The sequence below is a fragment of the Bradyrhizobium yuanmingense genome (assembly GCF_900094575.1).
Classification (GTDB): Bacteria; Pseudomonadota; Alphaproteobacteria; order Rhizobiales; family Xanthobacteraceae; genus Bradyrhizobium; species Bradyrhizobium yuanmingense.
Genome location: NZ_FMAE01000005.1, coordinates 54,674 through 170,016 on the forward strand (window position 1 = coordinate 54,674; position 115,343 = coordinate 170,016).

At 64.8% G+C, this 115,343-nt stretch carries 94 protein-coding genes and 2 tRNA genes (2 of these 96 running past the window's edge); 66 read left to right on the forward strand and 30 right to left on the reverse strand.

What is annotated here, in order from left to right; all coding sequences use genetic code 11:
- The 5 genes from GA0061099_RS17715 to GA0061099_RS17735 all read left to right on the forward strand — a co-directional run.
- Positions 1 to 1,268: the 3' portion of an amino acid ABC transporter permease gene (locus GA0061099_RS17715; protein ID WP_036027975.1), read on the forward strand. Its footprint begins 253 nt before the window's first position; only the last 1,268 of its 1,521 coding nucleotides appear in the window; the start codon falls outside the window, past its left edge; the stop codon is at positions 1,266 to 1,268.
- 11 nt (positions 1,269 to 1,279) lie between these two features.
- Positions 1,280 to 2,017: an amino acid ABC transporter ATP-binding protein gene (locus tag GA0061099_RS17720; protein ID WP_035999552.1), complete on the forward strand. Its 738-nt coding sequence runs from the start codon at positions 1,280 to 1,282 to the stop codon at positions 2,015 to 2,017.
- Positions 2,018 to 2,109: 92 nt separating this feature from the next.
- Complete coding sequence (locus tag GA0061099_RS17725) at positions 2,110 to 4,341, forward strand: O-linked N-acetylglucosamine transferase, SPINDLY family protein (protein WP_036027976.1); 2,232 nt, start codon at positions 2,110 to 2,112, stop codon at positions 4,339 to 4,341.
- Between the two features lie 114 nt (positions 4,342 to 4,455).
- A complete protein-coding gene (locus GA0061099_RS17730; RefSeq protein WP_036027977.1) occupies positions 4,456 to 6,729 on the forward strand; it encodes an O-linked N-acetylglucosamine transferase, SPINDLY family protein in 2,274 nt (757 codons plus the stop codon).
- Positions 6,730 to 6,847: 118 nt separating this feature from the next.
- On the forward strand, positions 6,848 to 9,085 hold the full coding sequence (locus GA0061099_RS17735; RefSeq protein WP_036027978.1) for an O-linked N-acetylglucosamine transferase family protein: 2,238 nt from the start codon (positions 6,848 to 6,850) through the stop codon (positions 9,083 to 9,085).
- 61 nt (positions 9,086 to 9,146) lie between these two features.
- Here GA0061099_RS17735 and GA0061099_RS17740 read toward each other — a convergent pair whose 3' ends face one another.
- Positions 9,147 to 10,181 carry a cysteine synthase A gene (locus tag GA0061099_RS17740; RefSeq protein WP_035999544.1) on the reverse strand — a complete coding sequence of 345 codons (1,035 nt, stop codon included), beginning with the start codon at positions 10,179 to 10,181 and terminating at the stop codon, positions 9,147 to 9,149.
- 609 nt (positions 10,182 to 10,790) lie between these two features.
- Between GA0061099_RS17740 and GA0061099_RS17745 the strand changes: the two genes are divergently transcribed.
- The 7 genes from GA0061099_RS17745 to GA0061099_RS41210 all read left to right on the forward strand — a co-directional run bounded on the left by GA0061099_RS17745 (position 10,791) and on the right by GA0061099_RS41210 (position 21,212).
- Positions 10,791 to 12,275, forward strand: a complete 1,485-nt coding sequence (locus tag GA0061099_RS17745; RefSeq protein WP_085972321.1) for an efflux transporter outer membrane subunit — start codon at positions 10,791 to 10,793, stop codon at positions 12,273 to 12,275.
- Positions 12,265 to 13,668: an efflux RND transporter periplasmic adaptor subunit gene (locus GA0061099_RS17750; RefSeq protein WP_036027979.1), complete on the forward strand. Its 1,404-nt coding sequence runs from the start codon at positions 12,265 to 12,267 to the stop codon at positions 13,666 to 13,668. The genes GA0061099_RS17745 and GA0061099_RS17750 overlap by 11 nt, the downstream gene beginning before the upstream one ends.
- A 37-nt stretch (positions 13,669 to 13,705) precedes the next feature.
- Complete coding sequence (locus tag GA0061099_RS17755; protein WP_036027980.1) at positions 13,706 to 16,855, forward strand: efflux RND transporter permease subunit; 3,150 nt, start codon at positions 13,706 to 13,708, stop codon at positions 16,853 to 16,855.
- Positions 16,855 to 19,956, forward strand: a complete 3,102-nt coding sequence (locus tag GA0061099_RS17760) for an efflux RND transporter permease subunit (protein ID WP_036027981.1) — start codon at positions 16,855 to 16,857, stop codon at positions 19,954 to 19,956. The genes GA0061099_RS17755 and GA0061099_RS17760 overlap by 1 nt, the downstream gene beginning before the upstream one ends.
- A 36-nt stretch (positions 19,957 to 19,992) precedes the next feature.
- Entirely contained in the window at positions 19,993 to 20,733 is a 741-nt protein-coding gene (locus GA0061099_RS17765; protein WP_036027982.1) for a tRNA-uridine aminocarboxypropyltransferase, read from the forward strand.
- Positions 20,734 to 20,817: 84 nt separating this feature from the next.
- Positions 20,818 to 20,891, forward strand: a tRNA-Cys gene (locus GA0061099_RS17770).
- A gap of 174 nt (positions 20,892 to 21,065) precedes the next feature.
- A complete protein-coding gene (locus GA0061099_RS41210) occupies positions 21,066 to 21,212 on the forward strand; it encodes a hypothetical protein (RefSeq protein ID WP_167361661.1) in 147 nt (48 codons plus the stop codon).
- A gap of 79 nt (positions 21,213 to 21,291) precedes the next feature.
- Here the strand turns inward: GA0061099_RS41210 and GA0061099_RS17775 are convergent, their stop codons facing one another.
- Positions 21,292 to 21,501 (reverse strand): hypothetical protein, encoded by a 210-nt coding sequence (locus tag GA0061099_RS17775; protein WP_036027983.1) that lies wholly within the window; start codon positions 21,499 to 21,501, stop codon positions 21,292 to 21,294.
- A gap of 264 nt (positions 21,502 to 21,765) precedes the next feature.
- On the opposite strand from GA0061099_RS17775, the gene GA0061099_RS17780 reads away from it, so the two are divergent.
- The 4 genes from GA0061099_RS17780 to GA0061099_RS17795 all read left to right on the forward strand — a co-directional run bounded on the left by GA0061099_RS17780 (position 21,766) and on the right by GA0061099_RS17795 (position 26,017).
- Positions 21,766 to 22,026, forward strand: a complete 261-nt coding sequence (locus GA0061099_RS17780; RefSeq protein WP_025036239.1) for a hypothetical protein — start codon at positions 21,766 to 21,768, stop codon at positions 22,024 to 22,026.
- Positions 22,027 to 22,465: 439 nt separating this feature from the next.
- Positions 22,466 to 23,629 carry a PspA/IM30 family protein gene (locus tag GA0061099_RS17785; RefSeq protein WP_036027984.1) on the forward strand — a complete coding sequence of 388 codons (1,164 nt, stop codon included), beginning with the start codon at positions 22,466 to 22,468 and terminating at the stop codon, positions 23,627 to 23,629.
- Between the two features lie 10 nt (positions 23,630 to 23,639).
- Positions 23,640 to 24,299: an OB-fold-containig protein gene (locus GA0061099_RS17790; protein WP_036027985.1), complete on the forward strand. Its 660-nt coding sequence runs from the start codon at positions 23,640 to 23,642 to the stop codon at positions 24,297 to 24,299.
- Positions 24,300 to 24,322: 23 nt separating this feature from the next.
- Positions 24,323 to 26,017 carry a flotillin family protein gene (locus GA0061099_RS17795; protein WP_036027986.1) on the forward strand — a complete coding sequence of 565 codons (1,695 nt, stop codon included), beginning with the start codon at positions 24,323 to 24,325 and terminating at the stop codon, positions 26,015 to 26,017.
- On the opposite strand, the gene GA0061099_RS40090 is transcribed toward GA0061099_RS17795, so the two are convergent.
- A complete protein-coding gene (locus tag GA0061099_RS40090) occupies positions 26,012 to 26,233 on the reverse strand; it encodes a hypothetical protein (protein WP_141697635.1) in 222 nt (73 codons plus the stop codon). The two genes, GA0061099_RS17795 and GA0061099_RS40090, sit on opposite strands and share 6 nt — an antisense overlap.
- On the opposite strand from GA0061099_RS40090, the gene GA0061099_RS17800 reads away from it, so the two are divergent.
- The 4 genes from GA0061099_RS17800 to GA0061099_RS17815 all read left to right on the forward strand — a co-directional run bounded on the left by GA0061099_RS17800 (position 26,225) and on the right by GA0061099_RS17815 (position 29,077).
- Entirely contained in the window at positions 26,225 to 26,593 is a 369-nt protein-coding gene (locus GA0061099_RS17800) for a hypothetical protein (RefSeq protein WP_036027987.1), read from the forward strand. The two genes, GA0061099_RS40090 and GA0061099_RS17800, sit on opposite strands and share 9 nt — an antisense overlap.
- A gap of 137 nt (positions 26,594 to 26,730) precedes the next feature.
- A tRNA-Asn gene (locus GA0061099_RS17805) sits at positions 26,731 to 26,805 on the forward strand.
- Between the two features lie 665 nt (positions 26,806 to 27,470).
- Complete coding sequence (locus tag GA0061099_RS17810; protein WP_050996036.1) at positions 27,471 to 28,595, forward strand: AI-2E family transporter; 1,125 nt, start codon at positions 27,471 to 27,473, stop codon at positions 28,593 to 28,595.
- Positions 28,596 to 28,621: 26 nt separating this feature from the next.
- Positions 28,622 to 29,077 carry a potassium channel family protein gene (locus GA0061099_RS17815; protein WP_036027988.1) on the forward strand — a complete coding sequence of 152 codons (456 nt, stop codon included), beginning with the start codon at positions 28,622 to 28,624 and terminating at the stop codon, positions 29,075 to 29,077.
- Between the two features lie 56 nt (positions 29,078 to 29,133).
- On the opposite strand, the gene GA0061099_RS17820 is transcribed toward GA0061099_RS17815, so the two are convergent.
- Positions 29,134 to 29,817 carry a helix-turn-helix domain-containing protein gene (locus tag GA0061099_RS17820; RefSeq protein WP_035999457.1) on the reverse strand — a complete coding sequence of 228 codons (684 nt, stop codon included), beginning with the start codon at positions 29,815 to 29,817 and terminating at the stop codon, positions 29,134 to 29,136.
- A gap of 305 nt (positions 29,818 to 30,122) precedes the next feature.
- Here GA0061099_RS17820 and GA0061099_RS17825 point away from each other — a divergent pair, with 305 nt between their 5' ends.
- Both GA0061099_RS17825 and GA0061099_RS17830 read left to right on the forward strand, forming a co-directional pair.
- Entirely contained in the window at positions 30,123 to 30,746 is a 624-nt protein-coding gene (locus tag GA0061099_RS17825) for a response regulator transcription factor (RefSeq protein ID WP_035999454.1), read from the forward strand.
- Positions 30,747 to 31,031: 285 nt separating this feature from the next.
- Positions 31,032 to 31,283, forward strand: coding sequence for a response regulator (locus tag GA0061099_RS17830; protein ID WP_338060692.1), 252 nt, complete (start codon positions 31,032 to 31,034; stop codon positions 31,281 to 31,283).
- Positions 31,284 to 31,297: 14 nt separating this feature from the next.
- Here the strand turns inward: GA0061099_RS17830 and GA0061099_RS17835 are convergent, their stop codons facing one another.
- Genes GA0061099_RS17835 through GA0061099_RS17845 form a run of 3 tightly spaced genes read right to left on the reverse strand, consistent with a single transcriptional unit; the run spans position 31,298 to position 34,490 of the window.
- Complete coding sequence (locus GA0061099_RS17835) at positions 31,298 to 31,882, reverse strand: invasion associated locus B family protein (protein ID WP_036027990.1); 585 nt, start codon at positions 31,880 to 31,882, stop codon at positions 31,298 to 31,300.
- 23 nt (positions 31,883 to 31,905) lie between these two features.
- Positions 31,906 to 32,790 carry an alpha/beta hydrolase family protein gene (locus GA0061099_RS17840; RefSeq protein ID WP_036027991.1) on the reverse strand — a complete coding sequence of 295 codons (885 nt, stop codon included), beginning with the start codon at positions 32,788 to 32,790 and terminating at the stop codon, positions 31,906 to 31,908.
- A gap of 11 nt (positions 32,791 to 32,801) precedes the next feature.
- Positions 32,802 to 34,490: an aspartate:alanine exchanger family transporter gene (locus GA0061099_RS17845; protein WP_036028021.1), complete on the reverse strand. Its 1,689-nt coding sequence runs from the start codon at positions 34,488 to 34,490 to the stop codon at positions 32,802 to 32,804.
- A 132-nt stretch (positions 34,491 to 34,622) separates the two neighbouring features.
- Here GA0061099_RS17845 and GA0061099_RS17850 point away from each other — a divergent pair, with 132 nt between their 5' ends.
- From GA0061099_RS17850 to GA0061099_RS17865, 4 genes are all read left to right on the forward strand, one after another.
- Complete coding sequence (locus tag GA0061099_RS17850; protein ID WP_036028022.1) at positions 34,623 to 35,303, forward strand: YoaK family protein; 681 nt, start codon at positions 34,623 to 34,625, stop codon at positions 35,301 to 35,303.
- A gap of 173 nt (positions 35,304 to 35,476) precedes the next feature.
- The gene (locus tag GA0061099_RS17855; RefSeq protein ID WP_036027992.1) at positions 35,477 to 38,230 is read left to right on the forward strand and encodes a decarboxylase; all 2,754 of its coding nucleotides are present in this window, start codon (positions 35,477 to 35,479) and stop codon (positions 38,228 to 38,230) included.
- A 17-nt stretch (positions 38,231 to 38,247) separates the two neighbouring features.
- Positions 38,248 to 39,948 (forward strand): aspartate:alanine exchanger family transporter, encoded by a 1,701-nt coding sequence (locus tag GA0061099_RS17860; protein WP_035999441.1) that lies wholly within the window; start codon positions 38,248 to 38,250, stop codon positions 39,946 to 39,948.
- 15 nt (positions 39,949 to 39,963) lie between these two features.
- Positions 39,964 to 40,404: a hypothetical protein gene (locus GA0061099_RS17865; protein ID WP_035999439.1), complete on the forward strand. Its 441-nt coding sequence runs from the start codon at positions 39,964 to 39,966 to the stop codon at positions 40,402 to 40,404.
- 163 nt (positions 40,405 to 40,567) lie between these two features.
- On the opposite strand, the gene ppk2 is transcribed toward GA0061099_RS17865, so the two are convergent.
- Together ppk2 and GA0061099_RS17875 are read right to left on the reverse strand one after the other, a co-directional pair.
- Positions 40,568 to 41,368 (reverse strand): polyphosphate kinase 2, encoded by an 801-nt coding sequence (gene ppk2, locus GA0061099_RS17870; RefSeq protein WP_036027993.1) that lies wholly within the window; start codon positions 41,366 to 41,368, stop codon positions 40,568 to 40,570.
- Positions 41,369 to 41,385: 17 nt separating this feature from the next.
- Positions 41,386 to 41,838 carry a hypothetical protein gene (locus tag GA0061099_RS17875; protein WP_035999435.1) on the reverse strand — a complete coding sequence of 151 codons (453 nt, stop codon included), beginning with the start codon at positions 41,836 to 41,838 and terminating at the stop codon, positions 41,386 to 41,388.
- Between the two features lie 164 nt (positions 41,839 to 42,002).
- Here GA0061099_RS17875 and GA0061099_RS17880 point away from each other — a divergent pair, with 164 nt between their 5' ends.
- The 7 genes from GA0061099_RS17880 (at position 42,003) to GA0061099_RS17910 (ending at position 49,998) form a co-directional block, all read left to right on the forward strand.
- Positions 42,003 to 42,428 (forward strand): hypothetical protein, encoded by a 426-nt coding sequence (locus tag GA0061099_RS17880; protein ID WP_035999432.1) that lies wholly within the window; start codon positions 42,003 to 42,005, stop codon positions 42,426 to 42,428.
- Entirely contained in the window at positions 42,421 to 43,656 is a 1,236-nt protein-coding gene (locus GA0061099_RS17885; RefSeq protein ID WP_036027994.1) for an HlyD family secretion protein, read from the forward strand. The genes GA0061099_RS17880 and GA0061099_RS17885 overlap by 8 nt, the downstream gene beginning before the upstream one ends.
- A gap of 218 nt (positions 43,657 to 43,874) precedes the next feature.
- Positions 43,875 to 45,767, forward strand: a complete 1,893-nt coding sequence (locus GA0061099_RS17890) for an ATP-binding protein (protein WP_036027995.1) — start codon at positions 43,875 to 43,877, stop codon at positions 45,765 to 45,767.
- 167 nt (positions 45,768 to 45,934) lie between these two features.
- Positions 45,935 to 46,840 (forward strand): ABC transporter substrate-binding protein, encoded by a 906-nt coding sequence (locus tag GA0061099_RS17895; RefSeq protein ID WP_244429367.1) that lies wholly within the window; start codon positions 45,935 to 45,937, stop codon positions 46,838 to 46,840.
- Between the two features lie 113 nt (positions 46,841 to 46,953).
- On the forward strand, positions 46,954 to 48,642 hold the full coding sequence (locus GA0061099_RS17900; RefSeq protein ID WP_036027997.1) for a DUF3300 domain-containing protein: 1,689 nt from the start codon (positions 46,954 to 46,956) through the stop codon (positions 48,640 to 48,642).
- The gene (locus GA0061099_RS17905; RefSeq protein WP_036027998.1) at positions 48,639 to 49,556 is read left to right on the forward strand and encodes a DUF2950 domain-containing protein; all 918 of its coding nucleotides are present in this window, start codon (positions 48,639 to 48,641) and stop codon (positions 49,554 to 49,556) included. Before GA0061099_RS17900 ends, GA0061099_RS17905 begins: the two co-directional genes overlap by 4 nt.
- Positions 49,540 to 49,998 (forward strand): hypothetical protein, encoded by a 459-nt coding sequence (locus GA0061099_RS17910; protein WP_035999416.1) that lies wholly within the window; start codon positions 49,540 to 49,542, stop codon positions 49,996 to 49,998. The genes GA0061099_RS17905 and GA0061099_RS17910 overlap by 17 nt, the downstream gene beginning before the upstream one ends.
- A gap of 21 nt (positions 49,999 to 50,019) precedes the next feature.
- Here GA0061099_RS17910 and GA0061099_RS17915 read toward each other — a convergent pair whose 3' ends face one another.
- Entirely contained in the window at positions 50,020 to 50,538 is a 519-nt protein-coding gene (locus GA0061099_RS17915; RefSeq protein WP_036027999.1) for a GNAT family N-acetyltransferase, read from the reverse strand.
- A 154-nt stretch (positions 50,539 to 50,692) separates the two neighbouring features.
- On the opposite strand from GA0061099_RS17915, the gene GA0061099_RS17920 reads away from it, so the two are divergent.
- From GA0061099_RS17920 to fabI, 4 genes are read left to right on the forward strand one after another with little or no spacing between them, the layout of a single operon-like run.
- Positions 50,693 to 52,921, forward strand: coding sequence for a DUF3141 domain-containing protein (locus tag GA0061099_RS17920; RefSeq protein ID WP_036028000.1), 2,229 nt, complete (start codon positions 50,693 to 50,695; stop codon positions 52,919 to 52,921).
- 29 nt (positions 52,922 to 52,950) lie between these two features.
- The gene (locus tag GA0061099_RS17925; RefSeq protein ID WP_036028001.1) at positions 52,951 to 53,913 is read left to right on the forward strand and encodes a phosphate acetyltransferase; all 963 of its coding nucleotides are present in this window, start codon (positions 52,951 to 52,953) and stop codon (positions 53,911 to 53,913) included.
- 5 nt (positions 53,914 to 53,918) lie between these two features.
- A complete protein-coding gene (locus GA0061099_RS17930) occupies positions 53,919 to 55,133 on the forward strand; it encodes an acetate/propionate family kinase (protein WP_036028002.1) in 1,215 nt (404 codons plus the stop codon).
- A complete protein-coding gene (fabI, locus tag GA0061099_RS17935) occupies positions 55,130 to 55,918 on the forward strand; it encodes an enoyl-ACP reductase FabI (RefSeq protein WP_036028003.1) in 789 nt (262 codons plus the stop codon). Before GA0061099_RS17930 ends, fabI begins: the two co-directional genes overlap by 4 nt.
- 19 nt (positions 55,919 to 55,937) lie before the next feature.
- Here fabI and GA0061099_RS17940 read toward each other — a convergent pair whose 3' ends face one another.
- Both GA0061099_RS17940 and GA0061099_RS17945 read right to left on the reverse strand, forming a co-directional pair.
- Entirely contained in the window at positions 55,938 to 56,537 is a 600-nt protein-coding gene (locus GA0061099_RS17940; protein WP_036028004.1) for a hypothetical protein, read from the reverse strand.
- A complete protein-coding gene (locus GA0061099_RS17945) occupies positions 56,534 to 57,460 on the reverse strand; it encodes an alpha/beta fold hydrolase (RefSeq protein ID WP_036028005.1) in 927 nt (308 codons plus the stop codon). Before GA0061099_RS17945 ends, GA0061099_RS17940 begins: the two co-directional genes overlap by 4 nt.
- 133 nt (positions 57,461 to 57,593) lie before the next feature.
- On the opposite strand from GA0061099_RS17945, the gene GA0061099_RS17950 reads away from it, so the two are divergent.
- Positions 57,594 to 60,101 carry an alpha/beta hydrolase gene (locus tag GA0061099_RS17950; protein WP_036028006.1) on the forward strand — a complete coding sequence of 836 codons (2,508 nt, stop codon included), beginning with the start codon at positions 57,594 to 57,596 and terminating at the stop codon, positions 60,099 to 60,101.
- A gap of 9 nt (positions 60,102 to 60,110) precedes the next feature.
- Positions 60,111 to 60,995 carry an alpha/beta fold hydrolase gene (locus tag GA0061099_RS17955; RefSeq protein ID WP_036028007.1) on the forward strand — a complete coding sequence of 295 codons (885 nt, stop codon included), beginning with the start codon at positions 60,111 to 60,113 and terminating at the stop codon, positions 60,993 to 60,995.
- A gap of 197 nt (positions 60,996 to 61,192) precedes the next feature.
- Here GA0061099_RS17955 and GA0061099_RS17960 read toward each other — a convergent pair whose 3' ends face one another.
- From GA0061099_RS17960 to GA0061099_RS17970, 3 genes are read right to left on the reverse strand one after another with little or no spacing between them, the layout of a single operon-like run.
- Positions 61,193 to 61,651: a MaoC family dehydratase gene (locus GA0061099_RS17960; RefSeq protein ID WP_036028008.1), complete on the reverse strand. Its 459-nt coding sequence runs from the start codon at positions 61,649 to 61,651 to the stop codon at positions 61,193 to 61,195.
- Between the two features lie 12 nt (positions 61,652 to 61,663).
- A complete protein-coding gene (locus GA0061099_RS17965) occupies positions 61,664 to 62,314 on the reverse strand; it encodes a 3-oxoacid CoA-transferase subunit B (protein ID WP_036028009.1) in 651 nt (216 codons plus the stop codon).
- 4 nt (positions 62,315 to 62,318) lie between these two features.
- Complete coding sequence (locus tag GA0061099_RS17970; RefSeq protein WP_035999395.1) at positions 62,319 to 62,966, reverse strand: CoA transferase subunit A; 648 nt, start codon at positions 62,964 to 62,966, stop codon at positions 62,319 to 62,321.
- Between the two features lie 458 nt (positions 62,967 to 63,424).
- Here GA0061099_RS17970 and GA0061099_RS17975 point away from each other — a divergent pair, with 458 nt between their 5' ends.
- From GA0061099_RS17975 to GA0061099_RS17995, 5 genes are all read left to right on the forward strand, one after another.
- Positions 63,425 to 63,604 (forward strand): hypothetical protein, encoded by a 180-nt coding sequence (locus GA0061099_RS17975; RefSeq protein ID WP_035999393.1) that lies wholly within the window; start codon positions 63,425 to 63,427, stop codon positions 63,602 to 63,604.
- Positions 63,605 to 63,746: 142 nt separating this feature from the next.
- A complete protein-coding gene (locus GA0061099_RS17980; protein WP_036028010.1) occupies positions 63,747 to 64,409 on the forward strand; it encodes a protein-L-isoaspartate O-methyltransferase family protein in 663 nt (220 codons plus the stop codon).
- A gap of 204 nt (positions 64,410 to 64,613) precedes the next feature.
- Positions 64,614 to 65,999 (forward strand): TolC family outer membrane protein, encoded by a 1,386-nt coding sequence (locus GA0061099_RS17985; protein WP_036028011.1) that lies wholly within the window; start codon positions 64,614 to 64,616, stop codon positions 65,997 to 65,999.
- Between the two features lie 303 nt (positions 66,000 to 66,302).
- Positions 66,303 to 67,061 (forward strand): PopZ family protein, encoded by a 759-nt coding sequence (locus GA0061099_RS17990; RefSeq protein ID WP_074447953.1) that lies wholly within the window; start codon positions 66,303 to 66,305, stop codon positions 67,059 to 67,061.
- A gap of 151 nt (positions 67,062 to 67,212) precedes the next feature.
- Positions 67,213 to 70,089 (forward strand): valine--tRNA ligase, encoded by a 2,877-nt coding sequence (locus GA0061099_RS17995; protein ID WP_036028024.1) that lies wholly within the window; start codon positions 67,213 to 67,215, stop codon positions 70,087 to 70,089.
- Between the two features lie 92 nt (positions 70,090 to 70,181).
- Here the strand turns inward: GA0061099_RS17995 and GA0061099_RS18000 are convergent, their stop codons facing one another.
- Complete coding sequence (locus tag GA0061099_RS18000) at positions 70,182 to 70,784, reverse strand: DNA-3-methyladenine glycosylase (RefSeq protein WP_036028025.1); 603 nt, start codon at positions 70,782 to 70,784, stop codon at positions 70,182 to 70,184.
- A gap of 130 nt (positions 70,785 to 70,914) precedes the next feature.
- Here GA0061099_RS18000 and lipA point away from each other — a divergent pair, with 130 nt between their 5' ends.
- The 3 genes from lipA (at position 70,915) to GA0061099_RS18015 (ending at position 73,287) form a co-directional block, all read left to right on the forward strand.
- Entirely contained in the window at positions 70,915 to 71,871 is a 957-nt protein-coding gene (gene lipA / locus GA0061099_RS18005; RefSeq protein ID WP_036028026.1) for a lipoyl synthase, read from the forward strand.
- A gap of 6 nt (positions 71,872 to 71,877) precedes the next feature.
- A complete protein-coding gene (locus GA0061099_RS18010; RefSeq protein ID WP_027542754.1) occupies positions 71,878 to 72,348 on the forward strand; it encodes a type II toxin-antitoxin system RatA family toxin in 471 nt (156 codons plus the stop codon).
- Positions 72,349 to 72,504: 156 nt separating this feature from the next.
- Complete coding sequence (locus tag GA0061099_RS18015) at positions 72,505 to 73,287, forward strand: mechanosensitive ion channel family protein (RefSeq protein ID WP_050996038.1); 783 nt, start codon at positions 72,505 to 72,507, stop codon at positions 73,285 to 73,287.
- A gap of 6 nt (positions 73,288 to 73,293) precedes the next feature.
- Here GA0061099_RS18015 and GA0061099_RS18020 read toward each other — a convergent pair whose 3' ends face one another.
- Positions 73,294 to 73,902 (reverse strand): CinA family protein, encoded by a 609-nt coding sequence (locus tag GA0061099_RS18020; RefSeq protein ID WP_035999375.1) that lies wholly within the window; start codon positions 73,900 to 73,902, stop codon positions 73,294 to 73,296.
- 3 nt (positions 73,903 to 73,905) lie between these two features.
- Entirely contained in the window at positions 73,906 to 75,087 is a 1,182-nt protein-coding gene (locus tag GA0061099_RS18025; RefSeq protein ID WP_035999374.1) for a bifunctional 2-C-methyl-D-erythritol 4-phosphate cytidylyltransferase/2-C-methyl-D-erythritol 2,4-cyclodiphosphate synthase, read from the reverse strand.
- 277 nt (positions 75,088 to 75,364) lie between these two features.
- Here GA0061099_RS18025 and dusB point away from each other — a divergent pair, with 277 nt between their 5' ends.
- From dusB to ntrC, 3 genes are read left to right on the forward strand one after another with little or no spacing between them, the layout of a single operon-like run.
- Entirely contained in the window at positions 75,365 to 76,366 is a 1,002-nt protein-coding gene (gene dusB, locus GA0061099_RS18030) for a tRNA dihydrouridine synthase DusB (protein WP_085968735.1), read from the forward strand.
- A complete protein-coding gene (locus GA0061099_RS18035) occupies positions 76,363 to 77,538 on the forward strand; it encodes a two-component system sensor histidine kinase NtrB (protein ID WP_035999469.1) in 1,176 nt (391 codons plus the stop codon). Before dusB ends, GA0061099_RS18035 begins: the two co-directional genes overlap by 4 nt.
- Positions 77,539 to 77,547: 9 nt before the next feature.
- Positions 77,548 to 78,990 carry a nitrogen regulation protein NR(I) gene (ntrC, locus tag GA0061099_RS18040; protein ID WP_035999368.1) on the forward strand — a complete coding sequence of 481 codons (1,443 nt, stop codon included), beginning with the start codon at positions 77,548 to 77,550 and terminating at the stop codon, positions 78,988 to 78,990.
- Positions 78,991 to 79,179: 189 nt separating this feature from the next.
- Here ntrC and GA0061099_RS41215 read toward each other — a convergent pair whose 3' ends face one another.
- A complete protein-coding gene (locus GA0061099_RS41215; RefSeq protein WP_167361662.1) occupies positions 79,180 to 79,326 on the reverse strand; it encodes a hypothetical protein in 147 nt (48 codons plus the stop codon).
- Positions 79,327 to 79,499: 173 nt separating this feature from the next.
- Between GA0061099_RS41215 and GA0061099_RS18045 the strand changes: the two genes are divergently transcribed.
- From GA0061099_RS18045 to GA0061099_RS18065, 5 genes are all read left to right on the forward strand, one after another.
- Positions 79,500 to 81,908: a sensor histidine kinase gene (locus GA0061099_RS18045; protein WP_036028038.1), complete on the forward strand. Its 2,409-nt coding sequence runs from the start codon at positions 79,500 to 79,502 to the stop codon at positions 81,906 to 81,908.
- Positions 81,909 to 81,925: 17 nt separating this feature from the next.
- On the forward strand, positions 81,926 to 83,296 hold the full coding sequence (ntrX, locus tag GA0061099_RS18050) for a nitrogen assimilation response regulator NtrX (RefSeq protein ID WP_035999365.1): 1,371 nt from the start codon (positions 81,926 to 81,928) through the stop codon (positions 83,294 to 83,296).
- A gap of 249 nt (positions 83,297 to 83,545) precedes the next feature.
- The gene (gene hfq, locus GA0061099_RS18055; protein WP_007591126.1) at positions 83,546 to 83,794 is read left to right on the forward strand and encodes an RNA chaperone Hfq; all 249 of its coding nucleotides are present in this window, start codon (positions 83,546 to 83,548) and stop codon (positions 83,792 to 83,794) included.
- 11 nt (positions 83,795 to 83,805) lie between these two features.
- Entirely contained in the window at positions 83,806 to 85,185 is a 1,380-nt protein-coding gene (hflX, locus tag GA0061099_RS18060; RefSeq protein WP_036028027.1) for a GTPase HflX, read from the forward strand.
- 153 nt (positions 85,186 to 85,338) lie between these two features.
- Positions 85,339 to 85,560, forward strand: a complete 222-nt coding sequence (locus GA0061099_RS18065; RefSeq protein ID WP_036028028.1) for a YodC family protein — start codon at positions 85,339 to 85,341, stop codon at positions 85,558 to 85,560.
- 48 nt (positions 85,561 to 85,608) lie between these two features.
- On the opposite strand, the gene mazG is transcribed toward GA0061099_RS18065, so the two are convergent.
- A complete protein-coding gene (gene mazG / locus GA0061099_RS18070; protein WP_036028029.1) occupies positions 85,609 to 86,445 on the reverse strand; it encodes a nucleoside triphosphate pyrophosphohydrolase in 837 nt (278 codons plus the stop codon).
- Between the two features lie 127 nt (positions 86,446 to 86,572).
- Between mazG and queC the strand changes: the two genes are divergently transcribed.
- On the forward strand, positions 86,573 to 87,286 hold the full coding sequence (gene queC / locus GA0061099_RS18075) for a 7-cyano-7-deazaguanine synthase QueC (RefSeq protein ID WP_036028030.1): 714 nt from the start codon (positions 86,573 to 86,575) through the stop codon (positions 87,284 to 87,286).
- Positions 87,287 to 87,395: 109 nt separating this feature from the next.
- Here queC and GA0061099_RS18080 read toward each other — a convergent pair whose 3' ends face one another.
- Genes GA0061099_RS18080 through nthA form a run of 3 tightly spaced genes read right to left on the reverse strand, consistent with a single transcriptional unit; the run spans position 87,396 to position 89,061 of the window.
- Positions 87,396 to 87,773 carry a nitrile hydratase accessory protein gene (locus tag GA0061099_RS18080; protein ID WP_036028031.1) on the reverse strand — a complete coding sequence of 126 codons (378 nt, stop codon included), beginning with the start codon at positions 87,771 to 87,773 and terminating at the stop codon, positions 87,396 to 87,398.
- Entirely contained in the window at positions 87,773 to 88,432 is a 660-nt protein-coding gene (nthB, locus tag GA0061099_RS18085; RefSeq protein WP_036028032.1) for a nitrile hydratase subunit beta, read from the reverse strand. Before nthB ends, GA0061099_RS18080 begins: the two co-directional genes overlap by 1 nt.
- Positions 88,429 to 89,061, reverse strand: coding sequence for a nitrile hydratase subunit alpha (nthA, locus tag GA0061099_RS18090; protein WP_036028033.1), 633 nt, complete (start codon positions 89,059 to 89,061; stop codon positions 88,429 to 88,431). Before nthA ends, nthB begins: the two co-directional genes overlap by 4 nt.
- A 118-nt stretch (positions 89,062 to 89,179) precedes the next feature.
- On the opposite strand from nthA, the gene GA0061099_RS18095 reads away from it, so the two are divergent.
- From GA0061099_RS18095 to GA0061099_RS18110, 3 genes are all read left to right on the forward strand, one after another.
- Positions 89,180 to 89,986, forward strand: coding sequence for an enoyl-CoA hydratase/isomerase family protein (locus tag GA0061099_RS18095; protein ID WP_036028039.1), 807 nt, complete (start codon positions 89,180 to 89,182; stop codon positions 89,984 to 89,986).
- A 226-nt stretch (positions 89,987 to 90,212) separates the two neighbouring features.
- On the forward strand, positions 90,213 to 91,352 hold the full coding sequence (locus GA0061099_RS18105) for a methionine ABC transporter ATP-binding protein (protein WP_193375202.1): 1,140 nt from the start codon (positions 90,213 to 90,215) through the stop codon (positions 91,350 to 91,352).
- Positions 91,342 to 92,007, forward strand: coding sequence for a methionine ABC transporter permease (locus GA0061099_RS18110; RefSeq protein ID WP_057029183.1), 666 nt, complete (start codon positions 91,342 to 91,344; stop codon positions 92,005 to 92,007). The genes GA0061099_RS18105 and GA0061099_RS18110 overlap by 11 nt, the downstream gene beginning before the upstream one ends.
- Positions 92,008 to 92,013: 6 nt before the next feature.
- Here the strand turns inward: GA0061099_RS18110 and GA0061099_RS18115 are convergent, their stop codons facing one another.
- A complete protein-coding gene (locus tag GA0061099_RS18115; RefSeq protein ID WP_036028041.1) occupies positions 92,014 to 93,003 on the reverse strand; it encodes a helix-turn-helix domain-containing protein in 990 nt (329 codons plus the stop codon).
- 183 nt (positions 93,004 to 93,186) lie between these two features.
- On the opposite strand from GA0061099_RS18115, the gene GA0061099_RS18120 reads away from it, so the two are divergent.
- The 3 genes from GA0061099_RS18120 (at position 93,187) to GA0061099_RS18130 (ending at position 98,948) form a co-directional block, all read left to right on the forward strand.
- On the forward strand, positions 93,187 to 94,377 hold the full coding sequence (locus GA0061099_RS18120; protein ID WP_036028042.1) for a serine hydrolase domain-containing protein: 1,191 nt from the start codon (positions 93,187 to 93,189) through the stop codon (positions 94,375 to 94,377).
- A 15-nt stretch (positions 94,378 to 94,392) separates the two neighbouring features.
- Complete coding sequence (locus tag GA0061099_RS18125) at positions 94,393 to 96,381, forward strand: primary-amine oxidase (RefSeq protein WP_074447954.1); 1,989 nt, start codon at positions 94,393 to 94,395, stop codon at positions 96,379 to 96,381.
- Positions 96,382 to 96,707: 326 nt separating this feature from the next.
- On the forward strand, positions 96,708 to 98,948 hold the full coding sequence (locus tag GA0061099_RS18130; protein ID WP_244429368.1) for a TonB-dependent siderophore receptor: 2,241 nt from the start codon (positions 96,708 to 96,710) through the stop codon (positions 98,946 to 98,948).
- 51 nt (positions 98,949 to 98,999) lie between these two features.
- On the opposite strand, the gene GA0061099_RS18135 is transcribed toward GA0061099_RS18130, so the two are convergent.
- The 5 genes from GA0061099_RS18135 to GA0061099_RS18155 all read right to left on the reverse strand — a co-directional run bounded on the left by GA0061099_RS18135 (position 99,000) and on the right by GA0061099_RS18155 (position 105,038).
- Positions 99,000 to 100,451, reverse strand: a complete 1,452-nt coding sequence (locus GA0061099_RS18135; RefSeq protein ID WP_036028045.1) for an aldehyde dehydrogenase — start codon at positions 100,449 to 100,451, stop codon at positions 99,000 to 99,002.
- 35 nt (positions 100,452 to 100,486) lie between these two features.
- Complete coding sequence (locus tag GA0061099_RS18140) at positions 100,487 to 101,218, reverse strand: ABC transporter ATP-binding protein (RefSeq protein ID WP_036028046.1); 732 nt, start codon at positions 101,216 to 101,218, stop codon at positions 100,487 to 100,489.
- Positions 101,211 to 102,881, reverse strand: coding sequence for a branched-chain amino acid ABC transporter ATP-binding protein/permease (locus GA0061099_RS18145; RefSeq protein ID WP_050996039.1), 1,671 nt, complete (start codon positions 102,879 to 102,881; stop codon positions 101,211 to 101,213). The genes GA0061099_RS18140 and GA0061099_RS18145 overlap by 8 nt, the downstream gene beginning before the upstream one ends.
- Complete coding sequence (locus GA0061099_RS18150) at positions 102,878 to 103,753, reverse strand: branched-chain amino acid ABC transporter permease (protein ID WP_036028047.1); 876 nt, start codon at positions 103,751 to 103,753, stop codon at positions 102,878 to 102,880. The genes GA0061099_RS18145 and GA0061099_RS18150 overlap by 4 nt, the downstream gene beginning before the upstream one ends.
- Positions 103,754 to 103,817: 64 nt before the next feature.
- Complete coding sequence (locus GA0061099_RS18155; protein WP_036028048.1) at positions 103,818 to 105,038, reverse strand: amino acid ABC transporter substrate-binding protein; 1,221 nt, start codon at positions 105,036 to 105,038, stop codon at positions 103,818 to 103,820.
- Positions 105,039 to 105,294: 256 nt separating this feature from the next.
- Between GA0061099_RS18155 and GA0061099_RS18160 the strand changes: the two genes are divergently transcribed.
- The 4 genes from GA0061099_RS18160 to GA0061099_RS18175 all read left to right on the forward strand — a co-directional run bounded on the left by GA0061099_RS18160 (position 105,295) and on the right by GA0061099_RS18175 (position 111,982).
- Complete coding sequence (locus GA0061099_RS18160; RefSeq protein ID WP_225149684.1) at positions 105,295 to 106,170, forward strand: helix-turn-helix domain-containing protein; 876 nt, start codon at positions 105,295 to 105,297, stop codon at positions 106,168 to 106,170.
- Positions 106,171 to 106,382: 212 nt separating this feature from the next.
- Entirely contained in the window at positions 106,383 to 107,675 is a 1,293-nt protein-coding gene (gene fsrB / locus GA0061099_RS18165; RefSeq protein ID WP_036028050.1) for a siderophore utilization protein FsrB, read from the forward strand.
- A gap of 87 nt (positions 107,676 to 107,762) precedes the next feature.
- Positions 107,763 to 108,590, forward strand: a complete 828-nt coding sequence (locus tag GA0061099_RS18170) for a hypothetical protein (protein ID WP_036028051.1) — start codon at positions 107,763 to 107,765, stop codon at positions 108,588 to 108,590.
- Between the two features lie 350 nt (positions 108,591 to 108,940).
- On the forward strand, positions 108,941 to 111,982 hold the full coding sequence (locus tag GA0061099_RS18175) for an ATP-binding protein (RefSeq protein ID WP_244620987.1): 3,042 nt from the start codon (positions 108,941 to 108,943) through the stop codon (positions 111,980 to 111,982).
- 27 nt (positions 111,983 to 112,009) lie between these two features.
- Here the strand turns inward: GA0061099_RS18175 and GA0061099_RS42980 are convergent, their stop codons facing one another.
- Positions 112,010 to 115,343, reverse strand: partial view of a Dyp-type peroxidase gene (locus tag GA0061099_RS42980; protein WP_145793558.1) — the 3' portion only. It continues 740 nt past the right edge of the window; only the last 3,334 of its 4,074 coding nucleotides appear in the window; its start codon lies beyond the right edge, outside the window; its stop codon occupies positions 112,010 to 112,012.

Consider the following 115,343-nt stretch of genomic DNA (forward strand, 5'->3'; position numbering starts at 1 on the left):
CGGTCGGCGCCTGCTGGCCCTACATCCAGGCGAAGCTCCCGCAACTGATCTACGGCTTCTATCCCGAGGCCGAGCGTTGGCGGGTGAACTTGACGCTGTTGCTTGCAGTCGTCCTGCTGTTGCCGCTGCTCATTCCGCGGCTGCCGGCCAAGAGCCTGAATGCCGGCCTGTTCTTCGTCGCTTTTCCGGTGGTGGCGTTCTTCCTGCTGCACGGCGGCGGCATCAAGGGCTTCGGGCTGAGCTGGACGGCCGGCCTACTGCAATTGTTCGACGAGAGCATCGTCGGTGCCGGACAAGCGCTGATCACATCGGGCAGGACCTCTGCGGTCGGTCCGCTGCTGTGGGCGCTCGGGAGCCTCATCGTGCTGCTCGGTACGCTGATCCATTGGCTGATCTTTCCGCTCACCTGGCTGCGCGATTATCTCCAGGGCACCGGCCAGCCGGTTTGGGCGGATTTCGCCGTCACGGCCGCGATCGTCTGCCTGATCGCCTTCGCTCTCGGCGGTGGTGTTCGCACCGGCGGGCGGGCTCTGGCGTCGAGCATCGCTACCTTCATTGGCATCGCCATCGTCATCAGGCTGATGGACCTCGACCACGGCGGATTGCCGATCGTGACGACGAATCTGTGGGGCGGTCTCCTGGTGACGCTGGTGGTGTCCGTCACCGGCATCGTCACCTCGCTGCCGATCGGCATCGCGCTCGCGCTCGGCCGCCGCTCGACCATTCCCTTGATCCGGATCTTCTCGATCGCCTTCATCGAGTTCTGGCGCGGCGTGCCGCTGATCACCGTGCTGTTCTTCGCAACCTACATGCTGCCGCTGTTCCTTCCCGGCAATTTCACCGTCGACGGCTTGGTGCGTGCGCTGATCGGCATCGCGCTGTTCACCGGCGCCTATCAGGCCGAGAACGTCCGCGGCGGGCTGGCGGCGATCCCGCGCGGGCAGAGCGAGGCGGCCGCCGCCCTCGGGCTGTCCTGGTGGAAGACGACCTCGCTGATCGTGCTGCCGCAGGGGCTGCGGCACGTCATTCCGAACCTCGTCAACAGCTTCATCTCGCTGTTCAAGGACACCTCGCTGGTCTCGATCGTGGCGCTGTTCGATCTGCTCGGCTCGCTGCGCGCCTCGTTCGCGGATCCGAAATGGTCGACGCCGTCGACGGCGTTCACCGGCTTCGCCTTCGCTGGGATCATCTACTTCCTGTTCTGCTTTGGCATGTCGCGCTATTCCTTGTTCGTCGAGCACCGCCTCAACGCCCACCGCCGCAACTGATCGAGGCCACCATGTCCGAGCCCATCGTCAAGATTTCCGGCCTGAACAAATGGTACGGCGAATTCCACGTCCTGCGTGACGTCGATCTCGCGGTGCAGAAGGGCGAACGCATCGTGATCTGCGGCCCCTCGGGCTCGGGCAAGTCCACGCTGATCCGCTGCATCAATGCGCTGGAGGAATTCCAGGAAGGCGAGATCGTCGTCGACGGCATCGAGCTCGGACCGAACCTCAAGCACGTCGACGCGGTCCGCCGTGAAGTCGGCATGGTGTTCCAAAGCTTCAACCTGTTCCCGCATCTGACCGTGCTCGACAATTGCACGCTGGCGCCGATCTGGGTCCGCAACATCCCCAAGAAGGACGCCGAGGTGACGGCGATGAAGTTCCTCGAGCGCGTCAAGATCCCGCACCAGGCCAACAAGTTTCCGGGTCAGATGTCCGGCGGCCAGCAGCAGCGTGTCGCGATCGCGCGAGCCCTGACCATGAACCCGAAGGTGATGCTGTTCGACGAGCCGACCTCGGCGCTCGACCCCGAGATGGTCAAGGAGGTGCTCGACACCATGGTCGACCTCGCCGAGGAAGGCATGACCATGCTGGTCGTCACTCACGAGATGGGCTTTGCCCGCGAGGTCGCCAACCGCGTCGTGTTCATGGACGCCGGGCAGATCATCGAGGCCAACACTCCGAACGAGTTCTTCGCCGCCCCGCAGCACGCCCGCACCAAGCTGTTCCTGAGCCAGATTCTGCGCTGAGTCCGGCGACCCGTGGCCTCGCCGGTCTGACCGCAAGCCTGGCACCATCCGAATCGGCTTGCCTCTTTTCGGACCATCTCCGGAGAGAGACCTTGCAGAGCAGTGCTGGCGTGCGCGCATACCAGAATGCGCGACTGGAAAAGAAGCTGAAGAAGCAGGCGGACGCCGTCATGGCCTTCGCGATCGAGGCACTCGGGCAGGGCAGGCCTGATGAGGCCGAGATGCTCTGCCGCGAGATCTTGAAGGAGGTGCCGGATCATTTTCATGCCACGCACCTGCTCGGCCTGCGCGCGTTCGACGGCGGGCGGCTCGATGAGGCGGAATTCCTGCTCGAGCGTGCAATTGCACTCGAGCCGCGTTCGCCCGATGCGCACGGCAATCTCGGGGCGGTCTATTTCGCGCTGGAGAAATTCGCTGGCGCCCGCGCCTGCCAGGAGAAGGCCATCGCGCTCAAGCCGAATTGTCCGATCACCCTGACCAATCTCGGCAATACGTTGCTGCACATCGGCCTCGGCAACGAGGCGATCGGGCTGCACGAGCGGGCGATCAGGCTGAAGCCGGATTATGCCGATGCGTTTTGCAACCGCGGCATGGCGGAATTGATGACGGGCCAGTTCGAGCGCGCCAAAGCGAGCTTCGACCGTGCCCTGACATTTCAGCCATCTCACGCCGAGGCGATCGCGGGCAGGGGGATGGTCAGCCTCGAGCTTCGGCACTTCGCGGAAGCGGGCGCCGCCTTCGACGCCGCGCTCGCGATCAAGCCGGGTTCGCCGCGGATTCTGCTGCAGCGTGGACGGCTCAACCTAAGTTTGTCCCGGCTGGTGCAGGCGGCCGCGGACCTCGACGCGGCGCTGGCGCAATCGCCACGGCTCGAGCTCGCGCTGTGCTGGCGGGCGCAGATCGACATTCTCGCGGGCAACACGGCGCGGGCGATGGCAGGCGTCAAGACGCTGCTCAAGGTCAATCCGCAATCCGAGATGGGGTTGGCGCTTTTGGCGGCGTGCCTTGTGAACCAGGGAGACATCGCGACCGCGCTCGCGCACCTCGACGCCGCGCTCGAGATCGCGCCGGATTTTCCGGAGGCGATCGGATACAAGATCTTCGTGCTGGACTACCTGCCGGAGGCCGATTTCGCCGCCCAGCAGGCCGCGCGGAAATACTGGTGGGACGCGATCGGCGCGAAGCTGCAGCAAAGGACGCTGGCGCCGCGGCCACTCGATCCTGACCGGCGGATCGTGATCGGATACGTCGCATCCGAATTCAGGAACCACTCGGCGGCATACTCTCTGTTGCCGGTGCTGCGCAATCATGATCACGCCCAGTTCAAGGTCGTCTGCTATTCCTGCTGGCCGGTGCAGGACGAGATGACGGAGAGCTTCAAGCCTCTCGCGGATGTCTTCGTCGATGCCGCACAATTGTCCGATGACGAGCTGGCCGACCGCATCCAGGCCGATGGCATCGATATTCTGATCGATGTCTCCGGGCACACGACCGGCAGCAGGCTTCATGTCTTTGCCCGCAAGCCGGCGCCGATCCAGGTCACAGGCTTCGGGCACGCCACGGGGACAGGCCTTCAAACCATGGACTACGTGCTCGCGGACCCGATCTTCATCCCGCAATCGGCGCGCCATCTCCTGGCCGAGAAGGTGCACGACCTGCCGTGCCTGATCACGATCGATCCGATCCTGGACATTCCGCCTTCAGAGCCACCCATGCTCCGCAACGGCTACGTCACTTTCGGGGTGTTCAACCGCATCTTCAAGATTTCGGACGAAGCCATCCGGGTGTGGTCGAACGTCATGCATGCGGTGAGGGGATCGAAGATCATCGTCAAGAACGGGCTGCTTGACGATCCATTGCTGCGCGATCGACTGATCGCGCGGTTCGCGGCACAGGGCATCGCCGAAGAGAACGTGGTCTGCATGGGCTCGACCTCGCGTCCCGAGCATCTGCGGGCCTTCGCGATCGTCGACATTTCCCTCGACACCTTCCCGCAGAACGGCGGCATCAGCACCTGGGAGTCCCTCTATGCCGGCGTTCCCGTGGTCGCCAAGCTCGGCCGCGGCGCTTCGTCGCGCGCCGGCGGCTCCATCGTTGCCGCCGTCGGCCTGGAGGACTGGCTCGCCGAGGATGACGCGGGCTATGCCGCGATCGCGTGCAAACACGCGGCGCAGCCGGCCTACCTGGCAAAGCTGCGGGCGGATCTGCCGGCTCGGATCGCAGCCTCGCCGGCCGGCGACGTCGAGTTTTACACGCGCGAGGTCGAAGCGGCCTATCGCCGGTTCTGGCGCGATTATTGCGCCGCCGCCTCGGAGCTGGCCTAGGAAGATGTTGCGCCGGGCCCCGGGAAATCCCGGAGGCGGAGCGCCTCCGGTGACCGGCCGACCAGGCTCGCGAATCAGTTAGACTCTGCTGAGGGCATCCTCCGGAGAGACACCTTGCAGAAGAGCGGCGGCGGCGCGCGCGCGTTCCAGAATGCGCGATTGCAGAAGAAATTGACGAAGCAGGCCGACGCCGTCATTGCCGCAGCGGCGAACGCCTATGGCCAGGGCCGATACGCCGAGACAGAGGCGCTGTGCCGCGAGATCCTGAAAGCCCTTCCGGATCATGTCGACGCCATTCACCTGCTCGGCATGTGCGCCCATGACGGCCGGCGCCTCGAGGAGGCGAGAGAGCTGCTGGAGCGCGTGATCGCGCTCGATCCGCGCCTGCACGATGCCCATAACAATCTCGCGACCGTGCATTTCGACCTCGGCAATTACGAAGAGGCGCGGCGCTGCCAGGAGAGGGCGATCGCGCTGAAGCCGAGTTTCGCCGTCGCATTGACCAATCTCGGCAACACGCTGATGCATATGGGGCTGTACGAACAGGCGCTCGAGATGCACGAGCGCGCCATCAAGATTAAACCGGATTGTGCCGATGCGCTCTGCAATCGCGGCATGGTCGAGATCGTGCTTGGGCAGATCATGCGTGCCAAGGCGAGCTTCGATCGCGCCCTGCTGTTTCAGCCGCGTCACGCCGAGGCCATCGTCGGCAGCGGCATGGTCAGCATGGAGCTGCGGCACCACGAGGAGGCCGCAGCCAAGTTCGCTCAGGCCCTCGCAATCAAGCCAGGCGCGCCACGAATTCTGGCCCAGCGCGGACGGCTCAGTTACGAGCTGCAGCACCTGCAGGAGGCGCTGGCGGATTTCGATGCGGCGCTTGCGATTTCGCCCAAGCTCGAGCTGGCCCTTCGGGGCAAGGCGCAGGTCTGCCTCGTCATGGGAAGGACCGCGCAGGCGATGGCGGCCGCAACGACCTTGATCGAGCGAAATCCTCGCTCGGAGATGGGGTTGGCGCTTCTGGGCTTCGCTTATTCGAACCAGGGAGATATGGAATCCGCGATTGAATATCTCGATCGCGCGCTGGCGCTCCGACCGGACTATGGAGACGCGATCAGAGGCAAGATCTTCTTGCTGGACTACCTTGCGGAGGCGGATTTCGCGGTCCAGCAGGCGGTGCGAAAGTCCTGGTGGGATGCAATCGGCTCGAGGATTCCGCAAAGGACGCTGCCGAAGCGGCCGCTGGATCCGGACAAGCAGATTGTGGTCGGATATGTCGCGGCCGAATTCCGACAACACTCGGCGGGACTCACCTTGCTGCCCGTGTTGCGCCATCATGATCACGCCAAGTTCAAGATCGTCTGCTATTACGCCTGGCCGGGGGCGGACGAGTACACCGCCAAGTTCAAGGCGCTGGCGGATGTCTGGGTCGACGCTTGGCAGATGTCGGACGACGAGCTCGCCGATCGTATTCAGGCCGACAATGTCGACATTCTGATCGACGTTTCCGGCCACACGACCGGCAACAGGCTGCAATGCTTCGCGCGGAAGCCGGCTCCGATCCAGGCCACCGGCTTCGGACACGCGACGGGTACGGGCATGCCGACCATGGATTACGTGCTCGCCGATCCCATTTTCATTCCGCCATCGGCCCGGCATCTGTTTCCCGAGAAGATCCACGATCTGCCGTGCCTGATCACGATGGAGCCGGTCACCAATCTAAAGCCCTCCGAGCTGCCGATGCTCCGCAACGGCTACGTCACCTTTGGTGTGTTCAACCGCATCTACAAGATCTCGGATGATGCGATCCGCGTGTGGTCGCGCATCATGCGGGAAGTGCCGGGATCGAAGATCATCCTCAAGCATGGTTTGCTCGACGATGCCCTGCTGCGCGATAGCCTGGTCGCACGCTTCATCGCACAGGGTATTGCGGAGGAGGACATCACTTGCCTCGGCACCACCTCGCGTGACGACCATCTGATGGCCTTCGACAAGATCGATATTTCCCTCGACACGTTCCCGCAGAACGGCGGCATCAGCACCTGGGAATCCCTCTACAAGGGCGTTCCGGTCGTGGCCAAGCTCGGCATTGGAGCCTCCTCGCGTGCTGGCGCCTCCATCGTGGCGGCCGTCGGCCTCGGCGACTGGGTCGCGGAGGATGACGACGGTTATGTCGAGATCGCCCGCAAGTTCGCCTCGCAGCCCGAATATCTGGCAAAGTTGCGCGCGGGCTTACCGGCCCAGATCGCAGCCTCGCCCGCCGGCAATGTCGAGATCTACACGCGTGAGCTCGAGGCGGGCTACCGAAAGTTCTGGCGCGACTATTGTGCCGCTGCCGCCGAGCACGGCGACGCTGCGGTCAGCGGGGCGGACGCACCTGGCGGCTCCTGAGCCGCATCCTGCAGGCGACCCCCGGGATATCCCGGACGGATTTCTGGTCCGGCAGCCCGGCCGGGTCGGTGCGCGAATCAGTTAGACTCGGCCTTGGGCCATCTTCCGGAGAGACACCTTGCAGAGCAGCGTCGGCGCGCGCGCATTCCAGAATGCGCGATTGCAGAAGAAATTGAAGAAGCAGGCCGACGCCGTCATCTCCGCCGCGGCGAGCGCCTATGGTCAAGGCAGATATGCGGAGAGCGAGGCGCTCTGCCGCCAGATCTTGCAAGCCGTTCCGGATCATTTCGACGCGACGCACGTGCTCGGCCTCAGCGTGCAGCAGGGCGGGCGCCTCGACGAAGCGCAACAGCTGCTCGAGCGCGCGATTGCGATCGATCCGCGTTCGCACGAGGCTCAGAGCAATCTCGCGGCCGTCTACTTCGTGCTTCAGAAACTGGAAGCGGCGCGCGCCTGTCAGGAGAAAGCGATCGCGCTGAAGCCGAGTTTTACCCCGGCCCTGGCCGGCCTCGGCAACATCCTGCTCCAGATGAACCTGCCCGAACAGGCCATCGAGGTCTACGAGCGCGCCATCAAGCTGAAGCCCGACTACGCCGACGCGCTTTGCAATCGTGGCGTGGCGGAGCTGGCGCTGTTCCGGTTCGACCGCGCCAGGGAGAGCTTTGATCGCGCGCTGTTGTTTCAGCCGCGCCACGTCGAAGCGCTGATCGGCAAGGGCGTGGTCAGCATCGAGCTCAAGCGCTACGATGAGGCGGAGGCTGCACTCGCAGCGGCGTTCGCGATCAAGCCCGATTCAGCGAAGATCCTGGCGCAGCGCGGACGCCTCAATTCGTCCCTGTCGCGGCTGGAACAGGCGGCAGCGGACTTCGATGCGGCACTTGCGCTTTCACCCCGGTTCGAGATGGCCTTGCGGGGCAAGGCGGAGGTCTCGCTCAGCCTGGGAAACACCGCACAGGCGATCCTGGCCTGCACGACCTTGCTCGAGCAGAATCCACATTCCACGATCGCATTGGCGTTGCTGAGCTCCTGTTTTGCAAATCAGGGAGAAATCGCGTCCGCAATCGAACATCTCGACGCCGCGTTGGCGATCTCGCCGGATCCAGACTTGATGGCGCGGAAGATCTACTATCTGGACTTTCTCCCCGACGCCGATTTCACTATCCAGCAGGCGACGCGACGGTCCTGGGGCGAAGCGATCGGTGCCCGCGTGCCGCAGAGGAAGCTCGCCCCCCGGCAGCTCGATCCCGACAGGCGGATCGTGATCGGCTATGTTTCCGCCGAATTCTGGTATCATTCGGCGGCGTTCGGCTTGCTGCCGGTGCTGCGCCATCACGATCATGCCAGCTTCGAGGTCGTCTGCTATTCGTGTTCGCCGACTCAAGATGCGATCACAGCCGAATTCAAGTCGGCGGCAGACGGCTGGGTCGATGCCTGGCAGATGTTCGACGACGAACTGGCCGATCGTATCGAGGCCGACAAGGTCGATATCCTGATCGACGTGTCCGGGCACTCGTCGGGCAACAGGCTTCAGATCTTCGCCCGCAAGCCGGCTCCCATACAGGTCACGGGCTTCGGGCACGCGACCGGTACCGGCCTTCGGACGATGGACTACGTGCTCGCGGACCCTGTCTTCATTCCGCAATCGGCGCGGCATCTGCTGGCCGAAAAGGTCTATGACCTGCCGTGCCTGATCACGATCGATCCTATCCTGGATGTGCCGCCTTCGGAGCTTCCCATGCTTCGCAACGGCTACGTCACCTTCGGCGTGTTCAACCGCGTCAACAAGATCTCGGACGAGGCCATTCGCGTGTGGTCGAACGTGATGCGGGAGGTGGCCGGATCGAAGATCATCATCAAGCATACGCTGCTCGACGATCCCCTGGTGCGCGACGGCCTTCTCGCGCGCTTTGTCGCCCACGGGATTGCCGAGGAGAGGATCACCTGCCTCGGCTCGTCCGAGCGCGCCGATCATCTGCGAGCCTTCGCGCTGGTCGATATTTCGCTCGATCCGTTTCCGCAGAACGGCGGCGTCAGCACCTGGGAATCCCTCTATGCGGGCGTTCCGGTCGTCGCCAAGCTCGGCCACGGCGCATCCTCGCGCGCCGGCGGCTCCATCGTGGCCGCCGTCGGTCTTGACGACTGGGTGGCCGAGGACGACGAGGGCTACGCCGCGATCGCGTGCAAATTCGCTGCCCAGCCCGCGCATCTGGCAAGGCTGCGCGCGGAATTGCCGGCCCGGATCGCGGCTTCGGCCGCGGGTAATGTCGAAACCTACACGCGCAGGGTCGAGGAGGGCTACCGCAAGTTCTGGCGCGACTATTGTGCCGCGGCCTCGGAAAGCGGGGAGGTCGCTTAAGCCGGCCGAACCGCGCAGATTTTGTGGATCTGCGCCTTCGGCCCGATGATGCGTGTGACGATCAGACGAAGGGCGGCTTGATGTTGCTGCGCTTCTCCAGCCATTCCGGCACCGGCAGGTTCTTGGCGCGCATGAAGTCGGCGTTGAACAGCTTGGACAGATAGCGGCTGCCGGAATCGCACAGCACGGTGACGATCGTCTTGCCGGGCCCGAGCTGCTTCGCAAGCCGCATCGCGCCGACGACATTGATGCCCGTCGAGCCGCCGAGGCACAGACCTTCGTGCTGGAGCAGCTCGTAGATCGCACTGACGGCGTCGGTGTCGGGAATGAGATAGGCATCGTCGACCTTGGCAGTTTCGACGATCGCTGTGGCGCGGTTGAGGCCGATGCCCTCCGTGATCGAGCCGCCCGGCGTCGCCTTGGGATCGCCGGTCCTGAAATATTCGTACATGCCGGCGCCATGCGGATCGGCGCAGGCGATGCGGATGTTCTTGTTCTTCTCCTTCAAATAGCGGCTGACGCCGGCCAGCGTGCCGCCGCTGCCGACCGAGCAGACGAAGCCGTCGACCTTGCCGCCGGTCTGCTCCCAGATCTCAGGCCCCGTGGATTCGTAATGTGCCTTGGCGTTGTCCAGGTTGTTCCATTGGTCGGCGAACAGCACGCCATTGGGCTCGGTCTTGCGCAGCTCGTCGGCGAGCCGCCGGCCAACATGCTGGTAGTTGTTGGGGTTGGCGTAGGGAAGGGCCGGCACCTCGATCAGCTCGGCACCGCAAAGCTTCAGGAAATCCTTCTTCTCCTGGCTCTGCGTCTCCGGGATCACGATCAGGGTGCGGTAGCCGCGCGCGCTCGCAACCACGGCAAGGCCGATGCCGGTATTGCCGGCGGTCGCTTCCACCACCAGCCCGCCGGGCTTCAGCTCGCCGCGCTTCTCGGCCTCCAGGATCATCCATTTCCCGGCGCGGTCCTTCACCGACTGACCGGGATTCATGAACTCGGCCTTGCCCAGGATGGTGCAGCCGGTCAATTCCGAAGCCTGCTTGAGCTTGATCAGGGGGGTGTTGCCGATGGCTTCGACAACGTCGTTGCGAATGGTCATGTCGGGGAAAATCACTACCAAGGGGTTGATCGGCTTTGGCCCGAACCTAGTGCTTGGGAGGCCAAAGGGGAAGGCTTTTGCGCTGCGGCGAACCCGACCGAAACGCCCGCGGAAACAGTGATATGCCTGCAGTAGGAAATGGCCCAACCCCGGCCCGTGCACGAAACGATTGCGCTCCCGATCAACGTTGTTGCGACCAATTCTTGCCACGGGCGAAACGGGTCGCGACAGGGCGCGTGTCCTGTTCGCGGGGGATGCGGTTGTCCCTCGGTGGTAAGAACCTCAGCCGCCGAACCCTGCAGCAACGGGTGTGGCCGCGATATCACATGAAATCTTGGTAAGCTTGCTTACGTTTCCCAATGTTTCGCAATGAAGAAAGTCTCTGCAAGACAGGCGCTTTTCGCATTCTTGTCAGTTCGCTCCCGCCTCGTTGGCACGCGCATCTCGCAATTGCGGCACTGTCCCGCCGTTCCGCGCCCGGCTAGTATGAAGCTCAGGTTCCGCAGAAAGCATCATCACTGTGAGCGCGTCGTCCAAAGCCTCCCGACCATCCCGCCGCGAATCGGTTAATCCGGCAGCGTTGCGGCGGCTTGATCTGCTCGGCGGGGGGTGGATGTGACACAGCAAGTTCCAGTGATCGCCTCGCGGCGGTCTCTCGGTTCTGCATTCGGAACGCTGCGCGCGGCGCGATGGATTGCGGTGCTGTGCCTCGCCGCCGGCTCGGGGGCCTGCGTGCTGACCCAGGATCTTCCCGATCCCGCGCTCGACGTTCCCACGCATTACAAATATGCCGGTAAAGGCGACGCGCCGCCGTCGCTGGATTGGTGGCGCGGCTTCCGCTCTGCGGAGCTCGCGCAGCTGATGGAGGAGGCGCAGACCGTCAATCTCGACATCGCCGCGGCCGTGGCGCGCATCGTCCAGGCCGACGCCCAGGCGCGGCAGGCCGGCGCGGCGCTGCTGCCGAGTGTCTCGACAGGCGGATCCGAAACCTATTCGCGCACATCGGGCTCGAGCGCTTCGGGACTGTCCATCGGCGGACGCGAGGTCGTCAATTATTCGGCCTCGCTGAGCGCGAGCTATCAGCTCGATTTCTGGGGCCAGAACCGCGACGCGCTGCAATCGGCAGAGGAGACGGCGAACGCCAACCGTTTCGATCGAGACACGGTCGCGCTGACCACGCTCGCCGCCGTCGCCAACGCCTATTTCCAGGTGCTGGCCTCGCAGGACCGCATCAGGACCTCACAGCGCAACATCGCGAGCGCGCAGCGCATCCTCGACGCGGTGAGGGAGCGCCGCAGGGCCGGCACCGGCACCGATCTCGACGTCGCCCAGCAGGAGAGCGTGCTGGCGAACCAGAAGGCGCTGGTGCCGCCGTTGCGCCAGACGCTGGACCAGAACGTCAACGCGCTCGCCGTGCTGGTGTCGCGGCCGCCGGAGAGCGTGCGCGTGCACGGCGGCTCTCTAGACCGGATCGCGATCCCGCGCGTGACGCCCGGCCTGCCGTCGGAGTTGCTGACGCAGCGGCCGGACATCCGCCGACAGGAGGCGCAGCTCGCCTCGGCCACCGCCAACATCGGCAATGCCCGCGCACAGTTCTTTCCGACCATCCAGCTCACCGGCAATGGCGGCTACCAGAGCTCGGCGCTGGTCTCGCTGTTCCAGCCGCATGCGGCCTTCTTCCAGCTCGTCGGCAGCGCGACACAGCCGATCTTCGACGGCGGCAGGATCCTCGGCAATTTCGAGTTGGCCAAGGCGCGGCAGGACGAGCTGCTGCAAACCTATCGCAAGACCATCGTCCAGGCCTTTGCCGACGTCGACAACGCCCTGTTCTCGATCAAGCAGACCACGATCAGGCTGCAATTGCAGCGCGACGTCGTCGCCGCCTCGCGTCGCGCCTTCGATCTTTCCGAGCAGCAATTGCGTGCCGGCACCGCCGACATCGTCACAGTGCTCAACACCCAACTGACCCTGTTCCAGGCGGAAGACGCGTTGTGGCAGGCCCAACTCGCACGGCTTCTGGCCATCGTCAGCCTGTACCAGGCGCTCGGCGGCGGCTGGGAGCCGCGAATGGAGAAACCGGTCAATGCTCTTTAAGCCGGACACCAAGCAAGGCGCGCGAGAGGGGACAGCGAAGCGATCGCGCGGCCGCAGCTTCGTCATGACCCTGATCACGCTCGCGATCCTTGGCGGCCTTGGTTACGTCGGCTGGATTGCAATGCAGCAGCAGCAGGCAAACAACCGCAATCAGCGCCCCGATCTACCGGTGCCGGTGCTGGCGGCGAGCCCGCGCATCCAGGACGTGCCGGTTTATCTCGACGGCGTCGGCGCGATCCGCGCGCTCAACACCGTAACCGTGCGCTCGCAGGTCGACGGCAAGCTGATCGCGGTCAACTTCACGGAAGGCCAGGACGTCAAGAAGGGCGACGTGCTCGGCGAGATCGATCCGGCGATCTATCAGGCGCAGTACGACCAGGCGGTTGCCAAGAAGGCGCAGGATCAGGCCCAGCTCGCCAACCAACGCATCGACCTCGCGCGCTACGAGCAGCTCGCTGCCTCCAACGCCGGCTCCAAGCAGCAGGCCGACACCCAGCGTGCGCTGGTCGCGCAGACCGAGGCGCTCGTCAAAGCCGACCAGGCTGCGATCGACAACGCGGCGGCGACGCTGAGCTACACCAAGATCGTGGCGCCGATCTCGGGCCGCGTTGGCCTGCGCCTGGTCGACCAGGGCAACATCATCCATGCCTCCGACACCACGGGCCTCGTGGTGATCACGCAATTGCAGCCGATCGCGGTGTGGTTCAGCCTGCCGCAACAGCAGATCATGCGCGTCAACGCGGCGGCGGCGAAGGGGCCGCTCGCGGTCGACGTGTTCGGCAATGACGGCGTCACGGTGATCGATACTGGCAAGCTCACCGGCATCGACAACCAGGTCGACCAGACCACCGGCACGCTCAAGCTCAAGGCCGAATTCCCCAATGCCAATTACCAGCTCTGGCCGGGCCAGTTCGTCAATGTCCGCCTCAAGGTCGAGACCTTGACGCAGGCGCTGGTGGTGCCGACCTCGGCGGTGCAGCGCGGCCCGATCGGCACTTTCAGCTACGTCATCGGCGCGGACAACATCGTCTCGGCCAAGCCCGTGACGGTGACCCAGCAGAACGAGCATGACGCCGTGATCGCGAGCGGCCTGTCGGCGAGCGAGAGGGTGGTCACCACGGGCTTCGCAAATCTGTCCGACGGCTCCAAGGTGATCGTCGGCCGCGATGACCAGACTCCGTCGGCCGATCTTGCCCCACGCAAGCGCTCGCGCGCACCGGACGCCCAGAAGAAGGATGGTGCTAACGAAGGCCAGAAGGACGGGCAGAAGGACGGCCAAGCCAAGGACGGCGAGTTGCGCGCCAAGCGCAAGAGCAGTGAAGGCGACCAGAAGGGGCAGACGGGACCGGCGCCGGGGCCGGGGGCATCGGAAAGTGGAGCCAAGCAGCCATGATCCCGACAACAGCCGCTTGAAGCGGCAGGCATAACCCATGGGTGTCTCCGAACCCTTCATCCGCCGGCCGATCGCGACCTCGCTGCTCGGCATCGCGCTTCTGATCGGCGGGCTGCTCGGCTATTTCGCACTCCCGGTCTCGGCGCTGCCGCAGGTCGATTTCCCGACCGTGCAGGTGACGACGCAGCTGCCGGGCGCGAGTCCGGACGTGATCGCCTCGCTGATCACCGCGCCGCTGGAGCGGCAGCTCGGGCAGATCCCGTCGCTCTCGGCGATGAACTCGACGAGCTCGTTCGGCGTCAGCCAGATCTCGCTGCAGTTCGAGCTCAACCGCGACATCGACGGGGCGACGCAGGACGTGCAGGCCGCGATCAATGCCGCCGCGGGCGTGCTGCCGAGGACGCTGCCTTACCCGCCGACCTACGCCAAGGTGAACCCGGCGGATGCGCCGGTGATGACGCTGGCGCTGCGCTCGGACACGATCTCGCTGCGGGTGATGAGCGACATCGCCGACACCATTCTGGCGCAACGTTTGAGCCAGATCTCCGGCGTCGGGCGCGTGTCCGTGCTGGGCGGGTTGAAGCCGGCCGTGCGCATCCAGGCCGATCTGGCCCGCCTTGCAGCCTACGGCATCGCGATGGAAGATCTGCGCACCGCGATCGCCAATGCCAATGTCTCGGGGCCGAAAGGCTCGCTCGACGGCGCGCAGCAATCCTACATCATCGCCGCCAACGACCAGATCGCGGCGGCTGAAGCCTACAAGCCCGTCATCATCGCCTATCGCAACGGCTCGCCGGTGACCATTGCCGACGTCGCCCAGATCGTCGACGGCCTCGAGAACGACCGCACCGGCGGCTGGTACCAGGGCACGCCGGCGGTCATCCTCGACATCCAGCGCCAGCCCGGCGCCAACGTCATCGACGTCGTCAGCCAGATCCGCGCCGAGATGCCGAAACTGCAGCGCGCGATCCCGGCCGGCGTGAATCTCACCATCGTCTCCGATCGCACCGTCACCATCCGCGCCTCGGTGCGCGACGTACAATTCACGCTGGTCCTTGCCGTCGTGCTGGTGACGCTGGTGGTGCTGCTGTTCCTGCGTTCGTTGCGCGCGACCGTGATCGCCGGCGTCGCGCTGCCGCTGTCGCTGATCACGAGCTTCGGCATCATGTATTTTGCCGGCTTCAGTCTCGACAATCTGTCGCTGATGGCGCTCACGATTGGCACCGGATTCGTTGTCGACGATGCCATCGTGATGATCGAGAACATCGTGCGCCACATGGAGAATGGCGACGGCGCGATGGAAGCCTCGCGCAAGGGCGCCAGCGAGATCGGCTTCACCGTGATCTCGCTGACGGTGTCGCTGATTGCGGTCTTCATCCCGCTCCTGTTCATGTCGGGCCTGGTCGGGCGCATGTTCCGCGAATTCGCGCTGACCTTGACGATTGCGGTCGTGACGTCGGCGGTGGTCTCGCTGACGCTGACGCCGATGATGTGCTCGCGGCTGCTCAAGCACGCGCACGAGGAGCTGGCCGTGCCGGGACTGGCCGCGATCAGCCGCTTCATCGACCGCACGGTCGACGCCTATCACGGATCGCTGTTGTGGGTGCTGGAGCGCCAGCGCGCCACGCTGGTCGTGACCTTCGTTACGCTGATCGCGACCCTGGTGCTCTATGTCGTCGCGCCCAAGGGCTTCCTGCCGCTGCAGGACACCGCGTCGATCACGGCGGTGACGGAGGCGGGGCCCGACGTGTCGTTTGCGGAAATGAAGAGGCGGCAGGCCGAGGCGGCCGAGGCCATCAGGGCCGACCCTGATGTGGTCGGCGTGGTCTCGGTGATCGGTGCGGGCTCCGTCAACCCGACCACCAATGTCGGCCGCCTCGTCATGAGCTTGCGGCCGCGCGGCGAGCGCCGCGACGATGTCAGCGTGGTCGTGACCCGGTTGAAGGAGCGGGTCTCCGGCATCCCCGGCATGACCGTCTATTTCCAGCCGGTGCAAGACGTGCAGATATCGACCCAGTCGAGCCGCTCGCAATACCAGTACACGCTGACCGGTACCGATGCGACGCTGGTCTCGGAATGGGCGCGCAAGCTGGTTGCGGAGATGCGGCGCGATCCCTTGTTCCGGGATGTCTCCTCCGAGGCGCAGGAGGGCGGCCTGCGGGCGCAGCTCGATGTCGACCGCACGCGCGCCGGCCAGCTCGGCGTGAGCCTGCAAGCAATCACCGACACGCTGAACGATGCCTTCGCGCAGCGGCAGATCTCGACCATCTACGGTCAGGCCAACCAGTACCGGGTGGTGCTGGAGGCGCTGCCGATGTATCAGCGCGATCCCTCGATCCTGTCGAAGCTCTATCTGCCGGGTGCCGCGAGCGCCACCGCGGGCGCGCCCAATGCCCAGGTGCCGCTGTCGGCCGTGGCGACGCTGAAGCGGACCACGGCGCCGCTCGCGATCTCGCATCAGGCGCAATTCCCGTCGGTGTCGCTCAGCTTCAACCTGGCGCCGGGCGCGGCGCTCGGCGATGCCGTCGAAGCCGTAAAGGTGATCGAGACCCGCATCGGCATGCCGGGCAGTATCGTCGGCGTCTATGCCGGCGACGCCGCCGAATTCGCCAAGGCACTCGCCGGCCAGCCCTGGCTGCTGCTCGCCGCCGTCATCACGATCTACATCGTGTTAGGGGTGCTCTACGAGAGCTATATCCATCCGATCACGATCCTGTCGACGCTGCCCTCGGCCGGCGTCGGCGCCATCCTGGCACTGATGCTGTGCGGACAGGACCTCTCGGTGATCGGCCTGATTGGCATCATCCTCTTGATGGGCATCGTCAAGAAGAACGCGATCATGATGATCGACTTTGCGCTCGAGGCCGAGCGCGGGCGGGGCATGTCGCCCAGTGAAGCCATCGTGCAGGCCTGTCTGTTGCGCTTCCGTCCGATCACGATGACGACGTTGGCGGCGCTGTTCGGGGCGCTGCCGCTCGCGATCGAAAGCGGCACCGGCGCCGAGCTGCGCTTTCCGCTCGGCATCTCCATCATCGGCGGCCTGCTGCTCAGCCAGCTCCTGACACTTTACACGACGCCCGTGATCTATCTGGCGCTCGATCGCATCAACCGTCGCCTCGAGCAGGCGCTGCCGCCGGCTGGATCCGGCGGCCCGCCGGTCGCCGGCGCGACCGAGGGGATGCAGTGATGGCATCGATCTCGGAGCCCTTCATCCGCCGCCCGGTCGCGACCACGCTGCTGTCGATCGGGCTGTTCCTGCTGGGTGTCGTCGCCTACCGGTTCCTGCCGGTCGCCTCGGTCCCGAACGTCGACTTTCCCGCCATCTTCGTCTCCGCCAGCCGGCCCGGCGCCGATCCGTCCGTGATGGCGGCGACGGTGGCGTCGCCACTTGAGCGGCGGTTGGGAGAGATCGCCGGCATCAACCAGATCACCTCGACCTCGAGCCTCGGCACGACCAGCATCCAGCTTCAGTTCGACATCGGCCGCAACATCGACAAGGCCGCGCGCGACGTGCAGGCGGCCATCAACGCCGCGATGGTCGACCTGCCGAGCGACTTGCCGACGCTGCCGCGTTTCCGCAAGGCAAACACGGCCGGCGCACCCATCTTCGTGCTGGCGTTGACCTCCAAGACGATCTCTCCGTCGGCGATCTACGACGTCGCGGATAGCGTGTTGGCGCAACGCATCTCGCAGGTGCCGGGCGTCGGCAACGTGTCGATCTCCGGCGCCGACCAGCCGGCCGTGCGCGTGCAGCTCAACCCGGTTGCGCTGTCCAATGCTGGAATCGCCACTGACGACGTGCGAACCGCGATCATCGCCGCCAACGCGCTCGGCCCCGTCGGCATCTTCGAAGGCGAGCGCCAGAGCGAGACGCTGTCGCTGAACAAGCAGATGCGCACGGCGAAGGAGTTCCGCGACATCGTCATCAAGAGCTCGGGCAATAATTTCGTGCGGCTGTCGGATGTCGCCGACATCGAGGATTCCGTCCGCAACGTCCGCTCGATAGCCTGGTTCAACAGGCAACCGGCGGTTCTGATCCAGATCACCAAGCAGGGCGATGCCAACGTCATCGACACCGTCGACCGGGTCAAGGCGCTGATCCCCGAGCTGAAGCAGTGGATCCCGGCCGGTGTCGAGATCTCCACCCTGGTCGATCGGACCGGCACGATCCGCGCCAGCGTGCTGGACATGCAATGGACGCTGCTGGCAACGTCCGTCCTGGTGATGGTCGTCGTGTTCGTGTTCCTGCGGCGGCTGACGCCGACCATCGCGGCCGGCATCTCGGTGCCGCTGGCACTCGCCGGCACTTGCGCCGGCATGTGGGTCGCGGGCTTCTCCATCGACAACCTGTCGCTGATGGCGCTCGCCATCTCCGTCGGCTTCGTTGTCGACGACGCCATCGTCATGATCGAGAACATGTTCCGCAACCTCGAGCAAGGCATGCGGCCGTTCCGGGCGGCGCAGGAGGGCGCCAAGCAGATCGGCTTCACCGTGGTCTCGATCAGCCTGTCGCTGATCGCGGCCTTCACGCCGCTGATCTTCATGGACGGCGTCGTCGGTCGGCTCCTGCGCGAATTTTCGCTGACGCTGACCTTCGCCATCCTGGTCTCGACGCTGGTGTCGCTGACGGTCACGCCGATGATCTGCGCCCATTACATCCGGCAGGCCACCTCCGGCACGGCAACGCTGTTCGACCGCATCATCGAAGGCGCGCTGTCGCGCACCATCGTGTTCTACGCCCGCACCCTGCGCACCGTGCTGGAATTCCCGCTGCTGACGCTGCTGGTGTTCTTCGCCACCATCGCGCTCACGGTGACGCTCTACATCAAGGTCCCCAAAGGCTACTTCCCCACGGACGATTCCGGCTTCATCATCGGCGCGACGCGCGCCTCGGCGGACACCTCGTTCCAGTCGATGCTCGGCCTGCAGCAGCGGCTCGCCGAGATCGTGATGAAGGATCCCGCCGTGGCCGGCATCGGCTCGACGGTCGGCAGCGGGGGCCCGGGTCCGGCGACCTCGAACCGCGGCACCATGTTCATCAGCCTGAAGCCGCCGGAGGAACGTGGCCACGTGTCGACTGAGGTCGTGATCGAACGGCTCAGGCGCGCGCTATATCCCGTGCCCGGCATCCGCCTCTTCATGTTCGCTGCCCAGGACGTGCGGGCCGGCGGGCGTCAGAGCGATTCCGACTACCAATATACGCTCACCAGCACCGATCTCGGCCTGTTGCAGAAATGGGCGCCGATCGTGGCCAAGCGCCTGGAGAGCGTGGAGGGCATCACCGACATCTCCAGCGATCGCGATCCCGGCGGGCTGCAGCTGACGCTCGCCATCGACCGCCAGAAGGCGTCCGCGCTCGGCGTCAAGGTCCAGGACATCGACAACGCGCTGAACAACGCTTTCGCACAGCGGCAGATCTCGATCATCTACACCCAGCGGAACCAGTACATGACCGTGCTGGAGATCGACCCGAAGTTCCAGGTCGACCCCTCCAATCTCGATCGCATCTACGTCGCCGGCGCGGGAGATGCGCAGGTGCCGCTGTCGGCCGTGGTGCGCGCGACGCGCGGGCTCGCTGCGCTCGCCGTCTATCATTCGCAGTCGTTCCCATCGACCACGGTGTCCTTCAACCTGATGCCGGACGTGCCGCTTCAGGCGGCGACCCAGAACATCCAGCGCGCGGTCGACGAGTTGCACATGCCCGAAGGCATTCGCGGCAGCTTCGACGGCAATGCCGGCGATTTCGCCAGGACCAGCGGTCGCCAGCCGCTCCTGATCCTCGGCGCGCTGGTCGCGATGTATATCGTGCTCGGGGTGCTCTATGAGAGCCTCGCCCATCCGCTCACGATCATCTCGACACTGCCATCGGCCGGCTTGGGTGCGCTGCTCGCCTTGCAGCTCACCAACACGCCGCTGACGGTGATCGCCTTCGTCGGCATCATCCTCTTGATCGGCATCGTCAAGAAGAACGGCATCATGATGGTGGACTTCGCGCTCGATGCCGAGCGCCAGCGCGGCCTGTCCTCGGCGGAGGCGATCTTCGAGGCCTGCCAGGCGCGCTTCCGCCCGATCCTGATGACGACCATGGCGGCGCTGTTTGCCGGCATTCCGCTGGTGATCGCGACCGGCCCCGGCACGGAGCTGCGCCGCCCACTCGGCATCACCATCATCGGCGGCCTGTTCGTCTCGCAGATCCTGACGCTGTACACGACGCCCGTAATCTACCTCCTGATCGACCGCCTGCGTCGTCGCTCCGAACCGCGTCCGCTGGCTGCACCGGCGGAATAGGTTGTTGAGCAGCCGCTCCAAGCGTATAGCGGCCCCATGTCCAAGCCGCCTGAGACCGCCGCCGCGCCGGCCGAGCCGATCCCCGAATGCCCGCATTGCCAGAAGCCGATGCCGCTCTGCATTTGCGACAGCGTCACGCCGATCGAGAACCGGCTCTCGCTGCTGATCCTCCAGCATCCGCAGGAGCAGGACAGGGCGCTCGGCACTGCGCGGCTGCTGACCAGGCATTTTGCCGATGCAACGGTGCGGGTCGGCCTGTCCTGGCCGAGCCTGTCCAAGGCGCTGGGACGGCCGGTCGAGAATGCTTCGCACTGGGCGGTGCTCTATCTCGGCTCGGCACGCGCGGCCGATCTCGAGGCCGAAGGAGAGATCGTCGCGCTCAACCGCAAGGGCGAGATCGCGGAGAACCAGCGCGCGATCCTCGGCAAGCTCGAAGGCGTGGTGCTGCTCGACGGCACCTGGAGCCAGGCCAAGGCGCTGTGGTGGCGCAATCCCTGGATGCTGAAATGCCAGCGCGTGATCCTCAATCCGGCACGTCCCTCTCGCTACGGGCGCTTGCGCAAGGAGCCGCGCCGCGACGGCCTCGCGACCATCGAAGCCGCCGCGACGATCCTCGCCGCCCTCGAGCGGCGCCCTGATATCGCCGAGACGCTTCATGCCAGTTTCGAGCGGATGCTGGCTCGCTACCGCGAGGTCCAGGCCGAGATGCCGGAACTGGCACCCAAGCCCGCGCCCAAGGGCCGCCGGCGCGACTTCCGGCGCGGCAAGCGCGCCTGATTTCGGCTGGACATTTCGCTGTGCTACCCGCGGGCCGTGGGGTTGCCTAAGCCATTGATCACCTATATTGGTCCGCCCTTACGGGGCCACGTGGCGGAGTGGTTACGCAACGGTCTGCAAAACCGTGTACACCAGTTCAATTCTGGTCGTGGCCTCCATCACAAGTCTCTGATTTTCCGCAAAATTTGGACTTATAGGCGGTTCCGCCGAGCCGCAGCTCCAGTGAGCCACCGGGTTTGCCCGGGGCTTGGCGGAAAGGTGCGATTCAGGTCCTCTGGCATAGACTTCGCATCTGCGAAAAGACGCATCCAAACCCTGGAGCTGGAGAGCACGTGGGCGACGTCGTTCGATTTGTCCCGAAATCCGAGCTGGAGCGGGCCCGCCTCATTGCTGAGGCGCGCGCGATCTATGACAGCATCTTCCCGCCGGCTGCACCCGACCGGGCGCCGCAGCAGGGCGAGGAACGCGTCAAGACTTGATCGGGGCTGCGCCGGTCCCCGGCGCTCGGTCATGCCGAACCGCCCGAAAGGCGGACGCATCGGTTCACTTCAAGTGGCCTCAGCAGGCCGCGTACCAGTCGTCGGGGAAGGGCAGGAGGGGCCAGGCGCCCTCGTTGTCATTGGCAGCCTTGTTATTGGCAGCCTTGGGCGTCGTGTCGAAACTCCACGAGCGGGGCACGTATTGCTCCACCGGCACGGGCGCGAAATCCTCAAAGACCATGGCGTCCCGGACAGCATCCAGCAGCAGATTAAATTCGGCTTCGCTCATCACACCCTCGCAGAACGCGGACGGCGCAATGTCGCAAAGCCGGTTTGTTTCCGGATTGACCCGATCGTTCGTATTTTAACGATGCGGCGATCGGGACCCGAATGGTTAGCGATTCCTGAAAATCCCCGGGGCAACCCTATGTGCCCGCCGCCGCGCAGCGGGCGTGAAGGAGATCACATTCCCCGCGGTTTATTTCTCGTAACCCCTTTTGCACCGTACGGCCAATGCAGGCCGGAGCGGGCAGTGCAGAGCGGGAGACTGGTCATGAAGGCGAGGTTCTTGCGGTTTGCGGGCGTGAAGAGCCGGGCGCGGGGCGCCTCGACGGTCGGGCTGTTCCTGACGCTGTTTGCCTCCGCGGCTCATGCACAGGGAACGGCGGAGCAGCGGCGGGCCTGTACCCCCGACGTCTACCGGCTCTGCGCCGGCGAGATCCCCAACGTCCGCGCCATCACCGCCTGCCTGCGCCGCAACCGCGCGAGCCTCAGCGAGGCCTGCCGATCCGTGTTCGACCAGGCGGGCGGCTGAACGGCCCGGCTTGTGGGCTTGTGCGCAGCAAGTCCCTCGCAGCGGCTCGCGAATCCGTCACGGCCACCCTGTGGACATGCTGTGGATTTGCTGCGGATGCTGGACGTGGATGCTTCGTACCGTCGTCGGATCTTGGTCGCCAATCGTCATATCTGCGTCAAATGAGCTCACCGAATGATTCAGCGATCTGGCAGATCGCTGCTGCGGCCAGAGCTCCTCGCAACGGCGCGTCGAGAGAATGACGGCTTACCGGAACTCCACTGCATTCGTCTCAAATTTCAACCGAAGCGTGCATCAAATCTTGATCGGCCGTGAGCTAGGGGTGATCGACCGGCCTTGAACGCGGGCCCGGACCGCCGCGACTAATCGACAGAGTGCATAGGGATCAGCGGAACGTGATTAAGCTTCCTCTTCACTAAAGCACCAAAATGGTGCTTTAGTGCTTTCCATGAGCCAATCGCCCCGATACGCGCCGTCCGCACTGCGTTACCGGCTTGCCCCTGACCCGGCCGCCAAGGCCGCCATCGAGGCGACATTCCAGGCCTATGACCGCATGATGGAAATCCTCGACGAGGTGGCGCGGATCCACAATGTGGGTTCCAATGTGGTCCTGCTCCATGCCCATGCCTATGAGCCGATCCGCAAACAGACGGCGCTGCCTTCGCGGCTGGTGACGTTGGGGCTGCGCGACCGCGCGGAGTATCGCGCCGCGCAAGGGCGCCGCCTGCCGCTCGACGACAAGCTCGCCAAGATCAAGGGGCCCGCCACCATTTCGATTGCGACCGTGCAAGGGCGCTTCAGCGTGCCCTTCGACTACGCCGGCTATGCCGAGGGCTGGGGACAGAGCGTGCCGGCGCGCCTCATCCGCACCGACGACGGTTTCGAAGTTCACTACGGCGTCACGCCGAACAGCCTGCCAGAGGAGGAGAACGCTATGGATACCATCGCTGCCGCTCCCGACAACTTTCTGTCCCGTGTCGGGCGCCTGATCGCCGGGATCGCGTACGATGCGATCGAGCAGGCGGAGGGCAAGAACAAGCTGAAGGTGGTCAGCCAAGCCATCCGCGAGATCGAGCGCGCCGAGACCGAAGCGCGCGATGCGCTCGCCGCTGCGCGGGCCGAGGAATATCGTCTCAATGCGCGCCGCAGCGAGATCGAGCGGGCGATGACCGATCTGACCGCCAAGATCGAGACCGCGATCGCAGACGGGCGCGACGATCTCGCCCGCGCCGGCATCGCGCGGCAAATGGACCTGGAGGCGCAGTTCGAGGTGCTCTCCCGCGCCATCGACGAGAACAACGAGAAGATAGAGCAATGCGTCACATCGCTCCGCGCGGTGCTGTCGGCGCTCCAGGATGCCGAGCAGCGCCGCGCCGATCTCGAAAAGAGCGAGGCACAGGCCAGCCCACAGACATCGACGTCGTCGCGGAAATCCGGCGGCACCTCCGCTGCCGCCAAGGCGCTGCGGGCAGGCCGCGCGGTGGCACGGACCACCGGCGTGCCGCCGGGAATTCCCTATTCGAGCGACATCGACGAGCTGAGCACGCTCCATCGCGACAAGGAAATTGCAGCGAGGCTGGCCCGGTTGAAGTCGGGCTCCTGAGTGCCGTATCATGAGCGCTCTGCTCGAACACGTCATGGCGCCTGAGGTCAGGCCGTTCGCGATCGCGGCGGCCATGATCGTCATCGTCGGCTCGGTCGAGGTGATCTCGATGCTGATCGGGGCCTCCTTGAGCGAGATGCTGGGCACCAACATCGATTTTGCTCATCCCAGCGACAACGGCGTGCTCAACGCCATCTCCTGGATCAATGTCGGCGGCGTGCCGCTCTTGATCTTCCTGCTGCTGCTGCTCGGCGCCTTCTCCATCACCGGCTTCCTGATCCAGGACCTCGCGCGAATGATTGCGGGTCCCTTGCCGGCGTCGATCGCCTCGGTCGGGGCGGTTGCCGCATCGGTTCCGTTGGTCCGCGTTTCCAGCCGTGCGATCGCGCGGATCATTCCCAAGGACGAGAGCTACGTCGTCGGCTTGGGGGATCTCGTCGGCCGCATCGGCGAGGTCGTCGTTGGCCCGCTCGACCAGGGGCCGCCCGGCCGCGTCAGCGTCGCCGACATCCATGGCAACCGCCATTTCGTCTCGGCGGTGGCGGCGCCGTCATCGGGACCTTTGCCGCAGGGAACCATGGTCCTCCTGGTCGACCGCGACGGCACGCGCTTCGTCGCAGTGAAGGCCGACGATGAACTCAAACCGCCCAAGCCCACTCTAAGCAATTAGCAAGTCCCACAGCGGAGAAAGCCATGTTCGACATCGCAGTCCCGGCCGTGATCGGCGTCGCGCTGATCGTCGTCCTGGGGATCGTCTTCACTATCCTCTACAAGCGCGCCACGCGCGACGAGGCCTTCGTGCGCACCGGACTCGGCGGCAAGAAGGTCGTGCTCGACGGCGGCGCCATGATCCTGCCGATCTTCCACTCCTATGCCAGCGTCAATCTGAAGACGCTGCGCCTCACCGTCGAGCGCAAGGAGCGGGAATCGCTCATCACCAAGGACCGCCTGCGCGTCGACATCGTTGCCGAGTTCTACGTCCGCGTCCGTCCCGACGAGGAGAGCATTGCGCTTGCAAGCCAGACGCTGGGCGCGCTGACCAACGATGCCGAGGCCCTGCGCAACCAGGTCGAGGCGAAATTCGTCGACGGCCTGCGCTCGGTCGCCGCGACCATGACCATCCTGGAGCTCCAGGAGAAGCGCTCGGACTTCGTCAAGCACGTGCAGTCCACGGTCGAGTCTGACGTGAAGTCGAACGGTCTCGAGCTGGAATCGGTGTCGCTGACCAAGCTCGACCAGACCGACGTCAAATTCTTCAACCCGGAGAACTTCTTCGACGCCGAGGGTCTGACCCAGCTCAAGACGGTCACCGAAACCCGCCGCCGCGATCGCAACGCCATCGTGCGCGATAACGAGGTCGCGATCGCGCAAAAGGACCTCGAGGCGCGGCAGCAGACCCTTGGGATCGAGCGGACCAAGAAGGAAGCCGAGCTGTCGCAGGAGCGCGACATCGCCAACAAGACCGCGAGCACCCGCGCGGAGGTAGCAACCGCGACGCAGACCGCACGCCTGACCGAAGAGAACGCTCGCATCGACACCGATCGTGCGGTTGCCGAGAAGGAGGCGGGTGCCAAGCAGGTCAAGGAAACCGCGGTGATCGAGTCGGAGCTGGCGATCAACAAGCGCAAGACCGACGCCCAGCGCGAGATCCAGATCGCGACGCAGGAGAACGAGATCCAGATCGCGGCGAAGAGCAAGGAGACGTCGGAAGCCGTCGCCGAAGCCAAGACCGCCGAGGCGCTGGCCGTCTCCGCGGAGGAAAAGGTCGTCACCGCGCGCGCCATCGAGGTCGCCGATCGTGCCCGCCTGACCCAGGTGCTGGCCGCACGCACCGAGGCCGAACGCAAATCGACCGAGCTGATCGTCGCGGCCGAGGCCGAGAAGAAGGCCTCGCTCGATCGCGCCGAAGCCGTCAAGACGCTGGCCACCGCGGAAGCCGAATCCAACAAGATCAAGGCGGTCGGTGTCCGCAACATCGGCGAGGCGGAAGCCGCCGTCATCACCATGAAGAACGAGGCGCAGAACAAGCTCGGCAGCAACGTCATCGATTTCGAGATCGCCAAGAAGCGGATTGAGACCATGCCATCCGCGCTGGCGGAGATGGTGAAGCCGATCGCGAATCTCAAGGATGTCCGCATCCTGCACACCGGCGGCGCGTTCGGCGGCAACGGTGCGAGCGGAGGCAATGTCGGCTTCGGCGAAGGTCTGGCCGGCGAGCTGCTCAAGGTTCACGCGCTGCGTCCGATGATCGACGAGATCCTGCGCCAGAGCGGCTTTGCGCCTGGCGACGATCCGGTCAAGGCGCTGGTCGGTGCCGTGACGGGCAAGAGCAATGGCGCGGCCGTACCGGTGCCGGTACCGGAGAAAACAAATTCTGCCGATCTATGAATGCCGGTTCATTGCTGCTGAAAATTCGAAACGATAAACAGGTTGGGCGCGTCTCGCGTCGCGCAGCCGTCCCGGAGTGCAGATCGATCGTGTCTTGAACAGGCGATCGCGCTTCGGACGTGTCTCCAGGCAACGCATTTCCGTGCCGCGGCGCCCGCGCCGATCCATGCCGGTCGCCGAGGCCTGTTTTGATCGGAGGATTTTCAGATGAAGCATTTTCTGTCCGGATTGATCGCGATCGCCCTTTCGATCGCCGCCGCACCGTCGCTTGCGGCCGATGCCCGCAACGTCACCGTCGTCAACGAGACCGGCTATGCCATCAAGTTCCTGGGCTTCAACGCGCCGGATGACGGGCTGGACGAATGGGAGAACGAGCTCGACAAGGTGTTGCAGAACCAGGCCAGCACTTATGTCGAGTTCGACGACGACGATGAAGGCTGCGTCTGGAACATCCGAGTCGACTGGAAGAACTATGACGAGTCGGTGCTGTGGAAGAACGTCAATCTCTGCAAGCTCACCGCGCTCCGCTTGCGCTACGACCCCGGCACCAAGACCACCTCGTTCCTGGCGGAATAATCCTCGCCCGGTCCCGGCCGGAGGAGCGGCCATTCCAGGTCCCTCCGAGCGCGTTGCGGATGATGACGAATTCGTCCTTTGCAAGCGCAAGCGGCTTTGTTATACGCAGCCGCGCGCGAACGAACGGTTCGCCCTTTTCCTCGGTAGCTCAGCGGTAGAGCATCCGACTGTTAATCGGATGGTCGCTGGTTCGAATCCAGCCCGGGGAGCCATCAGGCTGTTGCCAAGCCTCTCGAAACACTCCAGAACTAAGCAAGTCCTAGGAGTAAGCCACTGAAAAATCAGGGGTTTCAACGTCTCGTTCTGTTCTGCCACTTCCGCCGTGGTCCGGAGCGGCTGGGGATATGGAGGGGGTAGGGGCCTTGTACCCCCAAATTACCTCTCGGGATCCCCCCAAATTCCGGCGACGGCGTTGGAATAAAGTTCCAAAAGGCACTCTCTGATCGGGTCGTCCTGAGCGCCAAGTCCGAATCGAAGAATGAAAGCCGGCCGATACCTCCAGAGCCTGGCCCTCTTGGTCGTGACCAGAAAGAACAGGCCGCCGGGCGGAGCGGCCGATATAGCTCGGCCGTACCCGCCATTAGCCTCCAGACGGGCACAGCAATCGAGATCATGGGCTTTGCCGTCGGTCGGAGCTATGTCGAGATCAATCCGTTCGTCGGCGTCAACTTCACGACTGCTGGCTCAGGTCCAGCACCGGGGCATTCTCACTCGCGGGCGGTGGACCGCGCAATCTGCGCCGAGACGCAACTGGCTGCGCGCCTGTTGCCGATCTCGCTAGGTGACCGATCGCCTGGCTTGATCTGGATCAAGCCTCCTCGGCGGGCCGCCCCGCTAGCTTTTCATCAGCGGTCCGTCCGCTTGGAGGCAACGACCCTTGAAAACGCTTCGCCAGCTTCTGTCCGCGGAGGACATTGTCCAACTCGTGATCCGGCTAGGCTTGCTCGGGCTGCTGATCTTCTGGACATTTCTCGTCCTCCGGCCGTTCGTGCCGATCCTGAGCTGGAGCGCCGTGTTGGCGGTGGCATTTCATCCCGTCTTCGCCTGGCTCGCCCAACGCCTCGGTGGCCGTCCCCGGATAGCCTCAGCCGTTCTCACCCTGATCACGCTGGGCATCGTCATCGGTCCCGCCGCGTGGCTCAGCCTCAGTGCAGTCGAAGGGATCCGGGACCTTGCGGCCCAGATCGGCAGTGGCGATCTCGCGCTCCAGGCCGCACCGGAGCAGATCAGGAGCTGGCCGTTGATCGGTCCTCAGCTCTACGCGATCTGGAACGAGGCCTACACGAACATCCGTGCGGCGCTGCGCGAGGTGGCGCCGTACTTGAAACCGCTCGCCGGAGTGATGCTGTCGTTTGCCGGTGACACCGGAATTGGCATGCTCCAATTCCTGCTGTCGGTGATCGTCGCGGGCTTTCTGCTCCCGCACGGCGCGCAGCTCGTCGCCGCGCTGCGCGGCTTCCTGTTGCGCGTCGTGCCCGGCCGGAGCGAGCACTTTCTCGAGCTCGCCGGCGCAACCATACGCGCCGTCGCGCAGGGCATTATCGGCGTCGCTATCCTTCAGGCCTTGCTGGCGGGCATCGGCTTCAAGCTCGCAGAGATCCCAAGCGCGGGACTGCTCGCGGTCGTCGTGCTCTTGCTGTCGATTGTCCAAATCGGCGCCGGCCCCGTTCTTTTCCCCGTGCTGGTCTGGATATGGGTGGACAAGGACGTGACCGTCGCCCTGCTCTTGACTGTCTATCTGGTCGTCGTCGGTCTGCTCGACAACGTGCTGAAGCCGCTCGTCATGGGGCGGGGCCTGACGACGCCGACGCTGGTCATCCTGATCGGGGTCATTGGTGGTACGCTCGCGCATGGAATCATCGGACTGTTCATTGGGCCGATCATCCTGTCGGTGGCCTGGGAGCTCGCGATCGCATGGACGGGAATCGACCGCGCTGCTTCAGCGCGGGTCGATCAGGAAACCGTTGTCGCAAAGGAAACCATCGAGGCACGCTTGGCCTAGGCTGAAATGAGGTGTGGTTCACCCCGATGATGCTCCAATTCCTTGTCGGCACGCTCGTCAGCGTGATCAATATCGGAATCCACGCGCTCGTGACGGTGGTCGCCGTCACGGTGGCCCGCAGTGCCGTCCCGCGCCATACCAAGCGGCCGCGATTGCACCTCATGAGCGTCATGATCACAATCGCGGTCGTGTTGAAGATCGCCCACATGATCGAAATTCTGATGTGGGCGGCGACCTATCATATCGTGCACGCGGCGACCGCCGACGCGGACATGCTCTACTTCGCGTTCGTCAACTACACCACGCTCGGCTACGGCGACATCACGCCGGTGCCCGAATGGCGGCTGATTGGCCCGCTGACCGCCATGAACGGCGTTCTTCTGTTCGGCTGGTCCGCCGCCATTCTGTTCGAAGTCTTGCTCAAGACGCTCGACCATCTCGGACTCACGGAAAGACCCGGTGCGGACCTGCCACGCACCTGATGCTGTCGCCTCGGTCAATCTCGACCATTGCGGAACGTGAACAGGCCTTCGCCGGCTCAGGGCTGCAGATCGAGGCCTGCGAGCTGGTGCCGGTCGAGGAGCACGATCTGGCGCTGGGTGTTGCCGATGAAGCCGAGCACGCCGAGTTCATGCAGCCGCGACAAAGCCCGCGAGACGGTCTCCAGCGTCAGGCCGAGATAGTCGGCAATGTCGCGTCGGGACATCGGAAGCGCCATGACGCCGGCAGCCGTCAGGCGCTTGTCCATTTCGAGCAGGAATGCGGCGACGCGCTCCAGGGAGGTCTTGCGGCCGAGCAGCAGCATGTGGTCTTCAGCATGCTGGAGGTTGTTCGTGGTCATGCTGAGCAGATTTCTGGCCACCATGGCATCGCTCTCGGCCACCGTTTCCAGGCTTTGGCGTTTGATCAGCCGCACCGTGGTGTCGACGATGGCTTCCGTCGTGAAGCGGTGCTCGCTGCCGTTCTCGAGCCCGAAAATGTCGCCGACGAGGTGAAATGCGCCGATCTGCCTGCGCCCGTCCGACAGCAGCTTGTAGCTACGCACCGCGCCGGATTTGACCTGGTAGACATACTCGGCCGGCTCCTTCTCGCCGTAGATCTCGGAGCCTTTTCGGTAGGAAAATTCGCTTAAATTGACCAGTGCATTTGAATGAGATGCCATGCCGAGGTCGCGGAGGGTATTGGGACGCAGCGTGGAATCCGTCGTGATGCGAACGAACATAGGCCAACTCCTCAGCTTTTCCGCCGAATTGGTCTGTCAGACGAAATACTTTGCCGGAAATGCGCCGCGCTATCCCACTCCCGCCGAAGTTGATTTTCGGCCAGCGAAGTATTGTTATCCATTGTCCCAAGGTTCATTGTACCATAGGACAGCACGGACGATTGCTGCGCTGGATGAGAAGCCCTCTGCGCAGGATAGCTGCGACGAATTGCGAAGCAGATATTTCGACTTTCAGACGTAAGGATCGCTTTGAACAATGAGAAGGACGTCGAGCGTCCTCATTGAGTTGGGCGAGAGGTAGAAAGTTGCCAGGCCTTGTTCACGTCGTTGACGACGACGAGTCGTTTCGGACCGCGATCGAGCGCCGGCTAAAGCTCGCGGGATACGAGGTCGCGACCTACGCCTCGGCGCTGGAGCTCCTGGACTCGGCGCCGGATGACGGGCAGGCGGGATGTATCCTGCTCGACGTGCGGATTCCGGGCCTGAGCGGTCCCGACCTGCAGGCGCGGTTGGCTGCGGCGGGGTCGATGCTGCCCATCGTCTTCCTGACCGGTCATGCCGACACGCCGACGACCGTGCGCGCGATCAAGGCAGGTGCGGAAGACTTCCTGACCAAACCGATATCGTCCGAGCAGTTGCTCGATGCGATCGAGCGTGCGCTGGCCAGTCAGCGGACCGCACGCGCCCAGGCCAGCAGGCTGGATGCGTTTCGTGGTCATCTGGCCACGCTGACGCAGCGCGAGCGACAGGTGTTCGATCTGATCGTGCGCGGCCGGATCAACAAGCAGATCGCGCATGAGCTGGGCACCACCGAGCGCACCGTGAAGGCGCACCGCCATCAAGTGATGGAGAAGATGCAGGTTCGCTCGCTGGCGGAACTCGTTTCGATCGCAGAGCGTCTCGGAATGCTCGATCCGGACGAACGCTGACGGATCCGGAAAGAGCGAGGTTCCCTCGACGTGCCTGTCCCAAAGGACAATGCCAAGGCGTGTTGACAGTGCGCGACGCGCTATGTGCAATAATGCACATACGCACACGCGAGAGCGCGGAGCTGTCGTATCCGATATCCCACTGTCGTGTTCCGGAAAGGCAATCGCTTTGCTCCTGCGCGAGTCCGTCTTCGTTGTCGATGACGATCCGTCCATGCGTACCAGCATGGACAGGCTGCTGCGAGGATACGGCTTCGCCACAACCCTGTTCGACACGGGAGGGCCTTGCTCGATCATGACAGGTTCCACACCGCGATCTGCATCATCCTCGACATCAATCTGGGTGCAAGGTCCGGCATCGAGGTGCGGCGAAGCCTGGCCGAGAAGGGCATTGCGGCACCGGTGATCTATGTCACCGGCAATGACAGCCCTGCAAACCGCTCGGCCGCGATTGCCTCGGGCTGCATCGCCTATCTCATCAAGCCCTTTGCGGCGCAGTCCTTGATCGAATCCGTCCAGCGCGCCCGCGCCTTGTAGCTCCGCGCCGGCCCTCATTCGTCGACATATTGCTCGAGTGTCCTGGTCGGCGCCCCCTTATGGGCGGAACCGAATTGCGCGAGCGGAATCGAAGTCGTCACGGCAAGAAGATTGGAGTCGACGAGTTCGAGCAGAAGCGTTTGACCGTTTTCCATCTCCGAGATGATTTTTGGCGTCACGACGTCCGCCGCGACGCATAAATTGGTGAGACACCAGGTATAAGGAATGCGGAACGCGGCGCCATGGTCGACGGCCAGTTTCGGTGCTTGCTGCAGGTACATTCCGACCGGCACGAAAAGTTGCAGGCGGGCGGTGGGCGCGTCCTCCCGCTCGATCAGATCAATGCGCACGGCTGTTTGCCCGGTCGCGAGCCGGCCAGTGATCGAGGTTCGACAGAGGGACGGCGCGCCGCCGGCCTTGAAGCACAATTTTTGCCAGCTGCCATAGCTGATGTCGCTGGCGTCGCGCTGGCCGCGTGTTGCGACCTCGGAGGACTTTTCCGCTTGCGCCGCCTTGAGCGAAGCGACAGCCAAGACCGTCGCGACTCCGGCGGCTGCAACCATCAGGAGACCAGAGAGACAATCAAAAGCACGGGCCATCGCTGCAACTCCGAGATCCGGACTCAGTTCTGCGCGTCGAGAAACTTCGCCACCAACGGCGACCAGAGCGGAACCGCGTCCGGCGAACCGAGGAGGAAATGTCCCTCGTTGCCGAACGGGGGCATCAGGTGATATTCGGCCCGGCCGCCGGCGCCGATGAAGGCAGCGTGCATGCGCTTCGATAGGTCGGGACCGAAATACGTGTCATTCCCGGTGTAGATCCACAGCATCGGCACGCGCGATGTACGGCCGAAATCGGCGGTGGCCTCGACCAGTCGGTCGGGCGCGCAATTGTTGTTCGGCTTGCCGTCGACGCGTCCGCCGCGGCCTCCGGCAAAGACGATGATGGCCTTCACCTGTGGCGGGTTCACGCTCGAAAGGGCGATCGAGGCCCAGCCGCCGGCAGACTGGCCGACCACGATCACGTCCTTCGGGATGATCCGCTTCTCGGCGGCCAGATAGTCAATGATCCAGAGATCGACCTGGGCGACCGCGAGGCCGGCATCACGGAAATTGGGATTGGCGCACTTCCCGATTTTCGAGAAGAACGGGCCGAACATTCCGCGTTCGGGGATGTCGATTGCCTGCGCGCCATAACCGCTGCCCACCGGGGCCACCACGAGATAGCCGCGCCTCGCAAACCATTTGGCGGCGTCGCGAAATTCGACCAGAGGGAAAAGGCTGCGCTGGGTCGCGTCGAGCGAGACACCGTGATTCATGATGACGAGCGGGAACGGACCGTCGCCGACCGGGCGCACCAGATAGGCGAACATCGGCAGCGGCAGGGGCAGCGCCCAGATTTCCTCCTGGATGCGGACCTCGTCCGCGGCGTGCGTGGGCGATGCGGCCACGAAAACGCTGAGCAAGGTGATCGCGAAAAAATGGAGCAATGCAGGTCCGCGTCGCATCCGGGCCTCCCTCAACCTGAATAGGTTGCGGCCACGACGATCGGGCCGAGCACCGTGAGGACGACATTGCCGACCGCGTAGGGGACGGCGACGCCGAGCACCGGCGTCTGGCTCTCGGCAACGTCGCAGGCGCCGGTGACGGCGGCATCGACCGTCATGGCGCCGGCGAGCGCACCGCAGGTCACGACCGGATTCATGCGCAGCAGATAATAGGCAACCAGCGTTCCCACCGTCATCGGGACCAGCGTGACGACGATGCCCATGCCGACCAGCAACAGACCGTGCGCCTGGATCGCCGACCAGGCGGCAAGGCCGTTGCCGAGTCCGATCGCCGCGATGAAGCCGCCGAGGCCGATGTCGCTCAGGGTCTGCTGCGCCGCGGGCGGCATTGCGCCGATGCCCGGCCTGCGCGAACGCAACCAACCGCAGACGAGCCCGGCGATCAGCGCGCCGCCGCCGCCACCGAGTGTCAATGCGACAGTGCCGATTTTGAAGCTGGCAAGGCCGGCCAGAAGACCCACTGCGATGCCCGCAGCGAGAAAGGCGATGTCGGTGCGGTCGCTCGTATTCAGAGCGTGTCCCACTGGCGCCGTTGCCCGCGCGATATTGCCGGTGCTGCCGACCAGCGTCATGACGTCGCCGAGATAGACGCGCGTATCGGGACCGAGCGGCACTTCCCGCCCCATGCGCGTCAGCGCACGCAGGAATACACCGCGTGCATTGTCGCCGAGCCGGTCAACGATTTCGCGCAGTGAGCGGCCGTGCAGCTGGCGGTTCTCAACGAGCACTTCGATCACATTGCCGGGCAGGTTGCGCAGCAGTTCCCCCGCGTCGATCTCGGCCCCGAGGATCGGCTTGGCCGCGACGATCGCGGCGGTCGGACCGGCGATGACGATGTCGTCGCCGGCCTCGAGCACGGTATCCTGCTGCGGCTTGATGTCGGCCCCGCTGCGCACGATCCGCTCTACGACCGTGCGGCCGCCGATCTCCGCCTCGATGGCACCGATGGTACGACCAGCGCCGGCCGAGACGCGATAGGCGCGGGCCTGGAATTTGCGATATGACAGGTTTTCCGTCTTTGGCGGCGTACCGCCCGCGAGCTCCGCCTCGAGCTTTTTCGCCTCCGCCTTCAGATCGATCCGCATCAGCCGCGGCGCGACGAATGGCACGAACAGGAGCGTCAGGATGTAGCCGAGCACGTAGGTCACCGCATAGCCCGCCGCGATGTTGGCTTCCTGCTGCTTCAGCACGTCGCTCGGCAGGCCGAGCTGCGCCAGCGCGCCGGATGCGGTGCCGATCACCGAGGATTGCGTCAGCGCTCCTGCCGTCAGTCCTGCCGCTGTCCCCGTATCCAACGTGAAGACACGCGCGAAGATGAGCACGAGCGCGAGCCCCGTGGCGCCGATCACCAACGCCAGCACGACCTGTGCCAAGGTCCGCACGCTCAGCGAGGCGAAGAATTCCGGTCCAGAACGGTAACCGATCGTAAAGACGAACAGGCTGAACAGGATCGCCCGGAGGATCGGCGGGAACGTGAAGCTCCCGAGTTGTCCGATCAGCACGGCGACGATCAGGATGCAGGCGGTGGTTCCGATCGAGAAGCCGCGAATCCTGATGCGGCCGAGGATGGTGCCGATCGCGATCGCGAGCAGCAGGAAAATTTCCGGTGCGGTGGCGATGATCCACCTGACGGTTTCCATGGCATTCCCCCGGCGCTTTGGAGCGATTTGATTGGCGGCGGCCGGATGTTGCTTGATCCAGATCAAGCCTTCGCGGCGACGTGGCGGCGGCTATGACGCGATGGAATGTTCGCGAAAGCCCATATTGCCGTCATGAGTACCCTGAACGTCACAACCGGTGCGATCCGCCGCGACGAGACAGTCGAGATCGTCCTGCTGCTCGCCTTTGTCGGCGGCTATATCGACGCCTATACCTGGATCATCCACGGCGTGTTGGCGAATGCCCAGACCGCCAACCTGATCTTCCTGTGGGTTCACGCGATGGCGGGCAACTGGGCGAAGGCGCTGCACTTCGTGCCGCCAATCCTGGCGTTCGCGGTCGGCATCGTGCTCGCAGCCTGGCTGCGCCGCGCAACGGGCGAGCGGGCCAGCGCGGTCAGTACGTTGATCGAGATCCTGCTGTTGATAGCGATCGGCATCTTGCACAATAGGTTGCCCGATTTGGCTGGAACGCTCGGTATTTCCGCCGTGGCAGCGATGCAGGCCGCAATGTTCGTCAAGGTCGAAGGCACAGTGTGCAGCACGGTGATGATCACCAGCAACATGCGTCAGGCCATCGAGAACGTCTTCGCAGTCGCAGCAGGCGGCGCACCACTCGGAACGCTGCGCCGCTCGGGCATTTTCATCGCGTTGTGCGTCGTGTTCGGCTTCGGTGCCGCCGCCGGAGCCTTTGCAACCAAGAGCGTCCCCGATCTCGCGCTGGGCCTGCCGGTCGTCGCGCTGTTGATCGTGCTGCTGCGCTGCGAAGCGCTACGTTCGCAGGAGGGGAGATGAGCGCGCCAATAATCAGGTGAGCGTCGCACAACGAACGGCCTGATCTTTTCGTGTTGCGCTGCGAACGGCACGGCGTCGGCCCGCAGAATGCACGCGACCGTTGACTTGGATCAATGGAGCGAGCCGCGCCGCACCCACGATCCGCATCACCTTTAGAGGATCGGGAGAGAGAGATGTCCAAAGACGCCAAGCCCGCACAGAAGCGTATCGACCAGTTCTTTTCCGGCCCGGGCGCGCGGGCAGACGACTGGCGCGACCTTGTGGAGGCGGCAAAGACCTGGGCGCGCGTGGGCAATCGCGCAGCCTATGACGCGGCGTTGGCCGATCTTTCGATCATCGAAGAATTTCACGGCTATCCCGGTCCGCACCTCATGGCGGCGCTGCGGGAAGCAGCAGTCGCCGGCGACGGTGCATCATCGTTCGCCCTTACGACGAGAATTGCCCAGGCACTGGCGACGCGATCCTTCCGCCAACATGCCGGTGACTGGAGCCCCAAGGACGACGGCAACGGCGATGCGCCCGAGCTGGCGCCGCCGGCCTTTGGCGCGCACAGCGCGCGCAGGCCGTATTTCGAAACCCTGATCGTCACCGGCGTATCTTCCAGCCAATGGCCGGCGCTGGCCGCGGAATGGCGCAAGCTGCGGCGCCCGGTCGACGCGTTCATCTATGAACCTGTGATCGTCGGCAGCCTGGAGGACGCTTTCTGTGCGACGATGCTCAATCCGAACATCGGAGCCGTCATCATCAACGAGGGCTTTGGCCTGCGTTCGCGGCACGATGCACCGGTGTTGCGCTCGATCATGGCCTCGGCCGGTCTCAACGACGAAACCGACGCTTCGGCGCTGCGGCTCGCCCAGATCATCAAGCGCGTCAGGCCCGAGCTCGATCTTTACATGATTTCGAACCGCGACGTGGAGGAGCTCGCCGGCAATCCCGAGGCGGATGTGGTCCGTCGCATCTTCTATTCCGTTGAAGAGCTGCTGGAACTCCACCTATCGATCCTCGAAGGCATCCAGGATCGCTACGACACGCCGTTCTTCGACAATCTCAAGAAATACGCCCAGCGTCCGATCGGCACCTTCCACGCGCTGCCGATCGCCCGCGGCAAGTCGATCTTCAAGTCCGACTGGATCCGGGACATGGGCGAGTTCTACGGCCCGAACCTGTTCCTGGCCGAGAGCAGCGCCACCACCGGCGGTCTCGACAGCATGCTGGAGCCGACCGGCAACATCAAGAAGGCGCAGGAGAAGGCGGCGAGGGCGCTCGGCGCCGACCGCGTCTTCTTTGTCACCAACGGCACATCGACGTCCAACAAGATGGCGGTGCAGGCGCTGCTCGCGCCCGGCGACATCGCGATTGTCGACCGCAATTGCCACAAGTCGCATCACTACGGCATGGTGCTGGCCGGTGCGCAGCCGCTCTACGTCGAAGCCTTCCCGATGACGGAATATTCGATGTACGGCGCGGTGCCGCTGAAGACCATCAAGCAGGCGCTGCTGGGCGCCAAGGCCGATGGCCGGCTCGACCGCGTCAAGATGGTCGACCTCACCAACTGCACCTTCGACGGCCATATCTACAACACACGGCGGGTGATGGAGGAATGCCTCGCCATCAAGCCCGATCTGATCTTCCTGTGGGATGAAGCCTGGTTCGGCTTCGCGCGTTTCTCGCCATTCCTGCGCCGCCGCACCGGACTTGGCGCGGCCAACGAGATCGAGGCATGGATGCGCGATCCCAAGTCGGTCGCGGCCTATGAGAAGCAGCAGGCCGAGCTCGGCAAGAACCCGTCCGACGAGGTGCTGCTCAAGACCCGGCTGATCCCGGACCCCCGACAGATCCGGCTGCGCGTCTACCAGACCAACTCGACCCACAAGTCGATGTCGGCGATCCGCCAGGGCTCGATGCTCTCGGTCAAGGACGTCGAATTCCACACCGTGGAGCAGCAGTTCAAGGAAGCGGTGTTCACCCACGCCTCGACAAGTCCGAACCAGCAGCTGATCGCGAGCCTTGACATCTCACGGCGGCAGATGGAGCTGGAGGGCTATGGCCTCGTCGCCAATGCGATCGAGATCGCGTTCGCGATCCGCCAGGCGGTCAACAACAACCCGCTGATCTCGAAATATTTCCGCATCCTCGGTGCCGACGCCATGGTGCCGGCGCAGTACCGCCAGAGCGGCTTCACCGACTTCCTCGCCCCCGGCGTCAACTGGGCGAACACGCTGAAGAGCCTGGACGAGGACGAGTTCTGCCTCGACCCGACCCGCATGACGCTGGTATGCGGCACGGCCGGCTATGACGGCACGCAGTTCAAAGGCATTCTCGCCAACGAGTACAACATCCAGGTCAACAAGACCTCCCGCAACTCGGTGCTGGTCCAATCCAACATCAACAACACTCGCAGCGACGTCGCGCATCTCGTTCGCGTGCTCGCCGAGATCGCGGGCGAGATCGACCGCGGCCTGGCCCAGGGCGGTGCCAATGCGCGAAAGACCTTCGAGGCACGGGTGACGAGCCTCATGAAGGACGTACCCGATCTGCCGAACTTCTCGCATTTCCACCCGAGCTTCCGCGGCGATGCTGGCACCAAGACCAACGAGGGCGACATCCGCAGCGGCTTCTACGCGGCCTATGACGTCGCCGGCTGCGAGCACATCCGCCTCAACGATCCCGAGATCGACCGGCGGCTGAAGGCCGGGCCCGAGCTCGTCTCGGCCAACTTCGTGATCCCGTATCCGCCGGGCTTCCCGATCATGGTGCCCGGCCAGGTCATCACCCAGGAGACGATCGACTTCATGCGCAAGCTCGATGTGAAGGAGATCCACGGCTACGACGCCAAGGAAGGGCTGAAACTCGTACGGACGGAAGCCTTGGCCAAGCTCGGCAGGCCAAAGCCCAGCGCCCAGCCGAAGCTCAAGGCCGCGTCATAGGTCGGGAGGGGACGAACATGCAGGCATTTTTCCAGTTCTTGCAACAGTACCCGTATCTGCTGCTGTTCTTCGTGGTCGGTCTCGCCGTCTATATCGGCCGAGCCAGCATCAAGGGTTATGGCCTCGGCATGGTCGCCGGTGCCATCGTGGTCGGCGCGGGCATCTCGGTCTGGGCATCCAGCTATGGCGTGAAGCTGGAGTTGAACAACTTCGCCAAGAGCCTGTTCTACTATCTCTTCATGTACGGCGTCGGCCTGCGCGTAGGTCCGTCCTTCGTCAACAGCCTGCGGGGCGACGGGATCAAATTCTTGTTCCTCGCGGTGGTGTCGAGTGTGATCGGCCTGACCCTCGTCGTGCTTGGGGCGAAGCTCTTCGCATTGCCGCCCGGTGCGGCTGGCGGAATGCTGGCGGGATCGCAGACCATGTCGGCGGCGATCGGCTCGGCCGAGCAGGCCGTCACGTCGGGAGTCGTGAAACTGCCTGCCGGGATGAAGCCCGAGGATGCCTCCGGCATGATCGCTTTGTCCTACGGTATTACCTACATTTGGGGCACCGTCGGCATCATCCTGATCTGCAAATACCTGCCGCGCTGGTGGGGCGTCGATGCCAAGGCCGCCGCCAAGAAGTATGAGCAGGAGTTCGGCGTCAAAGATCTCGAAGGCGGCGCCCTGACCGGCTACCGTCAGTTCGGTCTGCGGGCCTACCGGCTGGAGAATCCTGCGACGATCGGGATGAGCATCGCCAAATTCCGCACGGTCAATCCCGAGTACCGTATCGTCAATGTCGGGCGCAATGGTGAGCCGCAGGGGGCTGATCCCGAGCTCGTGCTGCAGAAGGGCGATATCGTCGCGCTGGGCGGATCGACCGAGCATCTGACTGAGAAGATGGGCCTGATTGGTCCGGAGGTCGCCGATGCCAAGACGCTCGGTATACCCATGGACCAGGCGGAAATCGTCGTCTTCAACAAGGACGTCGTCGGGCGGACCTTCGAGTCCTTCCGCGACACGGCCATCGCCGGCCAGCTGCAGGTGACCAAGGTCGAGCGGGGCGGGGTGCAGATCCCGGCCGGTCTCAAGACCAAGCTGGAGCGCATGGACATCGTCTCGGTGGTCGGCCTGAAGTCGGCGGTCAACGAGCTCGGCGAGATGTGGGGCCGCATCGCGCGCGCCAACACCTCGACCGACTTGCTGACCCTGTCGGTCGGCATGATCATCGGCTTCCTCATCGGCATGATCGAATTCCCCGCCTTCGGTGCCAAGGTCGGTCTCGGCAATGCCGGCGGGCTGTTGCTGTCCGGCGTGATCGTGTCCTCGGTCGTGTCGCGGCTGCGCTTCTTCGGCAATACGCCGAACGCGGCGCGAAACGTGCTCGAGGATCTCGGCCTCGTTGTGTTCGTCGCGATCGTCGGGGTCAATGCCGGCGCCGGCCTGTTGGCTCAGCTCACCGGCGCGCTCGCGCTCAAGATCTTCATCGTCGGCTTCATCGCGTGCACGATCCCGCCGTTCATCGTCTGGGCGATCGGCTTCCACGTCTTCAAGATCAATCCGGCGGTGCTGATGGGCGGCGTTGCCGGCGCGCGGTCGCATTCCGGCCCGTGCCGCGAGGCCGCGGTCGAGATCCAGAGCTCCGTGCCCTGGATCGGATTCCCGGTCGGCTATGCCGTCTCGGGCATCCTTCTCACCATCTTCGGCTACTTCGCGATGATCCTGGCTCAATAAGGGGAAGAAAACGTCATGAGAAAACTGTCCTTCGGCGCCGTCCTGGTCGCTTCGCTCGCCGCTGTTGCCGGCTTTAGCACGTCCGCGCGTGCCGACACCGGCCAGGTCGCGGTCGTCTTCACCAAGGGTGGCTTCATCGTCGGCGCCGGTGGCGGTGAGGGCGTTCTGGTCTACCGGGGCAAGAAATACCCATTCACGGTGTCTGGCATGAGCGTGGGCCTCACCATCGGAGCGTCGACCACGAAGTTCGTCGGCCGCGCGCTCAATCTAAAGGGGCCGGCGTCGATCGAAGGCTCTTATGCCGTGGGAGGAGCGGGTGGGGCAATCGCCGCAGGTGCCGGCGCCGTTCAGTTGCAAAACAGCAATGGCGTGATCCTCCAGCTCAGCGGCCCGCGGGTCGGCGCGGAAGTATCGGCTGCAGTCGGTGGCGTCACGATCCGCCTGAAATCGAGTTGAAGGGGTTGTATGGCCATTGAGCGATCGACGGCAGCGTCGGGCCCCTAGGGCATGATCCGGAAAAGTGTGTAGCGGTTTTCCGAATAGAACATGCTCAAACAACAACCTAAAGCGCGATGACGATTCATTCCAATCGCATCGCGCTTTAGCGGCCTGACGCTGCTCAATAGCGCTGCGCGACGAAACTCATTTTCTTGAGGCTGGCCTGGTCGTTGTAGCGTCCCTTGTCGGAGCGCTTCGGCAGTTTGATCTTGTCCTTCTTGATGCGCTTGAAGGGGATGGCGCCGAGAAGGTGCGCGATGCAGTTGAGCCGCGCCCTTCGTTTGTCGTCAGAGCGGACGATGTTCCAGGGCGCATCCTTCGTGCTGGTCTTCTTCAGCATCAGGTCGCGCGCGCGCGAATAATCGTACCAGCGACGGAAGGATTCCAGGTCCATCGGACTGAGCTTCCACTGTCGGACCGGGTCGTCGATGCGGGCCTTGAAACGGCGCTCCTGCTCGTCCATGCCGACCTCGAGCCAGATCTTGATCAGGATGATGCCGCCGTCGATGACGTATTTCTCCATCTGCGGGCACAGGTTGAGGAAACGCTCGTGCTCGGCGGGGGTGCAGAAGCCCATGACGTATTCGACACCGGCGCGGTTGTACCAGCTCCGGTCGAAGATCACGATCTCGCCGCCGGCCGGAAATCGCTCCATGTAGCGCTGGAAGAACAATTGTGTCTTCTCGCGGTCGGACGGCGCGGGCAGGGCGACGACCCGGAACACGCGCGGGCTGACCTTCTCGGTGATCGCCTTGATCGTGCCGCCCTTGCCGGCGGCGTCCCGACCCTCGAACAGGACGATGACCCGGAGCTTGTTTTCCCGCACGTAGTCCTGGAGATGGCACAGCTCGACCTGGAGCTTCTCGAGCTCCTTCTGGTAATCCTTCCGCTTCATCCGCTCCGCAGGGCCGTCCTTCGCCATGCCGATCCCACCTGTTGCTAATCGTCCCAGGAAATGGTCACGCCGATGTCGCCGGGCACGCCGCCCGGAAAATCGATGATCTGATAGGCGATGCGATAGCCGCGCGGTTTCAGGTAATCGGTCCAGAGCTGGAAGATCTCCTTGGGAATTCCGGTCAGGGTGTTCTCCCAGCCCTTCTCCATCTGATTGATGGCGCGGCCCTTGTCCGTGCAGAGCGAGTTGGGGAAGCGATAGACCAGCACTTCCGTGAGGCCGTTGCGCACCGCGCGCTGGATCACGGTCGAGGCGAGCTTGATCTTCTCCTCCTCGGTCTTGCCCGAGGGCTTGCTCAAGCGCTCGATCAAGGCGCGCTTCTCCGCCTCGGCCGCGGCGGCAAGGCGCACATATTCCTCCGCCTTTTCGGCTTCCTTGAGGGCGGCTTCCTTACGAATCTGGGCTGCGCTGGGGATGAGATCGTCTAGGCCGGGCATGGCGGGCGGCTCCTGATGGTTGTCCAATCAGCATGCGGCTGACGCTAGGGTTGGCACTGACGTGTTCCCTTGACTCAAATCAAACAAACGCGAACATACCCGAACACAGTGCCGCCCATGGACGTTTTGACCGGGAGAGACGTTTGAGCGAGCAGCTTCATCCGATGGCACCGCATCATCTGCCGTTTTATCTCGCACCGGGGAGCGGGACCGATACGCTGATGGTGGTGATGGGCGTATTCCTGATCGGGGCCGTGCTCTGGGTCGGCACGCTCTACTGGAAACTGCACAGCCTGCCCGAGCGGATGGCGCACAAAACGCATAAACTGCAGTTCGAGTTAGTCGCCGTGCTCGGCCTGATCTCGCTGTTCACGCACATGCACATCTTCTGGATCGCCGGACTGCTCCTCGCAATGATCGATCTTCCGGATTTCGGCACGCCGCTGCGCAGCATTGCCGGGTCCGTCGAGAAGATCGCCGACGCGACGCCGGCCTCCGATGCGGAGGAAGTCCAGGCTGAGGCGGCCGTCGCACCGCCCCCCGCGGACAAGCCGGGACCCGCCAAGGAGAAGGAGCGCAGTCATGCTTGAGCTGCTGATCTGCTCCCTCGTCACGATCCTTCCGGACTACCTGTACCGCCGCTACGCCCAGGGCAAGCGCTTCGGGAAGGAAATCACCTTCTTCTCGGTCTGGTACGAGCTGCGCTGGGGCATCACCGCCTGCCTGATGCTGACGGTGTCGCTCATCACCATGATCTTCTACTTCCATCCGGCGACATCGTCGGCGACGCTGTACTTCCGCACCGTGCCAATTCTGCCCGAAGGCTCGGGCCGTGTTGCCGAGGTCAAAGTCGGCTTCACCGCGCCCGTCAAACAGGGCGATGTGCTGTTCACGCTCGATAGCTCGAAGCAAAAGGCTGCGGTCGAGACCGCCAAGCGGAAGGTGGCAGAAGTCGATGCCGCCATGCAGACGGCGCAGGCCGACGTGGTCAAGGCCGAGGCGCAGCTCGGCGAAGCGAGGGCCAACTACCAGCAGGCCAAAGACGAGCTCGAGGTCAAGACCGAGCTCCAGCGCCGCAATCCCGGCATCGTTCCACAGCGTGACATCGACAAGCTCCAGGTGCTGGTCGATCAGCGACAGTCCGGCATCGACGCCGCGACGGCGGCGAAGCAGTCAGTGTCCTTGCAGGTCTCGGCTCTGCTGCCGGCCCAGAAGGCCAGCGCCGAAGCCGCGCTCGACCAGGCGCAGGTCGATCTCGACAAGACTTTCGTACGCGCCGGCGTCGACGGGCGCGTCGAGCAGTTCCTGGTTCGCCCCGGCGATGTCGTCAACCAGCTGATGCGTCCGGCCGGTGTTCTCGTTCCGGAGGGCGCGGGCCGCAAGGCGCTCCAGGCCGGTTTCGGCCAGATCGAGGCGCAGGTCATGAAGACCGGCATGGTGGCGGAAGCGACCTGCATATCCAAACCCTGGGTCATCATCCCCATGGTGATCACGACGGTGCAGGACTACATCGCGGCCGGGCAGTTTCGCACCGGAGAGCAGCTCATCGACCCGCAGAATGCCGTCCGTCCCGGCACGATCCTGGTTTTCCTGGAGCCGCTCTACAAGGGCGGTCTCGACGGTGTCACGCCGGGCTCGAGCTGCATCGTCAACGCCTACACCAGCAATCACGAGGAGATTTCGGCCAAGGACACCTCGACCAGCCGGAAGATCGCGCTGCACGTCGTCGACGGCGTCGGCCTCGTGCACGCGCTGCTGCTGCGGATCCAGGCGCTGTTGCTGCCGATCCAGACGCTCGTGCTGAGCGGCGGGCATTGAACGAGAGAAGAGGACGGACGAGACGTGGTCTCCGAAAGTCGTCCTCGCCTGCCATTTCGGCCGCCGGCGCCTATTATGCGCCGTCCTGCGCGCAACTGGTGGACGCCTATGGCCGCGTCGTCACGCGCTGCTCAGGCCCGCGTCGGGGGCTGTCCGTATGGTGCGATTCCAGCTAGAATTGCCTGGAAAGCGGCTGGCCGTAAGCTGCGAGGTGCAGCATGAGCGGGGGCGCGTGCAAAGACCGGGTGAAGCCACGGCTCGCTGCCGCGCTCCTCTGTCTCGGCCTGCTCGTGGCCGAGTGCCTGTTTGCTGGGCAAGCCGGTGCGGTCGAGCGGAGCCGGCGCGGAGAGCTTAAGCGCGTGCTGTTGCTGCATTCCTTCGGCCGCGAGTTTCGGCCATGGAGCGAGTATGCGCGCGACATCAAGGCCGAGCTCGAGCGGCAATCGCCCTGGCCACTGGATATCCAGGAGCACGCGCTGCTCACCGCGCGCTTCAACAATCCGGGTCCCGAGGCGCCCTTCGTCGAGTATCTGCACTCGCTGTACCAGGGGGCGACGCCCGACATCGTCGTGAGCATCGGCGCGCCCGCCGCCCGATTTGCGCAGAAATACCGCGCTCGGCTGTTCCCCGATGCGCCGCTGATCTTGACCGCAGTCGAGCATCGACTGATCGATCGCGCCAATCTCGGCGACAACGATGTCGTCGTGGCTGTCCGCAACGATTTCGTCGCGGCCTTCGACAACATTCTTCAGGTCCTGCCCGATACAAAATCGGTTGCGATCGTGGTCGGAGCTTCGCCGCTCGAGAGGTTTTGGACGGAGGAGCTGAAGCGGGAGCTGAAACCTTTTGCGGAGCGGATCGAACTCGTTTGGTACTCGGATTTGTCGTTCGAGGAGATCCTGAAGCGCTCATCGAAGCTCCCGTCTCACACCGCGCTGTTCTGGGGGCTGATGTCCGTCGATGCGGCCGGGGTGGTCTATGAGAGCGACTGGGCGCTGCGCAGCCTGCATGCCGTCGCGAACGCCCCGATCTTCTCCTACCAGGAGCCGTTCTTCGGCGAGAGCACGGTCGGGGGACCGATGCACTTGATTGGGGAAACGACGTCGCGGACCGTCAGCGCCGCGATCGGCATTCTCGGCGGCGCGAAACCGGCGAGCATCAATTATGAGCCGATCGCCTTCGCCGCGCCGCGTTACGACTGGCGGGAGCTGCAGCGCTGGGACATCAGCGAGAGTCGCCTGCCCAAGGGAAGCACCATCCTGTTTCGCGAGCCGAGTATCTGGCAGCGCTATCACTGGCAGATGCTGATGATCTCGGCCGTGTTCCTGATCCAGGCGGGACTCATCAGCGGGCTCCTGCACGAGCGTCGCCGGCGCCGCGTCGCCGAAGTCGAATCGCGTCAGCGGCTGGCGGAACTCGCCCACGTCAACCGCTACTCGGCAGTTGGCGAGCTGACCACATCGATCGCACATGAACTGAACCAGCCACTCGGATCGATTCTGACCAATGCGGAGACTGCAGAGCTCATGCTCAGGGCCGCTCAGCCCGACCTTGTCGAGATTCAGCAGATCCTCGCCGACATCAGAAGGGACGACCAACGGGCGAGCGAGGTGATCCGTAGGCTGCGCAGCGTTCTGAAAAAGACCCCGTTTGAGGTCAAGCACATCGAGCTCAACGATACAGTGCGCGAAGCAATCGATCTGGTGAAGGCCCTCGCTCAGGGACGCCGGATCACGTTGAGCTATTTGCCGGCCCTGGCCGGCCTTCACGTCAAGGGAGATCCGGTCCAGCTTCAGCAGGTCATTCTCAACCTGATCATCAACGCGATGGATGCGATTTCCGATGCGGAGGCCGGAAAGCGGGAGGTCAGCGTCGCGACCCAGCTTGCCGGCAATCAGGCCGAAATCAGGATCGCCGACACCGGGCCCGGAATACCCGCCTCCGATCTCGCAAACCTGTTTGATCCGTTCTTCACGACCAAACCGCAAGGCATGGGCATGGGCCTTGCAATCGCCAGAACCATCGTCGAGGCCCATCACGGCACGATCGCTGCTGCGAACCAGCCTGCGGGCGGCGCACTGTTCACGATCAGGCTTCCGACCGCTCGCTGAGCGGGCGGTATCTTGATCTTGATCAAACATCACGGCGCTGAAGCCGTTCTCTCTCGGTCGCATGACAAGTACGACGGGCGAGCGTGAGGCGTATGAGACGTCGTGACTTCATGAGGCTGGTTGGTGCTGCCGCTGCATTGCCGGTCCTGGCGAAAGCCCAGGACCGAATGCCCGCCGTCGGCGTGCTGACGGGCAATGTCGTTGGTGATCCCGGCGCGCAAATGCGCGTGGAAGCCTTTCAGCAGGGTCTCACCGATCGAGGCTGGGTCGCCAACCAGAACTACCGCCTGGAGGTGCGCTGGCCGGGCCCCGATCCCGCGCGCCAGAAGTTGGAGGCGCTCGAGCTCGTCGCCGCGGCGCCGGACGTGCTGTTCTCGACCAGTACGGGATCAACACGTGCGCTGCGCGATGCAACGCAACGAATTCCGATCGTCTTCGTGGGGCTTTCCGATCCGGTAGGGACGGGCCTTGTCGCCAATCTGGCCCGGCCGGCCGGAAATTTGACCGGCTTTTCGCTTTATGAGCATTCGATGAGCGGGAAGTGGCTCGGCCTTTTGAAGGACATGGTGCCGGGGATGAGCCATGCGGCCCTGCTGTTCAATCCGGAATCGGCACCCTACGGACCGTTCTATGTTCAAGCGGCGCACCAGATGGAAAGCCGTCTCGGCCTCAAGATCGCCGGTGCGAGCGTTCGCAGCGGTCCGGAGATGGCGGGAGCGATCGAGACGGCGGCGCGCACAGGCGGCGGCCTCGTCGTGCTGCCGGATGGCGGCTTCTTCGGAACCCACAGCGCGATGGCCATTGCATTGCTGGCGCAGCGGCGCGTGCCCGCCATCTTCGCAGTCCGTTTCTACGCGTCGAATGGCGGGTTGATGTCGTATGGTGCAGATCTGACCCAGCAATTTCGTGATGGCGCCGGCTATGTCGACCGTCTCCTGCGCGGTGCCGATATCAGCACTCTTCCGGTGCAATTTGCCACCAGGTTTGAGTTCGTCATCAATATGAAGACGGCCAGGGCGCTCGGCCTGACGGTCCCGAGCCGGCTTCTGCTGGATGCCGAGCTGATCGAATGATAATCCGATCTTGCGCTGCGGCAGCCCCGACTGCCTCGTTTCGTTGATCTCGATCAACAAACGCCTGCGCCCCGGCTTGATCCTCCCGCACTCGAAGTCCCAGGGAGGATGTGATGTTTCGTTGCGGCAAGACCCTGATGGCGCTGGCGCTGTTGATGGCAACTTCGGTCGCCGCAATGGCGCAGACCCCAACGACGCCTGCAGCCCCGGCGCCGCAGGCGCAGCCTGCCAGCCCGCCCGCACCGGCGGCCGAGCTCCTGAAGCCCGAGCAGCTCGAGGCCCTCGTCGCGCCGATCGCGCTTTATCCGGACGAGTTGCTCGCCAATGTACTGGCCGCCTCGACCTATCCGCTGGAGGTGGTGCAGGCCGACCGCTGGCTGAAGGAGCGCAAGAGCCTGAAGGGCGATGCGCTGAAGACGGAAGTGGAAAAGCAGGGCTGGGACGACAGCGTCAAGGCGCTGGCCAGCACCGCCGATGTCCTCGCGATGATGAGCGAGCAGCTCGACTGGACCAAGAAGCTGGGCGATGCCTTCCTCGCCCAGCAGCCCGACGTCATGGACGCGATCCAGCGTCTGCGCAACAAGGCCTATGACAACAAGAAGCTGGTGACGACCAAGCAGCAGAAGGTCAGCGTCCAGTCTCAGGAAGGCAAGCAGGTCGTCGTGATCCAGCAGGCCGATCCCGCGGCGATGTACGTGCCGTATTACGACCCGGCGACGGTCTACGGCAGCTGGCCCTATGCGGAGTATCCGCCCTATTATTGGGGCTACCCGTCTTATATCGGCGCCGGCGTGGTCGCGGCTGGCATCGCGTTCGGCACGGCCTGGGCGATCGGACGCTGGGGCAATTACTGGGGCGGCGGCTGCAACTGGGGCAACCGCAACGTCTATGTCAACCATCGCACCACGAACATCGGCAATGGCTGGCAGCACAATCCGGCGCATCGCGGCGGTGTGCGCTACAACAACAGCAATGTTCAGCAGCGCTTCGGCAACAACAATCTGAAGGCCGGCGTGTCGGACCGGATGGATTTCCGCGGCCGCGACGGCAACCAGGTGCTGCGCCCCGACCAGGGTGCCGGGGACCGGGCGGGAGATCGTGCGGGTGATCGCGGCGGTCCAGGAGATCGCGCAGGAGATCGCGCAGGGGATCGCGCCGGCAATCGTGGCGACCGTCCGGGCGCGGGCGATCGCCCCAGCGCAGGGACGCGCGACCGGCCTGGCGGCGGCGATCGTGCCGGTGCCGGTGATCGTGCCAAAGGTGCGACCAAGGGCGGTGGCGATCGCGCCAAGGCTGCGAACCGCGCCGGTGGCGGTGCGGCCAATCGTGGCGGCGGCAGTCGCGGCGGTGCCATGAACGTCTCCTCCGGCCGCTCGGCGGCTGCAGCATCCGCGCGCGGCCGCGCCAGCATGGCGAGCATGCCGCGCGGTGGCGGCGGCGGACCAAGCTTTGCCGGCCGCGGCGGCGGTGGCGGAATGGCGATGCGTGGCGGCGGTGGGGGAGGCGGCTTCCGCGGCGGTGGCGGTGGTGGTCGGCGCTCGGATATCGCGCTCAAGCATGACATCGTCCTGCTCGGTCATCTCTCAAACGGCCTTGGCTATTATCGCTTCAGCTATATCGGCAGCGACAAGGCTTATGTCGGCGTGATGGCGCAGGAGGTCGAGCAGGCGATGCCCGCTGCCGTGACCCGCGGCAGCGACGGCTATCTGCGCGTCCATTACGAAAAACTCGGGCTGGCGTTCCGCACCTATCGCGACTGGCTCGCCGGCGGCGCGAAAATTCCTGCGGAGGTGATGCCATGACCGGCATGAAATCGTTTAGCCGTGCGCTGATACCCGGCGTCCTCGCGCTCGCGCTGCTCGGATCGGCCTCTCTCGCACAGGAATCCTACAAGACACCGGAAGAGGCCGCATCTGCGCTCGCCGCCGCGGTCAAGAGCGGCCCGAAAGACATCTTGAAAGTGCTCGGCAGGAATGCGGAGGACATCGTGTCGTCCGGCGACGAGATTGCGGACAACGACATTCGGGCGCGTTTCACTGCGATGTACGACGCCAAGCACGGCATCAAGGCGGAGGGCAACAAGACCGCCACCTTGATGCTCGGGCCGGACGATTTTCCGTTTCCAATTCCGCTGGTCAACACCAGGACGGGTTGGGCGTTCGACACCGACGAGGGACGCATTGAGGTGCTGCGCCGTCGCATCGGCCGCAACGAGCTCGACGCGATCCAGACCGCGCTCGCCTTCGTCGACGCGCAAAACGAATATGCGGAAAAGGACCGCGGCGAGGGCGTCGGCGTCTACGCGCAGCGCATTGTCTCCTCGCCCGGCAAGAAGGACGGCCTGTTCTGGCGCGACGACAGCGATCCGAGTCCGCTCGGCGCGCTGGCGGCCGAAGCCTCGAAGGAGGGCTATCGCGGCGGCGATGTCGGCCCTGCACCCTATCACGGCTATTACTTCCGGATTCTGAAAGGGCAGGGGCGGGACGCACCCGGCGGCGCGCTCAACTACGTCGTCAAGGGCAAGATGATCGGTGGCTTCGGCCTGATCGCCTGGCCCGCGGAGTACGGCAATTCGGGCGTGATGACCTTCCTGGTCAATCATGACGGCGTCGTCTATCAGAAGGATCTCGGCAAGCGCACGGCGTTCGTCGCCGAGCGCACAACGTTGTTCGATCCCGACGAGACCTGGAAGAAGGTCGATGCCGCAAAACCCTGAGCCGCGCGTGCGCGCATTTCGCCTGATCGCGCTGCTCCTGCTCGCGCTCGGGCTGACCCTGCCGGCGGCGCCGTCCTTCGCGCAGGCCACCGGTCAGGTCAGAGTGAAGATCGTCAAAGCGGGATTCCTGGCCGGCGGTGGCGTGGGCAGCGGCGTGTTGACGTACCGGGGCAAGACCTACCCCTTCAACGTCAGCGGCGTGAGCCTGGGCATCACGGTCGGTGCAACGGTCGGCCGCCTCGACGGCTGGGCATCCGGTATCCGGGAGGTCAGTGACTTCGCCGGCAACTACAGCTCCGTCGGCGGCGGCTTTGCGCTGGTCGGCGGCGCCAATGGTGTGCACCTGCGCAATGAAAAGGGCGTCACGATGGTGCTGCAAGGCCCGAAGGCGGGACTCGAGCTGGCGGCCAATATCAGTCGGATCACGATCGCTTTGAGGTGAGGCTCAAGCCGGGCGCGCGGATCAAAGCGTGAGCGACAGGTGCACCGTTCTCGGATCGTCACTCCGCGCGAGCTTGAAGCCCGCCTTCGCGAACACGCTGCGCATGGGCATGTTGTCGGACAGAACCTCGGCTGTGAGCTCTCTTACGCCTTGTTCGCGCGCGATCTCTGTCAGGTGCCTCAGCAATAAGGAGCCCACCCCGCGACCTTGCCAGGCATCCACCACGACGAAGGCCATCTCGGCCCGACCGGGCTCGACGATGACGTACCGGCCGCCGCCGATAATGGCGTATCGACCCTGTTCCTCGGCGAGAGCGGCCAGCGCAACGTGATTGCTGAAATCCACGTCCATGAAGAAGGCACGCTCCTTCTCCGAGAAATGCCGTTTCAAAACGAAGAACCGGTTCTGCAGCGACTGCGGTCCGGTACGCGCGACGGCGGCGAGCGTGTCCACCTCGTCGCTGGCGCGAAGCGCGCGGACCTGGATCGGGGTGCTGTCCTTCAGCACGGTTTGCACGCTGTAAGTTGCAGCTTGGGACATTGCCGATGTCGCTCTTTCAAAACCGCCCGGCCGGGTCTCATGCCCTATAATGCAGGATAGACGCCTCCGAAGCGTGCAGATCATCTTGACCTAGATCAACGTTCGTCCTCGCTCCAAGCCGTCAATTGGCCGAGGCGACGGAGAGGTCGAGAACATGTCCATGCACAAGATGCAAATTCCGGGCGGTCCCATGTCGGGGCTGGTCGCCTCGGCAGTCGAATACCTCGTCGATGCGGGACAGCGCAGTATCCTGTTCCTGGATATCATGCGCCGGCGCGGGGACCAGTACAGGGAGCACCTCGCGCAAACCGCCCCGCATGTTCTGCAATATGCGGCGGAGTTGATCATCGACGGGCGCCAGCTCGCCGAACCCGTCAATTACGCGCTGGTGCGCATCGTTCCGCCCGCCAACGTCGAGATCGACATGAACCGGCGGCCGTTCGTCGTGGTCGATCCGCGTGCGGGCCACGGCCCCGGCATCGGCGGCTTCAAGGCCGACAGCGAGATCGGGGTGGCGATGAAAGCAGGCCATCCCTGCTACTTCATCGGATTCCTGCCGGACCCGATGCCCGGTCAGACCATCGAGCGCATCGCGCGTGCCGAAGCCATCTTCATCGAAAGGGTCATGAGCCTTCACCCGGATGCCGACGGCAAGCCCTGCGTGATCGGCAATTGTCAGGCCGGATGGGCCGTCATGATCCTGGCCTCGCTACGTCCCGAGCTATTCGGCCCGCTGATCATCGCCGGCGCGCCGCTGGCCTATTGGGCCGGCGTGCATGGAAAATATCCGATGCGCTACTCGGGCGGCCTGTTGGGCGGAAGCTGGTTGACGGCCCTGACCTCCGATCTCGGCGCCGGCAAGTTCGATGGTGCTTGGCTGGTGCAGAACTTCGAGAACCAGAACCCGTCGAATACGCTCTGGACCAAGCAATACAACGTCTATTCCAAGGTCGACACCGAGGCGGATCGTTACCTCGAATTCGAGCGTTGGTGGGGCGGCCACGTCAACCTGAACGCCGAGGAGATCCAATTCATCGTCGATGAGCTGTTCGTCGGCAACAACCTCGCGGCCGGCAACATCGAAATGTCCGATGGCCGGAAGGTCGACCTTCGCAACATCAGATCCCCGATCGTGGTGTTCTGCTCGGAGGGCGACAACATCACGCCGCCGCAGCAGGCGCTGCATTGGATCCTCGATTGCTATGCCGATGTCGATGAGATCAGGGCCTATGGCCAGACCATCGTCTACACCGTGCACCAGAACATCGGCCATCTCGGCATCTTCGTCTCCGGCGGCGTCGCCAAGAAGGAGCACGCGGAATTTTCCAGCAACATCGACCTCATCGACGTTCTGCCGCCCGGACTCTATGAAGCGACGTTCGAGGCGAAGGATGAGGAAACCGCAAGTTCGGATCTGGTCGTCGGCCAGTGGGTGATGCGCTGCGAAGCGCGGACGCTCGACGACATCCGCGCCATGGGCGGCAATTCGCCTGAGGACGAGCGACGCTTTGCCACCGCCAAACGAATCTCGGAAATCAACCTGGCGGCCTATCGAAAATTCGTCCAGCCATGGCTCAAGCGCATGGTGACGCCACAGATGGCCGAATGGGCTCACAACATGCATCCGCTGCGGCTGCAATACGAGCTGTTCAGCAGCCAGAATCCTTTCATGGCGACGGTGAAATCATTGGCCGAGAAGGCCGCCGAGAAGCGCAAGCCGGTCGCTGCGGACAATCCGTTCCTGGCGTTCCAGGAGCAGATCTCGAAGCAGGTCGTTCACGCCCTCGACAGCTGGCGCGATTCACAGGAGGCGCTCAGCGAAGCGATGTTCCTCAGCGTCTACGGATCCCCGGCGCTCCAGGCGGCGGTCGGGATCGATCCGACGTCCACGCCGTCGCGTCGGCGTGAGATGTCCGCCGAGCATCGCACCATGCTCGAGAAGCGCATTGCCGAGCTGAAGTCGCGGATCGGTGAGGGCGGCCTCCGTGAAGCGGCGTTACGCGCTTTGCTCTATGTCGGCTCGGCACGGGGGATGGTGGACGAACGCAGCATCGAGGCTCTGCGCCGGGTCCGCCGGGATCATGGCGGCGCACGCATGTCTCTTGCCGAGTTCAAGATGCTGGTACGCGAGCAGTTCTTCATGCTGCTGCTCGACCGGGAAGGGGCGCTCGCTGCAATCCCGAAATTGCTGCCTGACGACATGAACGTTCGCCGCGCAGCATTCGAGGCGATCGAGCAGGTGCTGTCGGCCAGTGCGGATGTCACCGGCGAGCGCGCCAACCGGCTGCGGCAGATCGCCGGCCTGTTTGGCCTCGACACCGCGGAAGGTGCCGAAAGGGCGTCGAACGTTGCCCCTTTCGATCCCAAGGCGAAGGCGTCGTAACGCGAGTTGCAAGGATCGGGAGCGACATCATGTCAGCAGATGCGACGGCCACGCAGTCTCCCAGCAAGTATGATCGCCTGATCGCGGCGGCCAGGGCAATCCCGCCGACGCCGACCGTCGTGGTGCATCCCTGCGATGAGACATCCTTGCGCGGCGCCGTCGACAGCGCGTCTGCCGGCATCATCCGGCCGCTCCTGGTCGGACCGGAGCGGAAGATCCGGGATACGGCTGGCACGTTCGGCCTGGACATCTCGGGTTATGAGATCGTGGATGCCGCGCACAGCGACGAAGCCGCGGCGAGGGGTGTCGAATTGATCCATGCCGCGCGCGGCGAACTGCTCATGAAGGGCAGCCTTCACACCGACGAGCTGATGCGAGCCGTCACGGCCAAAGTCGGGGGATTGCGCACCGATCGGCGCATCAGCCACGTTTTCGTCATGGATGTGCCGGCCTACGCCGAGACGATCTTCGTCACTGACGCCGCAATCAACATCTTCCCCGATCTGGACGCCAAGCGGGACATCATTCAGAACGCGATCGATCTCTACAATCAGGCGGGCTTCGGCAAGTCGCCGCGGGTGGCCATCCTTTCCGCGGTCGAAACCGTCACATCGAAGATTCCATCCACGATCGAGGCCGCGGCGCTCTGCAAAATGGCGGATCGCGGCCAGATCACGGGCGGCGTGCTCGACGGGCCGCTGGCGTTCGACAACGCGATCGACCTCGAATCCGCACGGATCAAGGGCATCAAGTCCGAGGTGGCCGGCCGCGCTCAGATCCTGGTCGTGCCCGATCTCGAAGCGGGCAACATGCTGGCCAAGAACCTCGCCTATTTCGCCAAGGCCGACGGCGCCGGCATTGTGCTCGGCGCGCGCGTCCCCGTCGTCCTGACCTCGCGTGCGGACAGCCCAAGAGCGCGGATGGCGTCCTGCGCGGTTGCTGCACTTTATGCTCACGCGCGGCGCCAGAAGGCGCCGACAGTCGCGGCGTGACCGCCATGGACAGCATACTCGTCGTCAACGCCGGCTCCTCGAGCGTCAAGTTCCAGGTCTTTGCGGTCGAGGGTGAGGGCGTTCTGCGCCGCCTGATCAAGGGGCAGGTGGACGGCATCGGCAGCCGTCCGCGCTTGCGGGCAAGCAGGGCAGGCAACGATCCCATGGCGGACCGGGCCTATCCGATCGAGGCCATTCCGGACGTGCCGGCGGCGATGCAAGTCGCGGGGGAATGGCTGCGGAACGAGGCGCGCATCCATCCATTGGCGGTCGGGCATCGCGTCGTCCATGGCGGGCCGGATCATGAGCGGCCAATTCTTGTCGATCATGGCGTGGTGGCACGTCTGGAACGCTTCGTCACGTTGGCGCCGCTGCATCAGCCGCACAATCTGGCGCCGATCCGCTCGATCCTGGCCAATTTCCCGACGATCCCGCAGGTCGCGTGCTTCGACACCGCGTTCCACCGCACGCACGGTCCGCTGGCCGATCATTACGCCATCCCCCACCAGCTCCACGCCGAAGGTGTGCGGCGCTACGGCTTTCACGGGCTCTCCTATGAGTACATCTCCAGGGCGCTGCCGCAGATCGCGCCAGACGTCGCGAAGCGCCGGGTGATTGTCGCCCATCTCGGCAGTGGCGCGTCGATGTGCGCGATGAAGAACGGGCTGAGCGTCGAGAGCACGATGGGATTCACCGCGCTCGATGGGCTGCCGATGGGCACGCGTCCGGGCCAGCTCGATCCGGGGGTCGTGCTGTACCTATTGTCCGAGAAGGGGATGACGGCATCGAAGGTGCAGGATTTCCTCTATCGCGATTGCGGATTGAAGGGGCTTTCCGGGGTCAGCAACGACATGCGCGAGCTAGAGACGAGTGCGGAGCCACAAGCGAAGCTGGCGGTCGACTATTTCGTCTATCGGATCGGCCTTAACGCCGGCATGCTGGCGGCGGCGCTGCAGGGGATCGACGCCTTCGTCTTCACCGCCGGCATCGGGGAGAACTCGAGCAGTATCCGCGCACGCGTGGCGGAGCAACTCGGCTGGCTTGGCGTGGCACTCGACCCGGCCGAGAACACACGCCATTCGCGGCTGATATCGGCAAGGACGAGTCTCGTTCCGGTCTACGTCGTCCCGACGGACGAGGAGCTCATGATCGCGCAGCACACGCTGGCGCTGCTGATGAACGGCCAATCGCCCAACCCAAGACAAGAGAGGGTGTCATGATTCCAGTATTTCCGGACAGCAAGGTCGCTCTGAAGGGGAAGAAGGGCCTCGTCGTCGGCATCGCTAACGACCAGTCGATCGCCTGGGGTTGCGCCAGGGCGTTTCGCGCGCTCGGCGCCGACCTCGCCGTCACCTATCTGAACGACCGCGCCAAGAAGCACGTCGAGCCGCTGGCGCAGGCGCTCGAAGCGCCGATCTTCCTGCCGCTCGACGTCATGGTCGAAGGCCAGACCGAGGCGGTCTTCGAGCGGATCGAGTCGGAGTGGGGGCAGCTCGATTTCCTGCTTCATTCCATCGCCTTCTCGCCGAAGGAAGCACTGCACGGCCGCGTCGTCGATGTCGGCCGCGACGGCTTTCTGAAGACCATGGACGTCTCCTGCTGGTCCTTCCTGCGGATGGCACATCTGGCCGAACCCCTGATGAAGAACGGCGGCACGATGTTCACCATGACCTATTACGGCAGCCAGATGGTGGTGGAGAACTACAACATCATGGGCGTCGCCAAGGCGGCGCTCGAGGCCGCCGTTCGCTACGCCGCTGCCGAGCTCGGTCCGAAGGGCATCCGCGTGCACGCGATCTCGCCGGGACCGCTCGCGACCCGCGCAGCCTCCGGCATTCCGGAGTTCGACGAGCTGATGGACAAGGCGCAATCCAAGGCGCCCTCGCGCAGCCTCGTCAGCATCGACGATGTCGGCAATGCCACCGCGTTCCTGGCGCTCGACGGCGCCAAGCTGATCACCGGTGGCGTGCTCTATATCGACGGCGGCTATCACATCATCGATTGACCGGCGCAACCGCGCGTGGTCATGCCGGCGGTGCGCCGATGCCGATGCTCTCAAGTAATTCGCGCCAGAGCTTGCGGACTCCGGCGTGACGCTGCGCGAGCGCCGCACTGACCGCGTCGCGATGCGGCGCAAGATCTGTGCTCTTCAGAAACAGAATCTGGGCCTGCAACAGCCGGCCACTCTCGAATTCGATCCGGCGTAGCGCCATAACAAAAGGATCCTGCGCATTGGCCTCGATCGGTAGGAGCGCAGCCGGCCGTATACCGGCATGCACGGCGTGGGCAAGCGCTGCGAGGTGAATCATTTGGGCAAGGCGAGGGTCTGCGATCCCTTCGACCGGTGCAGGCAGCCAGGCGGACTCCCAGGAGGCGAACATGTAACCCAGGGAAGGATCCACCACCCAGGACGTGGCGCGCAGCAGCAGCGAGACGATCTCGGTCTCGCGATAAAATTGAGCATTCAATTCGGTCTGCCATGCCGCGTCGAGCCTCGCGGGCAGCATGAAAGCGAATTGCCGGGCCAGGGCGCCGTGGGCCGAGATCAGGAATGCTGCGACCTTCGTCTGCTGGTACGGTGGAATGCGGCCGTCCGGCGCGACGGGACCGAGGAAGCCGCTCATGGCAGCGCTCGCTTGACCGGGATGGCACGCAGATGATCGTAGCCGGCAGGAAACGGCGTGAGCTCGCCGCCGGGCTGGTCCGACGCCACCCAGACCGCTTGATTGCCCTGCCAGCGGCCGGCCAGCACGTCTTCGGCAAAGCGCGCCAGCAGATCGGCGGTCAGTGTCCCTTTCTCCAGCGTGAAGGCGTGATAGGCCCTGGGGATGATCACCAATGAGCTGTTCTGAATCTCGACTCGCAATGTTTCGTGGAGACCCCGCGGCGTGAGAAAGTCGAACTCGCCGTTGAGAATCATGGTCGGAACGGCGATCGCGGACAGGTGCGGCGTGAGCGGCTGGAAGTCGAGGAAGGATTCCATCAGGTTTTGCAGCGCGTAGACGTCGTTGACCAGCCAACCTTGCCGCTTCACGCTATCGAGCTTGTCCAGCAGCGGCTTCAGCCATTGGTCCGAGAGGTTCATGGGCAACAGGAGATCCTGGAGGTAACTCGTGCCACCGAGGATCAGGCCGGTCCGCAGCGCATTGCCAAGCAGCAAGAGTTGCGGCGACAGCTCCGCAAAGCAGCTCATCGGCACCAGCCCGGCCAGCCGCTTGCCGTGCTCGATCGCATATCGCAGCGCGATCAGGCCGCCAAAGCTGATCCCGCTCAGAAAGACCGGACCGTCTCCCAGTTCGTCGATCAGGAGGCGCAAGGCAGCGACCTGATCGTCCTGGCTGATGAAGAGCCTCGGCTTGTCGGAGGCGCCCTGGCCGAGCAGATCGAAGGTCGCAACGCGAAAGCCTCGCGCCGATAGGGCCTCGCGATACGTGCCCCACAGCTCGGAATATTGCGTCAGCCCGTTCACGAGAACATAGGCCGGTGCGCCCGTCGGACCGTCGAGCTCATAGCGGATCCGATATGAGCCGTGGCTGAGGAAAGGCATCGCGAGGGTACTGCCGGTGTCTTGATGCCCGCGATCCTCGATCTCCGCGAGTGGAATTCCATTGAGCTAGATCAAACCTTCCCCGGCCGCCCTGCCTAGCGTTTCAGGAAAATCTTCCAGGGAGGATCGCATCATGGCCGGACGAGATGCGTTGAAGTGTTGCCTGTTGAGCCTGATCGTGCTGCTGCTCGGAACGGCGATCGCAACCGCACAGCCGTTCACGCGCCGCTCGTCGCAGGTGCAGCATGACGGGCTCAAGAAGACCTACGAGATCGCCAACTTCCGCCTTGGCGGCAAGTACGACCTGTCCGATCCCTCCAAATGGGAGAACGGCGGCGAGGGCGGCGTCACGCTGGAATCGCTCGGGGCCGGCAAGCTGCGCACGGCATACATTGCTGTCGGCAACGCAAGGCGCAACGCGGCCGGCGAGATCACCAATGCCATCGTGATCAATTCCTATTATTCCGGCGATTCCACCGACATGTACGAACAGTGGGTCAAGGGTGCGGCGTTGTCGGGTGGCGTACCCATCATTGGTCCGGGCCGGCCGATCGACACGAATCGTTACTATGTCATCATGGTCGATCCGCTCGGCACTTGGGGCGCGAGCAAGCCGTCCGACGGCCTAGGCATCAAGTTTCCGCAATACAGCTACTACGACATGGTGCAGGCGAACTACCGCCTGCTGCGCGACGAGCTGAAGGTCGCGCGCGTCGCGCTGGTGACCGGCGTCTCCATGGGTGGCACGCAGACCTACGTCTGGGGCGTGATGCATCCGGAATATGTCAGCGCCCTGATGCCGATCGGCGGCACCACGCAATCGGATGGCGACGACCCGGTCGGCAACTGGACTTTCCAGATGATGACAGCCGCGATCCAGGGCGATCCGGTCTGGCAGGCGACCGAGGGCGACTATTACAAGCTCCCGAAGGAAAAGCATCCGGTGCCGGGCGTGGCCTTCGGCTGGTCGATCCTCGGCATGACGGGTTATGACTTTTCCTTCCGCACGACCCAGAACTGGGCGGCGGTACAGCCCGAGATTTTCTATTGGGATCCGCCGAACGAGAAGGCCGGCCTCAACGTCATTAATCGCGCCAAGCTCTACGACGCCGTCGATCTCGTCTGGCGCAATCGGGTCGGCGAGACCCATAACGTCAATCCCTATCTCGGTCGCATTCAGGCTCGCACGCTGGTGATGCACATCACCAACGACCTCTGGCTCAACTTCAAGCTGGCGCAGAAGGCTGTCGATCGCGTGCCCGGCGCTGATCTTATCGCACAGGAGAGCCCCGTCGCGCACTACGGCGTGTTCCCGATCATCAACCAGCGCAAGAACGATCCGAAGTTCGTCGCCTTCATGGATGACGTGGCGGCCCTCGATCGCGCCCAGAAATTCGTCGACAAGAATTACCGCGTGCCCGGCGTCGCCCAGACGATTGATCCCAAGAAGTCGTTCTGGAAGGCCTACATGACCTATCCCTATCCGGTCAAATTCGGCAGTGCCAAGGACAAGAGCGGCAACTCCTGGGAAATCGGCTACATGGACGAGTATGCCGGCACCGACAAGGATCCGAAGGTGCTCGTCATCATCCACGGCAAGGGCGCGTTCGGCGGCCATTACGGCAACATCATGCAGTATGCGCTGCGCAGCGGCCTGCGCGTGATCATGCCGGACCTACCGCATTACGGCATGTCGGGGCCCGGCAATCTCGACAAGAATCCTGCTCGCACCATGCAGGACATGCGCGAGGTGATCTACGACCTCGTGGTCAACCAGCTCGGAGTCAAGAAGGCGTACTATCTCGGCCACTCGCTCGGCGGCCAGTTCGTCGTGGGCTACGCCCTGACCTGGCCTGATGCGGTGCAGGGCCTCGCCTTGGAGGCGCCGTCCGGCCTCGAGGAATATCCGCGCGAGATCACCATTGCCAAGGACAAGAAGGCGCCTCTGTTCGCCGACGGTCTCGGCCGAGACTTCGACAAGTGGAAGCAGGTCTGGGACCAGACCGGTATTCTCGCTGCGGAAAAGGCGCGGAGCGAGCAGAACGTCCGCGACTTCTTCTACTTCAAGAAACGTGATCCGGACACCGGCGTGGTATCGGCTGCGAAGAGCGGATACTTCTTCAACGACAGCGAATATGCCCGTTTCCATACCGAGCAACGCGCCGGGCTTACCAAGGGCAACCCGAAGGAGCTCGATCAGTGGTGCAACGTCTTCATCTTCGACATCTACACGATCGGTGCTGAGCTCCAGCAGGATGACCCGAAGAACCTCTATGAGCGGGTCACCCAGATCAAAGCGCCGATCTTCCTGGCGTTCGGCGACAAGGAGCCGTTCATTCCGACGCCTGCGTTCAACGGCCTGACGGACCTCGGCCGCGACGTCATCACGCCGTTCATGACGCGTATGACCAATGCCGGCAACCGGCCGATGCTCAAGATCTATCCGGAGACCGGACACTTCATCCACACCGACAATCCAGTGGAATACGCTGCCGATGTCGTGGATTTCGTGACCAACGGGGAGGTGGACACATCATCGCCGCTCGGAACCGATCGCATGATCAAGGGCGCCGTCGTCTCTGCCTTGCCAGTGGCGCCGACACCGCCTGGAGCGGCTCCGACGGCTGGCCTCAACAAGTAGGGCCCGGCGATGCCAAGGGTGCAGGCGGGCGAACTCCGACTCGGCTGGCGGGAGTGGGGAGGAGGCGACGTCACCGTCGTCTTCATCCACGGAAATCTCGCCAGCAAGGACTGGATCGAGCTCGCCGCGCCATTGTTTCCGATCGGGCTCCGTGTGGTTGCAATCGATTGGCGCGGCTGTGGCGACAGCGACCGGCCGAAGCCGTCGGCCGACTATTCCAACTACTCCATGCGGCAGCACGCCGAGGACATGCTGGCGGCGCTCGATACGCTCGGGATCGGCTATTGCCATCTCGCGACACATTCCACCGGCGGCATCATCGCCGCCAGAATGCTGCTCGAGCAGCCGCAGCGCTTCGGCCGTGTGTTCGCGCTCGATCCGGTAACGCCGCTCGGCATGGCCTTCGATGCCGATCAGATCGGATTATTCAGGGCCATGATGTCGAGCAAGGAGCTGACGCGGTCCGTGATGGCTACAGCCGCTTCTTCGCTGTTCGTCCCGGAGAGCATGGGGCCGAACATGGTCCCTCGCTTTCGCGAGGGGCTGGGAGAGATCCAGACGCTGTTCGATCGGATCATTGAGCAGACCTTCGGCGTATCGGAGGGGATCTGGATCGGCACGCCGGTGAACCTGACGCGGGAGAAGGAGAGCCGTGAGCTGGAGCGCCGTATGTCCGAGATCCGGCATCCGCACCTCGTGTTGTGGGGCGAGCGGGACGGTTGGATCGCGCCGGCCGATCTCCGTGCCATGGCCGAAGCGATGCCGGATTGCCGGCTGGTCGTCGTGCCAGGCATAGGGCATTCGATGAACCTCGAATCACCGGCACTTTATGCAGGCTATTTCGGTGCCTGGTTCGGAGGACGTGCCGCGTCACCATCCACGGCGCCAAGCTGATCCCGACGGGGCCTCGACGTCGACGGCGGCCACCACATCATCGATTGACGCGCTGAGCAGTCCGGCGACCCACGATCGATGGTGACAATATTGCCAGTGTTTTGCCCGACGGAGCAACCGGTTCCGGGCGAACAGGAAACATCAATCAGATCAGCCCCATGTCTACTGTGCATGGGGTTGTTTTTCGACTCTTTGATTCAGCGATAGTGAAGCGCGATCAATTCGGCCACGCAGGCCGGCTTCTTGCCGCCCTCGATCTCGATCACGAGGTGGTAGTTGACGCGCAGCCCGTCCGGCGGCACGTCCTCTGCTTCCGCGATCGTGACCCGGCCGCGCAGCTTCGAGCCCGCCGGTACCGGCGCGAGGTATCGGATCCGGTCGGCACCGTAGTTGAGCGTGTTGCGCAGGCCCTTCAGGCCGATGACCGAGCGGATGAACAGCGGGGCAAGGGCAAGCGAGAGCAGGCCATGGGCGATGGTCTTGCCGCCCGGCATCTCCTGCTTGGCGCGCTCCTGGTCGACATGGATCCACTGCTCGTCGCAGGTCGCCTCGGCGAACTGGTTGATGCGGTCCTGCGTGATCTCGATCCAGTCGCTGGCGCCGATCTCGGTGCCGATTGCGGATTTGATCTCGTTGAAGTCGCTGAATATTCGCATGGGTTGACCTGTTCAGAGCTTCATTTCCGGAACATTGTCGGGAATGGCGAGTTCGGCCTCCGTCAAGGCCATGACCTCGCCGATGCTCATGCCGGGTGCTGTTTCCAGCAGCGTCGCCTTGCCATCGGGAAAACCGATCACGGCCATGTCGGTCACGACAAGGTTGACGGGGCGTGCCGAGGTCAGCGGCAGCGAGCATTTCACCACGATCTTCGACTTGCCCTTGGCCGCGTGCTGCATGGCGACGATCACGCGCTTGGCGCCGGTGACGAGGTCCATTGCGCCGCCCATGCCCGGGACCATCTTGCCCGGGATCATCCAGTTCGCGAGATGGCCATGCGCATCGACCTGGAGACCGCCGAGCACGGTGACATCGACGTGGCCGCCGCGGATCAGGCCGAACGACATCGCGCTGTCGAAGGTGGAGGCGCCCGGCAGCGCGCTGATCGGGCGTCCGCCGGCATCGGTGAGCGTCGGATGCGCCATGCCCTGCTCGGGAATCGGCCCGGTGCCGATCAACCCGTTCTCGGACTGGAAGAAGACCTTCAGGTCCGACGGCACATAATTGGCGACCAGGGTCGGAATGCCGATACCGAGATTGACGAGGTTTCCGCTCCTCAGCTCCTTGGCGACACGCCGGGCGATGATGATCTGGGGATCCATGATGTCACCCGTTGGTGATGAGATAGTCGACGAGCGGCGCGGGGGTGACGACGTGATCGGGCGCGATCACGCCGACCGGGACGATATGCTCCGCCGTCACGATGACGGTGTCGGCTGCCATCGCCATGACCGGGTTGAAATTGCGCGAGGTGAGGGCGTAGGCGAGGTTGCCGAGGTAGTCGGCGAGGAAGGCGTGCACCAATGCGAATTGCGCCCGCAGCGCCGTTTCCAGCAGGAACGGCTTGCCGTCGACTTCGATCTGGCGCTTGCCTTCGGCCACCAGCGTTCCGACCCCGGTCGGCGTCAGCACCCCGCCGAGACCGCACCCGCCGGCGCGGATGCGTTCGACGAAGGTGCCCTGCGGCACGAGATCGACCGCGATCTGGTTCGCCAGCATCTGCTGCTGCGCCTTCGGATTGAGACCGATATGCGTTGCCGTCAGCTTCGACACCAGTGCCTGATCGAACAGCTTGCCGACGCCCTTGCCGGGCGTGGCCGCGTCATTCGAGATCAGGGTCAGACCCGTCTTCCTCTGGCGCACGACTTCGTCGAGCAGCCGCTCCGGCGTTCCAACTCCCATGAAGCCGCCAACCATGACGCTGGCGCCCGCCGGGATCATCGCAACGGCTTCTTCGACGGAAACAGCTTTCATGATCGAAACTCCCGGTCGCCCGACGATGGGCTGAAGGGCGGTAATGTGTGGATGTTGGCGGGCGGGCGACGGGCTCCCTTGATATGGGTCAAGGGCCTCTGGATCATTGCGCGCCGTCAGCGCGCCCTTCTCCAACGTGAACGCATGGTAGGCCTTGGGAATGATTTGGGAACCTCGACGCTGAGGCGCGCTAAAAGGCTCAAGAGAAACCGACGCTTCCGTAACAAAACCGGATCCAGTCCGGAGAGCCGAATCTTACTAAATTCAAAAGCTTGCCCTTGCATCCTGATGCTGCGTGCTATGTGCTTTGCCTGAAATCCAGAGCGAAGCACCGGGGTGCAGCACGGAATCGCGCTCGAACACCTGTGCGTCGGCGAGGTCCCGCCATTCGGACGGCGCCAAAACGACTCAATTTACGTCGAGCGTGGATCTGCCGGACACTCGCGGAGCTGATTCCCATGCCAGACAACAAGGTCGACCGTTCTGATTTGGCCCCCTCGATTCTGCCGGCCGGCATCCCCGAGCTCAGCGACGATGAATGCCTCGCTTGTCTCGCGCGCGCAGTCGAGGCGCCGGATTCGGCGCGGCTTGACGAGGTCGCTGGCCTCATTGGCCGCCTGGCAGTCGCCATCGAATAGGGCCGGCCCGGCCCTCCCATCAGGAGAGGTTGCGGAGGGCGAAACGCGCATCGCCAACCGCTATGTTGCGTTTTGACCGAGCATGCTCCAAAAGATGCCGCGATTTTTCTCCGCGGCATCGTCCGCATTGCAGGGTCCGCAAATGTCCGGTTTTTCGACCGCGCGCCAAAAAATGGTCGATGGCCAGGTGCGCACCAATGACGTCACCGACCGTCGTGTTCTCGATGCCATGCTCACGGTGCCGCGCGAGGCCTTCGTGCCGGCCGGCCGGCAGGCGCTGGCTTACCTCGATCTCGACCTCGACGTCAGCGAAGGCGCCGCCAAGCGGTTCCTGATCAAGCCGGCGCTGACCGGCAAGCTGCTCCAGGCCGCCGAGATCGGCGCGGATGACAACGTGCTGGTCGTGGGCTGCGCCACCGGCTATCTCGCCGCACTGGCCGCCAAGCTCGCGCGTCAGGTCACGGCGACCGAGTGCGATTCGGCTTTGGCGGCCAAGGCCAGCGACGCCTTCGCCGCCCAGGGGCTTGCCAATGTCGCCTGCAAGGCGGCGGCCTGCACCGAGGGGGACCCTGCTGCTGCCCCCTATGATGTGATTCTCCTCAACGGCGCGGCCGAGGTGATGCCGGAAGCGCTGCTCGGGCAGCTGAAGGAGGGTGGGCGCCTGGTGGGGGTGTCGGCCGAATCGAGGCCGCCGCGCGCCACGATCGTGACCCGTACCCACGGCGAATTCGGTCATCGGACCCTGTTCGACGCCGCCGCCCCGGTGCTTCCCGGGCTGGAACGGGCGGCTGCCTTTGTCTTCTGACGGCCCCAAAGCCGCCCCAAATCCCGTTCTGAATCAGAAGTGTGGCCGGGATGCTGCACGCGAAGAGTTTCCACTGAGAACCACCCCCAGGTAGTTCCGTCGCGCTTGACCGCGTCCTATGTTGCGGCGGGGCAACGACTCCATTGGTACGGTACCCCGGCTCGCGGGCACGAGCAGGGCGCTAGAACGAACGGAATTTCACGGATGCATGGGGTGAAGCTCTTCACCGGAGCTGCGGTTTCGGTCCTGCTGCTGGCGCTTGCCGGGCCGACACCTGCCTTGGCGGATACGATCGAGGGCGCGCTGGTGCGCGCCTATCAGAACAACCCGCAGCTCAACGCACAGCGTGCCCAGGTGCGCTCGACTGACGAGGGCGTGCCTCAGGCCTTGTCGGGCTATCGCCCGAGGGTCAATCTGACAGCGACCGGTGGCTATTCATATCAAGATTTGCAGAGTGCCCCGGGGACCAACTCAGTCTACGGAACGAGGGTGCCTCGCAGCATTGGCGTGACGGCGACACAGACGCTCTACAATGGCAACCAGACCGCCAACCGGACCCGCGCGGCGGAGAGCCAGGTGTCCGGTACGCGTGAAGCGCTGCGCGGTATGGATCAGAGCGTACTGCTGAGCGCCGCGACGACCTACATGGACTATCTGCGGGATGCCGCCACGCTCGAAGTCCAGCGCAGCAACGTGCGCGTCCTCGAGCAGACACTGAAGCAGACCCGCGACCGCTTCAATGTCGGCGAAGTGACCCGCACCGACGTCGCCCAATCGGAAGCGCAACTGGCGGCCGGGAGGACCCAGGCGCTCACCGCTGAAGCGAATCTGACGACGACCCGCGCGAACTACCGTCGCATCATCGGCAACGAGCCGACGAACCTCGCGCCCGGCTCGCCTGTCGACCGGTTCCTGCCCACGACGCTTGCTTCGGCCATCGAGCTTGGCTTGATCGAGCATCCCAACGTGACGGCCGCCATGTACGGCATCGACGTCAATTATCTGCAGGTCAAGATCAATGAAGGAGCGTTGCTGCCGACACTTTCGGTTCAGGCAACGGCCCAGCGGGCCGACGAACAATCCTTGATTCAGATGCGTTCGTACACCGCATCGGCGATCGCGCAGCTCACCGTGCCGATTTATAATGGCGGTGGTGAATATTCGCTGATCCGCCAGTCCAAGGAGAACCTGGCGCAGCAGCGGCTCAACCTCGAAACGACTCGCGACCAGACCCGCGCGACCATTGTGCAATGGTGGGGCTCTCTGCAGGCCACCAAGGCGCAGGTGCAGTCGGCTCAGGCGCAGGTGACGGCGTCCGAGATCGCCCTCAACGGCGTCCGCGAGGAGGCCAAGGCCGGCCAGCGCACCACGCTGGACGTGCTCAATGCGCAGCAGGCGCTGGTGAACGCGCGCGTTGCGTTGGTGACCGCGCAGCACGATCGCGTGGTCGCATCGTATAACGTCCTAGCGGCGGTCGGGCGTCTATCGCCGCAGGTCCTCGGCCTTGCGACTACGACCTACGACCCCAGCGTTCACTATCATCAGGTGCGGGACAGCTGGGCGGGTGTGCGCACGCCTGACGGCCGCTGATTCCCGTAATCATCCGGTCGATCTCGCCAATAGCCGAGGTCGACCGGTGCTTTGCTTGCAATCGTCAAAATCCCTGACATAGCCTTGCCAAGATGATGCGGGTCGATTCGCCCGCGTTGATGTCGTGTGCGTAACGCTTCGACGCCGGGGGCAGGGGCGCACCGCTGCGCGTGGAGCCGTGATCTGGGGACAAGTCGGGCTGCGGCGACGAAAATGGCGGACCCATCGTCGCGGAACCGGCCAATCCTGCCGTGCTTGGTGTAAAACAACGCATGCGAGGGCGTTGATGATGTGGAGTCGGAGATGACGCAGCCTGCAAAGGTCACAGAACCCTCGATGGAGGAGATTCTGGCCTCGATCCGGCGCATCATTGCCGACGACGAGGCAAAGCCCCCGCCGGCTGAGGCCGCCAAGCCCGAGAAGGCTGCTGCGCCCGCTGCGCCGCCGAAGCCGCAGGCGATGAACGACATTCCGCCATCCAAGGTCGCTCCGCCTAAACCCGCCGCCGAGAAGCCGGCACCGCCGCCGGCTGCAAAGCCGGCGCCGCCACCTGCGCCGGCGCCCGCGGCGGACGCATCCAACAGCCAGGACGATATCGACGCGTTGCTGGCGGGTCTCGATGCGGCCACACCTACGCCGGAGGTCCGCGCGCCCGAGCCAGAGCCCGAGCCCGACGTGCTCGAACTGACCGACGACATGGCGATGGACCCGACGCCGCCTCCGCCGCCGCCGACCTTCCGCAAGGTCGAGCCACGCGACGATCTCGAATTCGCCGAGCCGCCGCGTCCCGCCCCGCCGCCGTCCTACGCGCCGGTGGACTTCGACGCGCCGCCGCTGCCCCCGCAGCAGCCGATCCTCGCGCAATCGACGGTCTCCGCGGTCGAATCCGCCTTCAACTCCCTGGCCCATACGGTGCTCAGCAGCAATGCGCGGACGCTGGAGGACCTGGTCAAGGAGATGCTGCGGCCGATGCTGAAGTCCTGGCTCGACGACAACCTGCCCGGCCTCGTTGAACGCATCGTGAAGGCCGAAATCGAGCGGGTCTCGCGCGGCGGCCGCTGAGGGCGGCCGAAGGGCCCTCATAAAGCCCGGCTTGGGCGTCATATTCGGGCCTCGGACCGGGCTGGAAAGCGCTGTTGCCGCCTCGTTTTCCCTGACGTTTTCGTTGACTTTTCGTTGACTTGGCCCCCTCGCGCGGCTTTCTAGCAGCCCCATGATCGAGAAAAATTACCAGCCCGCCGATATCGAAACCCGCATGTCCGTGGTGTGGGAGGACAGCCTTGCGTTCAAGGCTGGCCGGCCCGACCGCCGTGATGCCGTGCCCTTCACCATCGTGATCCCGCCGCCGAACGTGACGGGCTCGCTGCACATGGGCCACGCCCTCAACAACACGCTGCAGGACATCCTTTGCCGGTTCGAGCGCATGCGGGGCCGCGACGTGCTGTGGCAGCCCGGCACCGACCATGCCGGCATCGCCACCCAGATGGTGGTCGAGCGGCAGCTGATGGAGCGCCAGCAGCCCGGTCGCCGCGAGATGGGCCGCGAGAAGTTTCTGGAGCGGGTCTGGCAGTGGAAGGCCGAGAGTGGCGACACCATCATCAACCAGCTCAAGCGCCTCGGTGCGTCCTGCGACTGGTCGCGCGAGCGCTTCACCATGGACGAGGGCCTATCGAAGGCCGTCGTCAAGGTCTTCGTCGAGCTGCACCGTGAGGGCCTGATCTACAAGGACAAGCGGCTGGTGAACTGGGACACCAAGCTGCTCACCGCGATCTCTGATCTCGAAGTGCAGCAGACGGAAGTGAAGGGCCACCTCTGGTATCTGCGCTATCCGATCGAGGGCAAGACGTTCAACCCCGAGGATCCCTCGAGCTTCATCGTGGTCGCCACCACGCGACCCGAGACCATGCTCGGCGATACCGGCGTGGCCGTGCATCCGGAGGATGATCGCTACCAGCAGCTGATCGGCAAGAACGTCGTCCTGCCGCTGGTCGGCCGCAAGATCAAAATCCTCGCCGACGAGTATTCCGATCCCGAAAAGGGATCGGGCGCTGTGAAGGTGACGCCGGCGCACGACTTCAACGATTTCGAGGTCGGCAATCGCCACGGGCTGCGCCGGATCAGCGTGCTCGACAGGGAAGGCTGTCTCGATCTCCTCGACAACGAGGATTATCTGCGCGACCTGCCCGAAGGCGCTGCGCAATTCGCCGAGGAATTCCACAAGGTCGACCGCTTCGCTGCGCGCAAGCGCATCGTCGAGCGGCTGGAATCGTTCGGCTTCGTCGAACGGATCGAGCCGCACACCCACATGGTGCCGCACGGCGATCGTTCCAACAGCGTGATCGAGCCCTACCTGACCGACCAGTGGTACGTCGACGCCAAGACGCTGGCGAGACCTGCGATCGCGGCGGTGCGTTCGGGCGAAACGACGTTCGTGCCGAAGAACTGGGAAAAGACCTATTACGAGTGGATGGAGAACATCCAGCCCTGGTGCATCTCGCGTCAGCTCTGGTGGGGCCATCAGATCCCGGCCTGGTACGGCCCTGACGGCAAGGTGTTCGTCGCCGAGACCGAGGAGGAGGCCATCAGCCACGCGCTCGGCTATTACGTCGAGCAGGAGGTCATTACGCCCGAGCAGGGCCGCGAGATGGCGCTCGACCGCAACAAGCGGGAAGGCTTCATCACGCGCGATGAGGACGTGCTCGACACCTGGTTCTCCTCGGCGCTGTGGCCGTTCTCGACGCTCGGCTGGCCCGACGAGACGCCCGAGGTGCAGCGCTATTATCCGACCAATGCGCTGGTGACCGGCTTCGACATCATCTTCTTCTGGGTCGCCCGCATGATGATGATGGGCCTGCACTTCATGAAGGAAGTACCGTTCTCGACCATCTACATCCACGCCCTCGTCCGCGACGAGAAGGGCGCCAAGATGTCGAAGTCGAAGGGCAACGTCATCGATCCCCTCCACCTGATCGACGAATACGGCGCCGACGCGCTGCGCTTCACCCTGGCCGCGATGGCGGCGCAGGGGCGCGACATCAAGCTCGCCACCAGCCGCGTCGAAGGCTACCGCAATTTCGCGACCAAGCTCTGGAACGCGTGCCGGTTCGCGGAGATGAACCACTGCGCCGTGCCTGATGGTTTCGAGCCGGCGAAGGCAAAGGAGACGCTGAACCGGTGGATCGCGCATGAGACCGCCCACACCACGCGCGAGGTGACCGAGGCGATCGAAGCTTATCGCTTCAACGATGCAGCCGGCAGCATCTATCGCTTCGTCTGGAACGTCTATTGCGACTGGTATGTCGAGCTCGCCAAGCCCGTGCTGCTCGGTCCGGACAACCCTGCCAAGGACGAGACCCGCGCCATGGTCGCCTGGGCGCGCGACGAGATCCTGAAGCTGTTGCATCCCTTCATGCCCTTCATCACCGAAGAGCTGTGGGAGGTGACGGCCAGGCGCGAGGGCCTGCTCGCATTGGCGCCGTGGCCGCTGAAGCCGGTCGAGCCGACGCCGGAGCAGCTCGCGATGCTTGCGGCGACCACGGGACCGACCGATGCGCTCGTCTCGCCGGCCTGGGTGCTGCCGATCTTCGATCATGCCGACTTCACCGATCCGGCTGCCGAAGCCGAGATCGGCTGGGTCATCGACCTCGTCACGCAGATCCGCTCGGTGCGCGCCGAGATGAACATCGCGCCGGCAACGCTGACGCCGCTGGTGCTCGCAGGCGCTTCGGCCGAAACCAAGGAGCGCGCGCCGCGCTGGGCCGATGTCATCAAGCGTATGGCGCGGCTGTCGGACATCTCCTTCGCCGACCGCGCGCCCGACGGCGCTGTCCAGCTGCTGGTGCGCGGCGAGGTCGCCGCGCTGCCGCTCAAGGGCGTGATCGACGTCGCCGCCGAGCGCACGCGTCTCGACAAGGAGATCGGCAAGGCCGAGGCCGACATCAAGCGCGCCGAGTCGAAGCTGGCGAACGAGAAGTTCGTCGCCAACGCGGCCGAGGAGGTCGTCGAGGAGGAGCGCGAAAAGCGCGAGACGGCGCTGGCGCGCAAGGCGAAGCTGCTTGAGGCGATGGAGCGGCTGAAGCAGGCGTCTTAGAGCATGATCCGGAAAAGTGTGCAGCGGTTTTCCGGAAAGATCATGCTCAAACAATAACCTAAAGCGCGATGATGATTCATCGCGCTTTAGGCTTATTTCGGAAACGGCTTGCTCAAAAACTTCGAGCCCCTGACGCCATAGCGCCAGGGCAGCTCGACCGCCTTGGTGATGCCGATGCGGATGCCGGTTGCGACCTCGACATCCTCGGTTCGCGCATGCAGCGCGATGGGAGGCCGGTCCAGCGGCAGGGCGTTGTGCGCGATGGTGATGCCGAGCGCCTCGGTCAGCTTGCCAGGGCCCGAGCACAGCGCACGCACCTCCTGCAGATGCCGGCGTCGGCGCATCGCAGCCAGGCCATGCGTCGGCTCCAGCGCACGGATCAGCACGGCGCTGGCCGAGCCTTCCTCCTCGCAGACGAAGTTGACGCACCAATGAATGCCGTAGGAGCGGTAGACATAGGCAAAGCCAGGCGGGCCAAACATGACCTGGTTCCGCTGCGTCGGCCCGCGATAGGAGTGCGCCGCCGGGTCGGTATGGTGATAGGCCTCGACCTCGACGATGATCCCGCCGACGCCGTCAACGAGCATGGTGGCGCCGATCAGGTCGGGCGCGACCTCATGGACGCTGCGTCCGAAGAAGGCGCGCTTCAGGGGCTTGCCTAGCCGCGGTGGTGAAGCGTTCGAGATTGGAGCCATTCGAGGTGAGAATCGCCTGATAACGGAGCAAGATATTGCCCATATCTGCCATGTTCCCTGAAGCGGGGCGAGCCGGGTTGCGATGCCAGGCCAGACCGACTAGGTAGGACCTGAACAGACCGGACACCCCATGGTCGTTATTGTCGATACCATCTCGAACCCGCTGCGCCCGCGCCACCCCGAAAAGGTGAACCGGCCCGATTCCGCTTCGCCGCCGAAGCCGGACTGGATCCGCGTGCGCGCGCCGAACACCCGCGGCTATGCCGATACCCGCAACATCGTGCGCGCCAACGGCCTGCATACGGTGTGCGAGGAAGCGGGCTGCCCGAACATCGGCGAGTGCTGGGACAAGAAGCACGCGACCTTCATGATCATGGGTGACACCTGCACCCGGGCCTGCGCCTTCTGCAATGTCAAGACCGGCCTGCCCAATGCACTGGACGCGGCCGAGCCGCAGCACGTCGCCGAAGCCGTGGCCAAGCTCGGCCTCGCCCACGTCGTCATCACCTCGGTCGACCGCGACGACCTCACTGACGGCGGCGCCGAACATTTCGCTCGGACCATCCGCGCGATCAGGGCCGCGTGCCCCTCGACCACGATCGAGATCCTGACGCCCGACTTCCTGCGCAAGGAGGGGGCGCTCGAAATCGTCGTTGCGGCGAAGCCCGACGTGTTCAACCACAATCTCGAGACGGTGCCGTCGCGCTATCTCACGGTGCGGCCCGGCGCGCGCTACTTCCATTCGATCCGGCTGCTGCAGCGGGTCAAGGAGCTCGATCCCACCATCTTCACCAAGTCCGGCATCATGGTCGGCCTCGGCGAAGAGCGCCACGAGGTGCAGCAGGTGATGGACGATCTACGCTCGGCCGACGTCGACTTCCTGACCATCGGACAATATCTGCAACCGACCCGCAAGCATCACGCGGTGATGCGCTACGTGCCGCCGGACGAGTTCTCGTCCTACGAAAAGATCGCCTACACCAAGGGCTTCCTGATGGTGTCGGCAAGCCCGCTCACCCGCTCGTCGCATCATGCCGGCGAGGATTTCGCGAGACTGAAGGCTGCGCGGGCAGCTCACGCCCGCTGACGTACCATGCATCGAGTTTCGAGCAAGCACCGTGTCAACCACAGCGCGTCCGAGATGTTTGATCTGGTCGCCGATGTCGAGCGCTACCCGGAATTCGTGCCGCTGTGCAGCGCGCTGAAGGTGCGCCAGCGCATGGCGAAACCCGACGGCACCGAGGTGCTGGTCGCCGACATGACGGTGTCGTTCAAGCTGGTCAAGGAATCCTTCACCAGCCGCGTGACGCTCGACCGCGCCAATCTGAAGATCCTGGTCGAATATCTGCAAGGTCCGTTCAGGAATCTGGAAAACCGTTGGACGTTCGAGCCCAAGGGCGAGGGCGTCTGCGACGTCGGCTTCTTCCTCGCCTACGAATTCAAGAGCCGCATGCTGGCGATGCTGATGGGCTCGATGTTCGATGCCGCCTTCGCGCGGTTCTCGACCGCGTTCGAGAAACGGGCGGACGCGATCTACGGCCGGCCAAAGCTGGCGTCGACGTAGTCGCGATCAGCACTGCTCTCTCCACCGCTCGCAATGACAATGGAGCGGCGGGCGTGCCCTCCCAATCCAACATCGCTCCGTGTTCCCCATCAGCATCCACCGGGATCATTTCGCATCGCGGCGCGTTCTCAACCGACTGACCGGGTTGGAGCCGTCATGACCATCAATTTCGACACGCTGAAAGCTTCGCTTGTCCTGTATGGCCTGAACGCGATCTACGCGGTCCTGCTGCTCGCGGTCGGCTGGTATCTGTCCGGCGCGATGCAACGCTTCGTCACGCGCGTCCTCAGCGTGACCCACCGCGTCGACCCGCTGGTGACGCTGTTCGTAGGCAGCCTTGCGCGCTATGGCGTGCTCGCGGTCGTCGGCATCGCCGTGCTGCAGCTGTTCGGCATCCAGACGGCGAGCCTCGTTGCCGTGCTGGGCGCGACCTCGCTCGCCATTGGTCTTGCCTTGCAGGGCACGCTGTCCAATCTCGCCGCCGGCGTGATGCTGCTCTTGTTCCGGCCCTTTCACATCGGCGACGATGTCGAGGTCGCCGGCAAGGCGGGCAAGGTGAGATCGCTGTCGCTGTTCATGACCGAGCTGGTCGCGCCCGACAACACGCAAATCCTTTTGCCGAATGGACAGGTCTGGGGCGCGGCCATCATCAACCACAGCGCCTATCCTGGCACGGGCGAGATCAAGGTGACGTTTCCGGTCCCCGCCGGCGCCGTTCCGGCGCTGGCCGATCGCATCCTGAAGGAGCTTCGCAAGGATTCCCGCATCGACGATCAGGCGCAACCTGCCGTCTCCGTCAGCAAGGTCCTCGATGTCGCCAATCCCGCCGCGCCGATCCTGGAATTGACGGTTAGCGCCAAGGCGAAACCGTCTGAAGCTGGCGCGGTCAAGCAGTGCGTGCTCGATCATGCGAGCGCGCTGCTTGCCACGGCCGCCTGAGACGATTTATCCCCGCGGCGGACGTGGCGGCCTGCGTTTGACCACATGCCGGCGCGGTGAGCGCGTCACACGCGGGCGCAGGCGGCTGGCGGCGGTGCGCTGCGGCTTGGCCGCGACTTGCGGGCCGCGGGCCAGATCCATCAGCATGCGCAGCGCCTCGACCACGGAGCGGGCGCGCACCGCGCTGCGGCCGATGGCGCCGAAGCGGTGCTCGCGGTGGATGATGCGGCCGTCGCGCGCGGCGGCGGCGAAGTGCACGAGACCGACCGGCTTGCCGGGCGTGGCGCCGCCCGGGCCGGCGATGCCGGTAATGGCGACCGCGAGATCGACATCGGCGCGCTCAAGCGCACCGATTGCCATTGCGGTCGCGGTCTCCTTGCTTACGGCGCCGAAATTGGCCAACGTGCTCGCCTCGACGCCAAGCATCGCGCGCTTGGCCTCGTTGGAATAGGTGACGAAGCCGCGGTCGATGACATCGGACGAGCCCGGGATGTCAGTCAGTGCGCCCGCGACGAGACCGCCGGTGCAGGATTCGGCCGTTGCGATCGTCAGCTTGCGCATCCGGCACAGATCGAGCAGCGAGCGGGAGAGGGCGCGTGCGTCGCTGCCGCCCATGGCCTAGACGCCCCAGGGAAGGCGGATGGTGGCGCTCGCGGTCGCCGCGATGCCTTCCTCGCGGCCGGTGAAGCCGAGCCGCTCGCTGGTGGTCGCCTTCACTGCGATGCGCGAGATGTCGACGCCGGAGATCTCGGCGATGCGCGCGCGCATGGTGTCGCGCAACGGGCCGATCTTCGGCCGCTCGCAGATCAGCGTGACCTCGAGATTGGCGACGCGGCCGCCGCGCGCTGCGACGCGCTCGATGGCATATTTCAGGAACTGGTCGGAGGAGGCGCCCTTCCACTTCGCATCGCTCGGCGGGAAGTGCGAGCCGATGTCGCCGTCGGCGAGAGCGCCGAGAATGGCGTCGACCAGCGCATGCAGGCCGACATCGCCGTCGGAATGAGCCAGGAAACCCTTGGTGTGCGGCACGCGCACGCCGCAGATCATGACATGGTCGCCTTCGCCGAAGGCGTGCACGTCGTAGCCGGTGCCGGTCCTGATGTCGCCGAGCTGGGCGGCCAGGCGCGCTTCCTCGCGCACGAAATCCTCGGGAGTTGTGAGCTTCATGTTGGCAACATCGCCTTCAAAGGTTGCAACCGTCAATCCTGCCCATTCGGCAATCGCGGCATCGTCGGTGAAATCCGAGCGTCCATCCCTTGCCGCACGACGATGCGCCTCGAGGATGACGTCGAAACGAAAGGATTGCGGCGTCTGTGCGATCCGCAAGGAAGCGCGCTCCGGCGTGGCCTCGACGTTGCCGCTTTCGCCGGTGACCTTGATGGTGTCGGTGACGGCAACGGTGGGGATCGCAGCGCCGGTGCGGCTCGCCGCCTCGATCGCGCGCGAGATCACGCCTTCCGAGACGAAGGGGCGCGCGGCGTCGTGGATCAGCACGATGTCCGGATTGTGCTTGGCCAGCGCTTCGAGGCCGGCGAGCACCGAAGCCTGCCGCGTCGCGCCGCCATTGGTCGGTGGCTCGTGCCTGAGCCCTGCGACCGCTGCGGTGAACATGGCGCTGTCGTCGGGGTTCACCACCGGCTGCACCGCGAACACCTCAGTGTGACCGCTGAAGGCTTCCATGGCGCGGCGGATCACGGGCACGCCGCCGATCTCGCGATATTGCTTCGGCCCGCCGGCGCCGGCGCGCAGTCCACGCCCGGCTGCGACGAGGACGACCGCGGTGCGCTGTGATTTCGCCATAGGACTCAAATACTCAATTGCTAATGAAAGAGCAGGGGGTGATTTGCCGGCATGCCTCTAGCACGGCAGGCCCGCAAAAAAAGGGGGTTTCCCCGGATTGTGGGAAACAGCATTTTGCTGCAGTGCACTTGAAAGATCTACAGAACTGTCTAAACTGTAGGCATGACGCTTGACTGCACAAGAATTGTGCGCAAGATAGATCATGGCAGGCGCGATGAGGCCCTGCCCAGTCAACGGGACCCCTGTGACCGGCTCGGCAGTATCAGGCTCTAAGCCGTTGAAAATAGGCGATATTGAAGTCGCCACCCCGGTCTTCCTGGCGCCGATGTCGGGTGTGACTGACTCGCCCGTCCGCCGGCTGGCCGCCGAGCTTGGGGCTGGTCTCGTTGTGTCTGAAATGACCGCTAGCGATGAGCTCGCCAATGGCCACCGGATGTCCCGGTTGCGCTGCGAAGCCACTGGCATCGGCCCGCATGTGGTCCAGCTCGCCGGCTGCGAGATGCATTGGATGGCCGAAGGCGCCCGGATCGCCGAAGCGGAAGGCGCCGATATCATCGACATCAACATGGGCTGTCCCGCCCGACACGTCACCGGCGGCCAGTCCGGCTCGGCCTTGATGCGCGACCTCGACCATGCCGTCAGCCTGATCGAAGCGACGATCGCGGCGGTGAAGGTGCCGGTGACGCTGAAGATGCGCCTCGGTTGGGACGACCGCAGCCGCAACGCGCCGGAGCTGGCGCGACGTGCCGAGGCCGCCGGAATCAAGCTCGTCACCGTGCACGGCCGCACCCGCTGCCAGTTCTACAAGGGCGAGGCCGATTGGGATGCGATCCGCGCCGTGCGCGAGGCCACCTCCCTTCCGCTCGTCGTCAACGGCGACATCACCTCCTACGAGAAGGCGCTGGCGGCATTGGACGCCTCGGGCGCCGACGCCGTGATGATCGGCCGCGGCGCGCAGGGCCAGCCCTGGCTGCCTGGCCAGATCGGCCGCCGTCTGAACGGCGGGGCCGAGGAAGCCGTGCCCTCGCTCCAGACGCAGCTGCATTATGTCCGCACGCTCTATGACGGCGTTTGTGCGCTCTATGGCCTGCGCATCGGACTGAGGCACGCCCGCAAGCATCTGGGCTGGGCGCTCGACGTCGCAGCGCAGGCGAGCCGTGCGCCGGCCGAGAAGCTGAAATCCTGGCGGCAGAAGATCCTGGTCTCGGAGGATCCGCGCCTCGTTCACGATGCACTGCAAGACGCCTTCGACGACTTCGCATGGAGCGCTGCTGCATGAGTTCAGCCGCTGAACATCGTCGGCCGCTTCAGTCCGACAGCGACGCAATCCTGGATGCTTTGCCCAACCCCGTGCTCATGATCGGGCCCGACGGCAAGATCGTCGCCGCCAACATCGCCACCGAAGCCTTCTTCGAGATCTCCACGCAATTCCTGAAGCGGCAGTCGCTAAAGGAGCTGGTGCCGTTCGGCAGCCCGTTGCTGGCGCTGATCGACCAAGTGCGCTCCTCGAACGCGCCGGTCAACGAATACAAGGTCGATCTCGGCACGCCGCGCATGGGCGGCGACCGCCAGGTCGACCTGCACGTGGCTCCACTCACCGAGCGGCCCGGCCATATCGTCGTGATGCTGCAGGAGCGCACCATCGCCGACAAGATGGATCGGCAGCTCACCCATCGCAGCGCAGCGCGCTCGGTGATAGCGCTAGCAGCAATGCTCGCGCATGAAATCAAGAATCCGCTTTCGGGCATTCGCGGCGCAGCGCAGCTGCTCGAGCAGCAGGCCTCGTCCGAGGACCGCATGCTGACGCGGCTGATCTGCGACGAGGCCGACCGCATCGTGACGCTGGTCGACCGCATGGAGGTGTTCGGCGACGAGCGCCCCGTGGTGCGCGGCCCCGTCAACATCCATTCGGTGCTCGATCACGTCAAGCGGCTGGCGCAGTCGGGCTTTGCCCGCAACATCCGCTTCGTCGAGGATTACGATCCCTCGCTGCCGCCGGTGCTGGCGAACCAGGACCAGCTGATCCAGGTGTTCCTCAATCTCGTGAAGAACGCCGCCGAAGCGCTGATCGACGTGCCCGATGCCGAGATCCAGCTCACCACCGCGTTCCGACCCGGTGTGCGCCTGTCAGTCCCCGGTCAAAAATCGCGGGTATCCCTTCCGCTCGAATTCTGTGTGAAGGACAACGGACCCGGCGTGCCCGACGATCTTCTGCCCAACCTGTTCGATCCCTTCGTGACCACCAAGCAGACCGGCTCGGGTCTCGGCCTTGCGCTGGTCGCCAAGATCGTCGGCGATCACGGGGGCATCATCGAATGCGAATCTCAGCCGCGCAAGACCACCTTCCGCGTGCTGATGCCGATGTATTCCACATCGGTCAAACACGCCGATCAAAGCAGTCGCGACGGCTCTGCCGGGAAGTCGTCGCCTGCGTCACAGGGGGCAAAATGAGGATCAACGATGCCCGCAGGTAGCATTCTCGTAGCCGATGACGATACCGCCATCCGCACCGTTCTCAATCAGGCACTGTCCCGCGCCGGTTACGAAGTGCGGCTGACCGGCAATGCCGCAACGCTGTGGCGCTGGGTCAGCCAGGGCGAGGGCGATCTCGTCATCACCGATGTGGTGATGCCGGACGAAAACGCCTTCGACCTGTTGCCGCGGATCAAGAAGATGCGGCCGAACCTGCCCGTCATCGTCATGAGCGCGCAGAACACCTTCATGACGGCGATCCGCGCCTCCGAGCGCGGGGCTTACGAATATCTGCCAAAGCCCTTCGACCTGAAGGAACTGATCGCCATCGTCGGCCGCGCGCTCGCCGAGCCGAAGGAGCGGACCTCGTCGCCGGACGAGGACGCCGAGATGGAGGCGATCCCGCTGGTCGGCCGCTCGCCGGCGATGCAGGAAATCTACCGCGTGCTGGCGCGCCTGATGCAGACCGATCTCACCGTGATGATCACGGGTGAGTCCGGAACCGGCAAGGAACTGGTGGCGCGAGCGCTGCACGATTACGGCAAGCGCCGCAACGGCCCCTTTGTCGCGGTCAACATGGCGGCGATCCCGCGCGATCTCATCGAGTCCGAATTGTTCGGCCACGAGCGCGGTGCCTTTACCGGCGCCAACACCCGCGCCTCCGGCCGGTTCGAGCAGGCCGAGGGCGGCACGCTGTTCCTCGACGAGATCGGCGACATGCCGATGGAGGCGCAGACCCGCCTGCTGCGTGTATTGCAGCAGGGCGAATACACCACCGTTGGCGGCCGCACTCCGATCAAGACCGACGTGCGCATCGTCGCGGCCTCCAACAAGGACCTGCGCGTGCTAATTCAGCAGGGCCTGTTCCGCGAAGATCTGTTCTTCCGCCTCAACGTCGTCCCGCTGCGGCTGCCGCCCTTGCGCGAGCGCATCGAGGACCTGCCGGATCTCGTGCGGCACTTCTTCACGCTGGCCGAGAAGGACGGTCTGCCGCCGAAGAAGCTCGACACGCTGGCGCTGGAGCGGCTGAAGCAGCACCGCTGGCCCGGCAACGTGCGCGAGTTGGAAAACCTCGCCCGGCGGCTCGCCGCGCTCTATCCGCAGGACGTGATCACGTCCTCCGTCATCGACGGCGAGCTCGCGCCGCCCTCGGTCAGCCCGGGGGCTGCGGTCCAGCAGGGGGTCGACAATCTCGGCGGCGCCGTGGAGGCGTATCTGTCCTCGCACTTCCAGGGCTTCCCGAACGGCGTGCCGCCGCCCGGCCTCTATCACCGCATCCTCAAGGAGATCGAGGTGCCGCTGCTCACGGCCGCGCTCGCCGCCACCCGTGGCAACCAGATCCGCGCTGCGGACCTGCTCGGCCTCAACCGCAACACGCTGCGGAAGAAGATCCGGGATCTCGACATCCAGGTGTATCGGAGCGGGGGCTGACTTTCTTGCGACGAACGCCAAACGCGCTAGCGCGGACCGGTGGCTCAGCTCCCCCTACCAAGGCAGAGCTGAGCCTGTCCGGATCGCGCTGGCCGTTGTGGCTGACGCGGTGAGCACAAGTCCTGACGGGACTCTAATGTTCCGCCCGCACATTCAAATTGGTCGTCGGCCGCAGCGCGGCCATTGCGCCTATCTGACCAGTCCGCCGGAGGCTGGCACCACGCTCGCGACATTCAGCGGCGGCTGCTGAAGGCCGAGGCCGTTGACCAGGAGGTCGGCGGCCACGATCAGCAGCAGAACGGCCGAAACCATCGTCGCGAGAAAGATCCTATCCATGCGGATTAAGCCGGGACGGCGGGAATCCGTTCCGCCCAGGCGGCATGTGCCTGTGGATTGCGCGAGTCCGCCAGGGCGAACACGCCGCGGAATTGTCGCAATTCGGCAACAATGTGGTACGAATACATCAGTATCCGCGCGTCCGCGGACCCGTTTTCAGCATCATTGCCGGAATGACCAGCGCAGATACCTCGGCCGCACACTTTGACACGGCCCCAGCGGAAGAGCCCCGGCGCTGGTCGGTGCGACGCTGGCTGGCGCCCTTTGCCGTCGCGCTGGCGCTGCTGTCGGCCTTCCTGACCTTCCTGGTCCTGACGGGTCTGAGCACGATCGAGCCGACGCCCGGGGTGGTCCGCACATTCTATCTGATCAATGCCGCCACGATCCTGCTGCTGGTCGGGATCATTGTCCGGGAACTCTGGCAGCTGATCCTGGCGCGGCGGCGGGGCAGGGCGGCGGCGCGTCTCCACGTCCAGATCGTCAGCCTGTTCTCGATCGTGGCGGTGCTGCCGGCGGTGCTGGTCGCCGTCGTCGCCAACGTCACCATCGAGCGCGGCCTCGACCGGCTGTTCTCCGGGCCGACCAAGGAGGTGATCCAGAACTCGCTGACGATCGCGCGGGCCTATATGCAGGACCATGCCCAGCTGATCCGCGGCGACATTCTCGGCATGGCCAACGACATCGCCCATGCCCGGCCGCTCTACGACCAGGACCGCCGCTCGTTCCGCGAGATGCTGACGGCGAGCGCCGCGTCGCGCAACCTGCCGGGCGCGATGATCATCGACAAGAACACCAACATCCTGGAATCCGCCGACACCGGCATGCGGCTCGCTTATTCGCCGCCCGCGCCGGACTTTCTCAGCAACGTCAACGAGAACGAGCCCGAGATCGCGGTGCTCCCCGATGCGAGCTTCGTTGCCGCGGTGATCCGCCTGCGCGCCTTCAACGACACCTTTCTCTATGTCGCCAGGCCGCTTGATCCGAATGTCGTCAATCAGCTCAAGCAGACCGAGGTCAGCGTCGCCGAATACGCCCAGATCGAATCGCGCCGGCTCGGTATCCAGGTCGCCTTCGCGCTGATGTTCGCGGTGATCGCGCTGACCATTCTCATGGCTTCGGTGCTGATCGGTCTCAACTTCGCCAACTCGCTGGTCTCGCCGATCCGGCGGCTGATGAACGCGGCACATACAGTTTCGACCGGCGACCTGCACGTCCAGGTGCCGGTGCACCAGTCGGAGGGCGACCTCGCCCAGCTGGGCGAGACCTTCAACAAGATGACGCAGGAATTGCGCAGCCAGCGCGACGAGCTGGTCAATGCCAGCGATCTCATCGACAGCCGCCGCCGCTTCATCGAGGCGGTGCTGTCGTCCGCGAGCGCCGGCATCATCGGCGTCGACGCGTCCGGCAGCGTCGGCATCCTCAACCGCTCCGCAGAGAAACTGATCGGGCACTCCGAAGCCGAGACGCTCGGCCATCCGCTCTCCGACGTGCTGCCCGAGCTCGACGAGATGATGAAGACGGCGCGGGAAGGGACCCAGCGCCTGGTGCAGGGCCAGATCACGATCACCCGTGACGGCACCGAGCGCAACCTGTCGGTCCGCGTCAGCGCCGAGAAGAACCAGCCGCACGACAGCTATATCATCACGCTCGACGACATCACCGAGCTGGTCTCGGCGCAGCGTACCTCGGCCTGGGGCGACGTGGCGCGCCGCATCGCGCATGAGATCAAGAACCCGCTGACGCCGATCCAGCTCTCGGCCGAGCGCATCCGCCGCAAGTTCGGCAAGGACATCACCGAGACCAAGGACAAGCAGATCTTCGACCAGTGCACCGATACCATCGTCCGCCAGGTCGACGACATCAGGCGCATGGTCGACGAGTTCTCGCGCTTTGCGCGGATGCCGAAGCCCGTGATGGAAGGCGAGGACGTCGCCGACACGGTGCGCCAGGCCGTGTTCCTGATGAAGGTCGCCCATCCCGAAATCGACATCGAGGCCGAGTTCAGGCTGGATCCGCTGCGCGCCCAGTTCGATCGGCGCCTGATCTCGCAGGCGGTCACCAACATCGTCAAGAACGCCACCGAGGCGATCGAGCAGGTCCCGCCCGAGGAGCTCGGCAAGGGGCGTATCGACGTCGTGGTGTCGCGCGAGGGCGACGACGTGCTGATCGACGTCATCGACAACGGCATCGGCCTGCCCAAGGTCGCGCGCTCGCGTCTGCTCGAGCCCTACGTTACCACGCGTGCCAAGGGCACCGGGCTGGGGCTTGCGATCGTCGGGCGCGTGCTGGAAGACCATGGCGGGCGGATCGAGCTGAAGGACGCCTCAGACTTCCGCCCAGGCCAGCGCGGCGCCTGGATGCGCATGCGCTTTGCCGTGTCGGGGCAACCCGCGAAGTCCGCGACAACAGAGCAAGTGCCGACGGTCAACGACGCGACTGGGACAACCTCCAAGCCCGACATCACGCAAACGGCGACGGAATCCGTCGCGACCCAGGCAACAAAAGAGCCGGCCGCCGGAACCAAAGAGCCGGCTGAAAAGACCAATGATTCAACCAAAATCGAAGCCTCAACAGGCAGCTGACAAGACAGGCGCGATCCATGGCAAGTGAAATTCTGATTGTCGATGACGAAGCCGATATTCGCGATCTCGTTGCAGGCATTCTCGAAGACGAGGGGTTCGTCACCAGGACCGCGCGTGACAGCGACACGGCGCTCGCCGAGATCGCCAATCGCAGGCCGCATCTGGTGTTTCTCGACATCTGGCTGCAAGGCTCCAAGCTCGACGGCCTGCAGCTCCTGGAGCAGGTCAAGAAGGACAATGCCGATCTGCCCGTCGTGATGATCTCCGGCCACGGCAACATCGAGACCGCGGTCGCCGCGATCAAGCGCGGCGCCTACGACTTCATCGAGAAGCCGTTCAAGGCCGACCGCCTCATCCTGGTCGCGACCAGAGCGCTGGAGAATTCGCGGCTGAAGCGCGAGGTCAAGGAACTGAAGCAGCTCGCCCCGAGCGCCAGCCAGCTCGTCGGCCGCTCGCCCAGCATGAACCAGCTGCGCCAAACCATCGAGCGGGCGGCCAAGGCCAACAGCCGCATCCTGATCGTCGGCCCCGCCGGGGCCGGCAAGGAGCTGACCGCGCGCACGCTGCATATCGCTTCGGGCCGCGCCGACGGTCCGTTCGTCGTCATCAACGCCGCCGCGATCACGCCCGAGCGAATGGAGCATGAGCTGTTTGGCGTCGAGCAGTCCAATGGCGAGCAGCCGCGCAAGCCCGGCGCGCTCGAAGAGGCGCATGGCGGCACGCTGTTCATCGACGAGATCGCGGACATGCCGCGCGAGACCCAGAACAAGATCCTGCGCGTGCTGGTGGAGCAGTCGTTCCAGCGCGTCGGCGGCACCGCCAAGGTGCAGGTCGACGTGCGCATCATCTCATCGACCGCCCGCAATCTCGAGGAGGAGATCGCGGCCGGCCGTTTCCGCGAGGACCTCTACCACCGGCTCTCGGTGGTGCCGATCCGCGTGCCCGCACTGTCGGAGCGGCGCGAGGACATTCCGGAACTGATCGATTATTTCATGGAGCAGATCTCGGCCGGCAGCGGCCTGCCCAAGCGCCAGATCGGTCAGGACGCAATGGCGGTGCTGCAATCGCATGTCTGGCCCGGCAATGTGCGCCAGCTCCGCAACAACGTTGAAAGAGTCATGATTCTGGCCGCCGGCGGGCCGGAAGTCATCATCACCGCCGACATGCTGCCGCAGGATGTCGGCTCGATGGTGCCGGCGATGCCGACCAGCAACAATGGCGAGCACATCATGGGCCTGCCGCTGCGCGAAGCACGCGAGGTGTTCGAGCGCGACTATTTGATTGCACAGATCAGCCGTTTCTCAGGAAATATTTCTCGAACGGCCGAGTTCGTTGGCATGGAACGCTCGGCCTTGCACCGGAAGTTGAAAGCGCTCGGCGTCGGCTAATGCTGCGACGCTGCGGCGGCATCTCGGGAATAGGCAAAGAAAATCATCGATTTCCGTAATTTTTCGGGGCAATAGGGCCACGCCTGCCGCTTCAAGCGGCTTGCCTAATACCCCGACCTGTCCTCTAATCGAACCGCTGTTCCTTCCGAGGGGGATCTCATGAGGGACGGCAACCGGAGGAGGCCCCGAACTCCACAAAGAGGGCCGCATTCGGCGCAATAAAAAGAAACTCAAAGCGAGAAAAAAACAATGGCGGCAGACCGCGCACAAAACCTACAGGACACCTTCCTTAATCACGTTCGCAAAACCAAGACGCCACTGACGATCTTTCTGGTCAACGGAGTGAAGCTCCAGGGCATCGTGACCTGGTTCGACAATTTCTGTTTGCTGCTTCGGCGCGACGGTCATTCGCAGCTGGTCTACAAGCATGCGATCTCGACCATCATGCCGGGCGCTCCGATTCAGTTGTTCGAAGGCGGCGAGGACCAGCCGGCTTGAGAGTGACCTGATTGGAACCCCGGAATTTCGACGGGGATGCCGACCGTCCGCGGTCGGCAGGGGCTACGCAGACGGGGCGGGTGCTTGTCATCGGCCCCTACTTGCGCGTGCGCGCGGGCAGCGCCGACGTGCAATCGGTGACTCATGCCTTGCGCGATACCGAGGCCCGGCTCGATGAAGCCGCCGGCCTCGCTCGGGCGATTGATCTTGTCATTGCCGACGCCATCGTCGCGCCGGTCAGCCAGATCCGCCCCGCGACCTATATCGGCAAGGGCAAGGTCGAGGAGATCGCCGGGCTGATCAAGACCCTCGAGGTCGAGCTCGTGGTGATGGATTGCGCATTGTCGCCGATCCAGCAGCGCAATCTCGAAAAGGAATGGCACGCCAAGGTCCTCGACCGCACCGGGCTCATTCTCGAAATCTTCGGCCGCCGCGCCAAAACCCGGGAAGGCTCGCTGCAGGTCGAGCTTGCGCATCTCAACTACCAGCGTTCGCGCCTGGTGCGCTCCTGGACCCATCTCGAACGCCAGCGCGGCGGTTTCGGCTTCATGGGCGGCCCCGGCGAGACGCAGATCGAGGCCGACCGCCGCCTGATCCAGGAGCGCATCTCCAAGCTGGAGAGCGAGCTGAAAAAGGTGCAGGCGACGCGGCGTCTGCATCGCGCCGGCCGTCAACGCGTGCCGTATCGTGTCGTCGCGCTGGTCGGCTACACCAATGCCGGCAAGTCGACGCTGTTCAATCGCCTGACCCGCGCCGACGTGCAGGCGGCCGACATGCTGTTTGCGACGCTCGATCCCACCTTGCGGGCGCTCAACCTGCCGCATGGCGGCAAGGCGATGCTCTCGGATACCGTCGGCTTCATCTCCAACCTGCCGACGCAGCTCGTCGCCGCCTTCCGCGCCACGCTGGAGGAGGTGCTGGAAGCCGATGTCATCCTGCATGTCCGCGACATCTCGCATGAAGACGCCGAAGCGCAGCAGAGCGACGTCGATGCGGTGCTGCGCCAGCTCGGCATCAACCCGGACGATTCCGGCCGCATCATCGAGGTCTGGAACAAGATCGATCGTTTCGACCCCGAGCAACGCGAAGAGCTGCTCAACATCGCCGCGCGCAGGCCGGAGGATCATCCGGCGATGCTGGTCTCAGCCGTGTCGGGCGAGGGCGTCGATGCTCTGCTCGCCGCGATCGAGCAGCGGCTCGCGGCGAAACGGACCACGCTCGATCTCTCCATCGACGCCGCCGACGGCGCCGGCATCAGCTGGCTGCACCGCAATGCCGAGGTGCTGGCCAAGGAGCTGCACGACGGCCGCTTCGACATGACCGTGCGGGTGGACGAGACCAAGCGGGATATCGTGGTGTCGAGGTTTGATGCGGTGCCGCGCGTGGCGTGACGGACGCAATGCTCGCGCGGAAATCTCAATGCATTCGATCTATCTGTAGTTGCGTTAGCCGCCAGAACCTCTACTCTGGGCGTTCCGTATCGGAGGCTTCCGATCTCGGTCTACCATCTTTTGCATCCCATAGATTTATTTGCGAGGTTCTCCATGGCCGCTCAGTTGAATCTCGGAGATCGTGTCCGTCTTCGTGGCGGCGGACCTTTGATGACCGTTCATTCGATCAATGGCGACAACATCGATTGCCAGTGGTTCACGGTTCAGGGTGAGCTTCAGGCCGCCACCTTTCCGCTCTACATGCTGACAATCATCGAGGGCGCTGCGGACCACGCGCAAGGGAAGGCCAAGGGAAAGAAGAGCGCTGTCGACTGAGACAACCGGCGTTGCCCTTGTTGTTGAGGCGCAGGCAAGGGGCGAGCATTATCGCTCGTCTCCGCGCCCCTCCTTGCGCTTCGCCGCATTCCATAGCGCGTCCATCTCGGCCAGCGACGCCTGCTCAAGCGTCCGACCCTGCGCCTCCAGTGCCCGCTCGATATAGGCAAAGCGCCGCTCGAATTTTGCATTCGTCGCGCGGAGCGCAGCCTCCGGATCGGCATCGACATGGCGGGCGAGGTTGACGAGGGCGAACATGAGGTCGCCGGTCTCTTCCGCAATCTCCTGCTTGTCGTTGCGGTCCAATGCCGCCTCGATCTCGTCGACCTCCTCGCGGATCTTGTGCAGCACCGCGCGCGGGTCGTTCCAGTCGAAGCCAACGGTGGAGGCCTTGCGCTGCAGCTCCATCGCGCGGGTCAAAGCGGGCTGGCCGGCCTTCACGCCCGAGAGCAGCGACTTGTGCGTCGGCGCCTCCTCCGGCGGCCGGCGCGCGGCGCGTTCGGCTTTCTCCTCCGCCTTGATGCGGTCCCAGACTTCCTTGACGTGGGAGGAGGCGAGATTGCCGTCCTTGTCGGCGAAGACGTGGGGATGACGGCGGATCATCTTGCGGGTGATGGCCAGGACCACGTCACCAAAATTGAACGCGTTCTGCTCAGAAGCCATCTGGGCGTGGAACACCACCTGGAGCAGGAGATCGCCAAGCTCCTCTCTGAGATCGTCGAGATCGCCGCGGGTGATGGCGTCGACCACCTCATAGGCTTCCTCGATCGTGTAGGGCGCGATCGTCGAAAAATCCTGCTCGAGGTCCCAGGGGCAGCCGGTCACCGGCGTGCGCAGCGCCGCCATGATCTCAATCAGGCGGGAAATGTCGCGGGAAGGGGTCATTGCCGGGCAGTCTCCTGGGATACAGAGCCTTATGCCAAAAGCGGGCCCCCGATCCCAGCGCAAGGCGGCGGAACTGGCCGATTTCCACCGATTGGCGGGCAAGTCGTGCGATGCTAAAGCGCGGGCCATGAGTGATGCATTTTCCTCACAAACCGCGCTGGTGCTGTTCTCCGGCGGCCAGGATTCCACCACCTGCCTCGCCTGGGCGCTGAGCCGCTTCGCGCGTGTGGAGACGCTGGGGTTCGACTACGGCCAGCGCCACGCCATCGAGCTTGCCTGCCGCGACCGCCTGCTCGACGGCATCAAGGGCCTGCGCGCCGATTGGGCCGCAAGGCTCGGCGAGAGCCACACGCTGTCGATCCCGACGCTGGCGGCGGTGTCCGAGACGGCGCTGACCCGCGACGTTGCGATCGCGATGGGCGCGGACGGTCTGCCGAACACCTTCGTGCCGGGCCGCAACCTCGTGTTCCTGACCTTCGCCGCGGCGCTGGCCTACCGGCGCGGCATCAGCCACATCGTCGGCGGCATGTGCGAGACCGATTATTCCGGCTATCCCGATTGCCGTGACGAGACCGTCCGCGCCATGCAGGCCGCGCTGTCGCTCGGCATGGCCAGGCAGTTCGAGCTGCACACGCCCTTGATGTGGATCGACAAGGCCGCGACCTGGAAGCTCGCCCATGACCTCGGCGGCGCCGGGCTGGTCGATCTCATCCGCGAGCAGTCGCACACCTGCTATCTCGGCGAACGCGGCGCACGGCACGATTGGGGCTACGGCTGCGGCGAGTGCCCGGCCTGCAGTTTGCGGGCGAAGGGGTGGAACGAGTACGTGGCGGGACGGTAGGCTCGCTCTGTCGTCATTGCGAGGAGCCCTTGCGACGAAGAAATCGAGACTGCCACCGCGGAGGGATTCTGGATTGCTTCGCTGCGCTCGCCATGACGAGAGGCAACAGCTAACCAAAATCCTCCGGCCTGAGCTCGATCGGCTTGCCGTGCGGCGTGCGATCGGCGGCGTGGTCCCACGCATTCCGATAGCGGTGCAGCGTCTCCATCGACGCGACGCCCTTGCGGGCGACGAGGCCCTCCAGCGTGGCGAGCCAGTGCAGATAGTAGGTCTCGCCGGTGTCAGGATCGCCCGCGGCCTGGGCGCGCTTGATCTCGTCGGCGAGGGCGGCGGCCCATTCCGGCCAGGTGAACACGCCGCGCTCGTGCAGGCTCAAGGCCATCGCGAAGGCATGCGCCTCCCAGGGCGCGCGGAACACCGGGCCGTCGTCGTCGCACGGAATGCTCGGGATCGCCGCCGTCGCGGCGGCCGCAAGCGCGCTGCTCATCACGCCGGATCCAGATAGGGCTCGAACGCGTCGATCGAGACCTTCAGCGTGGGATCGCCGTCCTCGCCCCAGAGGTCGCGGCCCTCGAACACCACGGTATAGAGCCATTGCGGGTTCTCGCCGCGCTCCATCGCCGCCGTGTCAGGAAACACGTGGCAGCCATGGTTCAGCTCGACCACGCCGACATGGCCACGGACATAGCGCGGCAGCCGCGTGTGCGTGGCTGGATGAATATTCCTGGCGCGGACGCGATCGCCGATGTTGAATTTCGCCGGAGCCGAGGCAGGGCGGCCGAACTTGCCGCGCACCATCACGCGCTCGACATTGGCGCGGTCGAACTTGCCGTGCTTGAGCGCCTTTGCAGGCTGCATCGCATGGCCGGCGGCGACCTCCTCGCGGGTGAGATAGCCCTTGTCGATCAGCATCTCCTCGAGCCCCAGAAACCACTTCTTGTAATAGGAGCTCGAGAGATAGACGTGCGGCGGCAAGGTCTCGCGATAGAAGCGCGAGGTGTCGATGTTGAAGGCGCCGGCCGCGCCCATCGCGCGCACCATGGCCAGCACGCGCGACTCCCATTCCTCGTGAAACATCGGCTCGTTCGGCTCAGGCTCGACCTTGCCGAACCCGTCCATGCCGCCCATGTCGTGCACGCCGTTCACGACGGTGCGCCCGGCGTCTTGGGGAAACCGGTGCCGATCATGGAGTCGCGCGTCACGAGCTCGGCGAGCTGCTCCTCGCTCCAGCCTTCCGTGCCCGCGGGGCGCATCGGCAGCACCAGGAAGCGCGTCTCGGCGGTGGAATCCCACACCCGGATCTCGGTGTCCTTCGGCAGCGCGACGCCGAAATCGGCGAGCACGCCGCGCGGGTCCTTCACCGCGCGCGAGCGGTAGGGCGCGGCCTTGTACCAGACCGGCGGCAGCCCGAGCATTTCCCAGGGGTAGCAGGAGCACAGTGTGCACACGACCATGTTGTGCCGCTCGGGCGTGTTCTCGACCACGACGAGATGATCGCCGACGCGGCTGACATGGCCGAGCGTGCCGATCGCCTTGGAGCCGTCCTGCAGCAGCGCCGTCTTGAACGCCAGATCGGTCCAGGCTTTGGCGACCACGCGCGCGCCATTGTGCGGGCCGATCTTGGTCTCATAGGCCTGGATGATAGCGTCGAGCGCAGCCGGCTCGACATAGCCTTTTTCGGTCAGGATCGTCTCGAGCGCGCGCACGCGCAGCTCGGTCTCGGACAGCTCGGAATGATCGTGATCGTGGTGATGATGGTCGTGATCTTGGCTCATGCCGCGGAAGATAGGCGCAATGGCTAGGGGCTGTCGAGGGCTCGTTGCAGCGCAGTCCTGGCACGTATGCGTGAGGGCATTTGTACGCTAGCATCCCGCAAACAGCGTGGAGATGATGGTGACCGATTACGTGAAGATCGAGAAGGGTCTCGGGCCGGAGGGGCGGATCGCGGTCGTGCGCTTCGACCGCGGCGACGGCATCAACGCGCTCTCGCCGGAGGCGCTGCGCCAGCTCACGGCGGCCGCGCGCAGCTTCGAGGACGATGCAGCGACCTCGGTCGTTGTGCTGACCGGCAGCTCGGGCGCCTTCAGCGCCGGCTTCGACCTCAAGGACGCCGAGGGACGCTCGCGGAAGGAGATGGACCTCGGCGCGCTGCGGCGGCACCTCAAGCTCGGGCCGCGCCTCACCCAAGCCTGGCAGGACATGGAGCAGATCACCATCGCCGCGATCGAAGGCTTTTGCGTCGGCGGCGGTGTCGCGCTGGCCGTGGCGCTCGATTTCCGGGTGATGGGGCGCGATGCGCATCTGCGCGTGCCCGAGATCGGGCTCGGCATGAATATGAGCTGGCAGAGCATTCCGCGCATGCTGCATCTGATCGGGCCGGCTCGTACCAAGCAGGCGGTGATCCTGGCCGACCAGCGCATCAGCGCGGATGAGGCCTATGAATGGGGGCTCATCGAGCAGGTGGCGGATCCCGGCCATGCGTTCGATACCGCAATGGAGCTGGCCCGCAAGATCGCCGCGCAACCGCCGCTGTCCGTCGCCATGACCAAGCTGACCGTCAACCGGCTCGCGCATGCACTGGACGATCTTGCAAGCCATATGGATGTCGACCAGTTCGCGCTCGCCAGCCTCAGCGAGGACCACAAGGAGGGCGTGGAGGCGTTCCTGACGCGCCGCAAGCCGCGGTTCCGGGGTCGGTGATCACAGCGCCGATATTCGGCGGATAAATCTTCCTCGCCAGGAGACGATCGGGAAAATTTCGTCCAAGTCCTTCCAAATATCTGAGATTGCAAGGAAGACCAGAAACAGCGAAGGTGCGTACTGCGGTGCAGCGCGCTCGATTGAGCCCTCATCGCCATTTTCACCCCGTCGCAGACGCGACCGGTTCCCATGTGCCCTGGGCATGCGGGTGACCGAGCTATCGTGCATGAAGGCCATCTCCATGAATGCCCACCAATCGCTCGCGATCGGACGACCGATCGAAACGATCGAAGCGATTTCACCCGCGCTCGCCGTGCCGCACGCGATGGTCCGTTTCGCCGGCATCTCCAAGACCTATCCGGCCTATCGCGGCAAGCCCGGCGTCAACGCGCTGCAAGACATCGACTTCGCCATTCCGCGCGGCTCCATCACCGGCGTGATCGGCCGCTCCGGCGCCGGCAAGTCGAGCCTGGTCCGGCTCATCAACGGCCTGGAGAAGCCGACCACGGGCCGTGTGATCGTCGACGGCCGCGATATCTCGGCCTTGGCCGGCCGCGAGCTGCGGCTGGCGCAGCGCTCGATCGGCATGATCTTCCAGCATTTCAACCTGCTGTCCTCGCGCACCGCGGCCGACAACATCGCGCTGCCGCTGGAGATCGCCGGTTGGACCAAGACCGACATCAAGGCCCGCGTCACCGAGCTGCTCGCGCTGGTCGGCATCGCCGACAAGCACGACCGCTATCCTTCCGAACTGTCCGGCGGCCAGAAGCAGCGCGTCGGCATCGCCCGCGCGCTGGCGACGCGGCCGAGCGTGCTGCTGTCGGACGAGGCGACCTCGGCACTCGATCCGCAGACCACGCGCGCGATCCTCGATCTGCTTGCGAACATCAACCGCGAGCTCGGCGTGACCATCGTGCTGATCACGCATGAGATGTCCGTGGTGCGCCAGCTCGCCAAGGAGGTGGTGGTATTGGACGCCGGCCGCGTCGTCGAGAGTGGTCACGTCGCCGACATCTTCACGCAGCCAAGACATCCGATCACGCAGTCCTTCCTGGCCGAGGTGATCGGCGACAGCCTGCCGGTCTCGCTGGAGAGCCGAATCGTTTCGAAGCAGCCTGCCGGCGGGCAGGCCGTGATCCGGATCCAGGTGCGCGGAGCAGGGGCGGGCGACACCGTGGTGGCCCGGCTCGCGCGCGAGCTCGGGCTCGACGTCGCGCTGCTGTCTGCGCGCATCGACGAGATCGGCGGCCAGCATGTCGGCTCGCTCACGCTCGGCATTCCCGGCGGCGAGGACGCGGTGACGCGGACGCTCGCCTGGCTCTCTCAATATCAATTCTCGGCGGAGCGTCTCGGCTATGTCGCCTGAACTCATCAACCTGATCGTCCAGGCTACCTTCGAAAGCCTGTACATGGTCGGCATCGCGGCGCTGCTCGGCACCGCCTTCGGCCTGCCGCTCGGCGTGTTCCTGGCCACCAGCCGCAAAGGCGAGCTGTTCGCGGCGCCCATCGTCAATCGCGTGCTCGGCATCGTCGTCAATGCGACGCGCTCGACGCCCTTCATCATCCTCGTCGTCGCCATCATCCCGTTCACGCGCCTCGTTGCCGGCACCTCGATCGGCTCGACCGCCGCTATCGTGCCGTTGACCATCGCCTCGACGCCGTTCATCGCGCGCCTCGTCGAGGCTGCAATCCGCGAGGTCGACGGCGGCCTGATCGAGACCGCGTCCTCGTTCGGCGCTTCGCCCCTTCAGATCGTGCTCAAGGTCCTGATCCCGGAGGCGCTGCCCGGCCTGCTGCTGGCGCTGACGCTCGCGGTGGTCAGCCTGCTCGGCTATTCCGCGATGGTCGGCGCAGTCGGCGGCGGCGGCCTTGGCGATCTCGGCATCCGCTACGGCTATCAGCGCTTCATGCCGGAGATGATGCTGGCCGTCGTGGTCGTGCTGATCGCACTGGTGCAGATAGTCCAGAGCGCCGGCGATTACCTGGCGCGCCGGGTCAACCGCCGGCTGCGGCATCGCTGAATCCGATCAGGCGGCACACCTCGCGCGACGCAGCGTCTGCGAGGGCAGCTCGCCGAAGTGACGCTTGTAGTCGAGCGAGAACTGGCTGAAGTGCCAGAATCCGTGCTGCACCGCGACGTCGTAGACCGAGGTCTCGTTGCCGCCGGCGCCCTTGAGATCGCGCCGCACACGGTTCAGTCGCATCGCGCGCCAATAGTGCATCGGGCTCGTGCCCAAAACCTCCTGGAAGCAATAGCCGAGCTTGCGCGGGCTGGCGCCGACGGCCTTGCAGACCTCCAGCAGCGAGAGCGAGCGATCGCCCCTGCCATGCATCAGCTCGCGGGCACGATCCACGGTTCGCTTCCGAGCCGCCGCGCTGCGGCCGGGATCGCTCGGGCGTGCGGTCGGCAGCATGTCCATGATCTCGACGAGGAGGGCATCTTCCAGGGCCTGCCTCGCCGCCGGATCGTTGAACGTTGCCGGAGCGGTCGTGATCGTCGCTTGAATGGCGGCCAGATGCGCCCGCAGCCGCGCGACCGGCGCTTCCGCCATTTCGATCACCTGCAGCCGGTGCCAGGCGGTGCGCGGCAGCTCGATGTCGAGCCGGGCGGCGAGCTCTGCGATCAACACCGTGCTGGCAACGACGCCGCGCAGCTCGAAGGCCTTCGGGGTACACATGTCGATCTCGGCGTCGATGCTGGCGAGGACGCGGGCGCCGCTGGCACCGGTCCCGTTGAAGCTGAGCTCGCCATCGCCGTGCCAGGGCAGGCCGATGCCAAAACTGTCGGCGCCAAGCTGGCCATATTGGCGGACCTGCTGGCTGGTGATCTCGCAGAACACCTCCAGCCGCGGCAAGGAGAGTTGCGTGAAACTGCCCCGGAACGCGCCGGCGCTGATCTGATCGTAGCTCAGCCGCCAGCGGCCGAGGCTTGCGCAATGCTCATCGACATCCGTGCTGTTCGCCTGGAGCAGGCCCGCAGCCGAGTCCTGAATCGGAAGATTTGCCGTTAAGGCCATGGCAGTACGTCGAAAATCCTTGAGCCGAGCAGCGAGCAGGAACCACGCCAGACTGGCACGGCCAGAGACGCTGTCCAGCAAAATATTGCTGGATCTCGATAACGCCTGACAGCGCCGCGGTGCAGGCTTCCGTCCTGCCGTTCCGACATCGCTGCCGGGACGGCGCTTCGCGGAGGGATCGAGATGCGACCGACCGATGTCATGCGCGGCAGCCCGCCCGTACCCGAGGCTCAGGTGACGCGCGCCAATTGGCGCAGCTTTCCCGCGATCCGCTGGGGTTTTACCCACACCCGCGAAGTGCTGCCGACCGCAGAGATTCGCCGCTCCGCCCGGCCGACGCCAATGAGAAGCGCCCCGCGCGAACTGGCAAAGCTCGGCTTCACCGGGCCTGATGGCAAAGCGACCACGATCGAATGCGCGCTGCGCGAAACCTTTGCCGACACGCTCCTCGTGATGCATCAGGGCACGCTGATCCATGAATGGTACGGGGACGGCATGAGCGCGACCACGCCGCATCTGATCTGCTCGATCAGCAAGGCGATCGCTGGCACGCTCGGCGGCGTGCTGGCCGCGCGCGGCCTGGTCGATCCAGAGGCGAGGGTGCTGCGCTACGTGCCGGAGCTGGAGACATCGGCCTACGCCGGCTGCACCGTCCGCAACCTGCTCGACATGGCCGTCGCCATCAAGTTCGAGGAGGATTACGAGGACCCCGCCGGCGACCTCGCGCGCTATCGGTTCTCCTCGGGTTGGGACGTGCCGCCGCCGGACGTCGAGCCCAGCCATCAGCGCGCTTATCTGACGACGCTGCGCGGCAGCGGCAAACCGCACGGCAAGGTGTTCCACTACGTCTCGCCCAATACCGAGGTGCTCGGCTGGGTGTATGAACGCGCCTGCGGGATGCCCTACCATCTTATTCTCTCCGAGTTTCTGTGGCAGCCCCTGGGCGCGGAGGAGGACGGCTCTCTCACACTCGATAGCCACGGCATGGGCCGCATTGCCGGCGGCATCTCGGTCACCGCGCGCGATCTCGTCCGCTTCGGGGAGATGATCCGCTGCCGCGGCGTCGTCGAGGGCCGGCAGGTGGTGCCGGGCTGGTGGATCGACGATATCCGCGAGAACGGTGATCCCAAGGCGTGGGCCGATGGCGACCTCGCCGAGTTCTTCCCGGGCGCGCGCTACCGCAGCAAATGGTTCACCATCGATCCTTCGCGCAACGCGCTCACCGCGATCGGCATTCACGGCCAGCACCTCTATGTCGACCTCGACTCCGACACCGTCATCGTCAAGCTCGCAACACAGCCCAAGGCGATGGACGTGTCGATCGACCAGCGCTGGTTTGCTGCCTTCCGCGCCATCACCGCACATCTCGCCTGATATTTGGACGTCCTCATGCTTGAAACCGCCAAAGCCCAACCGCAAGCGCAGACCGCGACACCGCATCCGCTCGATCCGCTGACGGCCGACGAGATCACCGCGGCTTGCGCTTTGGTGCGGGCGGCGGCCGCCTCAGCGGCGAACTGCCGTTTCCCGACGGTGCGGCTGGAGGAGCCGACCAAGCAGGAGCTGGCTTCAGGCGAGGTGGGACGCCGTGCCTTCGCGTTGACGCTCGACGTCGCCACGGGCGAGGCGATCGAGCATATCGTCGACCTCGGCCGCGGCGAGATCGTCGGCCGCAAGGTCGTGCCGAATCGCGAGGCGCCCTATGGGCAGCCGCCGGTGATGCTGGAAGAGTTCTTCAAGTGCGATGCCGTGGTGAAGGCCGATCCCGCTTGGCGGGCGGCGATGGTTCGGCGCGGGCTGACCGACAAGGACATCGAGCTGGTTCAGGTCGACCCGTTCTCCTCCGGATTCTTCGACAAAGCGTTCGAGCGCGGCGCCCGCATCGTGCGGGCCGTCAGCTATTTTCGCGAGCACCTCCAGGACAACGGCTACGCCCATCCGATCGAGGGCGTTGTCGCTGTGGTCGACCTCATCGGGGGCAAGATCATCGAGCTCACGGATGAAGATCCGATCGTGCCGATTCCGCGCAAGAAACGGAACTACGGCGCGCATGAGGTGCCAAACACGCGCACCGACATCAAGCCGCTGCACATCGAGCAGCCGGAAGGGCCGAGCTTCAAGGTCGACGGCTGGAAAGTCGACTGGCAGAAATGGAGCTTCCGAGTCGGCTTCACGCCGCGCGAGGGCCTCGTGCTGCATCAGCTCGCCTACCAGGACGGCGCGCGTAAGCGGTCGCTGATCCACCGCGCCAGCGTCACCGAGATGGTGGTGCCTTATGCCGATCCGACCGCCAACCATTTCTGGAAGTCGGCTTTCGATGCCGGCGAATACGGGCTCGGCATGCTCGCCAACGCGCTGGAGCTGGGCTGCGACTGCCTCGGCAACATCCACTATTTCGACGTGCCTGCCGCCGACAACAAGGGCGAGCCCTTCGTCATGCAGAACGCGATCTGCATGCATGAGGAGGATTACGGGATTGCCTGGAAGCACTACGAGTTTCGCAACGGCTTGTTCGAGGTGCGGAGATCCCGGCGGCTCGTGATCTCGTTCTTCGCCACCGTCGGCAATTACGATTACGGCTTCTACTGGTATCTCTATCAGGACGGCACGATTCAGCTGGAGACGAAACTCACCGGCATCATCCAGACCGCCGCGGTGCGGCCGGGCGAAAAGTACCGATGGGGCGGCATGGTCGACGATAATCTCGGCGGCCCCACGCACCAGCACTTCTTCAACGTCCGCCTGCATATGGATCTCGACGGCGGCGGTAACACGGTGACGGAGCACGAGTTCGTGCCGCGGCCCTGGGGCGACGACAATCCGCACGGCAACGTGTTCGACACCACCACGCGCGTGCTGTCGCGCGAGCGCGACGCCGCAGCGGTCGCCAATGGCGAGACCGGCCGATTCTGGAAGATCAGTAATCCGAACGAGATCAACTCGGTCGGCGGTGCACCGGCCTACAAGCTCGTCGTCAATCCCAGCCCGCTGATGCTGGCCCAGGAGGGTAGTTACGTGCGCAAGCGTGGCGGCTTCGCCACCAAGCATGTCTGGGTGACTGCATTCGATCCGGCCGAGAAATATGCCAGCGGCGACTATCCCAACGTTCACGCCGGCGGCGACGGCCTGCCGCGCTATGCCGCGCAGAATCGCAACATCGAGGATGCCGACATCGTGGTGTGGCACTCCTTCGGCCACACCCATGTCTGCAAACCCGAAGACTTTCCGATCATGCCGGTGGAATATGCCGGCTTCGTGTTGAAGCCAACCGGATTCTTTGCGGCGAATGCGGCTGGCGACCTTCCGCCGGACCGCAACAGCCGCAGCGTGCTGGCTGGCGAGAAGAGCACGACCTGTTGTCACGCGGACCGGACGTGACCTTCATCCGCTCCCACCCCTGGCTTTGGTTGCAACGCTGATTGCGCGACACGGCCGTCACATGCGGTCGGGTTCCGAACACACTGACAAGATCATTTGGAAGGATTCCAATCCCAAAGAAGCAGCGCGCATGAGCGCATGCGTCGCACGTGCTGTGCACACGTCTGGAGAAATTCTAACGCCGTTCCTATCGCACTCCGAAACCGCCTGAGTTAGGGCGGGCCATCAAGATCGATACCGGCAAAGCCGGCAGTGCGTGGGGCTCAACAGACGTGACCGATTTCCAACCTTCTTCGCGTAAGAACACGCGCCGCCGACAAATCCAGATGCTCTTCCTCGGTGCGGCCAGCACATTCGCTCTCGCCGTGCCCTTCGGCTCTGCCCAAGCCCAGACGCAGATTCCCTCTGTCACCGTCGAAGCGCCGACGCAGCGCACCCGTCCAGCGGCGATTGCGTCGTCGCGACGGGCTGCGGCGGCGCGAACCGCACGCGCCAATCGTCGGGGCCCGGCGCAGCAGGCCGCGCCCACTCAGTCGGCAGCATCGAACGGTGCCACGAGCGAACGCGCCAACGGACCGGTACGCGGTTTCGTCGCGACGCGCAGCGGCACCGCCACCAAGACCGATACGCCCTTGATCGAAACGCCGCAGTCGGTGTCGGTCATCACCACCGACCAGATCAGAAACCAGGGCGCGGTCTCGATCGGCGAGGCCTTGCGCTACACCGCCGGCGTCAGCGGCGACGTCAATGGCGGCTCGGACACCCGCTTCGGCGGCCTCCAGATCCGCGGCTTCGACATGACGATGCCGGGCCTCTTCGTCGACGGCTTGCGGATTCCCTCCAGCAACTACGTGCACTTCAATGGCCTCGAGCCCTATGGGGCCGAGCGTATCGAGGTGCTCAAGGGTCCGTCCTCCGCGATGTATGGCGGCAGCGGCACAGGCGGCGTTCTCAACTACGTGACCAAGCTGCCGACGGCGCAGCAGTTCGGCGAGGTCTCGATCTCGGGTGGCAGCTTCAACCGCTATCAGGGCCAGTTCGACATGGGCGGCGCCGCCAACAAGGAACGCACGGTGCTGTGGCGCCTGACCGGCGTCGTGCGCGACGGCGAGACCCAGGTCGATTTCAGCAAGGACAATCGCGTCTTCATCGCGCCCGCCGTCACCTTCAAGCCGAACGAGGACACCACCATCACCCTGCTCGCCAACTATCAGCGGGACCGGGCAGGGTGGGGCCTTCAGTTCCTGCCGGCCTCGGGCACGGTTTGGCCGAACAACGGCCGCACCATCCCGGTCTCGTTCTTCGCGGGCGTGCCGGGCTTCGACGCATTCAACACCGAGATCGCAACCGTCGGCTACCAGCTCGCGCACAATTTCACCGACAACGTCACGTTCCGGCAAAATCTGCGCTACGCCTATCAGCACAACGAGGAGAAGGTGTTTTACGGCGGCGGCTATACCAACGAAGCCGCAGGGCAGCTCGCGCGCTATGGCAGCTACAGCAACTCCTACATCAACTCATTCGCCGTGGACAACCAGCTCCAGGGCAAGTTCACCACCGGCATTCTCAGCCACACCACGCTGGTTGGCGTCGACTATCGCAACACCTCCTTCCGCGACACCGCCTTCGGCGTCACGACCTCGTCCCCCGAGATCAACGTCTTCAACCCGAACTACAGCTACGACTACGCCATCGGCGCCATGTACGACAACACCGGCGTCAAGCAGTCCCAGGTCGGCGTCTATGCGCAGGATCAGATCAAGCTCGGCCGGCTCTCGTTCCAGCTCGGCGGCCGTCAGGATTTCGTGACCACGCAGGTCGATAACGGTATCGCCAATACGACGATAGCGAAGGACGCTTCGGCCTTCACCGGCCGCGCCGCCGTGATGTACAATTTCGACAACGGCATCGCGCCCTATTTCAGCTATTCGGAATCGTTCCTGCCGTTGCTCGCGACCGGCTTCGGCGGACAGATGCTCAATCCTGAGACCGGCGTCCAATACGAGGTCGGCGTCAAGTATCAGCCGATCGGCTGGAACGCGCTGTTCACCTTCGCCGCCTTCGACCTGACGCGCGATAACGTCGCTGTGTACGTGCCCGCGGCCACCTTTTACGAACAGATCGGGCAGGTGAAGTCGCGCGGCATCGAGCTCGAAGGCACGATGTCGCTCGCCGATGGCTGGAACCTGCGCGCCGCCTATGCCTATGTCGACGCCATGGTCACGCAGGATCCGGTGAATGTCGGCAAGGCGCCAACTACTGTGCCGCTTAACCGCGCCTCGCTGTGGAGCGACTATACGCTGCAGAACGGGCCGCTCGCCGGCCTGCAGTTCGGCGGCGGCATCCGCTATGTCGGCGCGACCTGGGGCGACGAGGCCAACACGTTCAAGGTGGGATCGTCGACCGTTCTCGACGCGCTGCTGGCCTACAACAGGGACAATTGGCGCCTGGCGCTGAACGTCACCAATCTCGCCGACACCCGCTATGTCGCCTCATGTTACAGCATGTCGGGCTGCTTCTACGCGGAAGGGCGGAAAGCCATCGCCAGGCTGACCTACCGCTGGTGAGCACAATGCGAGGACGGTCCGGCCTTGGAGACCGGACCTGCATCCCGCCGATCAGAACGGATAGTGCCGGGGCCCGGTCTGCACGGTGATCCAGCGCAGTTCGGTGAACTCGTCGATTGCGGCCTTGCCGCCGAAGCGGCCATAGCCTGACGCCTTGGTCCCGCCAAACGGCATCTGAGGCTCGTCATGCACGGTCGGAGCGTTGACGTGGCAGATGCCCGCCTCGATCCGCCTGGCAACGCCGAGCGCACGGGCGATGTCGCGGCCGAACACGGCCGAGGAGAGGCCGTATTCGGTGTCGTTGGCCACGCGCACGGCCTCGTCGATCCCGCTCACGCGCACCACGGTCACGACCGGACCAAAGCTCTCCTCGCCATAGATCCGCATCGCCGGCGTGACATGGTCGACGATGGTGGCGGGCATAATGGTGCCGCTGCCGTGGCCGCCGGCAGCGAGCACGGCGCCCTTGGCGACGGCATCGTCGATCAGGCCCCGGACGCGCTCGCAGGCGGCGTCACTGACCAGCGAGCCCAGCACGACATTGCCCTTGCGGGGATCGCCCAAGGGAAGGCTCCTGGCCTTGGCGGCGAACTTGGCGATGAAGGCGTCCGCCACCTTGTCGTCGACCACGATCCGCTCGGTCGACATGCAGATCTGCCCCTGGTTCATGAAGGCGCCGAACGCTGCCGCATTCACGGCGGCGTCCAGATCGGCATCGTCGAGGATCACGAGCGGGGCCTTGCCGCCGAGCTCCAGCAGCGCGCGCTTCAGGTGCTTGGCGCATGCGAGTGCGATGAGGCGGCCGACGCGGGTCGAGCCGGTGAAGTTGACGCGGCGGATCGCAGGATGGGCGATCAGCGCCTCGACCACCGCCTGCGCATCCTCCGGCGCGTTGGTGACGACATTGACGACGCCGTCACCGAGGCCGGCCTCCGCCAGGCAGCTTCCGATCAGCCGATGCACGCCCGGGCTCATCTCGGACGCCTTCAGCACCACGGTATTGCCGCAGGCGAGCGGCATCGCGACCGATCGCACGCCGAGGATCACGGGAGCGTTCCAGGGCGCGATGCCGAGCACCACGCCGACCGGCTGGCGAAACGCCATGGCGAGGTTGTCGGGCTTGTCGGTCGGTATGACTTCGCCGGATATCTGCGTCGTCATGGCCGCGGCTTCGCGCAGCATGCCTTCGGCCAGGTGCACGTTGAATCCGGCCCAGCCCGCGGTGGCGCCGGTTTCAGCGACCATCAGCGCGGTGAACTCCGCGGCACGGCGCGCGAGGATGTCGGCGGCCGCATTGAGCCGCTTGCGGCGCTCCGACGGGCCGAGCTGTGACCAAGCCGGGAACGCGGCGGCCGCAGCGTCCGCGGCCCGCATCGCGTCGTCGATCGAGGCCGCCGCCACGATCGTCGCGACGTCGCCGGAGATCGGGTTGTGGCGCTGGAAGGTACGCTGATGGCTGGCCGACTGGTCCTTGCCGCCGATGAGAAGGTCGATCGCGTTCATGATGCACTCCAAAGGTTGCAGGCGGGATTGAGCGATTATGGTGGGGACGGGGCCGCGCGGGCCTTGCCGAGATAGGCGCGCTGGACCTCCGGATCGTTCTTCATCGCACTGGCCGGCCCGCTGCCGGCGTTGCGGCCGGACTCGATCAGGTAGACACGGTCGGCGATGTCGAGGCTCGCCCGCGCATTCTGCTCGACCAGCAACACGCTGAGGCCGCTGCTACGGATCTCCGCCAGTGCACGGAACACTTCGCGGCTGAGCAGGGGCGACAGGCCGAGCGAAGGCTCATCGAGCAGGAGCAGCAGCGGGTTCGACATCAGCGCCCGGCCGATCGCCACCATCTGCTGCTCGCCGCCGCTCATGGTGCGAACGGCCTGGGCCATACGCTCGGCAAGGCGCGGGAACAGTCGCAGGATCCTCGCGAGCCGGTCTGCCTCGCCTGCGCGGGCGCGGGCGGGGTAGGCGCCGAGCTGCAGATTCTCGGCAACCGTCAAATCGCCGAATACGCCGCGGCCTTCGGGCACCAGCGCGATGCCGCGCTCCACGATCAGGTGGGCGGGCAGCTCGCCAATGTGATGTCCCTCGAACCGGATCGTTGCGCCGGGGGCAGGTTTGACCAGCCCGGCGATGCTCTTGAGCAGGGTGGACTTGCCGGCGCCGTTGGCGCCGAGGATCGCGACGATCTCGCCTTGCCCAATAGCGAGCGCAATGTCGGCGAGAGCCTGGTGCTTGCCATAGAAATGGGAGAGGGCGGCGACCTCAAGCATCGTCGCCTCCGAGATAGGCTGCAACGACTTTTGGATCGGACAACACGGCCTCCGGCGCGCCGCGCGCGATCACGCTGCCGGCATTCATGACGATGCAATGGCTGCACAGCGCTCGAATCGCATCCATGACATGCTCGACCATGATGATGGTGAGGCCGCGATCGCGCAATTTCGCGATCAGCGCGATGCCGGTCTCGAGCTCGCTCGGGTTGAGGCCCGCCAGCCATTCGTCGAGCAGCACGAGGCGCGGCTGCAGCGCCAGCGCGCGGGCAAGCTCGAGCCGCTTCTGGTCGATATAGGTCAGGTCGCTCGCGGGCGTTTCCTGCAGCTTGCCGAGCCCGACGAGGTCCAGCAGCTCGCTTGCCGTTGCGCCCGAGCCGTTCGTCGTCGAGAACAGCTGCGCCGCCGCAACGTTTTCGGCCACCGTCAGGTCCGGCATCACGCGCACCAGCTGGAACGTGCGCGCAAGGCCAAGGCGCGCAATCTGGTGCGCGCGCATACCGTTGAGGACGATGCCGCCCAGCCGGATCGTGCCCGAGGAGGGCCGCAGCGCCCCGGACAGCGTATTCAGCAGCGTCGTCTTGCCGGATCCGTTCGGGCCGATGATGCCGATGATCTCGCCTGGCGTGACTGTGAAGCTGACACCGTCGACGGCGCGTAGTCCGCTGAACGATTTGCTGACACCGTCGACCGCGAGCAGCGGTGCATCGCCCGCGCGGGCGGGCGCGGCGGCGGGACCGCCGGCCGGAACACGCCAGCGGCCCGCCCCGAACAGGCCGATCACGCCGTTCGGCAACACCATCACGATGAACACGAAGATGACGCCGAGCACGATGCTGAAATGGTTGGGCAGCGTCGCCGTCAGCACCTCGAAGAGCAGGACCAGGGGAATGACGCCCAGCACGGGCCCGAACAGCGAGCCCGCGCCGCCCAGCAGGGCCATGATCACGACCTGGAACGAGATGGTCGGATTGAACGCAATGGCCGGATCGATATAGGTCCAGCGTGGCGCCATGACCGCGCCGGTCACCGCCATGAAGGTCGCGCTCAGAATGAAGACGCCGAGCTTGATCCGCGTGGCATCGATGCCGGAATGGCTCGCCGCGGTCTCGTCGGCGCCGATGGCGCGCAGGGCCAGCCCATAGCGCGAGCGCCCGAGCATCCAGCCCACCAGGAAGACGACCGCGGTCAAGCCCAGCAGCTGCCAGTAGAGAACGTCCTGCGTCACCGCACTGAAGAGATAGCGGCCGACCGATTTGTGGATGTTGACCTCGTACCAGATCACGAGCTGCCGGATCAGCTCGGCCAGGCCGAAGGAGAAGATCACGAAATAGATTCCGGACAGCCGCAGCGTCGAAAGCCCGGTGATTGCGGCGGTGAGTGCGCCCACGCCGGCTGCGGCCAGCAGCACGACCGGCCAGGGCATGGTCTCGCCGAGCACCGCAGCCGTGTAAGCGCCGAGCCCGAAGAACGCGACCGTTGCAAGCGAGATGTAGCGCGTCGGGCCCGAGAACATCGCCCACGCGGTCGCCAGGATCGTGAAATAGAGCACGCTGATGCCGAGCGCGAGATAATAGCCGTTGGCATAGAGCGGATAGGTGACGAGGCATGCGGCGAGGGCGAGGCCGGCGCACCACAGCAGAATGCGGACGGGCCCCGTCATGACGCCGCCCTGCCGAACAGGCCGGTGGGCTTGATCACGAGCACGCCGAGAAACAGTGCGTAGGTCGCAGCCAGCGTCAGACCGGGATCGACCAGCCGCGCCACCGCGGTCTCGACCACACCAAGCAGCAGTCCGGCGACCAGCGCACCGATGACGTTGCCGACACCGCCCATGATGATGACGACCAGTGCCTTCATGGTGAAGACCACCCCCATCGCGGCATTGAAGGTGAGGAACATGCTGATCAGCACGCCGCCGACGGCGACGAGGCCGCCGCCAAAGGCAAACGCCAGCCCCGACAGGGCCGCGACGTCGATGCCGACGAGACGCGCGGCGTTGGCATCGACTGCGATGGCGCGTACGGCAGTGCCGATCCGGGTGCGGGTGAGGGCGAGATACACGGCGCCGCCGACCAGCGCCGCGAACAGCAGCGCGACGAGCCGATTGACAGCAAGCGTCGAGCCCATGATCGTCAGCGGAATGGAGAGATAGCTATAGCTGTAGTACTGGCCGCCAAAGGCGACCAGCATGGCGCCCTGGATCACGAACAGCACGCCGAAGGTGACGAGGATGCTGTCGATCTCCTGCGCGCCCCGGTCCTTGCCGCGCCGCATCAGCCGTTCCAGCAGCAAGCGATACAGCAGCCAGTTCAGCACCATCGCGACCGGGACCGCCAGCAGCAGCGCCGCGAGCGGGCTCAGCCCAAGGCCGCCGTAGAGCGAGAACGCGCCGAAGGCGGCCGCGACCAGCGACTCTCCATAGGAGAGGTTCATGATCCGCGCCACGCCATATTGCAGCGTCAGCCCGAGCGCGATCAGCGCGTACATGCCGCCGAGCACGAGGCCCGGCAGGATGATGTCGACAAGCAACATGAAGCGGCGTCCCCTTGAGCGGACGGCAGGCAGGCCTCGCCGACGCAAGGCCTGCCAACCAGCCTTACTGCCACTGCGGCTTGGGCACGACCGCGGCACGCGCGCCCGGCAGCGAGGTCGGTGCGAGGGCGTAGAACTCGCCGTTCTGCCACTGTCCGACGCTCCAGACCTCCTGAAGCAGCCCGTCCTTCAGCTTGACCTTGCCGATGATGGTCTCGAACGTGCCCGCACGGATTTCCGCCGCGACAGCGGTGCGATCGAGCTTGCCGACCTTTTCGATCGCCTGCTGTAGCACCTGCAGGCTCGCATAGGTGATCGAGCTCGCCCAGCGATCGGGCTCCTTGCCGGTCGTGGCCTTGTGGCGCGCCAGATACTCCTTCAGCTGCGGAGACTCGGCATTCCAACCGCCGATGCCCATCACGCCGTCGCTGTTGGCGGCAAACTTGCCCTTGTAGAGCGGGAACGCGGTGCCGACGCCAACATAGAAAACCTTCGGGTTGAACTTCAACAGCTGCGCCTGCTCGGTCAGCGCGATCGTATCCGGCGGATAGCTGAAGGCGACGAACGCATCCGGGTTCGAGGCGATCGCATCCTTCAACAGAGGCTGGAGATCCTGCGTGCCCATCGGATAGGTCTTGTCATAGCCGAGCTTGAAGCCGTGCTTCTTGAAGGCCTCGCGGCCCGCGGCGGACAGCTCGATGCCGAACTGGTCGGCGATGCTGACCATCGCGATGTTCGCCCCGATCTTGCCTTCGCTCTTCAGCTTGCCGAGCAGATCGGCGAGCCCCTCGGATATCTGGGCCGACGTCCCGAGCCAGAACGTCGCGTTCGACCAGCGCTTGGCAAGCTCCGGCGCCTTGTCGGTCACCGACGTGACCGCGAGGTGAGGGTAGCCCAGACGGTTCAGAGTCGGGCCGACCGCGAGATTGAGACCCGTGCCCCACGGCGAAAGAATGAAATCGACCTTGTCCTGGTTGGCGAGGCGCTCGATCGCCTTGACGGCTTCTTCCGAGCTGCTGCGGTCGTCATATTCGACCACCTCGATCGGTAGCTTCTTGTCGCCGAGCTTGATGCCGCCGGCGGCATTCACGTCCTTCACCCACAGCTCATAATTGGGCAGGGTGGTGATGCCGGCGCCGCCGGCATAGGGACCGGTCTTGGAAATGGCGTAGCCGATCCGGATCTTCTCCTGCGCATCGGCCGTGGACGGAAAGGTCCAGAGCGTTCCGGCCAGAGCCGCAAGGCCAGCGACGCGCAGCAACGTTCGACGGTTCGCCGAAAACATATCGTGTCTCCCTCCTGTTGCACTCAAGCGACTGTTGGCATCGACGTGAGTGGTCGTTTCCTCTTTGGTCCCGACTTTCTCCAGGGCGGCATCATTGAGCCGGCCGCCACCGAGACTTGACCTAGCAAGCATCCCGAGCTTTGCTCGCACAATGGACAAATCCGGTGAAAGATTGGACGGTTCTGGCCTCGATGGCCAAGTGCGTCGAGGCGTCGCGGGCTCAGATCCGGCACCGGCACCCGCCCCGAGTGGGGCTGTGCCTGTGGGCGCCGAGCTGATCGCGGCGCATTACGTCGCGCGGCGATGGACGCTGACCTCGAAAGCGGCCCGTCCGTTCATTCATCTGCTCTGCCTTCCCGGCGGCGGGACCGCTGAGATCGGTCAGGCCGGCAGGACCATGCGGACGGTCGGACCCGCGCTGGTCTGGCTCCCGGCAGGATCCGCCGACTATCTGGAGGTGTCGGCAGGCACGACTGCGCAGCTGCTGCAATTGCGCGCCGGTATCTGGCATCGCTATCTCCCGCCATCGGCAGAGGCGGCCTATCTCGCGCTCGAGGGGGCGGGCGGCACCTTGGCGTTGCAGGTCGAGGCCGATCTCGCGGCCACGATCGCGCGTTCCATCGCGGCGATCGCCGCCGAGGTCGCCACGCCCGCACGCAGCGGTGCAGCGTCGATCATGTCGGCGGAGCTGACGCTGTGCGTGCTGCGATTCTGGCGCCTGTTCGCTGGCGACGGGAACCGCAACGAGGAGAGCAGCAGCACCGAGATCCTGAGCCGGTTCCGCAGGCTGCTCGAGGAGCGCTATCAACAGCACTTGCGCGTCAGCGATTACGCCAGTCTACTCGGCACCACGCCGGATCGCCTGCACGCGCTGTGCAGCCGCGAGCTGAAGCGCTCGCCGAGCGAGCTGATTCAGCAGCGCCTCGTCAGGGAAGCGGCGACGCGGCTGGAGGCTGGAACCATCGCCGTCAAGCAGATCGCATTTGCGCTGGGCTTCACGGACACCGCCTATTTCAGCCGCTTTTTCCGCAAGCACACCGGCGAGGCACCGGGCGTATGGCGTCGGCGCGTTGCGGCACGCGCGAGAGCGGGGCGATCGAGACCGACGCTGAATTTTGCCGATTGGCCGTAACGCACGCGGCTGCGCGAACACCCGATCACGCATGGACGCTTTGTCGCGCAGCTTATTGGCCAGTCTCGATAAATTCTAATGTCGGACCTCTCGCACTGCAACTGTCCCTGCGTTAGGCCGAAGGCCCACCGGCTGAACTGCCGGCGGCGAGTCCAATCGAAAAGCGGTCCGGCAAATGAGGGGCCGGGCCCAGTGGGAATGAGATCTGAGCGATGAGAGCGATATTCGGCAAACTGCATCGCTGGGCGGGACTGCTGACGGCCGCCTTCCTGTTCTTCTCCGGCATCACCGGCGCGATCATCTCCTGGGATCACGAGCTCGACGACGTCCTGAACAGCCATCTGTTCGATGTCTCGACGAAGGGCCCGGCCATTCCCTCGCTCGAGCTTGCCAAGATGATCGAGCAGCGCGATCCCCGCGCGCGCGTCGTCTACCTCTTCATGACGCCGGAGCAGGGCCACTCGCTGTGGTTCTTCGTCATGCCGCGAATCGACCCCGCGACCGGCAAGCGTTACCCGCTCGACTACAATCAGGTCTTCCTCGATCCCAACACGGGTGCGGAGCTCGGCCGGCGCTATTGGGGCGCGGTCTGGCCCGTCACGCGCGAAAACTTCGTCTCGTTTCTCTACAAGCTGCACTACACGATGCACATCCCGGAATTCTGGGGCAGCGACCGCTGGGGCATGCGCGTGCTCGGCATCATCGCCATCATCTGGACCATCGATTGCTTCGTCGGGTTCTATCTGACGCTGCCCTCGCGCCGGCGCGCCAAGGCCGCGCGGGCGCCTGAGGTCGCGCGCCAGCTCGAGCGCGGCTTCTGGGCGCGCTGGGCGCCGGCCTGGACCATCAAGACCTCGGGCAGCGCCTACCGGATCAATTTCGACATCCACCGCGCATTCAGCCTGTGGACGTGGGGCGTACTGTTCATCATCGCCTTCACCGCGTTTTCGCTGAACCTCTACTTCGAGGTGTTCTCGCCGCTGATGAAGATGGTGTCGAATTACACCCCGACACCCTATGAGCAGCGGCCCTATCGCGATCTCGATAATCCGATCGAGCCCAAGATGACGTTCGCCGAGATTGCTGCCCGCGCGGCCGCCGACGGCAAGGCGCGAGGCTGGACCACCCCGGTCGGCGCGCTCAGCTACGGCCCGGCCCATGGCGTCTACGCCGCCGCGTTCTTCCATCCCGGCGACGATCACGGTGCCGGCGGCGTCGGCCCGGCGCAGCTCTATTACGACAGCGAGGACGGCCGCCCCATTGGCGAGCGGCTGCCCTGGGTCGGCACCGCCGCCGACATCTTCGTGCAGGCGCAGTTTCCGCTGCATTCGGGCCGCATCGTCGGACTGTTCGGGCGTATCCTGATCTCGGTGATGGGCCTCGTGGTCGCCGCGCTCTCTGTCACCGGCGTCGTGATCTGGTGGCGCAAGCGCCGCGCCCGCGTTCGCGTGCGGGAGACGGCGGCCGTGCGGCTGAACCGGGAGCAACTGACGCCGGCAGAGTAGGGCACCCGCGTTCCGCCAATGGATGAACCTTGGCACGCGGCCTCGGCACAAAGATGGAGATCGCTCTCCAGTCTTCCCGGAATTGCAATGAGATTGCTTGCCTTGCTCTGCCTGCTCGTCCTGGCCGCGCCCGCCGGGGCGGCCGCGCCCGAGCAGCATTATCTCGACCTGCGTGACCGCTACATCGCAAAATTCTCGAATGCCAAGGAGAGCGACGAGATCTACAAGCAGCACGATGCGGCCCTGAAGGAGCTGGCCGGCGTGCTGCGCGGTCTGATCGGTCCGGTCGCGATCAAGGGAGTCCCGGCCGAGGGCAAGTCGAACGTCGATACGCTGTTCAAGGACGACATCGGCTTCGGCCATCTCGACGGGCTGAGCTTCGCATCCGAAGGCGACAAGATGCAGGCTGTGGTGACCACGACCGGGCTGCTCAAGCACTGGCTTGGCGAGCATCGCGCCGACGGCATGCCTCAGGACAGTGGCGCCGCGTTGAAATCCGACCGCTTCTATTATTACGCCATCCAGGACGCCGCCTTCGCGATCTACGCGGAGCTGCCGATCACCAAGCCGGCAAGGGCGAGCGTCGCAGCCGCTGTGCTCGGCGTGCGCGGCAATGGCGGCCTCAAGGGCCCGCCGGACGAAATCGACGTCGTCGCGATCCATGGCGACAAGGTCTATTTCCTCGCGGCAAGGGAGGCCGTGAAGACCGCCCCGATCGCGACCTGCGAGAAGGTCTGGAAGCAGATGATGGCCAAGCCCATCGACAAGAAAGACCCGCGCGGCGAGATGGCCCGCGAGGACAAGGCAATGACCGCCTTCACGGCGTGCTTCGCCAAGGAAGCCCCGAGCCAGAGCTGGTATGCGGCCGCCGTCAAGAAGGCGCAGAGCCAGCTGGACCGGCTGCCGCTTCCCTAGGAATGCCAGCTCGATATTCTCCGCCGTGATCCTCCGGCTGTGAACCACCGGCTTTGAACCACGCCTTGGCCTGCGCAGGCGAGGCGGCGCCGCGCCGTCGGCAAACGGAAGACATGAGGTTTTTGAATAGGTTAGGCCAATGCGGTCGTCCTGATCGTCATATTCGGCGGATGCAATCCCCGCGAGCTTCCACTTGCGGGTTGGGCGAGTTACTATGGCCTTTTGCGATACTTGCTGCATCCGGTCTGGCACCCGCTGGAGACCGTTCTTGCGGTTCGTCAACGAGTTGGCTGCGATTGACGATGATTACGCAGACCCGCGACCCCAGAGGCGAACGTCATCGATTGACGGTGCTGTTCTCCGACCTTGTCGGATCAACCGCCCTGGGCCGGGATGTCGAGTCCGAGCACCTTTCCGAACTCCTCAGCCAGTTGCGGCAGATCTGGCATCGCGCGGTGGCGAAGCACGGTGGTCGCATCATCCGAACGCAGGGAGACGGTGCGCTCGCCATTTTCGGCTATCCCCAATCCGGCGAAGATGACGGTCGTCGTGCTGCGGAAGCAGCACTCGATATTCACGAATGGGTCGGAGAGCTGCGCCACGATGGCGTATCGCCGGCGCTGATGCCGCTTCGAATGCATTCGGGTATCCACGCCGGCACCGTGCTCTTGACCCAAGGCGACATCGAGTCCGGCCGGTATGACCTGATCGGCGATGTCGTGAACACGGCAGCGCACCTGTCGCGCCACGCCGGTCCGGATCAGATCCTGGCCAGCCTCGATGCCCTTGGGCCGCATGCCAACTTCTTCGAGCTCGCCGCCCACCTCCCAGCGGCTTCGGGAATGCCGCAGGCGAGGCTGGTGTTGGGTCGTAGCACGGCGACCCGACGCTTCGAGGCAACCTCGCGCCGCGGCCTGACGCCCTTCATCGGCCGCAACGAGATATTCGGCTTCCTGACACGCTTTCTGAGCGAAGCACCTGCGCAGGCGCAACGCTGCGCGGTGGTCGTCGGCGGACCCGGACTCGGCAAGACGCGCCTTCTGGAAGAAGTGCTGGGGCACGTCGGCACCGAGCGCATCAGGCTGCTGCGAGGCAGTTGCGAGAGTTACGTCGGTGCCGAGGTTCTGCAACCATTCCTGCAAATGCTGCGCGCTGCGCTGGGAATTCGAGCGGACGCCTCCCTCGTCGAGGCAAAGGAGACGGCGCGCGCGGCTCTGGAGCCATGGGCGGCCCAGCTCGGTCCGAATGCAGAATCGATCCTGGCACTGGCGTCGGCCGGCGCCGATGCGCGTGGCGGCCGCATCACCGTCGACGGCGTCGTCGGCGATCTGCTCGGGTTCTTCACCGGACTGTCGGCACATGGCCCGCTGGTGCTGGTGATCGACGACTGGCAATGGTCCGACGACGCGAGCCGCCAATTGCTGCAGGCTTTGCTGGAATTGCCCAACGGACCTCACGTCATCCTCGCCAGCCGGCCGCGCGAGGACGGCACCGAATGGATTTCCGGCGCGCCGCACCTGTTTCTCGAACCGTTTCAGGGGCCGGAAACCGACTTTGCCGTACGACGTTGGGTCCCGCAGGCCGATCCCTTCCTCGTAGCCCGCATCCATGCCTATGCGGGCGGGGTGCCGTTGTTCATCGAAGAGCTCTGCCATTCCATCGCCGCCAACGATCCTGCCTCGTTCGAAGCGCGCAGCAAACAGGGCTGGATCGCAACCCTGGTCGCTTCGCGCCTGGCACGCCTGCCGCCCGATGAGGCGAAGGTGGTGCGCGCCGCGGCCGTTATCGGCAACACCGTGCCGCACGGGTTGCTGGTTTCGGCGTGCGGCAGCGAACCCGACCCGGCCATCGTGCGGGCATTGGCGGATGCGGACTTTCTCTTTGCGGATCCAGCGGGCGGCGTCCTTCGCTTCAAGCACGGCATCACGCGCGATGCGGTCTACGACACCATTGGCCTGCACGAGCGTCAGGCATTGCACAAGCGGATCGAAGACACCCTGCTGGCGCGGTCCGAGCAGGCTGATGGCGAGGATGCGATGGAAGCTCTGGCCTACCATTCGCAAGGCGCAGGTCATTGGAAAAGCGCAGCCCATTATGCTGAACGTGCCGGCGACAAGGCCATGGCTGCATTTGCGCTCGATCGTGCCAGCGCGCAGTACCAGGTTGCGATGCAGGCGCTGGATCGCGTGCCCAATCGCTCGCGCGAGCAATCGCTGCGCTGGTGCTTGCTGGCCAACAAGCTGGGTATGGCCAACATCTTCGACCCGCTGTCGCTGACCGACGACACCTCCGTGTTCGAACGCGCGGTTGCGATCGCGTCCTCCCTCGGCGAGACCGCTGCGATGGCCAGCGCCTATGAATGGCTCGGCTACATGTGTTACGGGTTTGGCCGCTTCCGGGAGGCCGTGACCCACACGCGGACGGCGCTGGAATTGGCGCGCAAGCTCGAAGACCGCCGCCTGATCGCGCAGATCGAAGCGACGCTCGGGCAGATTCTGGCTGCAAGCTGTCAGTACGACGAAGCGATCGCCTTGATCGACGCTGCCATTTCGACCAAGCAGCAACGCAGCCGGCGTCATGGTGCGATATCCTTCGGGGCGGCCTATGCGCTGTCGTGCAAGGGCGGTGTCCTGGCGGATCGCGGCGATTTCGAGGGCGCCCACGCCTGTTTCAGTGAAGGCATGGCTCTGGTCGAAGGCTCGACCCACCCGGTCGTCAATTCCGTCCGCAACTGGATTGCCGTCGCGCTGATCTGGCAGGGCCGCTGGCAGGAGGCGGAGCAGCTCGCCGTGGAAGGGGCGCGCATCGCCGAGAACACGCGCAGCCTGCTGCTTCTGGCCGATTGCCGCGCCGCCTCCGGATTTGCCCGCTGGTCGGCGACCGGCGACGCCGACGGCTTGCTGCAGTTGCGGAATGCCGCGGAATGGATGGAGCGGCGCAATTTTCACTTCTACACGTCGGTTCAGTACAGCTGGCTCGTCGAGGCGGCGACCGCCGAAGGCGATGTCGAGACGGCGCGGCGGTATGCCGCCCATGTCCTGCGCCGTGCGCGCGAAGGCGAGCGACTGGGCGAGGCGGCGGCATGCCGCTCGCTGGCGAAGCTCGCAGCCCTGCGCCAGGATCTCGGCCTTAGCGAGCGCTGGTTGCGACGGGCTGAAACCTCCGCAGGCTGGCGCGGTTCGCTGCGCGATGCGGCTCTGAACCTCTCCCTGCGCGGCGAGCTTCTCGCAGGGCAGGGCCGGGGCGAGGCGGCCCGCCAGACCATGATGGAAGCCGCCGAGAAGCTGCGCGCGCTCGGCATGCACTGGCATGCGGAGGAGACGATCAGGCTCGTCATTGGCATACCCGTCGGCTACGCCAACGATCAGCTCGCTCGGCATTGTGCCGTCTAACCCCTGCGCACCTTTCCTTACACAGCTCTAGGGTGGAGGTGGGCTCGGCGCGGGAACCCTTCCGTCCATCGTCAGGCTCATTGGAATGGGGCCAGTCCGCAAGGGTAGCTCCGTCTCCACCAGTGCGCTGAAGAAACCCAGCATCACCGCCAGTGCCGGGTCTGCTCCGGGACATGAATGCGTCGGATGCCCCGCGACCCTGCGGTTGCCGCCGAAGGCGTGGTAGATGTCCTGGCGGCCTTCGGCGAGACTTTGCTGGGTGGCGGAGACTGCGCCGGCGACGATGACGTCGCCAGGCCTCACCTCGACCCCTCCGATGCTTTGCGAAACGACGGCTGTCCGCCAGATCAATTCTGGCACCGCGCGAAGTTGCATCGCGGGGATGAAGTCGTCTCTTAGCCGGTTGAGGGCGTCCATGTAGTTCTTTGCCTTCGTGCCGGCATAGCGAGCGCGCAACGCCCATAGCGTTCCTTCGCGCAGCCATTCGTTCAGTATCCGCCGCAGGTTGCCGTCGACGGTCGGAATGAATCCCATCATGGCGCCGGCGACCGTGCGCGCCACGAACGGAATGTCGCCGTTGCCCCGCGGCGAGTTATAGACCGCCTTGGTCACTGGCCCGTTTGTCGGCCCGAACTGCGTCAGGAAACCTTCCATCGCACGGCGCGCAGCGTCGCCATGTGCCGCGCCGATCGCCTCCACTGTCGCGTTCGGGTGCGGCTGGAAGATGTAGCGCGAAGGCGACAGGAAATGCCCGGGATAGCCGGGCGGCTCGCCCGGCGTCCAATCCCAGCGATAGCCGACGCGGCGGAAATGACCCCCGTCCTCGCTCAACCCGAACCACGCTTCGCAGAAGGCGGCGAGCAGCGGATCCACCAATTCGTGCACGTCGACGGTCAGCTCCCAGCTCACTTCGCCGTCGCTGGCGGCATAGTCGATCGTCTGCTTGACCATGAAGCCCAGCACCTTCTGTGTGACCGCGCGCGCCAGCTCGAATGCGGCGGGTTGGTCAAGGGCCATGATCGCGGCGTTGCAGGCCTCGGATTCCTGCTCGTAGACCTGGTCCGGCTGCCCGGCGTCGCGGCCAAGATAGAGGATGCCGAACGACCGCAGCATGCGGGGAAGATAGCCGGTGATGGTCAGCTTGGTGTCGGAATCGGCGAACACCTTGTAGACCATGTCGCGGTCGGCCACCAAGACCCCGAAGGGCGTGCGAAGCGCGCCGCCGTGGCGCTCGCGGATCGCAGCCCAGATCGAGGCGTTGACGAAATGCGAGGCTGAATCCGGATCTTCGAGCGCTGTCTTCCATGCGGCCATCGCCGCGGCTTCGCCCTGCCGGCGCTCGATCAGGCGCAGGCGCGCGATCTCCTTTTCTCCCCGATCCGCGGACCACGTCACGGCCGGTTTGTACCCCTGGCTCGCCGCCCATTGCTTTAGATCGGCAAGCGCCTTCTTCGATGGCGCAAAGAAATATGCTCCCCATTCCAGACGAACGAACGGACGAGGTTCGTCGTGGAGCCGGTCCGAGCCGTCGAGCGCGACGCGAATGGTCTGGCCTTCATGCTCGAAACGGAAATGCCGGAGCCGGCCAGGCTCGGCGAGGCCGAGGAAAGGATCGCTGACCCCCGAGGACGAACCCGCGCTGTTGCCGCCAGAGAGCCAGCTCTGCACCACCTCGAATTGCTCGCCGAGGCTGGCATTGTAGGCCATGAAAACCAGGCCCCGCTCTGCTTGCTGGCCGGATTTGGCGGCTTGCGGGTCGACGGGCGGCCCGTAGGACATGCCGCGCCTGACGATCCGTGGGGGCCGGGCGCCGGCATCCGCCTTGGTGATCGACACGCGCGGATTGGCGCGCCGTATGTGCGCGTGGAACGGACACGATTGGGCCTGCGGGTCGGCGTCGTAGTTGAAGTCGTTGTGGCCTTTGTCAGGGGGCGGAGTAGGGGTCAGGGGTTGCCCGGCCTGGGGATGGCCGGTCGGCCAGCGTCCCATCATCTTGGCCATCAGCGTCTCGCGCGTCAGGGCAGGTGCGTCCGGTCCGGCCATCTCGGCTGCCTGTCGCGTCGCGCGGGCGAGCACATCCTCGAGCTGCTCGACGTCCTGTCGCAGCTTGCGCAGCGCCATGAAGCTGCCGTCGCGGAGCATCGCGTGAGCACGATTGGTCGCGTTGCCGAACGGCGCCGTCTCGTCGGCGATGTTCGGATAGCCGCACAGAATTTCGCCGAGATGCACCTGATTGGAATAGTACGTGCCGGCCTCGCACTCTCGCAGCACCGGGTTCGAACTGCCGTCGGCGAACCCGAAATGGTCCTGCATGTCGCGGGATCTCTTGTCGCGCTGCCGCTGCATCCATTGGATCGAAAGGGGCCTGATACCCGCATCGACCCCGACCAGGCGGTTCATTTCGGCCATCAACGCGTGTCTCGCATCCGCCGTCGTCTGCGCGTCCTTGGACAGCAACAGGCGGAGTTGAAGGACGGCATGGACCGAGCTCATGCTGATGCGCGGCGCCGGGTCGCCTTCGGGCAGGTCCGGCGCGTCGGTCCCGAGCGCCCAATTGCTGGCGGGAAGGCGCCATCGCTGCGGATGATTCCAGCGCACGTCGCCGAGCAGGCCGGCGCGTCTTTCCATGCCCTGCACGAACTCTTCCGGCAGAGTGCGCACCTCTTCGTCCGACAGGCCGGCCTGACGCAGTCCCTCGACCGTGAATGCGATGTTGGTGACGATCTGCCCCGGCGTCAGAACGTCGGCTTCGGAAGTCACCTCGAGGACGTCGAGAAACGCGGCCAGTGCGGCCGGATTGGCGAACTGCAGCAGCAGCAGGCAGCCGTGATCTGAATTGTAGGCGGTCAGAATTCCGCCTTGCACGTTGCCGGGATCCTGCAACGGCAGTTTTGCCGGCGGGGCGAGGGGCAGTTTGCGCCGTACCGGCGCCACATCGGGTGGGGCCATCAACCAGCGCAGGGCCTCTTCATAGCGCCGGCGAGCGCGTTTGACGCCTTCCGCGTAGGTGGGGTCGTTGATCATGGTGACGAATTCGGGCAGCAGCTCGTGGCCGGCCCGATGCAGAAGCACCCCGTCATGCGTCCCCGGCGGATAGAAGTCGGCCAGACGGTAGAGTCCCGCCAGTGCGCGGATGCCGTGGCGAAACGGAGGCCGGGCGGCAGCTTCGATGCTGAGCGGTTTGCTGAAGCCGGCATTGGTCGGATCGACGCCGACCTGGCCGTCGACCTCGAATATCGAGTGTCGCGCGATGTCTTCCGGCGAGGGAATCCTGATCCGCGTGACGATCTTGTCGGCGCCGGCGCCAGAGGCGCGCCGATAGACCCGCTCCTCCATCCGCAGGAAGCGCGTGTCATCCACG

Coding starts and splice junctions, on each gene's coding strand:
- GA0061099_RS18130 (WP_244429368.1), top strand. CDS start 96,708: ATGCTCTTCCTCGGTGCGGCCAGCACATTCGCTCTCGCCGTGCCCTTC.
- GA0061099_RS17910 (WP_035999416.1), top strand. CDS start 49,540: ATGCCGCAAAACCCTGAGCCGCGCGTGCGCGCATTTCGCCTGATCGCG.
- GA0061099_RS17990 (WP_074447953.1), top strand. CDS start 66,303: ATGACGCAGCCTGCAAAGGTCACAGAACCCTCGATGGAGGAGATTCTG.
- GA0061099_RS17720 (WP_035999552.1), top strand. CDS start 1,280: ATGTCCGAGCCCATCGTCAAGATTTCCGGCCTGAACAAATGGTACGGC.
- mazG (WP_036028029.1), bottom strand. CDS start 86,445: ATGACCCCTTCCCGCGACATTTCCCGCCTGATTGAGATCATGGCGGCG.
- GA0061099_RS18150 (WP_036028047.1), bottom strand. CDS start 103,753: ATGTTGCTTGTCGACATCATCCTGCCGGGCCTCGTGCTCGGCGGCATG.
- lipA (WP_036028026.1), top strand. CDS start 70,915: ATGGTCGTTATTGTCGATACCATCTCGAACCCGCTGCGCCCGCGCCAC.
- GA0061099_RS17760 (WP_036027981.1), top strand. CDS start 16,855: ATGGCATCGATCTCGGAGCCCTTCATCCGCCGCCCGGTCGCGACCACG.
- GA0061099_RS17850 (WP_036028022.1), top strand. CDS start 34,623: ATGAGTACCCTGAACGTCACAACCGGTGCGATCCGCCGCGACGAGACA.
- GA0061099_RS17995 (WP_036028024.1), top strand. CDS start 67,213: ATGATCGAGAAAAATTACCAGCCCGCCGATATCGAAACCCGCATGTCC.
- GA0061099_RS17940 (WP_036028004.1), bottom strand. CDS start 56,537: ATGAGCGGCTTCCTCGGTCCCGTCGCGCCGGACGGCCGCATTCCACCG.
- GA0061099_RS17765 (WP_036027982.1), top strand. CDS start 19,993: ATGTCCAAGCCGCCTGAGACCGCCGCCGCGCCGGCCGAGCCGATCCCC.
- GA0061099_RS17860 (WP_035999441.1), top strand. CDS start 38,248: ATGCAGGCATTTTTCCAGTTCTTGCAACAGTACCCGTATCTGCTGCTG.
- GA0061099_RS17820 (WP_035999457.1), bottom strand. CDS start 29,817: ATGTTCGTTCGCATCACGACGGATTCCACGCTGCGTCCCAATACCCTC.
- GA0061099_RS17875 (WP_035999435.1), bottom strand. CDS start 41,838: ATGCCCGGCCTAGACGATCTCATCCCCAGCGCAGCCCAGATTCGTAAG.
- GA0061099_RS18115 (WP_036028041.1), bottom strand. CDS start 93,003: ATGGCCTTAACGGCAAATCTTCCGATTCAGGACTCGGCTGCGGGCCTG.
- GA0061099_RS17840 (WP_036027991.1), bottom strand. CDS start 32,790: ATGCGACGCGGACCTGCATTGCTCCATTTTTTCGCGATCACCTTGCTC.
- GA0061099_RS17950 (WP_036028006.1), top strand. CDS start 57,594: ATGGCCGGACGAGATGCGTTGAAGTGTTGCCTGTTGAGCCTGATCGTG.
- ntrC (WP_035999368.1), top strand. CDS start 77,548: ATGCCCGCAGGTAGCATTCTCGTAGCCGATGACGATACCGCCATCCGC.
- GA0061099_RS17915 (WP_036027999.1), bottom strand. CDS start 50,538: ATGTCCCAAGCTGCAACTTACAGCGTGCAAACCGTGCTGAAGGACAGC.
- GA0061099_RS17930 (WP_036028002.1), top strand. CDS start 53,919: ATGGACAGCATACTCGTCGTCAACGCCGGCTCCTCGAGCGTCAAGTTC.
- GA0061099_RS18000 (WP_036028025.1), bottom strand. CDS start 70,784: ATGGCTCCAATCTCGAACGCTTCACCACCGCGGCTAGGCAAGCCCCTG.
- GA0061099_RS17845 (WP_036028021.1), bottom strand. CDS start 34,490: ATGGAAACCGTCAGGTGGATCATCGCCACCGCACCGGAAATTTTCCTG.
- queC (WP_036028030.1), top strand. CDS start 86,573: ATGAGTGATGCATTTTCCTCACAAACCGCGCTGGTGCTGTTCTCCGGC.
- GA0061099_RS17750 (WP_036027979.1), top strand. CDS start 12,265: ATGCTCTTTAAGCCGGACACCAAGCAAGGCGCGCGAGAGGGGACAGCG.
- GA0061099_RS18080 (WP_036028031.1), bottom strand. CDS start 87,773: ATGAGCAGCGCGCTTGCGGCCGCCGCGACGGCGGCGATCCCGAGCATT.
- GA0061099_RS17970 (WP_035999395.1), bottom strand. CDS start 62,966: ATGAAAGCTGTTTCCGTCGAAGAAGCCGTTGCGATGATCCCGGCGGGC.
- nthA (WP_036028033.1), bottom strand. CDS start 89,061: ATGAGCCAAGATCACGACCATCATCACCACGATCACGATCATTCCGAG.
- GA0061099_RS18110 (WP_057029183.1), top strand. CDS start 91,342: ATGTCGCCTGAACTCATCAACCTGATCGTCCAGGCTACCTTCGAAAGC.
- GA0061099_RS17835 (WP_036027990.1), bottom strand. CDS start 31,882: ATGGCCCGTGCTTTTGATTGTCTCTCTGGTCTCCTGATGGTTGCAGCC.
- GA0061099_RS17920 (WP_036028000.1), top strand. CDS start 50,693: ATGTCCATGCACAAGATGCAAATTCCGGGCGGTCCCATGTCGGGGCTG.
- GA0061099_RS17975 (WP_035999393.1), top strand. CDS start 63,425: ATGCCAGACAACAAGGTCGACCGTTCTGATTTGGCCCCCTCGATTCTG.
- GA0061099_RS18065 (WP_036028028.1), top strand. CDS start 85,339: ATGGCCGCTCAGTTGAATCTCGGAGATCGTGTCCGTCTTCGTGGCGGC.
- GA0061099_RS17945 (WP_036028005.1), bottom strand. CDS start 57,460: ATGCCTTTCCTCAGCCACGGCTCATATCGGATCCGCTATGAGCTCGAC.
- GA0061099_RS41215 (WP_167361662.1), bottom strand. CDS start 79,326: ATGGATAGGATCTTTCTCGCGACGATGGTTTCGGCCGTTCTGCTGCTG.
- GA0061099_RS18045 (WP_036028038.1), top strand. CDS start 79,500: ATGACCAGCGCAGATACCTCGGCCGCACACTTTGACACGGCCCCAGCG.
- GA0061099_RS17865 (WP_035999439.1), top strand. CDS start 39,964: ATGAGAAAACTGTCCTTCGGCGCCGTCCTGGTCGCTTCGCTCGCCGCT.
- ntrX (WP_035999365.1), top strand. CDS start 81,926: ATGGCAAGTGAAATTCTGATTGTCGATGACGAAGCCGATATTCGCGAT.
- GA0061099_RS17925 (WP_036028001.1), top strand. CDS start 52,951: ATGTCAGCAGATGCGACGGCCACGCAGTCTCCCAGCAAGTATGATCGC.
- GA0061099_RS18010 (WP_027542754.1), top strand. CDS start 71,878: ATGCATCGAGTTTCGAGCAAGCACCGTGTCAACCACAGCGCGTCCGAG.
- fabI (WP_036028003.1), top strand. CDS start 55,130: ATGATTCCAGTATTTCCGGACAGCAAGGTCGCTCTGAAGGGGAAGAAG.
- GA0061099_RS17775 (WP_036027983.1), bottom strand. CDS start 21,501: ATGAGCGAAGCCGAATTTAATCTGCTGCTGGATGCTGTCCGGGACGCC.
- GA0061099_RS18170 (WP_036028051.1), top strand. CDS start 107,763: ATGAGATTGCTTGCCTTGCTCTGCCTGCTCGTCCTGGCCGCGCCCGCC.
- GA0061099_RS17780 (WP_025036239.1), top strand. CDS start 21,766: ATGAAGGCGAGGTTCTTGCGGTTTGCGGGCGTGAAGAGCCGGGCGCGG.
- GA0061099_RS17980 (WP_036028010.1), top strand. CDS start 63,747: ATGTCCGGTTTTTCGACCGCGCGCCAAAAAATGGTCGATGGCCAGGTG.
- GA0061099_RS18135 (WP_036028045.1), bottom strand. CDS start 100,451: ATGAACGCGATCGACCTTCTCATCGGCGGCAAGGACCAGTCGGCCAGC.
- GA0061099_RS18140 (WP_036028046.1), bottom strand. CDS start 101,218: ATGCTTGAGGTCGCCGCCCTCTCCCATTTCTATGGCAAGCACCAGGCT.
- GA0061099_RS17965 (WP_036028009.1), bottom strand. CDS start 62,314: ATGGATCCCCAGATCATCATCGCCCGGCGTGTCGCCAAGGAGCTGAGG.
- GA0061099_RS40090 (WP_141697635.1), bottom strand. CDS start 26,233: ATGCTTCATCTGAAAATCCTCCGATCAAAACAGGCCTCGGCGACCGGC.
- GA0061099_RS18105 (WP_193375202.1), top strand. CDS start 90,213: ATGAAGGCCATCTCCATGAATGCCCACCAATCGCTCGCGATCGGACGA.
- GA0061099_RS17985 (WP_036028011.1), top strand. CDS start 64,614: ATGCATGGGGTGAAGCTCTTCACCGGAGCTGCGGTTTCGGTCCTGCTG.
- GA0061099_RS17880 (WP_035999432.1), top strand. CDS start 42,003: ATGGCACCGCATCATCTGCCGTTTTATCTCGCACCGGGGAGCGGGACC.
- GA0061099_RS18145 (WP_050996039.1), bottom strand. CDS start 102,881: ATGACGGGGCCCGTCCGCATTCTGCTGTGGTGCGCCGGCCTCGCCCTC.
- GA0061099_RS17815 (WP_036027988.1), top strand. CDS start 28,622: ATGATGCTCCAATTCCTTGTCGGCACGCTCGTCAGCGTGATCAATATC.
- GA0061099_RS17755 (WP_036027980.1), top strand. CDS start 13,706: ATGGGTGTCTCCGAACCCTTCATCCGCCGGCCGATCGCGACCTCGCTG.
- GA0061099_RS17885 (WP_036027994.1), top strand. CDS start 42,421: ATGCTTGAGCTGCTGATCTGCTCCCTCGTCACGATCCTTCCGGACTAC.
- GA0061099_RS18035 (WP_035999469.1), top strand. CDS start 76,363: ATGAGTTCAGCCGCTGAACATCGTCGGCCGCTTCAGTCCGACAGCGAC.
- GA0061099_RS18155 (WP_036028048.1), bottom strand. CDS start 105,038: ATGTTTTCGGCGAACCGTCGAACGTTGCTGCGCGTCGCTGGCCTTGCG.
- GA0061099_RS17895 (WP_244429367.1), top strand. CDS start 45,935: ATGCCCGCCGTCGGCGTGCTGACGGGCAATGTCGTTGGTGATCCCGGC.
- GA0061099_RS17800 (WP_036027987.1), top strand. CDS start 26,225: ATGAAGCATTTTCTGTCCGGATTGATCGCGATCGCCCTTTCGATCGCC.
- GA0061099_RS18120 (WP_036028042.1), top strand. CDS start 93,187: ATGCGACCGACCGATGTCATGCGCGGCAGCCCGCCCGTACCCGAGGCT.
- GA0061099_RS18020 (WP_035999375.1), bottom strand. CDS start 73,902: ATGGGCGGCAGCGACGCACGCGCCCTCTCCCGCTCGCTGCTCGATCTG.
- GA0061099_RS17740 (WP_035999544.1), bottom strand. CDS start 10,181: ATGACCATTCGCAACGACGTTGTCGAAGCCATCGGCAACACCCCCCTG.
- GA0061099_RS17890 (WP_036027995.1), top strand. CDS start 43,875: ATGAGCGGGGGCGCGTGCAAAGACCGGGTGAAGCCACGGCTCGCTGCC.
- GA0061099_RS17790 (WP_036027985.1), top strand. CDS start 23,640: ATGAGCGCTCTGCTCGAACACGTCATGGCGCCTGAGGTCAGGCCGTTC.
- GA0061099_RS18125 (WP_074447954.1), top strand. CDS start 94,393: ATGCTTGAAACCGCCAAAGCCCAACCGCAAGCGCAGACCGCGACACCG.
- GA0061099_RS17855 (WP_036027992.1), top strand. CDS start 35,477: ATGTCCAAAGACGCCAAGCCCGCACAGAAGCGTATCGACCAGTTCTTT.
- GA0061099_RS17955 (WP_036028007.1), top strand. CDS start 60,111: ATGCCAAGGGTGCAGGCGGGCGAACTCCGACTCGGCTGGCGGGAGTGG.
- GA0061099_RS17960 (WP_036028008.1), bottom strand. CDS start 61,651: ATGCGAATATTCAGCGACTTCAACGAGATCAAATCCGCAATCGGCACC.
- fsrB (WP_036028050.1), top strand. CDS start 106,383: ATGAGAGCGATATTCGGCAAACTGCATCGCTGGGCGGGACTGCTGACG.
- hfq (WP_007591126.1), top strand. CDS start 83,546: ATGGCGGCAGACCGCGCACAAAACCTACAGGACACCTTCCTTAATCAC.
- ppk2 (WP_036027993.1), bottom strand. CDS start 41,368: ATGGCGAAGGACGGCCCTGCGGAGCGGATGAAGCGGAAGGATTACCAG.
- GA0061099_RS17795 (WP_036027986.1), top strand. CDS start 24,323: ATGTTCGACATCGCAGTCCCGGCCGTGATCGGCGTCGCGCTGATCGTC.
- GA0061099_RS17905 (WP_036027998.1), top strand. CDS start 48,639: ATGACCGGCATGAAATCGTTTAGCCGTGCGCTGATACCCGGCGTCCTC.
- GA0061099_RS18015 (WP_050996038.1), top strand. CDS start 72,505: ATGACCATCAATTTCGACACGCTGAAAGCTTCGCTTGTCCTGTATGGC.
- GA0061099_RS17900 (WP_036027997.1), top strand. CDS start 46,954: ATGTTTCGTTGCGGCAAGACCCTGATGGCGCTGGCGCTGTTGATGGCA.
- GA0061099_RS18025 (WP_035999374.1), bottom strand. CDS start 75,087: ATGGCGAAATCACAGCGCACCGCGGTCGTCCTCGTCGCAGCCGGGCGT.